The 115,343-nt window shown below is 54.3% G+C and carries 89 protein-coding genes and 1 riboswitch (1 of these 90 running past the window's edge); of the genes, 16 read left to right on the top strand and 73 right to left on the bottom strand.

Going from position 1 to position 115,343, the window contains the following annotated elements; all coding sequences use genetic code 11:
* The 3 genes from VNX88_20630 to VNX88_20620 all read right to left on the bottom strand — a co-directional run.
* On the bottom strand, positions 1 to 1,638 hold the 5' portion of the coding sequence (locus tag VNX88_20630) for a VWA domain-containing protein (GenBank protein HWY71085.1). Its footprint begins 480 nt before the window's first position; 1,638 of the gene's 2,118 nt are visible here — the first part of the coding sequence; it begins with the start codon at positions 1,636 to 1,638; its stop codon lies off the left edge, out of view.
* A 32-nt stretch (positions 1,639 to 1,670) separates the two neighbouring features.
* Positions 1,671 to 4,985, bottom strand: coding sequence for a TonB-dependent receptor (locus tag VNX88_20625; GenBank protein HWY71084.1), 3,315 nt, complete (start codon positions 4,983 to 4,985; stop codon positions 1,671 to 1,673).
* A gap of 88 nt (positions 4,986 to 5,073) precedes the next feature.
* Entirely contained in the window at positions 5,074 to 5,844 is a 771-nt protein-coding gene (locus tag VNX88_20620) for a DUF5666 domain-containing protein (GenBank protein HWY71083.1), read from the bottom strand.
* Between the two features lie 292 nt (positions 5,845 to 6,136).
* Between VNX88_20620 and VNX88_20615 the strand changes: the two genes are divergently transcribed.
* Together VNX88_20615 and VNX88_20610 are read left to right on the top strand one after the other, a co-directional pair.
* Positions 6,137 to 7,771 (top strand): GAF domain-containing sensor histidine kinase, encoded by a 1,635-nt coding sequence (locus tag VNX88_20615; GenBank protein HWY71082.1) that lies wholly within the window; start codon positions 6,137 to 6,139, stop codon positions 7,769 to 7,771.
* Positions 7,772 to 7,803: 32 nt separating this feature from the next.
* Entirely contained in the window at positions 7,804 to 8,469 is a 666-nt protein-coding gene (locus VNX88_20610) for a response regulator transcription factor (GenBank protein ID HWY71081.1), read from the top strand.
* 103 nt (positions 8,470 to 8,572) lie between these two features.
* Here VNX88_20610 and VNX88_20605 read toward each other — a convergent pair whose 3' ends face one another.
* The gene (locus VNX88_20605) at positions 8,573 to 8,968 is read right to left on the bottom strand and encodes a metalloregulator ArsR/SmtB family transcription factor (GenBank protein ID HWY71080.1); all 396 of its coding nucleotides are present in this window, start codon (positions 8,966 to 8,968) and stop codon (positions 8,573 to 8,575) included.
* Positions 8,969 to 9,069: 101 nt separating this feature from the next.
* Here VNX88_20605 and VNX88_20600 point away from each other — a divergent pair, with 101 nt between their 5' ends.
* From VNX88_20600 to VNX88_20590, 3 genes are all read left to right on the top strand, one after another.
* Entirely contained in the window at positions 9,070 to 9,915 is an 846-nt protein-coding gene (locus VNX88_20600; protein HWY71079.1) for an arsenite methyltransferase, read from the top strand.
* A gap of 9 nt (positions 9,916 to 9,924) precedes the next feature.
* Positions 9,925 to 10,416: an arsenate reductase ArsC gene (locus tag VNX88_20595; GenBank protein HWY71078.1), complete on the top strand. Its 492-nt coding sequence runs from the start codon at positions 9,925 to 9,927 to the stop codon at positions 10,414 to 10,416.
* A gap of 134 nt (positions 10,417 to 10,550) precedes the next feature.
* Positions 10,551 to 12,056, top strand: a complete 1,506-nt coding sequence (locus VNX88_20590; protein HWY71077.1) for a glycoside hydrolase family 32 protein — start codon at positions 10,551 to 10,553, stop codon at positions 12,054 to 12,056.
* A 16-nt stretch (positions 12,057 to 12,072) separates the two neighbouring features.
* Here the strand turns inward: VNX88_20590 and VNX88_20585 are convergent, their stop codons facing one another.
* From VNX88_20585 to VNX88_20560, 6 genes are all read right to left on the bottom strand, one after another.
* Positions 12,073 to 12,405 (bottom strand): energy transducer TonB, encoded by a 333-nt coding sequence (locus VNX88_20585; protein HWY71076.1) that lies wholly within the window; start codon positions 12,403 to 12,405, stop codon positions 12,073 to 12,075.
* A gap of 235 nt (positions 12,406 to 12,640) precedes the next feature.
* Entirely contained in the window at positions 12,641 to 13,246 is a 606-nt protein-coding gene (locus VNX88_20580) for a thioredoxin family protein (GenBank protein ID HWY71075.1), read from the bottom strand.
* Positions 13,247 to 13,256: 10 nt separating this feature from the next.
* Positions 13,257 to 14,156, bottom strand: coding sequence for a protein-disulfide reductase DsbD domain-containing protein (locus tag VNX88_20575; protein HWY71074.1), 900 nt, complete (start codon positions 14,154 to 14,156; stop codon positions 13,257 to 13,259).
* Positions 14,157 to 14,308: 152 nt separating this feature from the next.
* Positions 14,309 to 15,280 carry an aldo/keto reductase gene (locus VNX88_20570; GenBank protein ID HWY71073.1) on the bottom strand — a complete coding sequence of 324 codons (972 nt, stop codon included), beginning with the start codon at positions 15,278 to 15,280 and terminating at the stop codon, positions 14,309 to 14,311.
* Between the two features lie 57 nt (positions 15,281 to 15,337).
* Entirely contained in the window at positions 15,338 to 15,886 is a 549-nt protein-coding gene (locus VNX88_20565; GenBank protein HWY71072.1) for an isoprenylcysteine carboxylmethyltransferase family protein, read from the bottom strand.
* Positions 15,887 to 16,155: 269 nt separating this feature from the next.
* Complete coding sequence (locus VNX88_20560) at positions 16,156 to 16,983, bottom strand: glycoside hydrolase family 16 protein (protein ID HWY71071.1); 828 nt, start codon at positions 16,981 to 16,983, stop codon at positions 16,156 to 16,158.
* 234 nt (positions 16,984 to 17,217) lie between these two features.
* Positions 17,218 to 17,405, top strand: a riboswitch (cobalamin riboswitch).
* A gap of 141 nt (positions 17,406 to 17,546) precedes the next feature.
* On the opposite strand from VNX88_20560, the gene VNX88_20555 reads away from it, so the two are divergent.
* The 3 genes from VNX88_20555 to VNX88_20545 are packed head-to-tail and all read left to right on the top strand — an operon-like array spanning position 17,547 to position 21,262.
* The gene (locus VNX88_20555; GenBank protein ID HWY71070.1) at positions 17,547 to 19,772 is read left to right on the top strand and encodes a TonB-dependent receptor; all 2,226 of its coding nucleotides are present in this window, start codon (positions 17,547 to 17,549) and stop codon (positions 19,770 to 19,772) included.
* Positions 19,773 to 19,790: 18 nt separating this feature from the next.
* Positions 19,791 to 20,321, top strand: coding sequence for a DUF6580 family putative transport protein (locus tag VNX88_20550; protein ID HWY71069.1), 531 nt, complete (start codon positions 19,791 to 19,793; stop codon positions 20,319 to 20,321).
* Positions 20,322 to 20,329: 8 nt separating this feature from the next.
* Positions 20,330 to 21,262, top strand: coding sequence for a cobalamin-binding protein (locus VNX88_20545; GenBank protein HWY71068.1), 933 nt, complete (start codon positions 20,330 to 20,332; stop codon positions 21,260 to 21,262).
* A 12-nt stretch (positions 21,263 to 21,274) separates the two neighbouring features.
* Here VNX88_20545 and VNX88_20540 read toward each other — a convergent pair whose 3' ends face one another.
* A complete protein-coding gene (locus tag VNX88_20540; GenBank protein HWY71067.1) occupies positions 21,275 to 21,508 on the bottom strand; it encodes a hypothetical protein in 234 nt (77 codons plus the stop codon).
* Between the two features lie 109 nt (positions 21,509 to 21,617).
* Positions 21,618 to 21,968: a hypothetical protein gene (locus tag VNX88_20535; GenBank protein ID HWY71066.1), complete on the bottom strand. Its 351-nt coding sequence runs from the start codon at positions 21,966 to 21,968 to the stop codon at positions 21,618 to 21,620.
* Between the two features lie 731 nt (positions 21,969 to 22,699).
* On the opposite strand from VNX88_20535, the gene VNX88_20530 reads away from it, so the two are divergent.
* The 3 genes from VNX88_20530 (at position 22,700) to VNX88_20520 (ending at position 26,591) form a co-directional block, all read left to right on the top strand.
* The gene (locus VNX88_20530; protein ID HWY71065.1) at positions 22,700 to 22,888 is read left to right on the top strand and encodes a hypothetical protein; all 189 of its coding nucleotides are present in this window, start codon (positions 22,700 to 22,702) and stop codon (positions 22,886 to 22,888) included.
* A 666-nt stretch (positions 22,889 to 23,554) separates the two neighbouring features.
* Positions 23,555 to 23,899 carry a hypothetical protein gene (locus VNX88_20525; protein HWY71064.1) on the top strand — a complete coding sequence of 115 codons (345 nt, stop codon included), beginning with the start codon at positions 23,555 to 23,557 and terminating at the stop codon, positions 23,897 to 23,899.
* Positions 23,900 to 24,239: 340 nt separating this feature from the next.
* A complete protein-coding gene (locus tag VNX88_20520) occupies positions 24,240 to 26,591 on the top strand; it encodes a GAF domain-containing protein (GenBank protein HWY71063.1) in 2,352 nt (783 codons plus the stop codon).
* Between the two features lie 45 nt (positions 26,592 to 26,636).
* On the opposite strand, the gene msrB is transcribed toward VNX88_20520, so the two are convergent.
* From msrB to VNX88_20480, 8 genes are all read right to left on the bottom strand, one after another.
* Positions 26,637 to 27,035, bottom strand: coding sequence for a peptide-methionine (R)-S-oxide reductase MsrB (gene msrB, locus VNX88_20515; protein ID HWY71062.1), 399 nt, complete (start codon positions 27,033 to 27,035; stop codon positions 26,637 to 26,639).
* Between the two features lie 703 nt (positions 27,036 to 27,738).
* Positions 27,739 to 29,208, bottom strand: a complete 1,470-nt coding sequence (gene gatA, locus VNX88_20510; GenBank protein ID HWY71061.1) for an Asp-tRNA(Asn)/Glu-tRNA(Gln) amidotransferase subunit GatA — start codon at positions 29,206 to 29,208, stop codon at positions 27,739 to 27,741.
* A gap of 4 nt (positions 29,209 to 29,212) precedes the next feature.
* Positions 29,213 to 29,521: an Asp-tRNA(Asn)/Glu-tRNA(Gln) amidotransferase subunit GatC gene (gene gatC / locus VNX88_20505; GenBank protein HWY71060.1), complete on the bottom strand. Its 309-nt coding sequence runs from the start codon at positions 29,519 to 29,521 to the stop codon at positions 29,213 to 29,215.
* A 6-nt stretch (positions 29,522 to 29,527) separates the two neighbouring features.
* Positions 29,528 to 29,824 (bottom strand): DciA family protein, encoded by a 297-nt coding sequence (locus VNX88_20500; protein ID HWY71059.1) that lies wholly within the window; start codon positions 29,822 to 29,824, stop codon positions 29,528 to 29,530.
* Between the two features lie 13 nt (positions 29,825 to 29,837).
* Positions 29,838 to 30,827, bottom strand: coding sequence for a UDP-glucuronic acid decarboxylase family protein (locus tag VNX88_20495; protein HWY71058.1), 990 nt, complete (start codon positions 30,825 to 30,827; stop codon positions 29,838 to 29,840).
* Positions 30,828 to 30,837: 10 nt separating this feature from the next.
* Positions 30,838 to 32,241 (bottom strand): UDP-glucose/GDP-mannose dehydrogenase family protein, encoded by a 1,404-nt coding sequence (locus VNX88_20490; protein ID HWY71057.1) that lies wholly within the window; start codon positions 32,239 to 32,241, stop codon positions 30,838 to 30,840.
* A 138-nt stretch (positions 32,242 to 32,379) separates the two neighbouring features.
* On the bottom strand, positions 32,380 to 35,853 hold the full coding sequence (gene metH, locus VNX88_20485) for a methionine synthase (GenBank protein ID HWY71056.1): 3,474 nt from the start codon (positions 35,851 to 35,853) through the stop codon (positions 32,380 to 32,382).
* A gap of 287 nt (positions 35,854 to 36,140) precedes the next feature.
* The gene (locus tag VNX88_20480) at positions 36,141 to 38,012 is read right to left on the bottom strand and encodes a bifunctional homocysteine S-methyltransferase/methylenetetrahydrofolate reductase (protein HWY71055.1); all 1,872 of its coding nucleotides are present in this window, start codon (positions 38,010 to 38,012) and stop codon (positions 36,141 to 36,143) included.
* Between the two features lie 215 nt (positions 38,013 to 38,227).
* On the opposite strand from VNX88_20480, the gene VNX88_20475 reads away from it, so the two are divergent.
* Positions 38,228 to 42,352, top strand: a complete 4,125-nt coding sequence (locus tag VNX88_20475) for a choice-of-anchor D domain-containing protein (GenBank protein ID HWY71054.1) — start codon at positions 38,228 to 38,230, stop codon at positions 42,350 to 42,352.
* 32 nt (positions 42,353 to 42,384) lie between these two features.
* Here the strand turns inward: VNX88_20475 and VNX88_20470 are convergent, their stop codons facing one another.
* From VNX88_20470 to VNX88_20365, 22 genes are all read right to left on the bottom strand, one after another.
* Complete coding sequence (locus VNX88_20470; GenBank protein ID HWY71053.1) at positions 42,385 to 43,725, bottom strand: SDR family NAD(P)-dependent oxidoreductase; 1,341 nt, start codon at positions 43,723 to 43,725, stop codon at positions 42,385 to 42,387.
* Positions 43,726 to 43,929: 204 nt separating this feature from the next.
* Positions 43,930 to 44,583: an HAD family phosphatase gene (locus VNX88_20465; GenBank protein ID HWY71052.1), complete on the bottom strand. Its 654-nt coding sequence runs from the start codon at positions 44,581 to 44,583 to the stop codon at positions 43,930 to 43,932.
* A gap of 7 nt (positions 44,584 to 44,590) precedes the next feature.
* The gene (locus tag VNX88_20460; protein HWY71051.1) at positions 44,591 to 45,316 is read right to left on the bottom strand and encodes a nucleotidyltransferase family protein; all 726 of its coding nucleotides are present in this window, start codon (positions 45,314 to 45,316) and stop codon (positions 44,591 to 44,593) included.
* A complete protein-coding gene (locus VNX88_20455) occupies positions 45,316 to 46,401 on the bottom strand; it encodes a hypothetical protein (GenBank protein ID HWY71050.1) in 1,086 nt (361 codons plus the stop codon). The genes VNX88_20460 and VNX88_20455 overlap by 1 nt, the downstream gene beginning before the upstream one ends.
* A complete protein-coding gene (locus tag VNX88_20450; GenBank protein ID HWY71049.1) occupies positions 46,370 to 47,815 on the bottom strand; it encodes a sugar transferase in 1,446 nt (481 codons plus the stop codon). The genes VNX88_20455 and VNX88_20450 overlap by 32 nt, the downstream gene beginning before the upstream one ends.
* Before the next feature lie 115 nt (positions 47,816 to 47,930).
* Positions 47,931 to 48,551 carry an SIS domain-containing protein gene (locus VNX88_20445; protein ID HWY71048.1) on the bottom strand — a complete coding sequence of 207 codons (621 nt, stop codon included), beginning with the start codon at positions 48,549 to 48,551 and terminating at the stop codon, positions 47,931 to 47,933.
* Positions 48,552 to 48,625: 74 nt separating this feature from the next.
* A complete protein-coding gene (locus VNX88_20440; protein ID HWY71047.1) occupies positions 48,626 to 49,732 on the bottom strand; it encodes an NAD-dependent epimerase/dehydratase family protein in 1,107 nt (368 codons plus the stop codon).
* Between the two features lie 57 nt (positions 49,733 to 49,789).
* Positions 49,790 to 50,509: a sugar transferase gene (locus VNX88_20435; GenBank protein ID HWY71046.1), complete on the bottom strand. Its 720-nt coding sequence runs from the start codon at positions 50,507 to 50,509 to the stop codon at positions 49,790 to 49,792.
* 4 nt (positions 50,510 to 50,513) lie between these two features.
* On the bottom strand, positions 50,514 to 51,281 hold the full coding sequence (locus tag VNX88_20430) for a WecB/TagA/CpsF family glycosyltransferase (GenBank protein ID HWY71045.1): 768 nt from the start codon (positions 51,279 to 51,281) through the stop codon (positions 50,514 to 50,516).
* Positions 51,271 to 52,377: a hypothetical protein gene (locus tag VNX88_20425; GenBank protein ID HWY71044.1), complete on the bottom strand. Its 1,107-nt coding sequence runs from the start codon at positions 52,375 to 52,377 to the stop codon at positions 51,271 to 51,273. The genes VNX88_20430 and VNX88_20425 overlap by 11 nt, the downstream gene beginning before the upstream one ends.
* 194 nt (positions 52,378 to 52,571) lie before the next feature.
* The gene (gene asnB / locus VNX88_20420) at positions 52,572 to 54,581 is read right to left on the bottom strand and encodes an asparagine synthase (glutamine-hydrolyzing) (GenBank protein ID HWY71043.1); all 2,010 of its coding nucleotides are present in this window, start codon (positions 54,579 to 54,581) and stop codon (positions 52,572 to 52,574) included.
* A 36-nt stretch (positions 54,582 to 54,617) separates the two neighbouring features.
* Positions 54,618 to 55,574: a methyltransferase domain-containing protein gene (locus VNX88_20415; GenBank protein ID HWY71042.1), complete on the bottom strand. Its 957-nt coding sequence runs from the start codon at positions 55,572 to 55,574 to the stop codon at positions 54,618 to 54,620.
* Complete coding sequence (locus VNX88_20410) at positions 55,571 to 56,734, bottom strand: glycosyltransferase family 4 protein (protein HWY71041.1); 1,164 nt, start codon at positions 56,732 to 56,734, stop codon at positions 55,571 to 55,573. The genes VNX88_20415 and VNX88_20410 overlap by 4 nt, the downstream gene beginning before the upstream one ends.
* 11 nt (positions 56,735 to 56,745) lie before the next feature.
* Positions 56,746 to 57,549 carry a class I SAM-dependent methyltransferase gene (locus VNX88_20405; protein ID HWY71040.1) on the bottom strand — a complete coding sequence of 268 codons (804 nt, stop codon included), beginning with the start codon at positions 57,547 to 57,549 and terminating at the stop codon, positions 56,746 to 56,748.
* Between the two features lie 55 nt (positions 57,550 to 57,604).
* Positions 57,605 to 58,891, bottom strand: a complete 1,287-nt coding sequence (locus tag VNX88_20400; GenBank protein ID HWY71039.1) for a glycosyltransferase family 4 protein — start codon at positions 58,889 to 58,891, stop codon at positions 57,605 to 57,607.
* Positions 58,888 to 60,234 carry an O-antigen ligase family protein gene (locus VNX88_20395; protein ID HWY71038.1) on the bottom strand — a complete coding sequence of 449 codons (1,347 nt, stop codon included), beginning with the start codon at positions 60,232 to 60,234 and terminating at the stop codon, positions 58,888 to 58,890. The genes VNX88_20400 and VNX88_20395 overlap by 4 nt, the downstream gene beginning before the upstream one ends.
* 78 nt (positions 60,235 to 60,312) lie before the next feature.
* A complete protein-coding gene (locus VNX88_20390; GenBank protein ID HWY71037.1) occupies positions 60,313 to 61,827 on the bottom strand; it encodes an oligosaccharide flippase family protein in 1,515 nt (504 codons plus the stop codon).
* Complete coding sequence (locus VNX88_20385) at positions 61,824 to 62,624, bottom strand: class I SAM-dependent methyltransferase (protein ID HWY71036.1); 801 nt, start codon at positions 62,622 to 62,624, stop codon at positions 61,824 to 61,826. The genes VNX88_20390 and VNX88_20385 overlap by 4 nt, the downstream gene beginning before the upstream one ends.
* Before the next feature lie 73 nt (positions 62,625 to 62,697).
* Entirely contained in the window at positions 62,698 to 63,516 is an 819-nt protein-coding gene (locus VNX88_20380; protein HWY71035.1) for a methyltransferase, read from the bottom strand.
* A 111-nt stretch (positions 63,517 to 63,627) separates the two neighbouring features.
* The gene (locus VNX88_20375; protein HWY71034.1) at positions 63,628 to 65,013 is read right to left on the bottom strand and encodes a GNVR domain-containing protein; all 1,386 of its coding nucleotides are present in this window, start codon (positions 65,011 to 65,013) and stop codon (positions 63,628 to 63,630) included.
* 38 nt (positions 65,014 to 65,051) lie between these two features.
* On the bottom strand, positions 65,052 to 67,868 hold the full coding sequence (locus VNX88_20370) for a capsule assembly Wzi family protein (GenBank protein HWY71033.1): 2,817 nt from the start codon (positions 67,866 to 67,868) through the stop codon (positions 65,052 to 65,054).
* A 6-nt stretch (positions 67,869 to 67,874) separates the two neighbouring features.
* The gene (locus tag VNX88_20365; protein ID HWY71032.1) at positions 67,875 to 71,264 is read right to left on the bottom strand and encodes an SLBB domain-containing protein; all 3,390 of its coding nucleotides are present in this window, start codon (positions 71,262 to 71,264) and stop codon (positions 67,875 to 67,877) included.
* A 312-nt stretch (positions 71,265 to 71,576) separates the two neighbouring features.
* On the opposite strand from VNX88_20365, the gene VNX88_20360 reads away from it, so the two are divergent.
* Positions 71,577 to 73,712: a Gfo/Idh/MocA family oxidoreductase gene (locus VNX88_20360; GenBank protein HWY71031.1), complete on the top strand. Its 2,136-nt coding sequence runs from the start codon at positions 71,577 to 71,579 to the stop codon at positions 73,710 to 73,712.
* A gap of 24 nt (positions 73,713 to 73,736) precedes the next feature.
* On the top strand, positions 73,737 to 74,885 hold the full coding sequence (wecB, locus tag VNX88_20355; protein ID HWY71030.1) for a UDP-N-acetylglucosamine 2-epimerase (non-hydrolyzing): 1,149 nt from the start codon (positions 73,737 to 73,739) through the stop codon (positions 74,883 to 74,885).
* Positions 74,886 to 74,932: 47 nt separating this feature from the next.
* On the opposite strand, the gene rfbD is transcribed toward wecB, so the two are convergent.
* From rfbD to VNX88_20300, 11 genes are all read right to left on the bottom strand, one after another.
* On the bottom strand, positions 74,933 to 75,859 hold the full coding sequence (gene rfbD / locus VNX88_20350) for a dTDP-4-dehydrorhamnose reductase (GenBank protein ID HWY71029.1): 927 nt from the start codon (positions 75,857 to 75,859) through the stop codon (positions 74,933 to 74,935).
* 11 nt (positions 75,860 to 75,870) lie between these two features.
* A complete protein-coding gene (gene rfbC, locus VNX88_20345) occupies positions 75,871 to 76,410 on the bottom strand; it encodes a dTDP-4-dehydrorhamnose 3,5-epimerase (GenBank protein HWY71028.1) in 540 nt (179 codons plus the stop codon).
* Positions 76,407 to 77,321, bottom strand: a complete 915-nt coding sequence (gene rfbA, locus VNX88_20340) for a glucose-1-phosphate thymidylyltransferase RfbA (protein HWY71027.1) — start codon at positions 77,319 to 77,321, stop codon at positions 76,407 to 76,409. Before rfbA ends, rfbC begins: the two co-directional genes overlap by 4 nt.
* Positions 77,322 to 77,348: 27 nt before the next feature.
* The gene (rfbB, locus tag VNX88_20335) at positions 77,349 to 78,419 is read right to left on the bottom strand and encodes a dTDP-glucose 4,6-dehydratase (protein ID HWY71026.1); all 1,071 of its coding nucleotides are present in this window, start codon (positions 78,417 to 78,419) and stop codon (positions 77,349 to 77,351) included.
* A gap of 153 nt (positions 78,420 to 78,572) precedes the next feature.
* Positions 78,573 to 83,819, bottom strand: a complete 5,247-nt coding sequence (locus tag VNX88_20330) for an alkaline phosphatase family protein (GenBank protein ID HWY71025.1) — start codon at positions 83,817 to 83,819, stop codon at positions 78,573 to 78,575.
* 247 nt (positions 83,820 to 84,066) lie between these two features.
* Positions 84,067 to 85,719, bottom strand: a complete 1,653-nt coding sequence (locus VNX88_20325) for an MraY family glycosyltransferase (protein ID HWY71024.1) — start codon at positions 85,717 to 85,719, stop codon at positions 84,067 to 84,069.
* A gap of 145 nt (positions 85,720 to 85,864) precedes the next feature.
* Positions 85,865 to 86,848 (bottom strand): glycosyltransferase family 2 protein, encoded by a 984-nt coding sequence (locus VNX88_20320; protein HWY71023.1) that lies wholly within the window; start codon positions 86,846 to 86,848, stop codon positions 85,865 to 85,867.
* Positions 86,849 to 86,850: 2 nt separating this feature from the next.
* The gene (locus VNX88_20315) at positions 86,851 to 87,402 is read right to left on the bottom strand and encodes a DapH/DapD/GlmU-related protein (protein HWY71022.1); all 552 of its coding nucleotides are present in this window, start codon (positions 87,400 to 87,402) and stop codon (positions 86,851 to 86,853) included.
* Positions 87,396 to 88,550, bottom strand: coding sequence for an NAD-dependent epimerase/dehydratase family protein (locus tag VNX88_20310; GenBank protein ID HWY71021.1), 1,155 nt, complete (start codon positions 88,548 to 88,550; stop codon positions 87,396 to 87,398). Before VNX88_20310 ends, VNX88_20315 begins: the two co-directional genes overlap by 7 nt.
* A gap of 26 nt (positions 88,551 to 88,576) precedes the next feature.
* A complete protein-coding gene (locus VNX88_20305; protein HWY71020.1) occupies positions 88,577 to 89,689 on the bottom strand; it encodes a glycosyltransferase family 1 protein in 1,113 nt (370 codons plus the stop codon).
* Between the two features lie 9 nt (positions 89,690 to 89,698).
* Positions 89,699 to 90,673 carry a glycosyltransferase family 2 protein gene (locus VNX88_20300; GenBank protein HWY71019.1) on the bottom strand — a complete coding sequence of 325 codons (975 nt, stop codon included), beginning with the start codon at positions 90,671 to 90,673 and terminating at the stop codon, positions 89,699 to 89,701.
* A 95-nt stretch (positions 90,674 to 90,768) separates the two neighbouring features.
* On the opposite strand from VNX88_20300, the gene VNX88_20295 reads away from it, so the two are divergent.
* Positions 90,769 to 91,494: an FkbM family methyltransferase gene (locus VNX88_20295; GenBank protein HWY71018.1), complete on the top strand. Its 726-nt coding sequence runs from the start codon at positions 90,769 to 90,771 to the stop codon at positions 91,492 to 91,494.
* Between the two features lie 13 nt (positions 91,495 to 91,507).
* Here VNX88_20295 and VNX88_20290 read toward each other — a convergent pair whose 3' ends face one another.
* The 13 genes from VNX88_20290 to VNX88_20230 all read right to left on the bottom strand — a co-directional run bounded on the left by VNX88_20290 (position 91,508) and on the right by VNX88_20230 (position 107,110).
* The gene (locus VNX88_20290; protein HWY71017.1) at positions 91,508 to 92,887 is read right to left on the bottom strand and encodes a hypothetical protein; all 1,380 of its coding nucleotides are present in this window, start codon (positions 92,885 to 92,887) and stop codon (positions 91,508 to 91,510) included.
* Positions 92,839 to 93,603: a glycosyltransferase family 2 protein gene (locus tag VNX88_20285; protein HWY71016.1), complete on the bottom strand. Its 765-nt coding sequence runs from the start codon at positions 93,601 to 93,603 to the stop codon at positions 92,839 to 92,841. Before VNX88_20285 ends, VNX88_20290 begins: the two co-directional genes overlap by 49 nt.
* 33 nt (positions 93,604 to 93,636) lie before the next feature.
* Entirely contained in the window at positions 93,637 to 94,599 is a 963-nt protein-coding gene (locus VNX88_20280) for a glycosyltransferase family 1 protein (protein ID HWY71015.1), read from the bottom strand.
* A 305-nt stretch (positions 94,600 to 94,904) separates the two neighbouring features.
* Positions 94,905 to 95,900 (bottom strand): NAD-dependent epimerase/dehydratase family protein, encoded by a 996-nt coding sequence (locus VNX88_20275; GenBank protein ID HWY71014.1) that lies wholly within the window; start codon positions 95,898 to 95,900, stop codon positions 94,905 to 94,907.
* A complete protein-coding gene (locus tag VNX88_20270; GenBank protein HWY71013.1) occupies positions 95,897 to 97,237 on the bottom strand; it encodes a nucleotide sugar dehydrogenase in 1,341 nt (446 codons plus the stop codon). Before VNX88_20270 ends, VNX88_20275 begins: the two co-directional genes overlap by 4 nt.
* Before the next feature lie 329 nt (positions 97,238 to 97,566).
* On the bottom strand, positions 97,567 to 98,391 hold the full coding sequence (locus tag VNX88_20265; protein ID HWY71012.1) for a class I SAM-dependent methyltransferase: 825 nt from the start codon (positions 98,389 to 98,391) through the stop codon (positions 97,567 to 97,569).
* Positions 98,392 to 98,574: 183 nt separating this feature from the next.
* On the bottom strand, positions 98,575 to 99,984 hold the full coding sequence (locus VNX88_20260) for an oligosaccharide flippase family protein (GenBank protein HWY71011.1): 1,410 nt from the start codon (positions 99,982 to 99,984) through the stop codon (positions 98,575 to 98,577).
* Positions 99,985 to 99,986: 2 nt separating this feature from the next.
* The gene (locus VNX88_20255; GenBank protein ID HWY71010.1) at positions 99,987 to 100,991 is read right to left on the bottom strand and encodes a GDP-L-fucose synthase; all 1,005 of its coding nucleotides are present in this window, start codon (positions 100,989 to 100,991) and stop codon (positions 99,987 to 99,989) included.
* Complete coding sequence (gene gmd, locus VNX88_20250; protein ID HWY71009.1) at positions 100,975 to 102,063, bottom strand: GDP-mannose 4,6-dehydratase; 1,089 nt, start codon at positions 102,061 to 102,063, stop codon at positions 100,975 to 100,977. Before gmd ends, VNX88_20255 begins: the two co-directional genes overlap by 17 nt.
* A 51-nt stretch (positions 102,064 to 102,114) precedes the next feature.
* A complete protein-coding gene (locus VNX88_20245; protein HWY71008.1) occupies positions 102,115 to 103,407 on the bottom strand; it encodes a Wzz/FepE/Etk N-terminal domain-containing protein in 1,293 nt (430 codons plus the stop codon).
* Positions 103,408 to 103,412: 5 nt separating this feature from the next.
* Positions 103,413 to 105,851, bottom strand: a complete 2,439-nt coding sequence (locus tag VNX88_20240; GenBank protein ID HWY71007.1) for an SLBB domain-containing protein — start codon at positions 105,849 to 105,851, stop codon at positions 103,413 to 103,415.
* 34 nt (positions 105,852 to 105,885) lie between these two features.
* The gene (locus VNX88_20235; protein ID HWY71006.1) at positions 105,886 to 106,545 is read right to left on the bottom strand and encodes a TetR/AcrR family transcriptional regulator; all 660 of its coding nucleotides are present in this window, start codon (positions 106,543 to 106,545) and stop codon (positions 105,886 to 105,888) included.
* A 7-nt stretch (positions 106,546 to 106,552) separates the two neighbouring features.
* A complete protein-coding gene (locus tag VNX88_20230) occupies positions 106,553 to 107,110 on the bottom strand; it encodes a UpxY family transcription antiterminator (protein ID HWY71005.1) in 558 nt (185 codons plus the stop codon).
* A gap of 443 nt (positions 107,111 to 107,553) precedes the next feature.
* Here VNX88_20230 and VNX88_20225 point away from each other — a divergent pair, with 443 nt between their 5' ends.
* Positions 107,554 to 109,977 (top strand): capsule assembly Wzi family protein, encoded by a 2,424-nt coding sequence (locus tag VNX88_20225; GenBank protein HWY71004.1) that lies wholly within the window; start codon positions 107,554 to 107,556, stop codon positions 109,975 to 109,977.
* 337 nt (positions 109,978 to 110,314) lie between these two features.
* Here the strand turns inward: VNX88_20225 and VNX88_20220 are convergent, their stop codons facing one another.
* From VNX88_20220 to VNX88_20190, 7 genes are all read right to left on the bottom strand, one after another.
* On the bottom strand, positions 110,315 to 110,536 hold the full coding sequence (locus tag VNX88_20220) for a hypothetical protein (GenBank protein ID HWY71003.1): 222 nt from the start codon (positions 110,534 to 110,536) through the stop codon (positions 110,315 to 110,317).
* Positions 110,533 to 110,799, bottom strand: coding sequence for a hypothetical protein (locus VNX88_20215; protein HWY71002.1), 267 nt, complete (start codon positions 110,797 to 110,799; stop codon positions 110,533 to 110,535). The genes VNX88_20220 and VNX88_20215 overlap by 4 nt, the downstream gene beginning before the upstream one ends.
* A gap of 44 nt (positions 110,800 to 110,843) precedes the next feature.
* Positions 110,844 to 111,098 carry a hypothetical protein gene (locus VNX88_20210; GenBank protein HWY71001.1) on the bottom strand — a complete coding sequence of 85 codons (255 nt, stop codon included), beginning with the start codon at positions 111,096 to 111,098 and terminating at the stop codon, positions 110,844 to 110,846.
* A gap of 402 nt (positions 111,099 to 111,500) precedes the next feature.
* The gene (locus tag VNX88_20205) at positions 111,501 to 112,088 is read right to left on the bottom strand and encodes a hypothetical protein (GenBank protein ID HWY71000.1); all 588 of its coding nucleotides are present in this window, start codon (positions 112,086 to 112,088) and stop codon (positions 111,501 to 111,503) included.
* 762 nt (positions 112,089 to 112,850) lie between these two features.
* Positions 112,851 to 113,147, bottom strand: a complete 297-nt coding sequence (locus VNX88_20200; protein HWY70999.1) for a hypothetical protein — start codon at positions 113,145 to 113,147, stop codon at positions 112,851 to 112,853.
* A 530-nt stretch (positions 113,148 to 113,677) separates the two neighbouring features.
* On the bottom strand, positions 113,678 to 114,106 hold the full coding sequence (locus tag VNX88_20195; protein HWY70998.1) for a hypothetical protein: 429 nt from the start codon (positions 114,104 to 114,106) through the stop codon (positions 113,678 to 113,680).
* A gap of 408 nt (positions 114,107 to 114,514) precedes the next feature.
* Entirely contained in the window at positions 114,515 to 115,258 is a 744-nt protein-coding gene (locus VNX88_20190) for a hypothetical protein (GenBank protein ID HWY70997.1), read from the bottom strand.
* Positions 115,259 to 115,343 lie beyond the last annotated feature (85 nt).

Below are 115,343 nucleotides of genomic sequence, written 5' to 3'. Positions count from 1 at the left end.
CGAACTCATCTTGAGTGGCGCCTTACGCAGGTCAGGAACGGTGACATCCGTCTCGAATGATCCCAGCTTGCCCGTCTGATTCTCACGGACGACGAACTTGATGTGGAACTTTCCCGGAGGCAGGACGAAGCCTGTGTTGTATTGAACGTTCTTGTGGCGCACCTGACGCGACTCGTCAACTGCCAGCTTCACCGTTTCCCGCGCATTGCCAATCGGATGTTTGAGCTCATCCTGCACTACGCCAATGATGTCAATCGTCGCGCGGTCCTTGTCCTTCTCGGTAACAAACGGGATTTGCGAACCGGGAATCACAATCGAGACCGGAATGTAGTAATGCGCTTCATCGATGCGGAAATAAGCCGCTGCCATGTAGACGGATACATCAACCTCGGGAAGCTCCGAGGCAATTTCGTCCAGCATCTGCTGTTCGCGGTCTTCTTTGTCGAAGTGCGCGTAGTCCTTGGGACCAAAATAGCCCTTGCGGTACTCGAGTTTCAGATCGGAACGATTCAGCACCACCTTTACGTGGCGGAATTTCCCGTTCATCTCAGGATTCGTACTGCGGTAGCCGATGACGTAGTAGGCAGAAGTATCCCGCTGCACGGCAGTGAATACTCCGCTCAGATCGTTCGAATCCAGGAACGCTTTGCCGCCGGTGTCGCCGGCTAAGGTTGTGAGCGTCTCCTGACTATCGGCATTGCTGCTGAATTGGTCGAGGACCGACTGACCTGAGTACGCAGAGCGTCCGCGCAGACTGGCACTTTGGGCCTCCCCGCCAGCGGCAAATGCCTGTAGACCCCGCACGTCCAGCGTGTACAACGCGACGTTCGCCTGGACCGCAGCGTTCGTGGCAGCTCGTAATTGAACTTGATTCTCAATTCCCGAGCGGCTCACACCATTGCTGAAGTAAATGATCGACTTCTTCTGGTCGATCTTCGAGAGTGCCTTGGCGACAGATTGAATCGCCTGCAGCTTGCGATCGGTATTGAACTGGTTGTACTCGGAATCGTCGGCAACGAAGGAACCGCCAGAATCAGGCGTGCCTTCTGCAGTGCCGGTATCGCCGGCCTGGAACCCCTGACCTTCACCGGAGGTATAGCCGCTCAGAACAGCCTTCAACCTGGTCTTGTCGTTTGTAAAGTCCTGATCGACTCGCATGGAGGATGCGAGAGAGATGGCAGCAACCAGATCCGCTGGAGCCATCTGTTTGTCGACATATTTCTGGGCAGCGGAGACTGCACGATCAATGTCGTCCGGTTCCATTGCGCTGAAGTCGAAGAAGAGAACAACCAGACGATGATTCTTGAGCTCCTCCTTGTTCACCGACGCATTGCTACCAATGATCTTCATCGGCGCAGCTATACCACTTACCGTCGGACCTGCTGAGCCCGCCAGCGCCAGCGCATCGACGTTTTCAAAATCAAAGCTCGAAATACGCTGCTGCTTGCCGTCCTCCAAAACGCTGAAGGCGTCCTGCGTAAGGCCTCGGACGAGATTTCCCTGCTTATCTCGAACCACGACATTCGTGAGCACAAGGTCGCTGGTGACGCGAATTCGATAATCACCTGGGGACGGCGCTTGAGGTTGAGCATCCTGCGGCATGAGAGAAGGCGTAGCGATGAATAGACTCAAGGTCAACGCAATGATCCGAGATGGAAACGACCGTCGCATCAGAACCTGAACCTCGCGCTGAGCGTCACACGCCGCATTGATCCAACGCTGATGACTTGGCCGTACGTCGGCGAATTTAGAACCGTATCGATGGTGGTGAACTGCGGACGGTTAAAGACATTGTTAGCCGCGAGACGCAGTTCAAGCGCGCGCGTGTCCTTAGCCAGCAACGTCTTGCTTACGGACATATCGAAAATAAGCTGTCCAGGTCCGCGAATACTGTTTCGCTGCGCGTTCCCGAACTGGCCCGACGGAGGCTGCACAAACGCTGCCGTATTGAACCAGCAATTAATCGTTCCCACAGAGAATCCATTGGGACAGGTCCCTACCGTCGAATCTCGGACTAGATCTGCGCGCAGCGTACCGTTTAGACCTTGGTTGATGTCCGAGGGAGCCCCGAGAAAGCGTGGTGTAAACGGCAACCCCGACGCGATCGTAAAATCACCGCTCCACGACCAATCGCCAAAGAATTCCTTCATTGCTCCCTGATTGTTTAGCCATTTCTTCCCGGTACCGAATGGAAGCTCGTAAACAAAGTTTCCAGTAAAGCGGTGGCGCTGGTCGAAGCTTGAAAGGCCGCGCTCAGCGGCAAGATCCTGATCGTTCTGCGCGACGACCACTGCGCCCCCGCCTATGCTGGAGGCGTTGTCGATGGACTTTGAGAAGATATACGTGCCTTGTGTGGAGATGCCATGACGCAGGCGTTTGCGTACACGAACACTGGCTGCATGCAGGATCGAATCTCCTTGTGAGGTCTCGAGAATAAAAGGTTGCACATCGGAAATTCGGAGCCCGCCGCTTGGCAAACGATTTGGCGCTCGTTGAATGTCGAGATCGGTGCCTTTGGAACCGTTGTATCCAATGTTGATTAGCAACGACGGCGTGAGTTCCTTCTGGATATCGAGGTTCCAAATCTGCACGTACCCGAGCTTGTAATTCTTGTCGACCGCGAAGTTGTTAGTCACCGTCGCAGTCGGAGGCGGAAATCCATTTTCCAGCGTGAGTGGCAAAGAGGGCGAAGCCACGTTAGTTGAAGTTAGGGCGAATGGAGGCTGAAACGCGAGACTCTGCACGATGCTACTGTATTGACCAGTGTTGTAGTTGACCCCATAGCCGCCGCGCACGACCATCATCTTTGACGCCTTCCAGGCGAAACCGACTCGTGGAGCGAAATTGTTGCGATCCGGCTCGACTACCGTTATGGGAAATCCCCCAGTGAATGGTCCTGATGTTCCGGGGAAAACTGGATTCACGGCAGTGATGGTGGAATTGATATCCAGGTTCACGAGTTGGTTATTGGCCTCACTGAATGGAGAGACGTACTCGTAGCGCAGTCCAAAATCGAAACTCAGACTGCTGGTAGCTCTCCAGTCGTCCTGGACAAACAGGTCCCATGAATTCTGGCGAAATTTGTAGGTAGTAGTTCCACCTTGGATCGACGTGAGTTGAGGCACGTCGAGCAGGAAGTCGGCAAAATCAAAGCTGCTGGTAAATTCACCGGTACCTGTAAACGTAAAAGTCCCGCGACCGTTCTGCACGGTACGAATGTCGTTGTAGATCCGCCGGAAATCTCCGCCAACGCGGACGTTGTGATTGCCATGGCGCCAGATCACGCTGTCAGACCAGGAGAAGGTCTGGTTGTTGCTCAACGTTGCACCCGTGTCGCGCGCACTTTGAAAGTTCGTAAAAGAAAGCACGGGCACCCCGAAGTCGAACGGATCCTGCGACGTCCCAGTAATGCCGGCAAGGCCAGCTACATTCACCTTGTCTTGATACAAATTGCTTAATTGCGTATGGCTGCGGTTGTAATTGAAATGCAGATTGTTAGTGAGCCGATTTCTGCTGACGACCCAGCCCGCGCCGGTGTTGATCCCTGAAGTCTCTGTCGTACCGAGCAGCGTGGGAAATGGGTTCGACACCTGATTGTGCGAGTCGCTGTAGTTGAAATTGAAATTGATGTTGTTGCGGGCACGTCTACGTCCGCCGCGTCCTCCCCCTCCGCCGCCTGCTCCGCCGAACGGCATGAAAGTAGCGCCTTCACCGAAGTTGTGGATCATACGAACCGCGATTTGATCGCTGTTTTGAGTGAGCGCGGTAACAAAGTGAAAGTTTCTCGTCGTTCCCGGTAGATTGGGCAGCGGAATGAACGGCAGCAACGCTTGCGCAGCCGGATCGATATTCGCGATCACATTGCCAGGAATCGGCTGATGCGTTTTTGGATCTACGAGCTGAGTGGCAATCGACGAGAAGTTGCCCTGACGTTCTGACAGCGTGGGAACGGTCGAGAACTGATCATAAGGATTTTCGTTCCTTCCGCCGGTCCAGTTGAGAAAAACAAACGTCTTGTCGTCCTTGACAATGTGCGGAATGTGGAGTGGCGAGCCGAGCGTAACGCCATAGCGATTCTGATCGTACTCGGGTTTTTGCTGCGGCCCGCCAAGCGGGTTCGTGCGACTGTTCAATGCGTAGGGAGCCGCATCGAAAATGGAATTGTCAGTGCTGTAGAAAATCGACCCGTGCGGCTGGTTGATGTTGAATCTGCCCATTCGTCCACCGAGGGTGAAGACTCCTGGTCCACCACCAAAGCCGCCGCCTCCGCCTGGCCCTCCACCACCGAGAATGACTGGGCCTCCCCCGCCACCTGGACCGCCTTCGCGTTGCACACGATCGCGGAACTCTTGAATTCGATCCTGAATCTCGTCTGGATTCATACCAAAGTTTTGCGCCTGCCCCATCGCTCCGGTAATCGAAACCGACTCAGTAGGAGCGTCGGTGCCCGCGCCATTCAGCGGCAGGGCGCGAGCGCTCTGAATAGAATTGTCGTTGTTGCCGCCCGATCCGGGAATCGCGCTCGTGTCCGATTCAGTAACCGCCAGGCTCTGCATGCCGCGGTTCGCCAACGCAGTTGCGATTTGTTGTTGAACAGCGCCGGCAGCCTGTTGCTGCTGCTGCGCGGCGAGGACTTGCGCCCGTGAAGCCAGCATGAGCTCCGCATCCACGGTCGACTGCGGTGTTTCTGGCGTAATTACTACTTCCTTCGTGGTCGGAGCAAAAGCGGCCTGCTCAACCTTGATCACATATCGGCCGCGCGAGGGCAAGTTGAGAGTGAAGGAGCCATCGATTGCAGTTGCCCCGGAAACCTTCTTCCCCGTCAACGTGTTGGCGGCGGTTACTGCGGCGCCTGGAAGGGGGGTTTTCCCCGATTTGACCGTGCCGCGTACGACGAATTGCGGAGGCGTCTGATCTGGCGAGGCTGCGCTGGGAACGCCAACCTTAGCAGGTGTCTCCCCTGGCGCTGCTTGAGTCTGAGACAAGCAAACAGCCGTCGCGCCAAGCGCAGCGATCAAGCAGACCGCGTTTCTTAGCGGTGCAAAGTAGGAGCCACGTATTTTCATCGACTATTTACTTGGGAACCTGCGCAGGAGCTTGCTGCTGGCCTGAGTCCGAGTGCTCTGGCGTTCCGCCTTGGCCTGATCCCCGACCGAACCCTCCGCCAAAGCCGATCATCCCACCGCGCTCTTTCATGCGGCGAACCATCTCGGGATCGAGGACACTGATACTCGCTGGAACGAAAACGCCATTCTTGAGTTCGCCCCGGGCAAGGACGGTGTCTCCGGCTTTGATGTCAGGCAGGGTAATGCTCTCGTTACGTCCACGTCTAAACGACGTGTTCTCATCGGCTTCGATCGTCTGTACCACGCCGTCCGTGCGATTGATGGTGAGTTTGGGAGCGTCGATCGCCTTCACTTCCCCGACCACCATGGTCTTCCCCATCGCCTCTTTCATGCGCTCTTGAATCTGGGCTTGCGATGGTGCGGAACCGACTGCAGTGGCTGTCCACGTGTTCTCGCCCGTCGATTCGCCGCGAACAAAGATGTGATCGCCTACCTTGAAATCGGACAACTTGGCATCTTGCTCGTCTTTCCGGAACCGAGTGCTAGCTGCGGTATTTACCGTGCCGATCGCTCCGTTTGGCAGCTTAATCTTCAAAATAGAACCGGTTATCTCGGTCACTTCTCCGAACGCCCCCCTGCGGAGGTCTCCGCCACCACCCTGACCACTCTGACGATGGGACCGCGGCGCGCCTTCTTGTGCCGCCTCTTGGGCAATGGAAGAACAAACAAACAAGGCAGATAGGATGGTGAGGAAAAAGAACTTAGCTAAGGTTTTCATTTTGTGAGCACCCGATTCGACTGTATTCAAAAGACGGAAAACCGAGGCACAAAGAAGCGCAGGGAGCGTGTAAAGTTTTGTGCGCGAGCGGTTGCCATTGTGCATTCGAGCAGCTCTCAATGCAAGTCAAAGCTGTCTTCGCTCGTATCGTGTTGGCTGAGCACCCTGAAAACACCTGCCTCAGATATTCCACGTATAATCAAAGCGTTAATAAGATTTGCTACTTCTAATGACAAAACCTTAGAAAGTCCGTTAAAATTAAGGTTAACTTGGCGAGTGGGAGTTAACTGGATTGAAACCACTTGCCGGCATCCCCGGGAGTTCGATTTTGTCGTCTGTCCTCTCACTCAAGGATAGTTCGCGCGAGCTGCTTGTCGAAATCCTAAGTACTCTCAGTCCTTATTACACCGACGTAAATGAAAAGTGGCGCGAGCAGGTTGCGGCCGAATTTGGCTTTGGAAGGCGCGAGCTCGGAGCTCTCGAACGGCTGAGCCTCAATACTTCCCACTCCTTTTTCTCTCATAACGATCTCCCAGGATTCTTCGAGAACGTTGACTACTTCGGCATGAGGCTGGCCAAGCTTCAGGTGGACACTCGTGCTGTAGCTCGGTCGCTCGAGATTTATCAAGAGCTTTGCGAACCTTACCTCAGTGGTCTGTTTGGGGCCAGGCTAAAGGAAGTCATTGCCACCCTTGATGTCCTGAAGTCGGCGACCTTCGTAACGGTTTCCGGCGCTTACTTCGACGCCAAGACGCGCGAGTTCGCGACACTTCTGCGGGTGCTGGATGCCGAACTTGCTTCCGGGCAGATCAGCGCCATGTTCGAAAAGGTGCTGGAGATTACCAGCGCAAATTTCGGCGCCTCCATGGCAGCCATTCTGTTGCGCAAGGCCGAAGGTGACGGGTTCAAATTGGAATGCTCCCTGGGTGTAGAGGGACTCGTCCCCGATGACACGGAATTCGAACTCGGGCAGGGGTTCTGCGGCAGCCTGGTTGCGACCGGCGAGCCGGACATGATCCTTGACGTAGGCAACGATCCTCGCATTCTCCATGACGGCATCAGAGAACGCGCGAAGTCGCTATGGGGCGTACCGCTCAAGTCCGGCAAGAATGTTATCGGAGCGATGGTGCTGGGCTTTGCCCGGCCGTATGAATGGTTGCCGAACGAGCGCGATCTGATGCGAGCAATCGCCGATCGGACTGTCATGGCCATCGAACGCGCCCAGTTAACCGAAGAACTCCGTGCGCGCGAGGCTCGCATCGCCGAACTCTCTGCTCACCTACTGGCAGCCCAAGAGGATGAACGCAAACGAATTAGCCGCGAACTGCATGACGAAACTGGCCAATCGCTAATGGTGATCCGGCTCTATCTCGGGATGCTTGAGGCACAACTTACCGGGCGCACTGCAAAAGGCAAAATTCGCGAGACCGTGTCGGTGGTAGATCGCACCATTGAAGGCATACGCCGCATCATTGCCCGTTTGTCGCCGCTCATGTTGCAAGAGCTGGGTCTCGTGGCTGCCATTCGCAGAGAGGCAAAAGATCTAGCTAAGGCTACGGGAGTAAAGGTCCGTGTTGCCATCAATGAGGATGTCGGTCGACTGGCTCCCGATATCGAAGCAGCCATCTATCGAGTCGTCCAGGAATCCCTGCACAATGTCGCAAAGCATGCGCAAGCTAAGTCGGCCTCGGTGCAGATGAGCCGCCACGAGAATAGCGTCTATGTGACGATCGAGGACGATGGCATAGGGATGCCGACAAGGGTTAATACTCCGCGAAGCCACTCGTTTGGCTTGGCGGGAATCAAAGAGAGAGTTGCTTCTCTGGATGGAGAGGTGCGTGTCCATTCCGAAAAAGGAAAGGGTACGCGGCTGGAAATCATGGTCCCAGCGAAGCAGTATCAAGAGGCGATGTCGCAGACGGCTTGAGGGTAAATACGTTCTACTAAACGGGTAATCGAATGCCGAAAATCAGATGTTTGTTAACCGACGATCACACACTCTTCCGCCAGGGAGTACGGCGGCTGCTGGAAACCGAATCGGACTTTGAAGTAGTGGGCGAAGCCGCCGACGCAGGCGAATCGGTCGAAAAATCCCGCGAACTGCGTCCGGATATCGTGCTCATGGATATCGGCATGCCTGGCCTGTCCTCGTTCGAAGCCGCCCGTCAGATTCGCAAGAATCGCCCCGAGACCAAGATTCTTTTCTTAACAATGTATGAGGATGAAGACTACCTCGTACAGTGCCTCGAGGTAGGAGCTGCCGGATATGTGCTGAAAGATACTCCAGCTCCGCAACTGCTTACCGCTGTCCGCGACGTCTATAAGGGCGGCAAGTACCTAAGCTCGCAAGTGCTCGGGAAGCTAGTTGAAGATTTCCGGTCGCGCGTGCGCGACACCCGCATGCGGCCGCGCATCTCGACGCTCACTCCGCGGGAGCGCGAAATCCTCAAGTTCCTGGCTGAGGGCAATTCCGTTAAAGAAATCGCTGTCATCCTCGGCTTGAGTGTGAAGACCGTCGAAGCCCACAAGTTCAACCTGATGCGCAAGCTCGACATTCACAACAAGGCACAACTCGTGACCTACGCCATCCAGAAGAAGATCATTAAGATTCCTGTAAACCAGTAGTCTCCTCCCAAGTGAAAAAGCCCCGCCTCGGCGGGGCTTTCTTTTTTGGCCAAATCATCCGGGAATCTCGGTTGCTCCAGTAAGGGCTGCGAGCATCGCGAGCTCAACCGGAGAGACTGCCAATCCTAGCCGGCAGTGGCGCTCCCAATACTTGCACAAGACTCTTCGGACCACAGCAGGCGCGCTGCAGACGCGCGCGATCCCGCTGCATGTCCTTGTCTTGCCGAAGCGCCTCGAGAGCGCTCTCCAGGATCGAACCCGCGTGCGCCTCCTGTGGAATGAGTAATCGATAGTGCATCCACTTCCCTTCCCGCCGCGCTCCCACAAGCCCGGCACGTCGCAGGTAAGCGAGATGCCGCGAAATCTTCGGCTGTGGTGCCGCAATTACCTCAGTGAAATAGCAGACGCACACCTCCTGCTCCACCATCAGGTTAATAATCCTCAACCTCGTTGGGTCCGCCAGAGCGCGGAATAACTGGTCTAGCGGCCCCCTTCGCATCGTCTCCTCACGCATGACAAGCATTATACATATACGCCTTGACAGATATATCGACTGGAGACTAGCTTATTCGTATTCGCTCATCCGAATGTGAGGGAAGCATGAGTACAGGAACAATCAAGGACGAAGTTCGGACGAAATATGGAGAAGTGGCGCGCCGTGTGGCGTCTGGAGAACCGGGGGGCTGCTGTGCGCCTTCTTGTTGCGGAACGCAAATCGATCCGATCACCCGAGATCTGTACGACGCTTCGCAAAAATTGTTGTTGCCCGATGCGGCCGTGAAAGCCTCGCTGGGGTGCGGAAACCCGACTGCACTCGCCGAATTGAGACCGGGCGAGACCGTGCTGGATCTGGGGTCCGGCGGCGGCATCGATGTGCTGCTATCTGCCAAACGAGTCGGCCCAACCGGAAAAGCCTATGGGCTCGACATGACGGACGATATGCTCGCTCTAGCTCGCGAGAACCAAAAAAATGCAGAGGTAACTAATGTCGAATTCCTGAAAGGGGAGATCGAGAATATTCCGCTGCCCAACTGTTCAGTAGACGTCATCATCTCGAATTGCGTCATCAATCTCTCCGCCGACAAAGATCGAGTCCTGCACGAAGCCTTTCGCGTATTGAAGCCCGGCGGACGGCTGGCTGTCTCGGACGTCGTTGTCCGCGGCGACGTTCCCGATGAAGTGCGAACAAGCATGTTGCTCTGGGTAGGCTGCATCGCCGGCGCGTTGCGCGACGACGATTACGTTGCCAAGCTCAAACAATCAGGGTTCGACTCAATCGAGATCGAACCAACTCGGGTTTACAACATCGAGGATGCACGCACATTTCTCAACACCGAAGGTGTGGACGTCGATGCGATTGCTTCCCAGGTTGAAGGAAAGTTCATCAGTGCTTTCGTGCGCGCGCAGAAGCCTGACTGTGGCTGTGGACCCAATTGCTGCCAATAAGAGCGCACTATGAAGAATCCTTACAACGTACTGTTTCTCTGCACGGGCAATTCCGCGCGCTCAATTATGGCGGAAGCCATTTTGCGCAGAAAAGGCGGGCCGCAATTCCGATCCTTCAGCGCCGGCAGTCATCCCGCAGGGCGCGTGCACCCCGAGGCATTGCGGCAGATCCAGCTGGCAAAGCTGCCCTCCGATGGCTTACGCAGCAAGAGCTGGGATGAGTTTGGCGGCCCGGAAGCTCCGAAGCTCGATTTTGTTTTCACCGTCTGTGATAACGCCGCCAAAGAGGTGTGCCCGATCTGGCCGGGTCAACCGATGACAGCACACTGGGGCGTTCCTGATCCAGCTTCGATTGCTGGAGCGCCGGAGCAAATCGCGCGAGCATTCCGCGATGCCTTCACGATGCTCGACCGTCGCATCAGCCTCTTTCTTTGCCTGCCGCTCGCCAGCCTCGATAGGTTAGCGCTGAAAAAAGAGATCGACCGGATCGGAAAAGAATGAAGACGCGTTTCCATCGTGTGGTAGCTTTGGCTCGCACCTGCGAGCTGGCAGTCGATAGTTTCAGTCGTTTTTTGAATGATCGAAACCTGAGCGCTGATTACTGACTGCTGCAGTTGCATCATCGAAAATTCGAAATGTTGGCTCAGCGGCTCAACAAAAGCTTCTTCACGTGCTCATTTATCCTGGTCTTGGCGTTCCCCGCCGCTCAGACGCGCTATCAGGAGCGCTATCGTCCACAGGTGCACTTCTCTCCGCGCGAACATTGGACCAACGATCCCAATGGCCTCGTCTACTTTCACGGTGAATACCACCTTTTCTTTCAATTCAATCCCTTCGGCGACGAATGGGGACACATGAGTTGGGGACATGCCGTCAGTACCGACTTGCTTCGTTGGCGCGAGCTTCCGGTCGCCATTCCCGAACTGGGCAACGAAATGGTTTTTACCGGGAGCGTGGTGGTGGACAATAGGAACACCACCGGCTTTTGCCCTCCCGGCAAAGAGTGCCTGGTTGCCATCTATACCGGGCACTATTCCCCGGGCAAAGTACGCCAGACTCAGAACCTCGCGTATAGCGTTGACGATGGCAGAACCTGGACACGGTATGCGCAAAACCCGGTGCTCGATCTCCATATGGCCGACTTCCGGGATCCCAGCGTTTCCTGGGATGAAAAAGAAGGTCATTGGCTGATGGCGGTTTCTTTGCCGAAGGAGCACAAGGTTCGCTTTTATGCCTCGCTTGATCTGAAAAAGTGGACGCAACTCAGCGACTTTGGACCCGCCGGCGATATGGATGGAGACTGGGAATGTCCAGACCTACTTCGCGTTCCCGCCGAGAGCGCATCGAGCGATACATGGGTATTAAAGGTCGGACTGAATCCGGGCGCACCTCAGGGCGGTTCAGGCGAGCAATATTTTCTGGGCGACTTTGATGGAAAACGCTTTGTTCCCTCCGGCGAGAAGGGTTCTCACGGATGGACCAATTATGGTAAGGACGACTACTGCGCAATTAGCTTCAACAATCTACCTCGCGGCGAGAGGCCGGTATTGATTGGCTGGATGAATAATTGGCAATACGCGGCAAAATTGCCGCCCTCGCCATGGCGGGGGCAGATGAGCCTTCCCCGCCGACTCTCATTGCTGAAGGATCAGGCAGGACTGGCTCTCAGGCAGCAACCGATAACTGCTCCGCTCCGCACCGAGCACAAAGCGATTCGGCCTACCCAGAGCACTGAGATAAGCGCCGCGCAGGAACCACCGTTTGAGCTGGACTTACAATTTGGACAGCCGTCCGAGCAGGTGTTCGGCATTCGTCTCTACACCGACGAGAAGCATTGGACCGAGATCGGATTCGATCGCGCAAAGCGAGAGTTCTACACCGATCGCAGACAATCGGGCATAGAAATTACTCCAGACTTCCCGACGAAGACGGTCGCTCCTCTGGCCGAAAGCCGTCCTTACGATCTCCAGGTGATTGTCGACCGGTCGTCGATAGAGGCCTACGCGCAGGACGGAACAATCGCTATGACGAACCTTGTATTTCCTGCTTCCAGTAGCAACAGAGTTGCGCTCTTCTCAATCAGTGGAAAGCCCGTCGCGGTAACCGGTGAGATCTGGAAGCTTCGCACGATCTGGAAGTGAGAGCCAGAACAACGTACTACTTCACCGACACGCCGGCTGACTGAGAGTCGAAGGTTATCTCGACCGGCACATTAGTCTCTTGCGATGCAGGAGCATACTTCCACTTCTTGACCGCGTTGCACGCAACCTCCGCCAACACAGGATTGCCCCCGTCGATCGTCGTCTTCTTGACCGTGCCGTCAGGCGCCACAAGAGCGTTCAATTTAACGGTTCCACCGATTTTTAGTTTTTTCAGAATTGCGGGATACTCCGGCAAACTCTGCTTCAGTGGTTGCCGCTCCGCCGTTTCCGCGGCCGCTGTGCAACCCAGCGCGAAGAATAGCGCGATGATTTGTAGTCCCTTGTTCATAGCTAACTCTGGTCCGGCCGAATTTTGATGTTTCCGCATCAATTTGCCATCTTCCGGACGCGGCTCTTGCTGTCTATGCCGCTAAGAGTAGGGCGATAGTGACGATAGGTCAATGTACGTGGGTAATCGCGCATTTCGAGCAGCGGTAACCAATGCCGAAACGCTTGAAAACACAAATAGATAGCGGGATGCGCCAAGGCTGCATCCCGCCACATTCCCTGAATGGAATTCTCGACTAATTCGCGTATTTTACTGAACAGCCGTACGGACGCGTAGTCGCCACCGCCACTGGCTGTCCCGCTTTGGCTTCTTGCAAGGCCTCAGAGACATAGTTCTTCGAGCCATTGATGTCCGAGGCGTCGCTCGTTGCCTTGTCGTCGATCGCGCCGTTGTAGATCAATTGGCCCTGCGGATTGATGATGAACATGTGCGGCGTGGTCTTCGCATCGTAAAGATGGCCGATTTCGCCCTTGGGATCGAGCAGGGCGGCGGTTGGAACGGCATGCACCTTTTGCATGTATCCGTTCTCCTGGTCGGCGGTCACATATCCCTGAGCGCCGGGAGCAGACGAAATGACCGTGAACCAGACTACGCCCTTGTCGGTCCACTCCTTCTGCAGTCGTTGCATGTTGCCACTCTCATAATGCTTCTTCGTGAACGGGCATCCGTTGTTGTGCCATTCCAGGACAACGAACTTGCCCTTGTAGTCAGAAAGTTTGTGTGTTTGTCCGTGGCTGTCTGTGCCTGTAAAGTCTGGCGCCTGGTCACCAACCTTGACTGCGAACGCAGCGATGGTGAACAAAGCCAAAATGGAGATTACTGAAGTGCGAATCTGCTTCATATTCACTCCTTTAATTGCTCGTTGGAGCCTGGACTTTCTGCGAAATTGCTTTCTTAGAACTGCCTTTTGCGCCCGAATTCTTCGATGCCGTGACCGGAATGTTTACCTCATATGCCTTGTCCTTCGTGATTAGTAGACCGCGTAAGGTCGAAATCGGCTGAGTGAGTTGTTCCGATTTCTTTAACCGCAAGCGTGATGTGCCGACAACATGCTGCACCGCGGGTAGACTGGCGTTCTCGATCGTCTGCGCCTCCGCTGGAATGAAGTCCGTCACTGGGCCGAAATTCTTGTTCTTACTAGCCACTGTCAAAACGAATGAATCCTGATCCGATACCGCCGAGGCATGCACATCTTTCGGCAAAGACTGCGGCAGATTTGCGGTGGCTGTTCGAACCAATCCGGCCTCTGATGACTCTTTTTTGTTTCCATCCAGCGGTAGTGTCACAGCAAGGTGCTCTTTGGCTGGCACGCAAACCTCACGACACACCAGATACCTGACGTCGGCAGCGATCTCGGCTTTCTTAGACGTAACACTTGCAGGCACGGTGACCTTGGAAAGCAGGACAACATGTCCCTGATATCCGTAATCCATTAACCCGTGATCGGCGATTCGCTGGGGAGCTGGAAACTGCAGATCGCCGGCTTCGACTCCACTGGGAAGGTGCCAGCTGACTTTTGGCGGCTCTCCAGAGTCCCCCGGGTTTGTCCAGTAGATGTGCCAGCCGGGTTCCAACTCGAATCTTAAGCCAATCCAGTGCGAGTTACCGGGCGCAAGGGAAGCCTTATCGGAGACCAAAGAGAGCCTCGCATGCTGCTTTGCGGCCTGCGAATATGCACTCGAAATGCCGCAAAACGCCACCAGAAGTGCCGCGATTCTGCACCCGAGTGCCCTTAATGTGCCTTGATCCATACGCCCCAACGCACAGATTTTAAGCCAAAATCACCGCTCAATACTGCCTCGGAGGCATTTCATTGGTTGGAAACTGCCCAAATTCACGAAAGTGAAAACTATGTCTGTCGGCTTAACCTCGACGAGGGCGGCTGTCCACAAAGCTGGTCAACCTACGCAGCCCAGGTTCTCGGCCGACGGTCCCAGCGATGTTTTCGGAGTTCTTGCACCAAATCCGCTGACAGTGGACCTTTGTCGCTGTATGCAAGGTTTTGCTGAACGTGGTCCGGCTTGCGCATTCCCGGGATCGTTGTACTCACGTCTGGATTCGAAAGAATGAAGCGAAATGCCATTTCGGGAAGGCTCATTCCAGATGGCAGGATCTGCTTGAGCTTCTCGACGCGATCGATAGTTGGTCCCAGATTGTCCGGGCCGAAATAATTCGCGCGCCAATCTCCGGAAGGGAACCTTGTTTCCGCCGTAAGCTTGCCTCCGAGGCTGCCTTCATCAAGCGGAACCCGGGCGATTACGCCGACGTTCAGCTCGCGGCAGGCGGGAAACAATTCGTCTTCCGGCGCCTGATCGAAGATGTTGTAGATCACTTGCACAGAATCTACCAAGCCTGTGTGAATGGCCTTAAGGCCGTTCTCCGGTTGCCACCGGTTCAGACTGAGTCCAAAGGCTTCGATGAAGTTCTTGCTCTTGAGTTCTTCGACCGTAGAGCGGAACTCAGGTTCTTCAGTCCAGCTATCGTCCCAGACGTGGAACTGAAGCAGATCGATGCGATCGACTCCGAGAGCCTTGCGGATCTTTTCTGCGTGCCTCATCACATGGTTGCGTGGGAATACCTCGGAGTACTTGTAGTCAGGCGAGGCTGGCCACTTAAGATTCTTAGGTGGGACCTTCGAGGCAACGTAAAGTCTCTTGTCGGGATTCTGCTTCAGAATTTGCCCGATCAATTCGTCGCTGTGACCTGAGCCATAGGCCCAGGCTGTATCGAAGAAGTTGCAGCCGAGCTCGACGGATAGCTGAAGCGACTGAAGGGACTGCTCATCTTCCGATCCGGTCCAGCCACCCATTCCCCATAGCCCGTGTCCAATTTCACTCACGTTGAATCCGGTGCGACCCAGCTTGCGGAACTTCATGTCTAATTCGATCTCCTGAAGAGATGTAGAGACGTCCGCCGTGGCGGACCTCTCTTCTTAACGGGAAAATGGCAGGTACGCTGAGACGCTTCGCCGGTAAAACTGAAACTCTTCACCGAAACGGGACGACAGCAAATTGTCCTCGACGCGAACGCGGATCTCGGTGCCAATCATGAATAGTATCGCCGCTACGGTGAACAGGGGCAGGGGCGTGATCAGGAAGCCGGTCGCGAGCAACAGGCACAACATCGACGTGTATATCGGATGACGAACAATGCGGTACACGCCGGATCGAACCAGCTCATGATCTGCATTGAGACCGGCATCAATACGCCATTGTTGTCCGAGTGATCGGGCTCCGCTCCAGGAGAGCAAACCTGCGAGCACGAAGAACGGTACGGCAAGTGCGAGACGCCAAGGTTCGAGCGATCTTGTCCAGAAGTGGCCCTGCCACAGCAGCGAATAACCGACCATTTGGAACACGATTCCCCAACGAGCATTGCGGTTCACTTTTTCTGGAGCTTGCGTGGTTCGCTTGATGAGGAAAAACGGCGTGCACCAGGCAATCCACCCCGCGGCCAGAATGCCATACGCATAGGCAGGCATGCCCGCATCCTACCACCCAGAGTTTCGAGTCCTTCTAAGCGTGCACGTTCTAGCTGAGTCCGATGCCTTGCATGAAGCCCCGCTACAAGCCTTAAGAATCGCTGAAATTCATCTGGGACAGCGAGCATAAATCAGGATGTTTGTCCCACCAAGGTGGGGACGATGTAACTAACTCATTTCTAGATACTTACGACCATTCTTGTCGAGTGTCCCACTGTCCCAAAGCCTATACCCGCTGGGACACTGGGACACCAGCAAAAAACTGCTCATCATCGGCGATAAACGCGCACGTAGTCGATCAGCATCTTCTGCGGAAATTGGGTGGTCGCATCCGGATTGCCGGGCCAGGCCCCGCCGACTGCAAGGTTCAGCAAGATGAAGAACGGATGGTCATACACCCACTTCGTTCCTGGCGGGAGATCAGAGGGCCGACGCGTCGCGTAGAGGTTCTCGTCAACGTAAAAGCGAATTTCCTGCGGCTCCCATTCCACGGCAAAGAGGTGAAAGCCGTCACTGAAGCGTTGGTCGTTTGGCAGCGTAAATGGGGCGCCGATGCCGTGTCCCCCAGAGTATCCGGGACCGTGAATAGTCCCATGTGCAATTGAAGGTTCACTACCCAGGTTTTCGACGATGTCGATCTCCCCACACGTGGGCCATTTAACGCTATGGATGTCGTCGCCCAGCATCCAGAAGGCCGGCCAGATTCCCTTTCCGGTCGGCATCTTGATGCGCGCTTCGAATCGTCCATATGCCTGCGAGAACTTGTCTTGCGTGTTGATGCGCGCAGATGTGTAATCGCGCTGTACGCCGTCAGGTCCCGTGTAGGGCTCCTTGATGGCCTGGATCACGAGTAATCCGTGTTCCAAATGGGCATTGCGAGTGCTGCTCGTGTAATACTCCAGCTCTTTGTTGCCCCACCCATGACCTCCAGTGGCGTGGTTCCACTTTTGGGAATCCACGGGAGCACCATCCTGCCCGTTGAATTCGTCGCTCCAGGAAAGGACCCAATTCGATCTGGGCTTCTCCTCAGCGGTGATCGATACCGTGAGACATAGGAAAGCAACAAGGAGTGTTTGCTTGAGGAAACGGAATGGCATGCGGAATCCCGGTTGCGGCGGCCATGAACGTACCGCAACTGCGGTAGCGAGAGACTAGCACTTAGTTGTTTCACGGGACCAGCATTGATTGGCGATTGCCGTGAGTGAGTTTTGCCGAAGGCTTTGACATTATTGGCGTGGTCGACGTGATTGTGGGACCTGGAACCAGGCGACGTTAGCAGTCTGCGGATTTGATCCCACACTTGACATACAGCCCGCCCCAAGCGTAATCAGGATGAGCAGTTTGCTTCTGGTGCTTTTGTTCAAAGCTCAATAGGGAAGCCGGTGAGAGTCCGGCGCGGCCCCGCCACTGTGATCGCTGAGGGCTAGCCAACATGCCACTGATCCGCTGTGAGGGTTGGGAAGGCGGCTAGTCCGGTGAAGCGAGAGTCAGGAGACCTGCCAGAAGCCGGACGAGTGAACCTTCGCGGGAAGGTGAACAATGAAAACCGGCTCCCGGGCGCGTCTTTCCTGATGCCCCGGTGAATTCGTCTTCAAGTTCTCCCCATCGAAAGCTCCTCTTCCATCATTTCATCTCTCCCCGTCGCGGGACAGGAGGAGCAATGCCAAGGTTTTCTCTCGCCCAGTGGTCGATTTGTACTTGTGTCTTGGTCGTCTCGCTTGCGGCTCAAGTTTCGAACCAAATTTCGGGACAGGTAGTCGATCCCGATCACGCTGCAATTCCGCGGGCCACGGTGAGATTACTTTCACCCGATCGATTGGAGACGGCTCGCGTTCTAACTGACCAGCAAGGACGGTTCGCTTTTCAGCAAACCTGTCAGGGCACTTGCGTGGTTGAGGTCCAGCTCACAGGCTTCCAGACACGGCAACTGCACACGCCTCTCAATACACAAGAAATCCAGCTTGGACTTGCGCCAATTCAGGAACAGATCGTCGTTACCGCAAACCGCACTGAGACGCCAGAGATCCAGCTTGGCAGCACGAGTACGACGATCAGCCACCAGGACATCGTTGAGCGGCAGCCATTGATGCTGAGCGACGCCCTGCATTGGGTGCCCGGAGCAACGGTGATCCGCAGCGGAGCACTTGGGGCAACGACGTCGCTTTTCATTCGTGGAGGCGAGTCCAACTACACCAAGGTCTTGCTGGACGGAATTCCGCTGAACGAACCAGGCGGCGCATTTGATCTCGGCAGTTTTGCGGCAGATGGTATCGATCGCGTGGAGATAGTCCGCGGGCCGCAGTCCGCGCTGTTTGGCTCCGACGCCATGACCGGTGTTGTGCAAGTCTTCAGCGACCATGGAGCAACCGAGGAACATCGTCCGCAAGTGGATCTGAACTTCGAAGCCGGCAAGTACAACACTCTCGAGGGTGGAATTAACGTCAAAGGCGGTATTCGCGATCTCGACTACTCGGGTTTCTACTCGCGACTGAACACCGACAATCAAGGGGTGAATGACGACTTTCGCAATTCCACCGGAGGCCTGAACGTTGGCTTCGCTTTGGGAAAGCGATCCAGGCTGCGATGGATCGCCCGCGGAAATTCTTCGCGCGACGGCACTCCTGGACAGACTGCGTTTGGCCGGCCCGACACCGACGCATTCTTCCGTCGTGCCGACGGCTACACCGGCGTCAGTTTCACGGATCAAACGTCGCGTGCGTGGGAGCAACGCCTGACTTACACCTTTGAGCGGTCACGTGAGGTTTCGCGCGATATCTTCCTTGATCCACCGTTTACTCCCACCTTTGGCGACAGCAGCGCTCCGTTCGAATTCTTTGATTTTCCGACCGACTTCCTCAATGACACGCGACGGCATCACCTGGGCTACCAGAGTGATCTGCGTCTCGGGCAAGGCGATCGCAAATGGGGACAGCACATCTTTACGCTTGCCTTCGATTGGGATCACGAATCGGGCTTCCTCTTCGACCGACTCGGAGGGGGAATCCCAAATCGGGCTCAGCGCGATAACTTTGGTGGCACTTTCCAGTACCAAACGGTACTCGGACGTCTCTTTCTTTCGAACGGCTTTCGCGTCGAGGATAACGGAAGCTTCGGACGCACTGTGGTCCCGCGCAGCTCCGCGGCACTCTTATTGCGACAAGGCGGCAGTGCGTTAGGCGCAACCAAGGTTAAATTTAATTGTGGATTGGGCATCAAGGAGCCGAGCTTCACACAATCTTTCAGCCAGGATCCGGCATTCCTGGGCAATCCGAACTTACGGCCCGAAAGGTCGCGAGCCTTTGAGGTTGGCGTTGAGCAACGACTCCTGCGCGATCGTGCCAAGATCGAGGTGAACTGGTTCGACAATAACTTTCGCGATCTGATCGCCTTTAAGACACTGACTTTTGTTCCCTTTACGGGAACATTCTTGAATATTAATGCCACTCATGCCCGAGGGGTCGAGTTCATCGCTCAAGCGGTGCCGGTAAGTCACGTCCACCTCACGGCGGAATACACCTACCTGAGCACCCGCGTGGAGAAGAGCGCCACGCCCACCGATCCGATCCTTGGCGTGGGTAAACCTCTGCTGCGGCGTCCCAAGCATTCAGCTACGTTATCTGCTGTATGGGATTGGCAAAAAGCAACGTTGAGTTCAAGTTTGGTGTATGTGGGCCGCCGGGCCGATAGCGACTTCGAGGCGCTGTTTCCGCCGCTGACGAATAGTTCTCCCTACACAAACTGGAATCTGGCTGGATCGTATCGAGTCTCAAGACAGCTTTCGTTCGTAGCGTCGATTGAAAATCTGCTCGACCGGACTTACATGGAGGCTCTTGGATTTCCAGCCTTGCGCATCGCGTACCGCGTCGGAGTGCGCGTGCACTTCTGAGGAATCGAGGAGGTCACAATGGCTTACTGGCTCATCGTAATCGCGGTCCTATGCCGCTTTGTGCCGCATATCCACAACTTTTCTCCAGTGTATGGTGCCCTCCTTTTTGGCGGAGCGCACCTGCGGAAGCGTGATGTGATCTGGTTCCCTGTCATCTTGCTCGCGGCGAGCGACTTCGTCCTCACCAATCTCATTTATCACCTGAACATCGGCTGGCTCGAGATTGTGCAGATGGCGGCTTTTGCCTCCATCGCGTTGATCGGCGAGCTGCTACGGAACCGAACGACCTGGCTGCGGCTGGCGGGCGCTTGCGTGGCGTCTTCTCTCTCGTTTTATCTGATCAGCAACTTTGGCGTATGGCTCGGATGGAATTCGTATCCTCACACCTGGCAGGGACTCGTGCAATGCTACGTGGCAGCCATTCCCTGGTATCGCCAAGCGTTGATCAGCACATTCGTATATGCCGGTTTGTTCTTTGGCTGCTACGAGTTATATGTGGCACGACATCGGTCTTCCCAGAGAGCTGCATCGATTGTGAACCGCGGATAACCACACCAATGAGAATTTGCTCATTTCTGCCTTCGGGAACAGAGATTCTGTTCGCGCTCGGACTGAACGATTCCATTATGGGAGTGACGTTCGAATGCGATTATCCCGTGGAGGCGAAGACCAAGCCGGTCGTTGTTCTAAGCAAACTTCCGCCCGGACTTTCCCAAGCGGAGATCGACCGTCGGGTGAAGATCTACTCCGAGCGCCGTGAGAGCCTCTATCGGCTCGATGCCGACAAGCTGCGCGAAATCGAGCCCGAGCTGATTGTCACGCAGGAACTTTGCCACGTTTGCGCTGCCTCTCCCGACGACGTTGGCGCAATATTCGCGAAGCTTTCGTTCGTACCAAGGATCCTCGCTCTAACGCCAAAAACGGTGGACGACGTCTTGCATGATGTGCTCACCGTGGGAGTTGCTACCGGACGGGAAAAGGAAGCCTCGGAACTGGTTGCTGCGTTAAGAGCACGGATCCAGAAGACCTCACAAGCGCAGCCAGAATATCGGCCGCGAGTTCTATGCCTGGAGTGGCTCGATCCTCCTTTCGTGGGAGGTCACTGGGTTCCGGAAATGCTAAGCATCGCGGGCGGACGCGATGTGCTGGGTGTCGCAGGAATGCGGAGCTTTGAGACCGATTGGCAGACGATCGCGATGTCCGATCCAGACATGATTCTGTTGATGCCGTGCGGCTACCACGAACACGAAGTGGAACAAGAGCTTCGAACGGTGCGGTTGCCGAGCGAGTGGTACGAGTTACGTGCAGTCCGGAACGGGAATATGTTCGCAACCGATGCCAGCAGCCATTTTTCCCGCCCCGGCCCGAGAATCGTAGATGGCATCGAGGTTATGGCGCAGTTATTTCAGCAGTATTCACGATCGAGAATTAGGAAATCCGCGAAACGGGCTGAATCCGAAGGGCGGTCCATTGCTTCCAGGGCGAGATGAAGACGCGGGTACTTAAGCCGCCTTCCGCTTATTTGCCTTCTTTTGTCCATTCAGGATGTCGGCTAATTCCACCCAACGGTTTACGGCCGCTTGATCCTTCGCTGCATTTGAATCTTCTTTCTCAGGCTTGACCAGACCAGAGAGCGAGAGCACCGAAGGCAGGGCTGTTTCTCGCTTTGTGGGGGAGGGGAAGGGACGCCAAATTACAACCTTGTTTTTCGCGCGAGCCACGACTTTTAAAGTCATGGATGCTGACAAGCCCGACGGAGTTGGTCAATTGTTTTCAAAAAAACGGGCTTTTGAGTGAGAAGGCAGGGACTCAAGAAACGGGGATTCCTGGCTTTTTCATACAAGATCACGCGGACTTACGTCGTGCAATTAAGCCTTCCACGACGGCAACCAAGTCCTCGCCAGGTTGACCAGCGCGGATATGAGCATCGGCGGCGGGCAAGTCCGGTGCAGCGGCATATTGTTCCAAGATCTTTGCTCCGCTGCAGTGATCCTGAAGCAGTTCGTGCACGCGTAGCTTTTCTTTACCGGGAAGGGTTTGCCCAATCAGGACCACCTCGAACCGGATGCCTGAGCAGGCTGCTATCACCTGCCGCACATCCTTGGCGAGGCTAACGGTATGTCCTGCGCGTTCCAGTGTTGATCGCTTCACCTGCATGGATGCATCGTCGATTCCAATGCACAGAATGTCTGCCATAGCGTAAGTACTAGCGCTTCTCCTGTCCAAACAAGGGGTCAAAACCGCAAGTTGTTCCGCTATATTGCCCTTACGTCCCGCGCGGGTGCAGGTAAACACACGTCGAGCATCTAGATTGGGATGCATGATTGAGCAGCTCTGGTTGTCACGAAGTCTTCCGATTCCTACGGAAAACGTTGCGGGATTAGATTCCGTGCGGTGCGGCAGCTAGCCGGCTCGCTTGACTTCGTCTAAGACAGGCAATTGATAGAGATGGACATGGAATCTGAGCGAGGCGCCCGCATCGGGTAGTTCACGACGCAATCGAAAGAAAACCGCAGACTCGCAACCGGCACACCGCGGGAATTGTTGGTCCTGGAGAAGTGTAACTTCGCGAGGAAGGCGATGCTCGGAATGGCGGACGCTGTAGATTCCGCTTCGCGGGACCAGGGCGCCGGTTTTCCAACCACCGGCATCAATTGGGACTACATTCCTTGCCATGACGCAGCTCGGACACCTAGAACGAGGGCCTGAATTCCGGAAGCACACCTCCGGCATTCCCGACGAGTGCGCAAATTGTGAGATGTCACTGACGGTGACAAAGTTGTGCTTCGAAGTGGCAAATTTTCCCCGAAGAAGAATAATTTGCTGCATTCCGCAGCTCGAGTTTCTTTTACCTATTGAAAGTAATGGATTTGCCTTGGTATGGCATTTGCACCCTGTCTTCAGGTACGAAGTCTGCTGGAGGGCCCATGCGGAAAAATCGAATCACCGTGCTGTACCGGGAGAACTGTGGCGGCATTCTCCGTAATCTCGCTGCCGGCCTGCGTCGAACCATTCACACAGTGGCCGAACTGGACTTATACGACGACTTGCGCGAGCGCATTTTTAGGCAGGACACATCGATCGTCGCTGAACAAAAGGGTAAGTCTGCCGTATAAAGACCGTCTACTTCCATCAAGTTGCCAACCCGTTGGCCTAGTTAACCCGTCCAGACTGAATGTCTGGGCGGGTTTTTAGTTTTCACAATGGGAAAAGATAGCTTTCGGCCACGCCGTGACTCAGCATGTCACGTGCACTTAACCATCATGGTAGAGACGGAGCGGACGTCAATCGCCCCGACAGAGACGGCACCCGGGATCGCGCTTGGACTCCGATTCTTGTCCGCAGGCATGCTTTTCAAAAGCGGATTTCGCCTGAAGTTGGTAGCAGAATGGTACGGCCCAGGAGACGTGGCAATCGGGAAACAACATCGCCCACGAACAAGCGACACAACGGTAGCCATGCACAAATCCTAGCGGACAAAGCACCGGGCTCAAGACGCGAGCTGGAGGCGCCAAAACCGGAGGTGTGGCTTGCAGGACCATTGCTCCTCATTCTAAATCCAGAAACGGGGAATCCAGTCCGGGAAGTGACGATCGCTCCGACCATCGTCGAAGTGACACAGAGTGTAGGAGAGGAGTACATTTATACGGTCCAAGCTCTACGCCGCTGCCGCCGACAGAAAACCTGCTTCGAGTGCCGCTCCCGCCTGGGTTTGGTTGTTGTAATACGGCCCCAATGCAAGTCACATTCCCGAAAGGACGGACGCGCTCTTGAATATCTACGTGGGAAACCTCCCCTTTAGTGCCAGTGAGGACGATTTGAGACAGGCTTTTGGAAAGTATGGAACGGTTGGCGAAGTGAATCTGATTCGTGATCAGTTTAGTGGACGATTGCGCGGCTTCGGCTTTGTCGAGATGGGTGATAGTACGCAAGCAAGCGCAGCGATTGCGGCGCTCAACGGGAGTGATCTCGGTGGGCGCGCGATTACCGTGAACGAGGCTCGGCCTCGGACCGAACGCGGCGATGCCGGTGGTGGACGCGGAGGGCGTCCCGGTGGCGGCGGCGGTGGTCGGGGTGGCAATCGCGGCGGGGATCGCGATCGTGGCGGCCGCGGGCCGCGCTGGTGATCTAACCCAAATGGATGCCAGAGACGTCCGCTGCGCGGACGTCTCTGCTTTTTAGTGCATCATCGCTCTGGTCATCAACGGCAATCGCGACGAGCCAGGGATTCACTTCATTCCACGATCGCGCAGGTGCCTGTTCGATTGTGGGGATGGCTATGGCCATCTCGAAGGAACGTTATAGGATGCGTGCGCTGGGTAGTCGGCGCGCTGAGTGAGCCTGTGCGGCATATGCACGTCGTTAGGGCTCTGCGCAGCCTAAGCTGCGACACGGCGCAAATAATTGCATTTCGCAGTTACTTAATGGATAATCCTTTCCGCTCTCCTCCCGGCTCGGCCTCACACCATGATTCCAGCGCAAACACCTATCCCGACACCGGGTAGCGCGAACGAACGTCTGTTCCCGGTCCTGCTCGAGATCATGGGCGCGATCTCCGACCAGAATCTGGATAAGCTGCTGCAAACAATCACCAAGGGAGCTTCTTCCGTGCTGGGAGCGGACCGCTCGACGCTGTTCGTGGTCGATCGCACGAAAAAGCAAATCTGGTCGAAAGTAGCCCAGGGCGCGGGAATCACCGAGATCCGGATCCCGTTAGGGGCGGGCATTGCCGGACAGGTGGCACAAACTGGGGACGTCATCAACATTCCCGATGCGTACGCCGACCCGCGCTTCAATCGCGAAGTAGACAAACGCACCGGCTACACGACGCGCAGCATTCTGTGCATGCCTATGAAGGACTCCACCGATCGGATCATTGGAGTCTTTCAGCTCCTCAATAAACACACGGGAACTTTTACCGCAGACGACGAACAACTCCTTCAAGCCTTCGCTGCGCAAGCTGCCATCGCCGTTAAGAACGCGATGCTAAATGAGGAGATTCGGAAACGCATGGAAGTTTCCGAAACGCTCCTCAAAGTCATGAAGTCGGTCGCCTCCGAACTGCACATCGACGAATTGCTGAAGAAGATCGTCAACAGCACGTCTGAAGTGATGAACGCGGAACGCGCCAGCCTTTTCCTGCTCGATCCCAAAACGGGAGACCTCTGGTCAAAGGTCGCGCAAGGCTTGGACGCGATGGAGATCCGCGTGCCGATCGGCGTCGGAATCGCGGGCCATGTCGCTATGACAGGGGAAACTATCAACATCGAAGACGCCTATGCCGATCCGCGCTTTAACCCCGACATCGACAAGCGGTCCGGCTTCCGTACACGCAGCATGCTCTGTATGCCGCTGCGCAATGACTCCGGCGAAGTCATGGGAGTGATGCAAGTCCTCAACAAGCTCAGCGGCGTGTTCACCGAAGAGGATGAACGCCTGCTCAACGCGTTGGGCTCACAGATCTCAATCTCGCTCGAGAACTCTCGCCTTTACGAGCGAGTTCTTTTCATGCAGAACTACAACTCGAGCATCCTCGGCTCGATTGGCACGGGAGTGGTTACGCTTGGTCCCGACGGCCGCGTGATTTTCGTGAACAGCGCGGCTGGGAAGATTTTTGGGGCCTCCGAGACCGGCAAAATGCATGATGAGTTCTTCAATGCCACGCAAAACTCAGAGCTGACCAGCGGTATCGATCGCGTGCTGCACACAGCAGAGTCTGAGTACAAGGCGTATCACGCTCACTATGTTCGTCCCGACAACGACGCAGTGAACGTAAACTTCCAGGTGCTGCCGCTGCACGATCCCTCCGGCAAGAATTTCGGTCTGGTAGTCGTCGCTGACGACATCACCCAAGAACAGCGGCTGATGAGTACTCTGTGCCGCTATATGACACGCGAAGTCGCCGAGAAAGTCCTCGCCGATCGCGACAAACTCAAGCTGGGTGGCGATCGCCAGACGGTTGCTGTGCTCTTTTCCGATATCAGGAATTTCACGAACATCTTCGAGGAATCCACTGCGGAAGAGATTGTTGGCATGCTCAATGACTACTTCACACGCATGATGGAACCGGTCTTCCGTTACGAAGGCATGCTCGACAAATTCATCGGCGATGCCATGATGGCGGTCTTCGGCGCGCCAGTCGCGCGTGAAGACGATGCCGAGCGCGCAGTCATGGCTGCGCTCGAAATGCGGAGAATACTGTCACGCTATAACCGCCAGCGCGTTGCGCGCGGATTGCAGCCGATCCAAACTGGAATCGGCATCACGAAAGGTGAGGCGATCACCGGCAACATCGGCTCCGAGCAACGCATGGATTACACCGTGATCGGCGACACAGTGAATGTCGCTTCACGCCTCGAAGGGCTCACAAAGAACTACGAGCACAAGATCCTCATCAATGATCAGGTCTACGAAGACATTAAGGACAAGATTCCCTGCGTAGACCTCGGTTACGCGCTGGTCAAAGGCAAGGGCGAGAGCGTCCACATTTACGGCGTGAAGGAGCCGCTGGAGAACCGAATCTTCCAGCGCATTCCTAAGCGCATCGAGGTGTGCTGCGGAATCGGAGACCAACTGGTAACCGGCGAATCGATCGAAATCAGCGAAGGGGGCATGAGCTTCCGCACCAAATCTGATTACGAAGTCGGAAGCGCAATCGATCTGCACTGCAAATTCGGAGCAGAATGGGTGCAGTTCCGCGCAGTTGTCCGCCGCGCAGGTGCAGACAACATGGGCGTGGAATTCGTCGATGTTCAGCCTGGAGTTCGCGCCAAGCTGATCGACTACATCAACATGCGGTCGGCAGCTGCCAGCGCATAGCGCGGTTCCATCAGCATGGTAGAGATCCCCACCCGTGGTAAGACTTCATTCCTTTGGCTTCAACTCCAGCGCAGCCGAGTTCATGCAGTAGCGCAGTCCGGTCGGAGCTGGGCCATCCGGAAATACGTGGCCAAGGTGGGCGTCGCAACGACTACACACTACTTCGTTGCGCCGCATTCCGTATTCGTTGTCTTCGTGAGTCGCCACGCTATCCTTGGAGAACGGCGCATAGAAACTAGGCCAGCCGGTTCCTGAGTCGTACTTGGCATCCGAGCTAAACAACTCCTGGCCACAGCACACACAGGTGTAAACACCGAGATCCTTGCTTTTGTCGTACTTCCCCGTGAACGCACGCTCGGTTCCGCGTTGCCTAGTGACGCGATACTGCTCATCGCTCAGCTGAGATCGCCATTCGGCGTCTGATTTCTGTATCTTGTCTGCCATTGTTGCCTCATTACTAGGATGCCCCAGGGAACAAATTGATGCAGCTACACTTTGACACGATCCGGTCGTGCGCTTAATTCCTTTGCAGTATTGCGGTTTGCAGCTCCCTCTGCTAGATTTCACTTCTTGATCTTAGAGTTTCGCGGTCGGAGTGGTAGAGTGTCTCGGCGCAAACTGATCCTCCTTTCAGTAGTGATGGCGGCGGTTTTGTACGTGCTGATTTCCCCACTCCCTGAACTCTCGGCGCACTCACCTCGAGACTCAGTCGCCATCACACTGGGCATCCTCATATTTGCTCTTCTTCCTATCGCTCTTCTGCTTGCGACCTGCCCTGGCCGTCATTGGACAATCAGAAGAGAGTCTCCCGACCTGCAAGCTGTACTTTGTAGCCGGCACTGTTAGCCTTCCTTCCCATCGCCTCAGCTTCGTCACACCTCCGACAACGAATTTCAACAATTGTGCGAACGGTGTTTCTCAACCGCGCCGATCAGTCCTTAGGGAAGGAATCAAGATGGCGTATCAACGAATGAATTCGCAGTACGGAAACGAGAATTCAAGGCCTTGGCTCACAGAGGGTTTTGCCGAGCGGTTCCGGCAGGCGTTTGGACGTGAGATGACTGCAGAAGAAAGAGCATTCTTCGGACTTAAAGCTCGAAAGCCTGAAACGGAGGAAGCGGAAGGAGCGGACTAACGGGCGTGCTGCTTATGACGCACCAGAAGCTCGCGCATGCTCGAAGGCATGAGCTAGCCGCAGTATTGTGCCTTCTTCAAAATGACGGCCCAGTATCTGCATGCCGATCGGCAATCCGCCTCTCGAGTTGCCGCATGGAACTGAGATTCCGGGAATTCCCGCCAAGGAAGCTGTGACGGTAAAAATGTCGGCCAGGTACATGGAAAGTGGATCATCCGACTTTTCCCCCAATTTGAAAGCAGGCGTTGGAGTCGTCGGTGTAACGATAGCGTCGACCTCTCTGAACGCGTTCAGAAAATCCTGGGCGATGAGTGTGCGCACTTTCTGTGCCTTGAGGTAATACGCGTCATAGTAACCCGCACTAAGAGCGTACGTGCCGAGCATGACGCGCCGCTTCACTTCAGGACCAAAACCCTCATCACGGGTGCGGCGATACATCTCCGCAAGGGTAAGTGCATGGGGAGATCGATACCCATATCGCACACCGTCGTAACGCGCCAGATTGGAAGAGGCTTCCGCAGTGGCAACGACGTAATACGTCGGAATCGCGTAATTAGAGTGTGGCAGCGATATCGGCTTCACCTCGCAGCCAGCGCTCGCCAGGAGCTTTATGCCAGCTTCTACGCCCTGGCGAACTTCCGCGTCCATCTCCGCGGGAAAATATTCTTTGGGAACGCCAATGCGAAGTCCGCGCACAGGCTTACCGATCTCCTGTTCATAATCGGGAACCGGCAGATCTACGGAGGTGGTGTCCATCGGATCGCGCCCAGCCATGTGGCGCAGGATGATGGCAGCATCCTTAGCCGACTTCGTAAGTGGACCAATGTGGTCGAGCGACGATCCAAACGCAATCAATCCATACCGCGACACGCGGCCATAAGTTGGCATTAGCCCAACCACTCCGCAGAAAGCTGCGGGTTGACGGATCGATCCCCCGGTATCAGAGCCCAATGCCGCCACCGCCGTGCCGGCAGCAACGCTCGCGGCGGAGCCTCCGCTGGAACCTCCTGGAACTCGGCTCAGGTCACGCGGATTGCGCACCGGACCCCACGCGGAATTCTCATTCGACGAGCCCATGGCGAACTCGTCGCAATTGAGCTTTCCCAGAATGACTGCGCCGGCGCCTTCAAGACAGGATACGGCAGTGCAGTCGTACGGCGGAATATAGTTGCCGAGGATCTTGGAGCCTGCCGTCGTGCGAATGCCGCGCGTAATCATCACGTCTTTAATCGCGATCGGCACGCCGCCGAGTGGCGGCAACGGATCACCCCGATCTACGATCGCATCCATTTTGCTGGCCTGTCTTAAGGCACGTTCTCGCGTAAGGTTGAGGTACGCATTGGTCTGTCCAGGCTGACGATCTTGGGCTTCAATCTTTGCGTAGAACCTTTCGACCATGGCAGCAGCGGTCGTCTGGCGCTCCTGCACCGCAGCTCGCGCAGAGCTTACAGTGAGTACGTTGAGATCGAGATCTTCAGGCATACCGCTAACGTTCGATCACCTTGGGAACGCGGAAGAACGTACCGTCGGTCTGAGGAGCGCCCGCGAGGACCTCGTCACGAGGAAGGCAATCGCGCAGTTCGTCCGCACGCAACGGATCGGCTGTTTCGCCTGCCGCTCCAAGTTGGGATACTTGCGCCATCGGCTCGACATTGCTGGTGTCAACTTCGGCAAGCTGGTCGACGTACTCGAGGATCGAATTCAAATCCTTTTCCATCCGCAAGCACTCTGCCTCGGTTAGTTCCAGATTCGCGAGGTTAGCGACGTAGGCCACGTCTTTCTGTGTGATCTTCATGGCGGGCTAGAACTGTTTGTCGGCAGCAGAGCCAATCTCGTACGAGATACGCTTCACTGTCACACCGGATAGGTTCGATAGTCGGTGCAGATACTGTGCACTAAAGGCTTCGAGCTGTGACTGCCATCCCTTATCCGGGACCGCGACGCGTAGTGTTTCATTCTCGAATGCAACTGCTCGAACTCGCTCTGCCACTGCAGTGCCGCACACAAGCGGCCAAGCGAGCACCACCGCTTCCGCGGGATCGGTATTCCTCAAAACCCGGGCAGTCAGAGCCTGCAGATCCTGTCGCGCAGATTGCATGAGACGGATTCTCCTAGCGGCTCGCCGATCGCGCGGCTGCCTGCTCCGCCTCAACTTCCGTTCGGAAGTAATCCAGCGAAAGTTGCAACCCAGTCCGCAAATCAATCTTCGGCTCCCATCCTAACAGCGCACGAGCTTTGTTGATGTCGGGGCACCGCTGTTTGGGATCGTCCTGAGGGAGTGGCAGAAACTTGATACCGCTTTCTGATCCCGTAACCGCAAGCACCTCGCGCGCACAGTCGAGTATCGTGAACTCGCCTGGATTGCCGATGTTCGTGGGATCCTGCTCTTTCGACCATGCAAGCTTGAGGATCCCCTCGATCTCGTCACTCACATAGCAAAAGCTGCGAGTCTGACTGCCGTCCCCGTAGACGGTAAGGTCTTCGCCCCGTAACGCCTGCTTCATGAAATTCGAGATCACTCGGCCATCGTTCATCTGCAAGCGAGGCCCATACGTGTTGAAAATGCGCACGATGCGAACGTCTACCTTGTGGTAACGACGGTAGGCTGTCGTGGCCGCTTCGGCAAATCGCTTAGATTCGTCATAGACCGACCGTGGACCCACAGGATTCACATGGCCCCAGTAGGTCTCTCTCTGCGGATGCTCCAGGGGATCGCCATAGCATTCTGAAGTGGAAGCGAGAAAGAACGTAGCATGGTGCTGCTTCGCCAGTTCGAGCAGGTTGAAGACGCCAATCGATCCAACCTGCAGAGTTTCGACTCCATGCTCCATGTAATCCACCGGACTGGCTGGAGACGCAAAATCAAAGATGCAGTCGACGCGCCCTGGATCAAATTGGGAGCAGATATTCTGCTCGAGAAAAGAAAAGCGGGGTTCCCGTTTCAGGTGTTCGAGGTTATGCAGCTTTCCCGTAATGAGATTGTCGACGCCGAGAACAGAGTGCCCCTCGGCAAGGAGAGCGTCGCACAGATGGGAGCCGAGAAATCCCGCGGCTCCTGTGACCATAATGTGCAGATTTTTCTTCGAAGGTAAATTTGCCATCCGCAATCCGCTACGTCTTGAGGTTCAGAGCAGAGGCTTGGCTGCTCTCCAATTCGACCGTTGCTCGTCCAACGCTCACATAGAGCAGCCCGTGCTTCTGCATGACCTCTCTGGAATAGAGGTTGCGTCCGTCGATGACGATGGGATACCGAAGTAAGCCCTTTATGCGCGTCAGATCCAGCGAGGCAAACTCTTCCCAATCGGTCAGAATCAGGAGAGCATCCGCGCCGACCGCAGCCTGATAAGGATCTTCGGCGTATGTCACATCTCCGGTGATTACCTGCCGGGCACGTTCCGTGGCGGCCGGATCGTAAGCCACAATCGAACACTGCTCGCTCAACAGAGAGCGAATGATGTCGATAGCAGGCGACTCACGAATGTCGTCGGTTCCGCCTTTATAGGCAAGGCCGAGTACCGCGAGTCTCTTGCTGCGCAAAGTCCAGAGTGCAGTTCGCACTTTCTTGAGGAATCGTTTGCGCTGTTCGTCGTTCACGCGAATGATCTCTTGCAGCATGGGGAAGTCGTAGCCGCATTCGCGCGCAACTGAACGAAATGCTGCAACATCCTTTGGAAAGCAAGATCCACCATACCCAATGCCTGCGGACAGAAAACGCTTTCCGATTCGGGAATCAGTCCCTATCCCTAGCGCCACCTGTTCCACGTCGGCATCGACGGCTTCACATACATTTGCGACTGCGTTAATGAAAGAAATCTTTAACGCGAGAAAGGCATTGGAGGCGTGCTTAATCAGCTCAGCACTCTTCGCGCTGGTCAAAATCAGACGCGCTGGAACCTTTGCGCCCTGCGGCTCCGGAACCACTCCGGCTGATCTCGCGTGGTAGGTTCCTTTGGTTAAGGGCGCATAGACCTCTTGAAGAATCTCTGCTGCTCGCTCAGAATCGGCTCCGATGACGATGCGGTCCGGATACAAAAAGTCCGCTACAGCAGTTCCTTCACGAAGAAATTCCGGATTCGATACCACTTCGAAGTCCGCAGGCTTGGCTCCAGTCAACTGCATCACACGACGGATCCACTCGCTCGTATAGACAGGGACCGTGCTCTTTTCGACCACAACCTTGTATCCATTGAGCGACTGAGCGATTTCGCGCGCCACCGCCTCAACGTAAGACAAATCGGCATCGCCAGTCTCGCTTGGGGGAGTACCCACAGCAACGAAAACTACAGAGCTCGCGCGAACGGCCTCCGGCAAAGAGGCAGAAAACTTCAGCCGGTGACCGCGATGGCGGGCCAGGAGTTCCGGGAGGTATTGTTCATGGATCGGCGTTTCGCCGCGCACAAGCGCAGCCAGCTTTTCGGGATCGTTGTCGACGCAGATTACTTCGTGGCCAAGTTCCGCGAAGCATGCTGAGGCGACTAGACCAACATATCCAGAACCAACAACTGCAATTTTCATCAATTCCACTCTCGCAAAATCACGCTTTCACTATAGCGCAGAATTTACGCAGGCCAGGCCGCTCGGAACCGGCGGCGGTAGCCGCTGGGTGCGTAGCCCTCTATCTCATCCAGTTGCCTATGTGGTCGCACACCCCGATCACGCAACGAAGTACTTAGCCGCAGGATGGTGAACCACAATCGCCGACGTTGACTGCTCCGGCTCGATTTGGAACGTATCCGTCAGCGTAACGCCGATCTCCTCCGGATGCAGGATGGCAAACAGCTTCGTCTGATCCTCAAGGTTCGGACATGCCGGATAGCCAAACGAATAGCGTGATCCGCGATACTTCTGATGAAACAGATCCGTGATCCGAGGAGCGTCATCGCCGGCGATTCCCAATTCCTTCCGAATCTCTCGGTGGAGATATTCGGCCAATGCCTCCGCCGTCTCAACACTCAGTCCGTGCAGATATAGATACTTCGTGTAGTCACCGGATTCGAATAGCCGCTTCGTCTCCTCGCTCGCGCGATTGCCGATCGTCACCACTGAGAAGCCGATCACATCAATTCGGCCGGAACCGACTGGCTCGAAGAAATCGGAGATGCACAGCTTGCGGCCCTCCCGCTGGCGGGGGAACGTGAAGCGCTGAATCTCGCGCAAGCTCTCGAAGGTGTCATAAATAATGATGTCGTTGCCCTGGCTGTGGCATGGATAGAAACCGTAAACAACCTTCGGTTCGAGCAGACGCGACTCGGCGACTTCCTTCTGCAACTCGAACTTGATCGGCCTGTATTTCTCCTCTACCAGTCGCGCATAGTCTGTGGCGGACGCCGTCTTCAGCTGCCACTGATTCTTGAACAAAGCGGTATCGTTGATGTACGAAAAGATTTCGTGCAAATCAAAATCCGTACGCACACGCCGGCCGGTGAACGGCGGCTTCGGAATATCCGGAGCGCTGGTCACAACTGCCGAGCGTTCGGTTGAAACCACTCCATCGCCCGCGCCTGCCGCTGCGGCTCGCGCAAACTGCTTTACCACGCGACCCTCATTCAGGCGAGCTTCTCGCGCGCCATTCTCAGACGTGAGGTCGTCCATGATGTGCAGGCCAGCGAAGGCATCGTCCGCGTAGAAGACCGAATTCGAATACTCGCGGCGAAGGTCGTCTTCGACGTACTTGCGCGTGAGCGCAGCGCCTCCGCAGATCACTGGATACTGGAGGCTGAGCCGCTGCAGGTCCTGGATCACGTACTTCATCTCCAGCGTGGACTTTACCAGCAATCCGCTGAGCCCAATCGCATGAGCGCTGTGCTTTTGCGCGGCTGCAATAATCGTGTCAGCGGGCTGCTTGATGCCCAAATTCACGACTTCGTAGCCGTTATTGCTAAGAATGATGTCTACGAGGTTCTTACCTATGTCGTGGACATCGCCCTTCACGGTCGCAAGCACAATGGTGCCTTTCCGTGAGCCCTCCACTTTTTCCATTTTGGGCTCGAGATAGGCTACCGCCTGCTTCATCACGGCCGCCGAGTCGAGCACTGAGGGAAGCTGCATCTTGCGCGCGCCGAACAGCTCACCGACTGTCTTCATGCCGTCAAGCAAAACCGTGTTAATGAGATTAAGTGGCGTGTAAGTAACGAGTGCGGCTTCCAGAACGGCTTCGAGTGACTGCTTCTTGTCACCGTTACCGATCGACTTTTCGCCGTTGATGATGCAGTGCTTGAGCTTGTCTTCAACCGGCAGGCCGCTGAGGTCTTCGCCTTCCGCCTCGGTCTTCTTCGTGACCCCGGAGAAGAAGGCCATGTAGGCCTGGAGCGCATCGCCGTTGCTGGTGTCCTGGAAGATGAGCTTGCGCGCGATCTCCACTTCCGCTTCGGGAATCTTGTATAGCGGATAGATCTTTGAGTAATTCACGATCGCGCAGTCCAATCCACGATCGACTGCCTCACGCAGGAATACGCTGTTCAATACGCGGCGCGAATATACCGACAGGCCGAATGAAATGTTGCTGACGCCCAGAATCGTGCGGCACTCCGGCAGCTCCTGCTTGATGCGACGCACAGCTTCCAGCGTCTCGATTCCGGCGCTGCGGTATTCCTGCTGCCCTGTTGAAATCGGCAGAGTCAGTGGATCGAAAATCAGATCCACGGAACGAATCCCGTACTTCTCAGTCGCGAGCTTGTGAATGCGCTTGGCAATCGCAACTTTCTTGTCGGCCGTGAGTGCCATGCCGTCTTCGTCGATCGTGAGCGCAATCACCGCGGCGCCATAGCGTTTTGCCATCGGCAGCACTTTGCTGGTTCGCTTCTCGCCATCTTCGAGATTGATGGAGTTGATGATTGCTTTGCCCGGGATGCGCTTGAGCGCAACTTCCACTACGTCGGCTTCCGTGGAGTCGACAAGGATCGGCGCTGGCACACGCGTAGCGATCTTCTCGAGGATCGAACTAATGTAGCCCTTCTCGTCTTCCCCAACGATGGCGCAGCACAGGTCGAGCATGTGCGAGCCTTCGGTTACCAGCTTCTTCGATAGCGCGAGGATGTCGTCGTACTTGGCTTCGCGCACAAGATTCTTGAAGTGCTCGACGCGCGTGGTCGTGTTCATCTCCTCGGCCACAACGACCGGCTGACCATCAAGCTCGAGCGGAACAGATGTGTAGGCGCTCGCGGCTTCCGAACGCGGCTTTATGTTGCGGACCGCGGGCTGCAGCGCCGCACACGCCTTTACCACGGCGTCGATGTGCATCGGCGTAGTGCCGCAACACCCGCCGACAATGCGCACTCCATACTCTTCGATGAAGCGCTTGTGATAATCGGCCAACTCCTGCGGAGTGAGCTTATAGACGGTGCGGCCGCCTTCGTTGTGAGGCAAGCCGGCATTCGGAAGAACCGAAATGGGCTTTGAGCTGTTATGACACAAGTAGCGAACCGCATCGTTCATTTCGCGCGGACCGGTCGCGCAATTCAGGCCCACGATATCGATGTCGTACGCATCCAGAATCGCGGTAGCGGCATTGATATCGGTGCCGAGCAGCATGGTTCCGTCTTCGGCATTCTGCAGCGTGACCTGCACCTGCAGAGGCACACGCTTTCCGGCGGCCTTCATGGCATCGAAGGCGGCGGCGACTGCGATCTTGGTTTGCAGAATGTCCTGCGAAGTCTCGATGAGCAGAACATCAACCCCCGCCGCGATCAGGGCTTGCATTTGCTCGACGTAACACGCGAGCATCTCGTCGAATCCGATATGTCCGAGTGAGGGAAGTTTGGTCGTCGGTCCTACCGAACCCGCAACGAACCGTGGACGCTCTGGCGTCGAGAACTGTGCGGCGGCCTCGCGCGCAAGCCTCACGGCAGCGTGATTGATTTCGGCCACGCGGTCCTGCAAACCAAACTCGCCGAGCACGATGTTGGTGGCGCCGAATGTATTCGTCTCAACCACATCGGCGCCCACGCGCAGATATTGCGCGTGAATGTCGCGAATCATATCGGGACGGCTGAGGTTCAGGACCTCACTGCAGTTTTCCTGACCCCAAAAATCCTCCAGGGTCGGATTCATGTCCTGAATGAGCGAGCCCATCCCGCCGTCGTAGATAACGACGCGTTCGCGAACGGCTTTTAGAAAAGGCGATTCCACGTTTATTCCTTAAATGAACTGCACGACATGATGGTGATACTCCATCAGTCCTGGGCAATTCTTGTTGCTTGGCTTGCATAGGGCACAAGGCTGGTTGTGCCGCAGGGAGACGGAGGTTAGTGGGCGTGAGCCCCGCGCATTCGCATCTGCATTCGGCGGTTCATCATGCTGTACTCCATCCGCGTCCTCTCTCGGGGGACCGAGCAGGAAAACGTAAGAATCGAGCGGCCAAGCTCAATTCTACAACACGCCTGTAAATGCTCGAAAAACGAGTCTTACGAACCCCCTTACACAGCCGCGGCCTTATGGCCGTTTCCACCCAGTGCCTCGAGCACATCTGCCGCCGAGGAATATCGTCCCAGCGGCGCACTAATCTGCGCTCCCTGTACTGCACCCCGTACGGCAACCAACATCTCACGAGCAACAGCAACACCCTCAGCGCGAGCAGCCTCGGCGCTCGTAGCCGATGCCATGCGAGCGAGGATCGAGTCCGGCACAGACACCCTCAATTCGTTCTTCATGAATTCCGCATTGCGGACGCTCACCAGCGGCCAAATACCGGCAAGCACCGGGATGCGGAACTGCTCGATGCGCCGCAAAAACGTTTCCAGCAGTTTCAAATCAAACACTGGCTGCGTGACTGCGTACTCCGCCCCAGCCTCCACTTTGTACTCGAAGCGCCGAACCTCTTCGTCGAGATTAGGCGCTCCCGGATTTGCGCCGACGCCAATCACAAACGCAGTCGCATTGCCCATCGGGTTTCCGCCGACATCCAGCCCTTGATTCAGATTGCGCACTATATTGACCAGGCCGATCGCATCCACGTCGAAAACAGCGGTCGCATCGGGATAATTTCCCATCTTGGGCGGATCGCCGGTGATACAAATCAAGTCGCGAATGCCGACGGCGTAACCGCCAAGCAAGTCCGACTGGATACCGAGCACGTTGCGATCGCGGCAACTGTAGTGGAGCACGGTCTCAATTCCGACCTGCTGTTGAATCAGCAGGCACAGAGCCTGATTGCTCATGCGCGCCGAAGCCCGCGGACTGTCAGGAATGTTGATGGCGTCGATCCCAACCGACTTGAGATAGCGCGCACCCTCCACTTCCTTGGCCGGATTCACACCCTTTGGTGGAACGATCTCAACCAGAGTGACAAACTCACCTGACGCGAGCTTCTCGCCCACACGCGACCGATTCTGAATCGGGACGGGCTGAATGGCAGACGGTGTCTTGCTTTCGTGAGAGACAGACGCAGGCGTTTTCTTCGCGTTCGTAACTCGAATCGCAGACTTCATCACGCGAATATGCTCAGGCGTGGTTCCGCAACAGCCTCCTACAAACCGCACACCAGCCGCGACAAACTTCCTCGCGTAACTCGCCATATACTCGGGCGAGCACAGATAGATGTTTCGGCCTTCAACGTTGCGCGGCATGCCTGCATTGGGCATCGCCGATAGAGGTGCGGTCGTCACCTGCCTCAAGCGCTCGATCGCATCCAGCATCGCCACAGGGCCAACGCTGCAGTTAATCCCAACTACGTCGGCTCCCCACTCGGTAAGCTTTGGGCCGAAGACTTCGGGAGTCGATCCGTCGAGGCAGCTTCCATCCTCATCGATCGTCACTTGAGCGACGACGGGTGTGTCGGGGTTAACATCTCGGGCCGCGAGAACGGCTTGGTGCAGTTCCTCCAGCGATCCGAAGGTTTCCAGCACCAGAAGATCGACTCCCCCCTCAACCAACGCTTCAATCTGCTGACGGAAGGAATCCCGGGCTTCTTCTCGGGCAATCTTGCCCAATGGCTCAATTCTCACGCCCAGCGGTCCTACGGCTCCCGCTACTAGAGCTTGGAAGCTCTTGGCGGCATCCCGGGCCAACCGGGCTCCCGCCAGATTGATCTCACGAACCTTGTCCGCACATCCATGCCGGGCCAGCCGGAAGCTGTTGCCGCCAAAGGTGTTGGTTTCGATGACCTCAGCGCCTGCGTGGAGATAATCCTGATGGATCCCCGTGATCAGCTCAGGCTGGGAGAGATTCAGCTCGTCGTAGCACCGGTTGATAAAAATGCCCTTGGAATACAGCAGGGTGCCCATGGCGCCGTCACAAAGGACTGGATGGGCGGCCAGCACCCCAACAAAGGCTGAATCGGATGAACTCATAGAAACAGGCGGGTTCCTACCATATTACCTTAGGAGTTACGCTCAACATGAGATCGGTTCGGGAAGCCCGAGTAAGCCCAGTGGCTCTCCCACCCAGTCCGGGCTAAAGCAGCTTTCCATTAGTGCTAAGGTGTTCGTTCATTGACGTTTGTCTCTGACCAGGAACATACTTTTCCACAGCCTCTCGACCCATACTTTCTGTGTTTGTGGAGCTTATGCGTAAGTCCAACGCTATTCCCCTGTCCATTCTCTGCTCTGTAGTTATTGTCCTGTTAATGCCACCTTCTTTGGAAAGCCAGGGTGCTCGCGTGCGTCCCGGCAAACAAACCTCCAGCAGCGTTCAACCAAACGTTCCAGATGAGGATCTGGATCCGGACGCAGACAATCCCACGGGCCGCCAGGAATGGTTTCGCGGAGGACGCCGCGCAGCAGGCGAACATGCTTCCGACCTGCTCCATCGCGCATACATTCAGAAACAGCAAATGACCTTGAACTCTCAGGGATCAACCCAGCAATCGACCTCGACTTTCAGTGCCGCTCCAGGACAGAACACAGCAAGCGGAATTCCGTTTACTGGAGCTACATTTCCCGGCACATGGACCAACTTGGGCCCAGCTCCGATCGGGTCAGATCCCGGGCAGGACTACGGGAGAGTGGTGGGAAGAGTTACGTCGGTCGTGGTCGACCAGGGCGATAACACTGGAAATACGATCTACATCGGAGCTGCCTTCGGGGGCGTCTGGAAGTCGACGAATGCCGCGGCGGCAGACCCCACCACCGTGAAGTGGACACCCCTGATCGACGATCAGCCTACCTTAGCCGTCGGAGCGGTCTCTATTCAGCCAGGAATGACAGGAAATAGTGCTGTAGTGCTGGTTGGAACCGGCGAGCCCAACAGCTCCGGCGATTCCTACTATGGGATGGGGATTCTGCGCTCAACGGACGGCGGGCAGACTTGGGCTCCAATCATTAAGAGCGCCGATAACGGAGTAAAAACTTTCGCCGGACTTGGGGCGAGCAAGTTCGCATGGAGCACCGCAAGTCCGAACCTTGTCGTTGTCGGCATGGGATCGACCAACGGTAAACGATACGGATCCGACTCAATCGGCGGACGTGGAATCTACTACTCCCAGGACGCCGGCCAAACTTGGCACTATGCCACAGTACAGGATGGCACTACCACTCTCACCGAGGGAACTGTCACCGATGTGTCCTATAATCCCGGAACAGGAAAGTTTTACGCCTTCTATCGCTATCACGGATTTTACGAAAGTGCCGATGGGGCGATTTGGAGCCGCTCTACGAATCAACCTAGCAGTTCAGGAGCACTCAACACCGTAAACTGTCCAACAAGCCAGCCGACTCCTAATCCCACCGGCAACTGCCCCCTTTATCGTGGCCAGATAGCAATTCAACCTACGACCCGCGATATGTACGTCATTTACGTAAATGATAACGATATTAGTCAGGGCGTCTTTGTCCTTTCGAATGGCAGTAGCACGTGGCGCCCGCTGAACAGCACTGGAACAACAGGACTGGTAGACAACACGAGCACCAATCAAATCGGACAGGGTGACTACAACCTATGGATTGGTGCTGTGCCGAACGGAGCAGGAACAGACCTAATGGTCGGCACGCGTGACATCTTCAAGTGCTCCCTGAATCCCTCGCAAGGAATAAATGATTGCACTTGGATCAACCTGACGTTCGTTTACAACGTCAATCGCGGCGTGAATTGTCCATCAAACGTACCAATTGCCGCTGCATCGCACGTGCACCCTGATCAACACGGTTTCGATTTCGCGCTTAACTCCCTCAAGATGTACTTCGTAAACGACGGTGGAGTTTATCGCGCATTGAACGGCACTTCTATTTCGGATGGCGCGTGTACGTCCCCCAATCCTTTTGAGAATCTCGATGCGAATATGGGTTCTCTCTCTGAGATGGTCTCGTTCTCACAGCATCCTGCGAACCAAAATGTCTTGCTCGGAGGGCTGCAGGACAATGGAACACCCGCACTGTTAGGCAGCGCGACTTTACTCTGGCAGACCGTCAACGGCGGAGATGGCGGTTTCAACGAGATCGATCCAAACAATCCTGATGGGATTTGGTACGCGACAAACACCGGCGTTTCGATTCAGCAGTGCGACGCAACCAACAAGCAGGCGCCTCCGAACGGTCCGAACATCGCCAACGCTGAAGCGTGCACTCCCGGAACCTTCGGCGCGGCGCCCTATCCCGCAGCAGGCCCCAACGTTGGCCCGTCGCAGGTCGCGAACGATACCGCCGAGTTTTACATGCCCTACACTCTCGACCCGTCCGATGGGGCCTTGGGCAGCAGTCGGGACTTGCTAGTTGGCACTTGTCGTCTGTGGCGAGGTCCAGGCGTTGGCGGCACCTCCTGGTTTGACGTTACGACTGCTTCTACCGTGCCCAACAAGGACGTGAGTCCCATTTTTGACAGCAACGCAACCACCTGCGTGAACGGCACAACCAAGATTCGAGCAATCGCAGCTGGTGGGCCTCAAGTGAGCGTCAGTCAAAAAGATGGTGGCACGACTGGCAGTCCTACAGTCGTGACGCATACCGTCTCTCAGGTTTTATACGTTGGCTTAGAAGGCGCTGGCACCTTGAATGACAGCGGCGGCAATCTCGGTCACGTGTTCGTAAACACCAACGCGGGAGCCCTTCAGCATGGGTCCACCGCGGGCTGGGTCGACGTGACGCCGAACCCCGGCGCGGTGCTCAATACTGGCAGCGCCACTTACGGCCCATATCCAGTCTCGTCGATTGAAGTCGATCGCAGCGATGCAACGGGAAAGACCGCATATCTCACAGTGGAAGGCTTCGGGGTTAGCCATATCTTCCGGACGATAAGCGCCGGCTCATCTTGGACTGACGTCACCAGCAATCTTCCTGACGCGCCGTTGGACTCGATCGCGGTAGATCCCGACGATCCGAACGTACTCTATGTCGGAACCGACATCGGAGCATTCATCAGCTTGAACGCTGGCGCATCCTGGGAAATCCTCGGAACCGGCCTACCGAATGTTCCGGTAACGAAAATCCGAGTGTTCGGCAGCAATGCAGTGCAGCCGAAGCTACTCCGCGTCTCAACCTACGGTCGCGGAGTCTGGCAGTTTGCCCTGCCTTTGCCGCCTGCGGTCGATCTGTCACCGAATCCGGTCGCATTCGGGAATCGATTGGTAAAATCCACCGCCAGCCAGACTGTCACCTTCACGAACAATTCAGGTTCGCCGGTTACCATCGCCAGCGTAGCGCTCGGAACTCCGGCCGGAACTGACTTCGCAATCACGAACAATTGCCCGATCGGCACGCTCGCCAACCTAGCAGCATGCCAAGTTCAGGTGAGTTTCAGTCCGCAGACAGCAATCTCCGAGTCCAACACGCTAGTGATTACCGATTCCGCTGCGGGCAGCCCTCATACGACAGCTATAAGTGGTACTGGGGTCGTGTCGGCCCTCTCTCTTTCGACGTCTTCACTCACGTTCAACGGTTCAGTTCAGAACGCTACGTCTGCCCAAACCGTGACTGTGAGTAATTCCGGCTCAACAAGCACAACCATTTCGGGAATAAGCATCACAGCACCATTCGCAAAGAGTGGCGGCACGTGCAGTGCCGGAATATCGCTTCCCGCTAACGGGGGGAACTGCACAATTCCAATAGTCTTCACGGCAACTGCTGCAGGACAAACCAACGGAACGCTTACAATAACGGACGCCAATGGAATCTCACAGTCGGCGAATCTAGTTGGAAATGCCTCCGACTTTGCAATCGGCGCCGGCGCAAGTGGCACGTCGCAGACCGTCAACTCCGGTCAGCCGGCTACGTACAACCTCAATGCTTCGGCGGTGGACGGATTCAACAGCACCGTAGCGTTTGCATGCACAAGTGGAGTGCCCGCGGCCGCGACCTGTACCTTTGCACCCTCAGCGTCCGTCAGCGTGAGCGGTACAACACCAACGGCCGTTACGCTGACCATTTCCACAACGGCACATTCAAGTTCGCAGCCAGCCCCAACCTCTGGGTCTGTGAGCTCACCCTTTAGCCGCAATGGACCATCGGCAGCCCTAATAATATCGCTGGGAGCACTGCTGACCTTGCTTCTTGCCTGCTCGAAGCAGGGAAGAAGCAGAACGAGGAGTCTTGCTTTACTCGGCGTGGTAGCAGGAGTCTCGCTAATCCCAGCCTGTGGGGGAAGCAATTCAATCACGCCTCCTCCGATTACAGGAACACCGGCCGGCACCTATAGCGTCGTCGTGACGGCTACCTCAGGCACCCGGAGCATCCCGACGACCCTGACACTGAAGGTAAACTGAGGCCCAAGGAAGAATCGCGGATTCCTTGCAGGTTACGAGGAACCAGGGCTTGGGATCTCGGTGTCGGTCGCACCCCGTTGCGCGATCAGATTCTTGGGCAGTACTCCATCCGAACCGGGGCTATAACGGGTTCCTCGCGAAATCACTATGGCTTTGCCACGTGCGTGCGCGGGAGTAGTCTCGAAACGGTACTCAGGAATAATTCCTTGAATCTGAGCACGCAACTTGTCGTCATCAGCGGTGTAAAGAGCGAGACGAAGAGCATCTAATTTTGACTTCAGTTTCGGCCAACTCACGATTGGACCTGAAGCCCGCTTGATTCTGTCGCACGAAGTCGGGAGTTCTTGCTCGTCCTTGTAGAAGAGTTCCTCATGCAACTTTTCACCTGGCCTTAAGCAGCTGAAGACAATCTTCACGTCCTTTCCGGTCTTGCCAAACTGCCGCCTCAGTCTTTGTGCCAGGTCGAGAATGCGAACCGGCTTGCCCATTTCCAACGACAGAATATCCCCGCGCTTCCCTATCGCCGACGCCTGCAGCAAGAGCGACACAGCTTCATCAACCGTGATAAAGAAGCGCGTGATATCACGGTGAGTCACGGTAAGCGCCCGGTTTCTTGTGATTTGCGTCAGGAACACAGGCACAACGCTGCCCTGCGACCCCAGCACGTTCCCAAAGCGTACTGAAATACAACGTATGCTGCCGTTCGGACAGGAAGCCAGAATGAGTTCTCCGAGGCGCTTTGTGCACCCCATGACGCTCGTCGGATTCACTGCCTTGTCGCTCGAAATCAGCACGAAGGCTTCACAGCCTGTCGCCTCGGAAGCCTCAAGAAGTCGAACGAGCCCAAAGACATTGTTCTCCAGCACAGCTCGAAGATTCTGCTCCATCATGGGTACATGCTTGTACCCTGCTGCATGAAATACGATCTGGACCTGATGGGCGGAGAAGATACGCCTCATCGGGTCAGAATTGCCGAAATCCTCGACGCAATAAACGATTGCAGCGCGGGATCGGCTAGCATCAAGCTCCCTCTGTAAGTAAAAGAGACCCGTTTCATTATGATCCAGACAGACGAGCGTCGCCGGCCCGCATACCAGAATCTGCCGACACAGTTCAGAACCGATCGAGCCAGCTGCTCCGGTCACAAGAACCACCTTACCGGTCACAGCTTGACGAACCGAATCCAACTCGATCTGAACGGCTTCCCGACCGAGGAGATCATTCAAGTCCATTGCAGGGAATTCGCTGGCATTTGCCCGGTCCCAGGTGGAGTCTCCACATACCCCAGCCGTCGAATTCGAATTCCATTGCTGTCTGGGTGACGATCCCTGATTTGTCGGCTTCCGCGTGTTTCCCTTCTGTGGGAGCGACATTGAAGCCTTCGACCGAGCCTGTTTTCTTCTCATCGGAAGGGTTTTAGCAGATTCTCCAGACCCTCTATTGCCATTTTGGAACTAATCGGGCTCGATTTGACACCGGTTCCACAGCGAAGGGAGGCAGTGTACGCAGTCAAGAGTCCCAATGCAACAAGAAATAGCGCTTGGCGCAGTTTTTTTCGACCGTACCAGGAAGGAGCTCTATACGAAGAGTTCCTCAAGCTGTGGCAACGAGGTAGATGCGAAGTTGGCGACAACTCGCTCCGCGCCCGCCTCGAGGAGTTCATCGGCCCGTGCGTGGTCCGCAATGCCAAGGCACTTGATGCCCGCAGCCTTCGCAGCCTGAACCCCGGAGATCGCGTCTTCGCAAACCAGCAAGTCGCTGTATGGGGAGCCTAGACGATCCGCGGCCTTCCGGAAGATGTCCGGATTGGGTTTCCCGCACTCAATGTCATCAGCGGTGACGATGGCCACAAATTGATCGTGAATGTTCAACTGACGGAGAATGTAGTTAACTCGGCTCTTACTTCCGCAAGACGCCACAGCGAAGCCGATGCCGGAGCGCGTCAATTGCCCTAAGAATTCCAGCACCCCCTCAACCGGCTCGATTGCCAGCGCCTCTTCCCTGAACAGCATTTCTTTGCGATGACCAAATTCTCTGATCTCAGCATTCGGCAGATCGCCAAGAAAGTGACGGAGGATGTCTTCTTTCTTGCGGCCATCCAAAACGAAATCAAGCTCTGCGTCTGAGACTTCCAGGCCAAAGGAATCGAAGAACTTCTTCCATGCGCGTTTGTGGATCGGATGGCTGTTGATCAGGACCCCGTCCATATCAAAAATAACGCCTCTAAGCATTTTGCTCCTAAACTCTTGCCCTCTTCAGTCCTGGCCAATCCTGCTGAGCAGAGCGATAGTTCTCCATCGTGCCAATGTCGATTAAATAATCCTGAATCTCGTAGGCACCCATTCTGCCTGCCAGCCGCGGCAATACATCAAATCCGATGTCCACCGGTAAGCGTTCAGGGATGAAATCGACGAATTCGCGAGATGCGAGGAGAATGCCCGAAAACGCAAGATTGCCCACAGGCAGTCTCGGCTTTTCTATGAATTCAGTGATCCAGCCTTTTTCGTCAACCTGAACAATTCCACATCGGGATGGGTCAGGAACCCTGTATACACCGATAGTCACACATGCTCCTAACACAGAGTGTCGTTTGACCATTTGGTTCAAATCCAAATCAGTCAGCACATCAGCGTAGAAAATCCAGAAACCTCTTGCATCTGATAGCCACCTCATGTTGGCTCGAATCGTCCCGGCGCTACCAAGCAGTACTGGTTCGTCAGAAACTTGAACTCGAACACCGGATACATTGTTTCGTTCAAGGAACTCACGAACTAAATCGGCGTGAGAGTGGAGGTTTATCAGAACCTCCTGAATGCCGTACTGGCGGCATTTCGCCAGCCAGATTTGCAGCATCGGAACCCCGCAGATGGGTAAGAGACACTTTGGCGTAACATCGGTCAACGGTCGCAGTCGTGTTCCATGACCCGCCGCAAGCAAGAAAGCCTTTTGGGGAGCAACAGTCATCAACGCGAGAAGTTCACAGCCGCCAAAGGTTCAAAGGTCCATTTCATGCCGCCGCGCTCATCTGCATCGATGAAGGGATCATCGACGACGACCTGAGCACCCTGGAAATCAAATTCGAAATCCATCTCACGAGCACCCAATGCGGTAAGGCGGGCGCGCACTGCTTGCTGGGCGGGCTGCGGACAGTACAGCAAGAGAAATCCTCCACCTCCGGCTCCTGTGATCTTACCGCCCAAGGCCCCCGCTCCACGTGCAGCCTCGTACATCTCGTCAATCCGAGAAGACGATATTCTTTGTGAGACTCGCTTCTTTGCTCGCCATCCTTTATCAAGTAATTCGCCAAATTGGTCCAGATTTCCCGCTTTGAGAGTGGCCCTCATCAGATCTGCAAGCTCTCGGATTTCATGCAAACTGTCAATGGCGACGCCGGTCTTTGTCCTCGTCGAATGCTCCTGCTCTTTCAGGATCGTCCAGGAATGATGAGCGGCGCCAGTAAAGAACAACATCAAGTTCGATTCAAGTTCTCTTACCAGGTCGGGCTCAAGATCGAGCGGCTCCACGGTAACCGACTCATCCTCTGCGAACCGAATGAAATTCAAGCCCCCAAAACTCGCGGCGTACTCGTCCTGCTTACCGACAGGCTTGCCAAGGACGTTTCGTGCGACATGGAATGCTCGTTCCGCCAACTGATACTTCGACATCGGAATGCCGAGATATGTAGTGAGGGTCTTGAGCACGTTCACACAAACGCTGGCTGACGAACCCAAGCCCGTTCCCGGCGGAATTTCGGACGCAAGAAAGAGGTTGAACGAAACTGCGCATCCGAGTTCTTTCATCACACAAAGTGGTATCTCCAAGTCGCTTCCCTTGACGCTCATCCGGGAAATGTCTGCCCAAGTTTCTACCACGCGCAGGTCGGACGAGATTACCTGCACTTTGTCGTCGGCGCGTTTTTGAAGGATTGTGTAGAAATGCTTGTTGATGGCAGTACTTAGAACTGCGCCACCGAACTTCTGATAATAGGCGGGTAAATCGGTCCCTCCGCCGCCAAAACTAATCCGCACCGGCGTGCGAACGATCAACATCAAGAACCTCCGTGAAACCGGGCTCCGGAGTCCGGGGGACAACGGCGGTCGGCTCAGCCGGGTGCCATATGCGAAGCGCGACCGTCCAGAGAGTTTGTAGTAGCAGCGAGAGGTCCAGCAGCGGCGACCAATGCAGCATGTATTGTAAATCGAAGCGCGCCTTGTCTTCGGACGCGTGTTGCTCGCGGAGACCGTGGACTTGCGCCAGTCCGGTCAAACCTGGTTTTGCGCTCAATCTCTGACGCTGCCATTCGGAATAGTGCTTTACACGATCCGGCGATTCAGGTCGTGGTCCAACCAGGCTCATGTCCCCCAAGATGACATTCAAAAGCTGCGGGAGTTCGGTCAAACTTAGCCGAGCCAGCCAAAGACGCAAACCGGAAAGGTCGGTTGCATCTCGATCGATGTTTATGCGCCACATCAGAAATGGTTGCCCATGTAAACCACATCGAAGCTCGCGCTTGAAAGGCTTTCTTGCGGCTATGATTTGACTCGCTGCAGCGATGATGACGATCGGACTCACCAATACTGTCAGAGCGGTGGCAATTACCAGATCCCCCGTGCGCTTCGCGACAACTGCGAACTGATTCGGGCGTTGCTCTTCCAAACAAAGCATTGGCAGACCCTCAACGTCCAGAAAACTCGCCTTTGAGAGGTAAAGTTCATATCCTTCTGGCACCAGTGAAACCTTCAATCCTGCGAGTCGGCCGAGCCGAAGCAGCTTTTGGATCTCCGAGGCGCCGGCGCGCGGATGGGCTACGACGATTTCATCCACAGCTTGTTTTTTCAAGAGTTCGATCACTCCAACAGTGCTCGTGGGGGGCAAAGCTGGAAGGGGAACATCGGCACGTGGCGATCCCAAAGGCATGTCGTTGGCTGAGTAGAGGAAGCCAACCACATTCTTCATGAGCTCAGGATGTCGCTGGATTTTATTTGCCAACTCACGAGCAACATTGCAGCTGCCCATGATCACGACGCGTTGCAGTGCTCGATTGCGAAAGCGCGAGGCAACAAAGGCGCGCACCAAAGAGCGGATGCAAATAAAACCGATTAACAGGAGCGCGCCGAAGTACAAGAGCAGCAGTCTCGAGTACGACTGCCTGGAGAGAAATGCCACCGACAGAGTGACGCATGTCAGCAACAGGACACCCGTCGTCACCTGTGACCAGACTCGCGGCGCCTCCCAGCCATCCGAAAATCCGTCAAGACGCATACGAGTAAACAGCAGCGCCCAAACGACCATTGCAACGCTTGCCACTAGGACGTATTCGATATAACTCCGGTGCGATGAGCTTGGGCTATGAAGCCGATAGCGAAGGAAGTATGCGATCGTGGCGGAAATCAGGATCCAGAGAAGATCGGCGAGAAGAACTGCAAACCGCAGACGACGACTCATCACGTTCGGGGGAGCCATGATGAAACAGACAAATCCTTAACTTGCAAACCGAAATGACGCTCTCACGGTTACAAATTACACCGGAACTGTAATTCTGGGAGCAATCCAAGCCCTTGTCAACCAAAGACTTGCCCTATGACGCTCTTGCGGCAACCACTTTCTTGAAATCCTCTTGCAGAATGTGATTTCGCACAATCGTGAACAGGCAATGGGCGACAGAGAGATGGAGATCCTCAATGATCTGCATGTTGTCGGAGGAAACAATCAGAGCCGTATCGCAAAGGGACTTCATAAGCCCACCCTCGAATCCGCCCAAGCAGATCGTAACGGCGCCAGCTTCTCTTGAGACTTCGAGCGCCTTCAGGATGTTGCGCGAGTTTCCACTGCAGCTAATTGCAAAGGCCACATCATCTGGCTGAATGAGGCCCCGAAGCTGCTCTGCGAAAACATCCTCGTAGCCGGAATCATTGGCCCAAGCCGTGAGGATTGGCAGATTGTCTGTAAGAGCGACTGCACGGAAACGCTTGCGACTCGGCCCATCGACCCAAGTGCCTTTTGCCAGATCACAAGCGAAGTGAGAAGCAAGGGCAGCACTGCCTCCATTGCCGAAGAGGAATGTGGTTTTCTGGTCCTCATATGCGCGATAGAGGATACGGGCAATGAGGTCAATGCGATTCCACTCTAAGGTGGAAACTGAGCGTTCCAAAACGGAAAAGTAAGATGCGGCATTCTGGATTTGGTCGGGGGATGACACATTTCCTCCAGGATTCAAGGTTCTTGCAACGTCCTCAATGAAAAAATCTGCTCGATGAACACCGACGAGCAGAACTACACCCCTACTACCACCCCGGCTTGCTTCATATGCGCATAAGCACTCATTGCGTCAGCAGGTATGCCGCCATTGGCGTCAACCCACGCAAGAAAATCATCAAGAATGTTGGCGAGCGTCCGCCTGGGAGACCATCCAAGCCCCGTCAATTCAGAAACCGACGATACGCTATGCCGGTTGTCACCCCGCCTGTATTCCCCAGAAACGTGAACTGAGATTTCTCTTCCAAGCCTCTTTGCAACTGCATCAGCATAGTCGAGCACTGTCATCGCATGTCCACTGCCAACATTGAAGGCACGATAATTTGCAGCATCGCTGGTCAGAACGACCTCGTACGCGTCAACTACGTCCTGAACGTGAACAAAGTCGCGTTTCTGCCGCCCATCTTCGTACACTACCAGCGGTAGCCCACTCATCGCGCGGCTAAAGAATATTCGACAAACGCCAGAATACTGGTTAAAGAGAGACTGTCTCATGCCCTGCGTAATTGAATAGCGCAACGCGACGGTGGGAATATTGTGGAGCCAACCCAATCCCAACGCCGTTTTTTCCTCGGCAAGCTTCGATACTGCGTACTGGTTGTACGGATTGACATGCGATTCGCGAAGAGGTACTGACTCGCTCACGGCGTGACATTCGGGACACTGCACCTCCCACTCGCCACGTTGGAGTTGCCCCTGTGACCGCGGTGCAGGAAGGAAAAATCCATGTTGTGTGCATTTGTATTGGCCCTCCCCGTACACCGCTTGCGAGGAGGCAACCACAATCTTCTTCACCGGAATCTGGTGCTCGACGATGACTTCATACAACAGTGCCGTCCCGACGGCATTCACACTTAGAAACTTCGAAAAGTCAGGCATGTAGTCTTGGTATGCCGCCTGATGGGACACGACATCAATGCCATCAAGCGCCCGTTTTAGGAGCCAGCGGTCCAAGATGCTGCCCTGGATAAACTCGACGTCGCTTCTGAGATATGGCGGTTTGCCCCTGGGATGAACTCTCGCCTCCAGCGAATCGAGAACGCGAACATGATCCCCTTTCCTTAGGTGCCGATCGACGATGTGCGATCCGATGAACCCCGCACCTCCGGTCACTAAGACTCTCATTCAGAATCCTCCATTGGTCATTCCTTCGATAAGGTCCTTCTGAGGTTCAAAAAAGACCTATTTCCCTGTGCCAGCAAACACCGCAATAAATGTCTTGCACAAAATGCGGAAGTCCAACAGCGGACTCCACTCGCGTATGTATTTCAAGTCCATCTCCACCCATTGCTCAAAGCTTCTCACGTCATTGCGTCCGTTAACTTGCCACAAGCACGTAATACCTGGCTTAACTGCGACCTTTCGCTTCTGATATTCGGTAAAACACTCATATTCGCTATAGAGAGGAGGACGTGGACCGACCAGGCTCATGTCTCCCTTCAATACGCTATAAAGCTGGGGCAGCTCATCTAAGCTGTGACGGCGCATCCAGATTCCGAGTTTAGTGACACGCGGATCTTGGGTGAGTTTAAATACGGGCCCATCCATCTCGTTGAGATGTTCGAGCTGGCCTTTTAACTCGTCAGCGTTGGCACACATCGAACGGAACTTATATCCGTTGAAACGCCGACCGTCTTTTCCCACTACCCGCCATGTGTAGAAAAGTGGTCCTGGAGAAGTCAGCTTCACCATCACAGCTAATACTAGAAACATTGGTAAAAGAAGGAACAAGAAAAAGGCCGACAACACGATATCCAGAGCGCGCTTTGCGGTCACGAAGAGCCAACGGTGCCAGAACGGCGACATCTCCAGTGACACCATCTCTTCTGCTTGCACGCACATCTTTCTTAAAACTCCGAATGGATTATTCTTGAGCAGGACTCCGCGCCTATCGTCGAACATGCGTTTATCCGTGGCCCTGCTCAAAGCCGGGCAGCCATTTGCGTGTTAGCTCAGACAGAACTTTTCTTAGCAGCCAAGGCATTGTAATTGCATATCGACGCCACAGATTTCGCGGGTCTTGCACGAGCCGAAATAACCATTCCATCGCCAGAGCGCGAATCCAATCTGGTGCGTCCCGCTTGATACCTGCAACCACGTCAAAGCTGCCTCCCACGCCCATGCAAACAGGAACCCCGAGCTCCGGCAGGTGCTGAGCGATCCAAAATTCCTGTTTTGGACTTCCAAGAGCAACAAAAAGCGCATCCGGACGAAGCTCCGCGATTTCCTTTCTGATCGCAAGGTCTTCTTCGCTGGTGAAGAACCCATGATGCCAGCCAACAATCTGCAATTTTTCGTAAATCGATCGCAGATTGCTCACCACTCGATTCAGCACAGAGGCCTGCGCACCGAAGAAATAGAGGCGGTATCCTCTTTCTTCCGCGCGAGATAAGAATCGCTTCAGCAGCATGACTCCGCCGATGTGATGGTGAACCTCTAGCCCCAACAACCGGCTCCCGATGACCACCGCCTTTTCTGGAATGAACAAAGCCGCTCCGCGCACAGCTGTGGCCAACCTTGGGTCCTGTTCCATTTGCCAGAGCTTGTTCGCGTTGATGACGGCGATCTGATGTGGCTCGCGTGTTTCGATAAACCGCTCCAGAGTGGCAACAGCGTCTTCCATCGAAAGGTTATCGACTGGACAGCCCAAGAACTCCACTCGATTAGCGGGCATGCACAACCTCCGGGACACGCTTATGGCCGTCGCATTTCAGTTGGAGCTTTGTGAGTGCGAGTTGCATCCAAGCCTGGCCCCAGCGCATATATGGAATTCGTATACGGTGCCAGCGGTGAATCTGATAATGAAAGAACCCAGACGAGTCCTGAAGGTTGTTGATCGCCCAGATAGAAATCTGTCGGGCTGCCTTAAGGGCTTCAGGTTCGGATTCGGAAAACTGAAGAAACGTAAGAATTGCCTGCGCAACGGAGTGAACGTCGATCGGATAGGTTTTGTTGAGGTAATACTTGGGTGCGCCGTTCTCGAGGAACATCCGTTCCTTCCAAAACCGGTATCCACTTCGAGTCGCCGATTCGAATTCGTTAGTATCGAGCAATCTCCCGATCTCGCTCAAGGCGACGAGAACGAATCCGGTGTGAAAGTTATCTACCCATTGGTCGTCGCGACTAATGCCGTAAGTCCAGGAACCGTCACTGCGCTGCCGAGAAACTGCAAAACGCGCTGCCGAAAGAGCAAATTCGCGCAAGTTCGTTTCTCCTGTTCGAGCGTGAACCGCTGCCAGCAACTGCGCACCCAGTAAATTCGCGTTATAGACGAAACGGCGATCGATGGGTGTGTAGGAAAAACACACTTGCCCGGCACTCGAATCCTGGCGATTCAAATCGCGCAAAACAAAATCGCAGGCTCCTCGGGCAATCGGTAGCGGTTCAAATGCGCTGCCTCCGCCGTCATTCTCTTGCCCTCCCAAAAACGACCTCAGCACCGGTTCCGCATCCAGGAACGCCAGACCGATAAAGGCTGTATTGACAATCGTTGGAGTGCCAGCCGGAGCAAAGAAACCTCGATTGGGCCAGTCGAAATTGTACCCCCAGCATGGCCCGGAATAGCCCCGAATCGCATGCTGGCTGAGCCATTGAGCGAAAAACTTGACCAGAAGACCGCGATCAGCTATGCCGCCATTGCGATACTTGTGTGAGTAACTGGTGAGAAACAGACCCATTGCTTTGGGGTTGTGCGACTTGGGAACACGCAGCAGTGGACGCATATTGACTGGAGAGTGCCTCAGGGCCTGCACTGCGACGAGTCTCAGCAAGTGACTTTCGCCGACAAGGGAACGAACAATCGGGCTATTTAGCGCATCATGCGGATCCCAGCCTTTGAAATTCTGGCCCTCGATCCAATTGTCGAGGCGTTCGAGGGCCAGAGATAGTTCAGAACTATATGTGAGTGCTGCAGACTCACTAGCTTGGCTTGACTGGGCCACGAGTTGAGGATTGGGCGCGTAAATCAGCTCACCACCGGGGATGATGTTGCCAGGTTCGCAGTCATGGAGCCCACGACTGAATCACAAGTTTGCAGCGGACGATGCGAGTCAATAAAAGCTCGGTGCCACAGTTCCAAGGTGAGGAGCGCCCAAATGCGATAGCTGTTGTCCGCGCGCCCTTCCCGATCATCTGAGATCAACTTTCTAATGGCTTTGCGATCGAAATATCCGCGATCGCGCAACGAATTGTCTGAAAGCAGATCGTCGACCATCTCTCGCAAATCACGTCGTAGCCATGTCCGAATGGGTGCACCAAAGCTAGCCTTCCGCCGGTGGAGCACGCGTGCCGGAAGGAGATCCTTAACAGCGCGACGCATGAGGTACTTAGTCTCAAAGCGCCTGAGCTTCATCTCAACCGGAACGCGGCTCATGAACTCAACGATCTCATTGTCGAGAAGAGGAACACGCACCTCCACCGAGGCCGCGGAGCTCAGTTTGTCTGAATAGGTGAGATTAAGCTCCGGAAGAAATGTCTTTGTGTCGACGTAGAGCATGCGGTTCAGAAAATCGAGCCCATCAACCTCTCGGAAATACTCCAGATGTCGATCGCCAGCCACGGAACCTCGAAGAACTCCCTCCAGATCGGAGTTATAAAGCTGCATTTGCCCAGCATCGGTGTAGTAGGACCTAGTGAAAACAAACCGCTCTTCGGCCTCAAGATTTGCACCCTCCACCACCTTAGCCAAATAGCGGTGCACGGCAAGGACGAGACCCGGATTTACGCCCGCAACATGATCTTTGATTCTCGGCAACAGATCGAGAATGCCTTTCGCCGGCCGATTCCAGAACAACTTCGGAACGGCCCTGAGAGAACTGGCTAATGCGGCCATGGTGTAAACGCGATACCCTGCAAAAACCTCATCGCCACCTTGCCCGCTGAGAAGAACTTTCAGCTCGGAGCCAGCGGCTTTGCAAATCAGATAAGTGCTGATCGCCGCAGCGTCGGCCACAGGCTCATCCAAGTGCCACACAATCTTGGGCAGGATCTCTGCAACATCGGGGCTCACAACAATCTCGTGATGTCTGGCTCCAAGCTGCTTTGCCACCTCTCGCGAGACTTCCGCGTCTTCGTCAGACTGCTCCAGCCGGCTGTCCTCAGGACGATAGACAATCGTGTAAGTGCTCAGCGGCTCCGAGCTCGCGCGCGATGCTATTGCGGCGATCGTGCTCGAGTCCAACCCACCGCTTAAGAAAACTCCTAGCGGTACGTCACTGATCAGTTGTCGAGTGATTGAACGATTTAGAACGTCCTGTAGCTGTCCGGTAAGCTCCCGTTCGTCCTTCACCGGAAGGCTCTCATACGAAAGGTTCCAGTAGGAATGGACCAAAGGGCGCCCGTCCGACCATTCCATGTAATGACCGGGAGGAAGCTTGTAGACGCCCTTAAACAGGGTTGTCGGTCCCGGCGTCCACAGGAACGCCAAGTACCGGTGCAGAGAACCGAAATCTACTTCGCGCGCCACTTCGGGAGCGGCAAGAATGGATTTTATTTCTGAGGCGAAGAGAAGCCTATCGCCCATATGTATGTAGTAAAGCGGCTTGATTCCAAATCGGTCACGAGCCAGCACAAGTTTTGCAGGTCGCAAACGCAGATCCAGTACTGCAAACGCAAACATTCCGTTCAGACGCTTGAGTAGATCGATGCCCCACTGCTCATAACCATGAATGAGGACCTCCGAATCGGTATGCGAACGGAAATTATGCCCGAAGGCTTCGAGTTCTGCTCTCAGTATGGGAAAGTTATAGATTTCCCCGTTATACGTAATCCAGATCTTGCCATCTTCATTTGACATCGGCATGTGTCCGGCCGACGAAAGGTCGATAATGCTCAAGCGCCGGTTGCCCAGCCCAAATAGCCTGTCTGGCGAGACGTACACACCTCCATCGTCGGGCCCGCGATGTGTCATGAGGTCCGTCATGCGCGCCAGAAGACTTTCGTCGGCAAATCCTGCCGTACCACAGATGCCACACATATTGTTCTTAACTCTCGAACAGCACTGCGTCCCTGCTCATTTAGTCAAATAGACGAATAAGTACCACCCCAGCATGGAAGAAAGTCGTCGTTCAACAAAAAGTGGCACCCACTTGAAAGCAGAATACTTGCGGAGTGGAAAGTGAGCCACTTTCGTCTCCACCGCCGTAAACTGCCGAAAGATCGTGCGCACCATCCTATGGGTGTAAACGTTCGCGACCGGGCACGCAGGACCATCAGTAGCATGATGAACGAAGTTCTTGGCTTGCAGATAACTCCATCCCTGACGGAGAAAATTCGCATAGTGCGCGCGCCAAACCAACGAGTTCTGGTTTCCACGTAAGTGCAGCATCGGCTGATTTATTCGCGAGCGATCCTCGGAATGACGGCCAACCCGGAGGAGGACATGGAGCAGAATTCGAGCTCGCATGTATCCGAGAATGCGAATGTAATAGTTGAAACTGTGTTTGTGGTAGAGCATCACAATCGCCCTTCCACCAGGCTTCAACACACGGAATACTTCGGCAAAGGCTACCTTAGGATGCGGCGTGTGATGAAGCACTCCGTGCGAATAAACGAAATCAAAGCTTTCGTCCGAAAACGAAAGGGCTTCCGCATCTTCCACTTGGAAGCGCCCATTCAGTCCCAGAGCTTCAAAGTGGCTCTGCGTCGCACGAACGGCGGCGGGCGTCAGATCCACTCCAGTGTAGTCGGCTCCAGCACGGGAGAACAGCGCTCCATCAGCTCCGTTGCCGCATCCGATTTCCAATATCTTCTTGTCTCTTGTTTCCTCAAATGGAACAAGCTCGGAAATGTGCCATTCGGTCCGATACCGGAACGAACGAAACTGCTCGTAAAACTCAGAAGTCCCTCTTTCCGCAGCGACAAAATGCGAGCCGCACGCCTCGACGTTCCAGAACTCGCGCACATCAGAGACATGTGAAATACTCGTCTCACGATTCGGACCGGCTACTGGTTCGAAGCGGGGCCTCATGCAACATGCGCTTTCTGCTGAGCGTGTGCGCAGCCGTCCAACGCCCTAGAAAACACTCCCTGTAATCTGCTGGAGAACTTGTCGAAAGTGAAATCCTCGAGAAATCGCTCGCGACTCGCCTGTCCCATTCTGTGACGCAACTTGTCATCGCTCAGGAGTGTGCAAATTCTGTCAGCAAGTTCCTCAACGTCTCCCGGGTCAATCAGAAAACCATTTACACCATCTTCGACCATCTCTGGAATGCATGCCCACTTCGTTGAGATGATCGGCAGTCCGGCTGCCATTGCCTCTAAAATCACATACGGATGGCCCTCAAACGGATAGAAGGTAGGCAGGGTAAAGATAGTGCTGCGATCGAGGAGTTCGTATTTGCGCGAGGGGCCGACTACTCCCACAAAATCGGGCTTTGAATCGTTCGGAAGAGCCCGGACAAGCTGCTCGGCTAACTTGCGTTCCTCTTCCGAGTACCACTCGCCGGCAAAGATGCTGCGCGCGGGCCCAATTTTCGCGGTAACGAACTGTAGCGATCGAAGCAGGTCCAGCGTTCCTTTGCTCGCCATTAGTGTACTTAGAAACAAAATCGTCGGGCTCTCGTCGCGCCGCTTACTAAACACGGACCGTTCAAAGGGATCCGGTATGCCGTTGGGAATCACCGCAATACGGTCCGCCGGCAGAATGCCGTCGAAAGCATCCTGGATCTTTTTCCCCAGCACAATTGCACAAGCCGCATCTTTTAGCGACAGCCGAATGATCGAACGCATGAAGGCCGACGTCCGGCGGAAGAAAACGCCGAAATATCCGCCGTGCAAATGAACTATTACTTTCCTACCGGTTAGCTTCGCCGGCAGAAGGAACATGCAGTCGCGCAAAAATGGCAACCAAGCCTGCGAAATCGGTACATACACCACCGCTGGGCGTTTTCTAATGAGCAACCAAAGGTACCGAAGCGCATGCATCGCGGCGAGCCACAGGTTGCGAATGTCGAGCCTGCCAACGTTCGACAGTCCTCTCCGATCGGCCGTATCTAAGTGAAGGCGCTCATCTAAGTGAAGATGCCCAATGGAATTATCGATTGATCTGGCAACGAGCTCGGTTGCGACACTCATACCGTTGTAGGGAGGAGGACTTGGGCCAATGGTCAAAACGGCGGCTCTGGTCATAGCTTGAAAGGTTATCTTTCCTTGTTTTTTCGAACGGCACAAAGCCGGTTCAAATTGACCAATCGCTGACGAGGTATCCGGCGATTTCGACAAAAGCGAATCCATCCCATGTTTACGTCGTGCGAAGCGAGAACGCCACCATCGCGGAGGTGTTTCCAGACACACTCGTATTCCCAAAGCATATGATCCGGCAGATGGAGATCGTCGTGGAAGAAAAAGTCAATGCTTCCGAGTTCATCAAGCAGGCGGGGAAGAGCGGTTCGGACATCTTCCAGGATGAGTTGGTGACGCGAGCCAATTCCCTTCTTCAAATCGTCTGGAATTGCCCACCCAGCTCCACGTTGCGGCCAGGAGTATTGGCTGGCATCGGCGCACTTAAGTTGAGTGGCCCCAGCAACAGGTAGATCAACCGAGTAGAGACTTCCACGTCCATTCTCGATAAGTGCGGCCATAAGAAAGCAGGAGGAAACTCCTGCGGCGACTCCGGTCTCGATCAGAATTTCCGGCCGTAGTGTTCGCGTAATAGCGAAAAGGAATTTGCCCTCGGGCATGTTGATCCCGCCTTGGCCCCATTGTTGCGCCACTTTGAACACCACACGTTCGAGCGTGCTCGACCAGCGATCGAACCCGCTGAATGCCGCAACCGGATCGAAACCAAGCATTTCAACCATGGCAATTGGATCATCGACTCTTCTGCGCGCAAACTCCCACTTCGAATAGAGAAATTGGAGGCTCTCCACTGGACGAGTTCGGTAATAAGCTGAGCCAGCGATTTCCTTCAACGAATAGATCAAAATCGGCGCTCTCCTTGGCATTCCATGCCGCTGTCAGTTGCGCACTCTATGCTTGCAAGGTGGCGCAGTGCTTCCGTCAATGCCCGTGAATTCCCTGCGACATCGCATCGATGACACCACAGATATGCTTTGAAGTTTCGGCGTAGGGTTGCGCCACCTCAACACATTGATCCGGCAAGTAAGCGTTGTCTCGAATAACGCGGAGTATTCGATCCGCCATTTCAGACGGCTCACGTGATTGAACTAGGTAGCCGGTGATACCGTCACGAATCACAGCAGGAGCGATTCCCACAGGAGTTGACACAACGGGCACGCCGCAAGCCAAGGCTTCTGTAATAACTAGGGCCAAACTTTCGTGGAACGATGCAACCACAGAAACGTCGGCACAATTGAAAAGTATCGGCAACTGTGGTGCCGGTAAGTGAGGCACCTGTCCTAAGAAAAAAACTCTACTGGCAATGTTCAGCTCGCTAGCGAGGCCTTCGAGTGCAGCGCGGTCCTCGCCATCTCCGGCAACGGCAAGGAAAGCGTCGGGTTGTGCCTGCTGTAATGTCGAAAACGCCCTCAGAAGCAGGTCCACTCCTTTTTTCCATGAGAGCCTGCCAACATACAGCACCATTTTGCCCTGATCAGGGACGCCTAAGGAACGCCGAGCTTGGCTCCGATTCAAATCCGGAATCCTCCGAAATTGCTCCACGTCGATAGCTGTCGGCAAAAGATGGAATCGGTCTTTCTTCTTTGGAATCCGTCGTGTGTAAAGGTCGTAACTCTCCTGATCAATAACTATAAACTCGTCGGCCCTCTGAAGGATCGATCCTACCCACGCACGGTATGGATACGAGAACAGATGCGTCTTAAAAATCGGATAGCGTGAATATTCAGCGGCGCTCTCTTGCGTGCCATGGATGTGATAGAGAACAGGTTGACTTTTGTTCCAGAGAAACGGCAAAGCCTCAGGAGCATGCAGATAGAGGAGATCAAACTCTAGGGAACTCACCACATGCTTTTGGCGCAAGTAGCCCCACAGTGCCTGAAGCCTAAGCGGTATCAGCGGCTTGCGATTCGCGTACCGCTTCGCGTCGAAATGGAACAAAGGAACAAACGGGTATTCGCGGCCGTATATTTTGCGGTTGGACGGGCGGCCGACGGGTTCCTCAGGTCGAGTGCTCATGCCCAGTAGCCATATGTCGTAGTTTCTTTTCTGCGCGTACTTTAGGAAAATTTCAATTGTTGGCTGTCCGCCGCCTGGCGGATTTCCCTGGAAATCACTGCCAAAGACGATTCCAATGCGCAGCCTTCGTTCCGATTTGGGAGCCAGACCCGCGACGTCGACGGCATCTTTCGCAAGGGCCAGCTGAGTCATCGAACCACCTTTAATGCGAAACGTTTTTGTGAGCGGAACATAAAGATCGACAAAATGGCATAGAGATAGCTACTTGCAACGGGCGAAAGAACAAGGTCTGTGGTAAAACCCTCAATTAAGAACGCGAGTCCGACTAAAAAAGCAAGCAAAGATAGTCTGCGCTCGAACTCAGAGTCGGCTCTGTGCCAGGCTCTCCAGCTTCTCGATATAGCGCACGCTAGATACGTAGAGAAAGCTAGTAGTCCAAGTATGCCGGAACCCACTAAGAACCAGAGAAAAGAGTTCTCGGTCACACTGGATAACTCATAACCAAATGTCTCAAAGTTTGCGAATACTGTTCCCCAACCAAGGCCAATGATCTTATGCACCGCGTTGGCACTGGCAAACTGCTCAAGGGTTTTGGCCCACAAAAAGGTTCTGCCCGTCAGGTTTATCACATCCTCGCTAAGCTCCTTCTGCTGAAACGATACGCTCGATGCAATTCGCGATTGGGACGACAGACTGCTACTCAACACAACTCCAGCAATCGCCAACGCAAGACAGAGAGCCAGACCGTAGACAGCGCGCCGGTGCCCCTCAACCCACAGCCACAGAAAGATGCATAGAACGAGCAAACCACCGATTGTCCGGCTTTGAGTCAACACAATTGCGAGAACCAGGAACAGAAGAAGGCAAATTGTGATCAGTTTTTCTGAACTGGTTTGCACGTGCTTAATTGTGTAAAGTCCGAGCAAGAACAAAGAGAAGCAGACCTCTGCCAGGGTAGTCGCAACACCAAATTGCCCAGTAACCCGCCATACGTTTCCGATGTACTCCCCTTCTTTTAAGTTAAATGCCAAGATAGCCAGTACAAAGAAAGACGAATAAAACAAAGTTCGAATGAAAATCTCGATCTGTCTCTCAGTTTGAAGCAATGCTCCGAGCAACAAGGCAACAAGCAATCCCCAGCTTGTTCGCAAGAATCCATACACTCCCGCACCTAACCCACCGACTAGCCATGCAAGGCCAGTCAATGCGAGGAGAGCGATGAGCACGTTGCTGGGAAATTCCTTTACAAGACGAGGAACAAGTCTTCGTCCGAAGAAGAGGAGGACTATGGCAGTACTCACGGCAAAGATATTCTGCAGCGGCAAAGTGGATCTGTGCACATCCTTCGACAGCGCAGCGTCCAAAATTGGCCGCAATGCAAAAAATATGAGCACGAGCTTGGGAGCTGTAGGAAACGACTGCAACGGCGGAATCCACCACAAGATGGCACATCCGACAAGAAATGCGGCCACGACCGCGATGTCGGTCGGGGGAAAATTTAAGACTAGTAATAAAAATGTCAACGCGGCGCCCAAAATTGCGAGAGAAAGTACGGATACGTTACTGAAGGGGAGAAGATCGCTGCGACCTGGCTGACCTGTACGCAAGAACATTTAGTCGACTCGAGATATTTTTAGAGCACCCAAAGCTGCTTTCTCCGGAAGGCCGCGCTTCAGAGCTCGAAGAAATTGCAAAAAACCAGGATCCTGTTGAAACCACAGGAGCATCAAATACAGTGCCAACGATAGACACGCACCCGCAGAACAACGATGGCCGGGAGAGACGATCGACCGAGTTGCGAGAACCGCAACCACGGCGCTCACACCAGCAGAAAACGCGTAGCGCGCGTAACTAACCCATTCGAACAAGATTACAGTCCTGCGTGCGAACCATTGATACAGCAGCACGTCTCCAACGAGCCATGCGACCAACGATGCGAGCGCCGGCCCGTTTGCGCCGATTTTGGGCGCAAGAGAGGCGCTGCCGACGACAGCGATGAGCGCAATCACACCCTGAATTTTCGAAAGATCTCTCAGTCCCTCGCCTACTAGCAGAATTCCTGAAAACGTGGTCAGAAGCATCTGCAAAAGGTTTGCGACAAGACAAATGCACATAGGCAAGGCGGCACTTGCATAGCTGTCCCGCACAAGAGCTGCGATGATGCTGCGAGAAAACGCTGCAGCGGTTGCCGCGATCGGCAAGGCCACCATGAGGAGATAACGCAAAATGGGCAAGATCAAGCTTGCGGTCACGTCTGTGCCTTCGAGCAAACCGCGTTTAACGATGGGCATGAGAGGAGTCACGACAACCATTCCCAATACGGCAGGAATCATGCCTAATGTCGTCGCGACCCTATAGATACCTGCAGACGCGTCTCCGGAAAGATAAGCCAGAATTAGCAGCCCACCCTGGGAAGCGATTCCAGCCAGAGTAGAAGCCAGGGTCGCCCAAGTTCCGAAATGAAGCATTTCGCTGGCAAACCGCGGTGAAAACCTCGCCGTCGGCTGTTTGAAATCAAGCAGAAACGCTGGAAAACCGAACACAAAGTACGACACGGCCAATGCAAAAAGCGGACCAGTGATATGCATCCCAAAGTTGACCAGTACTAAAGCAACACTTATCCAGCCAATTTGGAAGACGATGTTAAGAAAGCTACCGACCGCGAATTTACAACGAGCGTTGTAAACACATACGATAATGCCGAACGAGGAGCTCACCAAGAGCAATCCTAGGTGCGAGCCGTATCCACGAAACACCTTCGTGGCAACATCAAGCACCCAACACAGAACTGCAATTAGCGCGGAAAAACTAAGTCGAATGCACAATGCGGTCCAAGTAATCTCAGCTGTCGATCCCAAGTTCTCTGGGATAAGTTTCTGCAGGGAGTATGCGATGCTCCAGTCAGCAAAAAGAGAGAGAACTCCGTAATACGCCATTACGAATGCAAAAATGCCAAGCTCCTTAGGATCGAGCCAGCACGCGAGCAGGATCGTCAAAACACTCGGAGCAAGTCGGCTCACGGAAATCGCCAAGCCGTTCCAAGCGCTACCTTCAAATACTTGCCGCAAGAGCGACGTGCCTCGGCTAGCTGACGTGTGAGTCCCCGGAGATCCAAACGGAGGGTTCATGAATAAGAATTAGAAGTCGTCCTTCGATAGCGCGACAAAACATCAGCGCTAGGTTTACTCGTCGCGAGCGCAAGATCGGTTCCGCGGATTTGGTACACCTTTGTACTCTGAGCAATCTGCTTTAGTACTTTTAAGACCTGAGGAGTGAAGCAATCATGCCAGAGCACCCACCCATCACTGGCAATACACTCGAAAGCTCGGCAAGAATCGCCGGCGACGTAATCTTCTGTGTGCGCACCATCAACAAAGAATAGGTCGATTGCTCCTTCAAAGCTTGAAAAATCGAAAATTGCAGAATCACCCCAATACGTATTGGTCTGCTCACGAATAGCGAATCTGTCTATCAAGTGTCCTGTCTTATAGGGTTCTGTGATGGAGTGGGCGGTGAACGAGCGTGAAGTCCTTGAGATTTCATGATGATCATGTGGAAGGTCTAAGGTATGCATCACGACGTTCGGACCGGCGTTCTTCACGAATACCACAGTGCTAAGTCCTTCAAAGGTCCCGATCTCGAAGATTGCCCGTGGACGCTTTTTCCTTGTCAATGCGGCAATTGCCGCGAGATCACCAGCAGGCGAAGAACCTGATCGAACGTGTCCAAGCGGCAGGAACAACGGTTCAGCAAAATCGCGTCCCAAAATCTCTGGTAACTCAATCGTTTCAACCGGTAATTGCGCATAAGGTTGATAGGCCTCTTCCACTTCGCGAAGATATTCCGTAAGACGATCAGGCCTTGTTAAAAGGCGTAAGGACTTGAGGTTTGCAGCTGCAATTCCTCTTAACGCTTTCTGAACCACTGAAAATCCCAACCTTTCATGAGTGCCTGTCATGTCGAAAAATGCAATGCACCGACCTGCAAACAGTTATTGGCTAGCGGCTGCCGCTGGAGCGAGGGACTTGAGGACTCCTAGCGATGATCTTGAACTCCTGCCTTAACTTGAGAATCCTATTGACGTAGCTTGTCACTCTAGTTCTGGCGAGCGGATATCTGGAGTGTTCCACGATTTGGAGACCCTTGGCTCGTATCAAGCGAACAATAGCCGAGTCGTTAACGCCAGCTCGTGCGTGAAATTCTGCAATGTCACCCACGCTCGCTACTTTTCGCCCAAATTGCGGATCAGCGCTTCGAGTAAGTTTTCGCAATCGACGTACCGCACCTGGGATGAAATCTGAAGGTTCATGCAGGAGCTTAGCCACACCTGTGTCTAAAGAATCGAAAGTGTCAGTGAGGACAGGATGACGGGAAATAACCGGGTCCACATTGGTGTACAGAAACCCACCGGGAATAAGTCGGTCAACAGCGAGATCGATCACGCTTGAGTAATCGTAGATATGATGTAGAACCGAATGAAAGCCGATCAAATGATACTGAGGACCTGGCTGGGACAGGAATTCTTCAATCGAGAGATTTACGAGAGCGGCGGTACATCCGCGGGCAGCGATTTTTCTTGCCATCAACTCTAACATCTCAGACGATACGTCGACAGCAGTGACGGACCAGCCATGAGCAAGCATAGCTAGTGCCACGGCTCCAGTCCCCGCTCCGCAGTCTAGGCACCGAAACGGTCCTTGATCTGGGGAAAAACTCGACACGATTTTTTCAAGGTCCTGCCTTAATGCCGGATTAAGATCGTGCCCCAATACGGATGTCCAGCAACGGTCATATCGACTGGCCAGACCGCGATACATTTCAACATTCGCCGCGATGACTCCGGATTGAGGAGCTGAGGAATTCACTGGCATTTCTATGCGCAATGGTGAGCTGAGCAACGCATCCCTTCTTAAACAATGAATCGAGGCTTAGAATCTGCGGCGAAAGCTTGTTGCGCGATCCTTTCTGTCGAGGTTCAACGCATCACGTTTGCGAGACCAGTGAAGGAGGTTTGTCTTTATCGTCATAAACACCTCCTGAGCGAAGAGCTTCCTCGCATCTGTAGGATCGACCTGCATCCATCTCGTGTGCGCAATCACCCAGAGCACTCCCAGCAGCAAGGACAAGACCGTTCCGACGACCATCATCAACAATCGCGGAGGAAAAGATTTCTTTTCGGGTACGTTGGCCTCGTCCAAGACTTTAACGCTGGGTATGTCCTTGGCCTCTTCGACCTTGGCGAACTCATACTGTTGGGTGAGGGCTTCAAAAACAGCTTCACCTACTTTCGTGCGCCGATAAAGATCGGCGTACGTTACTCCAAGCAGGGGCAGCTTTCTAATCGACGGATAAGTCGATTCGCCCCCTTCATTCCCTTGCAGCATCGCATCCGTACCACCGAGCCTCTCGAGTTGCTTGCGCAGCTCCGCGATCTTGGCCTGAGCGGCCTTCACGCGAACGTTGTTTTCGGTGTAGATCTGACGATAACCCTCCAGCTCGGACTCAGTCGCGATGAGTTCTGCCTGCAGGCTCGCGGCGGCTGTCACCATTGCCTTTCCCTGCTCTTTGATATCGATCGCTCCATTCTTGCTGGAGAATTGACTGAACTGCTTTTCAGCATCCTCGAGATCCTGTTGTACCTCCTTCAGCCGTTCTTCTAGAAACACGCGCTTGCGATGCGCAGCAGACGTGCTCAGCTGATTTACTACTCGGTTCAACTCTGAGGCATATTCCTGGGCTATGGCAGCGGCGCGCGCCGGATCCCGGTCGGTCGTGCTGATAGTCACGATCTGACTCTTGCGATCCAGAGTGAGGTCGGTATTCCTCTCCAGTTCCTTTCTTGCATCCTGCAACAATCTCACACCGTAGACTTTGCGAAGATCGAACTTGGTCACGAGCTTGTCCTGGACCGCTCGGCTTCCCATAACCCCTATGAAGAGATCTGCGGAACTCTTCATCCCTAACAAGTCGCCCGCCATAGCTCCGATGCCCTCACCTTTTCCTGTTCCTGTTCCTGCGAATGCTGCCAGGGCTGCCGCCGCGCCTAACCCACCTTGCTGGTCTGGTGGCATAAGACTAACTGTGGATGTGTACTGTTTTGGGATCAGGAAGACCAGAATAGTACTAAGGAGAAGTCCTAAGCCTGCGACGCGAGCGAGAAATTGGCGATGGTCCCAAAGCAGATTCAGTTTCTCGACACCTGACCCCTGTCTTCCTTTGGATAGCAGTTCCGAGAGAGACTCATCCCTCGAAGGAACCTCCACTTCAAGAGGGCGATCGATTGCGGGAGTTAGGCGGTGTGCACCCTTATCCACTGAAGCTGCTCCTCTCCATCAAACCTGTATTGCAGTTATCAATTTCTGCCCGACCCACGTGAGGGCGTGTACATGATTTGCAACGATGTCACAAAATTGCTTTGCGGCTGTGCCGCCAGCAGAGGAAAGCGCCAATGCTCATACTGCAGAAGCGCGGAAGCCATGACATCACTCCTCAACGCAAAGTTCGCGCTCACACTCTCGTCCTGATAGCGCCCACCCAAGAGAAACTCTCGATCGACAGTGGCCTCGCGATAGCCGAATTGAAGCCAATCTTTCCCCGTCAGCCACAACCGTGATGTGGCGAAGACGCCGCGGCCTTCCCGTCCGATCCAATTCCCAAGGATATTCCCATCCTTGCGATATCCGCTCAAAAACGTGAGATTCCAGTAGAAGTATCCCTTGGGAGCAAAACTGGGTATATCCGTGTAGACGCCTTCGACCCGCAGGTCCATCTTGGGGAGCTTTGGCAGCTTCGCCATATAAATTCCAGGATGCATGGCCGTGCGACGCGGAATGAACACCGGCGTGATCTCGTCTTCACTGAACTCGTCCAAATAGAAGGATACCCAGTCTCGAACGAAAGGCAGGCGATAGGTGATGTCGAATCCGGATCGTCGATCGCCCGGCTTGCTGGAGGAACCCTGAGGAGTGTTACCAAGCGAGAACGTGTCCAACCAGAAATACCGAGCGGTAAGCGGATATCCGGTGCCGCCAAAGACGGCCGTTCGGGAAAAGCCTAATTCAAAATTTGGCGTCGGTTTGAACGTGAACCGCTGGCCTTGAACAAAAGGTTGGGTGCCCAGATGGGGTCCGTTCAGACCTCGTGGCGAGAGAAGGTAGTTGTAACCATCCGTTTGCCCCACGAAGACTTCGTAACGCATAGGTCCGAACAACTTTGAAAGCAAAGGCACATTCACCGGCGACACGCTGCTAAGTCGCGCCATATTGAGTGGCGCAGCATTGTCGGAAAGCAAGAAGGCTCCGCCGCTACCGGGCCCCCACCAGAGGCTTTGCTGTCCTAGTGTGAATTGATTGCCTCCGAGATTGAATCCCATGTAAGCGTCGAGCACCTGGAACCGATCCTGTGCCGGAAAGGGCCGTTGAAGCTCCGGAGTCAGGTCAACCGCACTCATGGAAGACATTTGCTGAGCCGTGTAATCCGGGTTTCCCGGCGCGTGCTGATATTCACCGCGAAAATAGAAAACCAGCGGGCCGGAAGTTGCGCGGGCGGAAAAGCCCGTGATGCTATTAAACCCACGTCCGTACGGTCTGCCGTAATCGTTATAGAGGGTCTGGCCGAAGTGGTATCCGTCTCGCAGCACAGGTCCAGATATTTCCGTTGCCCGCGTGTACACCGATTCCAGAGCAAGGCTCCGGTTATCCGAGGTTCCGGCCCAAACTTCAGCTTCGCGTGCGAACTCCCGCTGCAGCTCGTCAACCATCAACCGAATACTCGCAGAAGCATCAAGTGCATCCGCATTTTCAGCCGCCTCAGCCGCGATGCGAGCGCACTCCAGGCGTGTGAACGGTCGTTCGGAATCGAAATTGGTGTGCACAAAGCCGAGCGCAGACAGGCGGTCAATGACGGGATAGACCCAGCTCTCAAGCGGAACACTCGCAGAACCTGAGTGTTCGGCACCCCTTTGCCGCTCGCGAACAAAAGTACCGTATTCTGCGCCAGGTAGCTCGGGGTCGTGGTGGTCGCGATAGATCTTTCTCCCAATAAAGTAGCCGAACGCGCTGCCCACCAAAACATCCGAAGCATAGTGCTGCTGCGCGGTAATGCGCGCCACCGACACAACGGATGCCAGACCGTAGGAGGCAATCTGCATGAATGGGTTCGGATATTCGCGTGCAAAAACGGCCGCGATCGCCCAGCTGTCAATGGCGTGACCTGATGGGAAGCTACTCCCTCCTTTGCCAATGTGCCCGAAATGATCGCCTTCGAACGGCCGCTGCCGGCCAACAACCAACTTCAGCGCTTCGGCCACGAGGGTCGCATTGATGAAGGCGTCGCCAGCGAGTAGGCCAGTTTCGCGCTGGTGATCATTGTGACCAACAAGGCCGAGGCCGTACATCGCAGCACTGGCTCCAATGAAGCTGTAAAGCCCAAAGTTCGAGACTTGTTTGCTCGTATCGATCCGACCTAAATCGACCGCTTGCTTGGAAAGGTTGCGATCAGTGGCGATGAGACTTCCGGTCACAATTCCGAATGGCACGGCCCAGGTCGCATCGCCGTCACGAAGCTTGAACGGGCTTGCCCAAATGTGCATTTGATCGAAAGCTAGATTCTTCAGGAAGTTGGCTTCGGTGGTCGGGGTGCGACCGGGTTCGTAGGCGCGAATGGTCGGCTGCAGAAGTGCGCCATCTGCTGTGCGGCGAAGCTGCTTGCAATATGCGTCGGTGCAGGACGAGGGATTCACCGCTACCGTTGGAACTTGAGGAATCTGCACCTCTTTCCTGCTCTGCATTGACACGGGCTGCACCGTCTCTTGCTGAACAGGGGGACCAGCAGATAAGGGATCTGTACTCGCGCTTCCTCCATATGCATTTCCTTTAGCGGCACTCCCTCCGTTGTCAGCCTGCTCGCCCTGTGCTCGTTCCCTTTTGGGAATCTCACTATTCTGATTGGCCACAACTTCGTCGCCTTGGGCGAGATGCCGCAATGCCTCCTTGTAGCGCGTTCGCGAATCCTCAGTCGAGGAGGTCGCGCCGGGCGAAGGATCTGACGCGGTGGCCTTCAACCGCTCGCGATAAGCCTCTCTTGAAGCGGAAGCATCGGCACTCTGCCCCCAAACCGGATGATTACAGGTAATCATTGCCACCGCGAGAATCGGAATGGAGAGCCGCACAGAGATCTAGAACACTCCTACAGCTTTGGCAGTGACGGCTATGGAGGAAATGATTTGCGCCGATTCAAGCATCGTCTTGAATACCGGTGTTCCGCCAAGGAGCTTTTCTGGAACAACTACAGTATCCCCGGGACGAAGAACGGTGCTGAGAACGCTCTGATGCCAGAAACCGCTTGTGCCGCCTTCGCGTCCGATAATTGAACCACCAGCCCGAACCACAAAGATCGATTTCTTGTTTGCCAGTTCAGACACACCTCCGGACTGCTTCAAATACCAGTCGGCATTCTTTCCTGGCTGGTATGTAACCGCCGTGGGGTTATAAACCTGTCCGGTTACCATTACTTGCGTGGGACGCTTTGGAATTACGATCACGTCGCCTTTCCTCAGCTCCACATCCTGGGGACCGTTTTGCCACTTGGCGATGTCACTCGTGATGTGCACCACAAGCCTTCCGACTGGAGGTTCGTTCTTAAGGCGATCGATTAGCTGCTGCTGCTGCAGAGACGCAGACTGCGCGACCAGAGCGGCCTCGGCCGGGCTTGTGCCCGGCTTATATTTGGGTTGGTTCGCGCTCTCCGATTGCAAGCGCGAGATCAGATCGAGGCGATTCTGCTCTTCCATTACGCGCAGGGAATCGCGACTCAGGAAAATCCCCTCCGCGTACCCATCCGGTGCGAAACCGCCAGCGCGCTTCAAAACGGAACTCAGCCGTTCTCCCTCTTTGATGCCGTATACGCTGGGGTGCATCACCTCGCCTTTGATGTTGACCGTCGCACCAATATTGTTGAAGCCCGCAATCGGTCGAATCGTCAGCGTGTCCCCGTCCCGGAGTGGGACATCTGCATCTCGAGAAGCGAATGCCTTCGCGATCTCTACCTGTTCGTGTTTTCCCTCTACCTTTGCTCCATCCTGAATAACATATCGCGAGAGGTCCGCGAGATCGGTATAGGCGCTTCGCTTGAAACCACCCGCCAGGCGCACCAGTTCGCTCGCCGTCATTCCGGATCCAAGCGGATACTTTCCTGGCCGCTCGACTTCGCCTTCGACCATCACGGAGGCGGGATCGGCTTTCGTGAGGTCCCGGTGAATAATCAGGCGATCTTTCGGCAGAAGCAGGAGATTGTTGGCAGGGTCGCCCCTGAGCGCCGCCTCCAAATTGATGCTCGCGACTTCAGTCTTTCCATTCTGGCGCCGAAAAACTTGCGCATCAGATAGAAGCGCGTCAGCGGTTAGACCTCCTGCGAGGTAGACCGCATCGCGAATGTGCAGATCGCCACTGGTTCTGTGAATGCCCGGCTTGCGAACCTCGCCCGATACCGTAACCTCCGGCGGGTCTTCAAAATCGTAGCGACTGAACACGCGAATCGTGTCCAGCGGTTGCAGGAGCAGGTCGGACTTCGGATCTCCCTTTAGAGCCTCATCGAGATTAAATGCAATCACGGTTGGTCGAAAGTCGGGAGCAGAAAGACGGATGATCTCCGCATGACGACGTGAAGGCTCAGGAAGCATGTCGCTGTAGGAATGGAGCAAATTCGAGATCTTGATTCCTTCGCGATAGCCATATTTGCCGGGGCGAAAGACGTGGCCATCCAAATATATCGCCTGCTGAGCGTAAGGAAGAATGGGGAAGATCCTAATGCGATCCCCATCCTGCACTTTGAATGAAGCCAGGGCTTTGGTCACCTGGTCGAGGGTGTCCGCCCCCTCGGGCAGATCGACGCTCAACATCGTGCGACTCTGATGTGCTTGTACTCGCTCGATCTCTATGTGACGCAGGGCTGCTGAGGGAAGAACGCCTCCTGCAAGCTCAAGAACCTCACCCAGTGAGCTCTCGCGGACCAGCTCGTAACGAGCTGGACGACGAACCATGCCATCAATTGCAACTTCCGGTCGGACTGGGGGCACCTGAATGGAATCGCCAGCCTCAAGCCGCTTAACATCGGAATTCACTCCATGCAGCAACAGATCGTACAGGTCCACTTCTTCGAGCAATTCTTTCCCTCGATAGTGCCGCACGACGCGTAGCGATCCCTTTGATGTGGGACCTCCCGCCAAATACACAGCATTCAACGCAGTCGACAGCGAACTCACATCGTAGGGACCGGGCTTAGTTACATCGCCCACCACGTAGACACGAACCGTGCGCAACCGTGCCAGGGAGATATCGGTTTGAACATCACGAAACTGATTGCGAAGCTGTTTCTGGACAGTCTGCTGTAATTCGCCGAGCGTCTTACCAGCAACGAGAACTGTTCCCACTTCGGGAAGCGACAGTCGGCCTTCACGGTCGACCACCCGCTGGAGGCGTTGGGAAACGGAGCCCCACAGATCGACGTTGAGGCCGTCGCCAGGACCGATCACATAATCAGGACCAACGGGGACATCCATCGGAAGCTGATCTAGATTGCCCGTTCCATTCTCGAATATGCTCGCACCGAAGCGCTCCAGACTCCTGCCTTGAGCCGGCGATTGCTCATACAAGTCGTAGAGAGACGGCACCATCGCATAGGGGTTGGGCTTCTTGCGAAACGTGCGGTCTGAATCCTCTGCTGCAGAGCCTTGCACAACTCTAGGAGTCGATGGACGAGGTTGGTTAACACCAGCAATTACCTCACGCTCAGACGGAAACGCCGGCTCAGGGGTTATCGACGGGACGAGAAGAGATGACTGAGTCGTCGACGACCGACTCGAAAGGCCCGCTGTGCCAGAAGCTCCTCCCATTTCCGCTGAGGCAGTCAGCAATTGCGGTAATTCACTCGGACTGACGCGCGGCAGGGTACGATCGTCTGGACTAAGACTCCCCGGTCCGCCGTCTTTAAAGCTGGGCTGCTGTGGAGAAGGTCCGTTCCCGGATGGTGCGCCAGCGCGCACGGCGGGACCCTGCTTCGCTTCCTCGCCTTCCCCTTCCCTCTGCTTTCTGTCCTGGCGATTGCCTTCGCTGGCCTCAAGCTGTTCTACTCTGCGCTGGGTGAGTCGTGCTTCGAACGCTTCCTCGTCCGTGGGCCTAAGGCGTAGGTAGTGACGCTTTTCGATCTCGTCGCTGGCAATCTTTCGAATGGTGAACTCATCCCGAATCAGACCAAACAGCTCGGTATCGCCAAGATCTTCCTCTGCTAGTAACCTGCCCTGATCCAAAGCCTTTTGGATCAGCACGCGCTTGACCTGCAGCTTGAGTGCAGGCTCCCTCCGAAGCAGTTCCACGATTACATCAGCGCTTAGGGCGGCATCCGCGTCGGGCGTGGCACTTCCGCCCTGCTGAATAGAACGGTAGTTCTGCAGAGTCGAGTCTTTATCTCGAGCTTCTGCGTAGGGATCAATCGACTGAGCGGAGCAAAGGGGATGAGTAAGAAGGATGAGGAAAAAGGTGGAAACTGCGGAGAAGGGGGAGATCTTCATCGTTACACAGAGTACCAACAGATGTTCGCGTGCACCTCCTAGCCACTTCCAAAACGAAAAATCCGCTTATTACGTTTGGATCAAAGCGGCTGAAGGAGGAAGCAGTTTACCACACCGAGAGCTATGGATTTAAAGGCTTTAATGACTTAACCCCTGCTTCAGGATCATCGAAATGAAGTTGAATATCCAGAATTTAAGCAATACTTTGTGGAAACCGCAGCGGAGGGCCAAACCTCGAATTGTGCTGGAACGTTGCTGGTATTCTCGGAGCACCGGATGTGAACCACCATAATCTCAGGTGATTAAGGAGAAATGAAACAGGCACTCGTCAAGAATGGCGGCGTCATCGTACAGGAAGTACCTGCACCACAGGTCAGTCCTAAGAACCTACTCGTTCGCGTGCACCATTCCTGTGTAAGCGTAGGCACAGAGATGGCAAGCGTCGGCAACTCCGAACTGCCTCTGTATCGGAGAGCCCTGAAGCAGAGGGAACATGCGAAGCGAGTGATCGAGCTGATGCGCGATCAAGGCGTGAAACGAACGCTCGATCGAGTGCTGGGGAAACTGTCGGCCGGACTCCCAATCGGGTACTCGGCCGCGGGCGAGGTGGTTGAGGTCGGAACTGAAGTCGCCGAATTTGCTGTTGGCGACCTTGTTAGCTGCGCCGGGGGAGGAGTTGCCAATCACGCTGAATTCATCGATGTTCCAGTAAACCTCGCAGTCACGATTCCATCTGGAGTGGGCACGGAACTAGCTTCGACCGTCACGCTTGGCGCAATCGCCATGCAGGGAGTGCGTCGAGCTAATCCGACGTTGGGTGAAACCATTGCTGTGGTTGGCTTAGGCATCCTGGGGCAATTAACTGCGCAATTGCTGCGCGCCAATGGATGTCGAGTCTGCGGCGTCGATATCGACGCAGATCGCGTTAAGCTTGCGCTTGATCACGGAATGGATTTCGGGATCGACGCTTCCAGCGAGAACTACGTCGATCGCGTCTATCGTCTCACCCAGGGCTTTGGAGCCGACGCTGTAATCGTAACCGCGGCGAGCGCGAGCGACACGATCATCAGTGAAGCGATGCAAGCGTGCCGAAAAAAAGGACGAGTCGTGCTGGTCGGAGACGTCGGTTTACACCTCAAGCGCTCGGACCTTTATAAAAAGGAACTCGATTTCCTCATCTCCTGTTCTTATGGACCCGGACGTTACGATTCGGTGTATGAAGAGGGAGGACAGGATTATCCCCTCTCATACGTGCGCTGGACAGAAAACCGCAACATGGAAGCCTACTTGCAGCTGCTTGCGTCCGGCCGAATTTCTGTTTCTGATTTGGGAATCCGAAAGTACTCGATCGATGATGCGCCGCAGGCTTACGACGCTCTGAAGAACGGCAATGAGCGCTCACTGATTGTGATCCTCGAGTACGCACAGCGCGAAGTCGAGCCGACCCGAACCGTAAGCCTCAGAGCCCCCATCAAAGCCGGCAGCAGGATAAATGTGGCTTTGGTTGGCGCCGGCAACTTTGCCGCAGCGACACATCTCCCGAATTTAGCAAAGCTGAAAGATCGCTTTGCTCTTCATTGTGTAATGACCCGCACTGGTGCGAATGCTCGGGCTATTGCCGATCAATTTGGCGCTTCTTATGCGACCACTGAGTTCGAGCAAGTTCTCGCCGATCCAGCAATCGATCTCGTGCTCATCGCCACGCGGCACAATCTACACGGAAGCATGGTTTTGAGCGCACTTCGCGCGGGGAAAAACGTGTTTGTGGAGAAACCCCTTACGCTGAATCCCGACGATCTGGAAGAGATACGGAGTTTCTATCAGACCAAAAGCAACGGGCCACTGTTGATGACTGGATACAACCGCCGCTTCTCGCCACCCATGAAACGGATAAGCGAAATCCTGAAAGAACGGGTCACTCCAATCATCATCAACTACCGCATGAATGCTGGGTACATTCCTCCAGATCACTGGGTGCATTCAACGGAAGGAGGCGGTCGAAATTTGGGTGAGGCATGTCATGTGTATGACCTTTTCAATTTCCTCACGGAAAGCAGGGCAGCCAGGATTAATGCGCTATCCATTTCTCCGACGTCCAAAGAGTTTGTCAAGAACGAGAATTTCGTCGCCACCATCGCGTATCAGGACGGTTCAGTTGCTACGCTCACCTACACAGCTCTGGGGAGCAAATCGCACCCCAAGGAGACAATGGAAATCTTCACTGACGGCAAAGTACTGTCGATGGTTGACTACAAGTCTCTGACGGTTGCAGGAATAAAGTCTGGCAACTGGAAATTGATGACGCAGCAGAAGGGCCACATGGAAGAAATGGAAGCTTTATCAGATTGTCTGCGTCAGGGTGCAGCGTGGCCTATCTCACTTGCGGAACAGCTAGAGGCTCCACGAATAGCTTTCGACGTTGAGCAGCAAATCACTCACGGCCGCTGAGATTTCGATGCTGAGCGATCGGCGATGACCAGAGTCGGACTGGGGAACCTTGCATTGAAGATACTGCACGTTGTTGGAGCGAGACCCAATTTCATCAAGGTGGCGCCGGTGTGCCGAGCTCTGTCGGAGAACTCGGTCGTTGAGCAAGCAATCCTACACACGGGACAGCACTACGACGTCAATATGTCGGACGTGTTTTTCGAACAGCTCGGCATAGGGACACCACGGTTCAATCTTGGAGTCGGATCAGGATCCCATGCCCAGCAGACTGCCGAGATCATCAAGCGATTTGAACCTATTGTGATCGCAGAACGTCCGGACTGGGTGCTTGTATACGGGGACGTTAATTCAACGGTTGCAGCGGCTCTCGTCTGCTCCAAAATAGGAATCAAATTAGCCCATGTGGAGGCAGGACTGCGCTCGTTCGATCGCACAATGCCGGAGGAAATCAACCGCGTCTTAACCGATCATTTAGCAGATCTGCTGTTCACTCCTTCAGAGGATGGCAATCGCAACCTAGCGCGCGAGGGTATCGCACCTGAAAGAGTACATCTCGTCGGAAACGTGATGATCGACACATTGATCAGGATGCTGCCGCACGCGGCATCCGCGGTTCCAGCAGACATTCCCGAAAGCTTTATTTTGGTCACGCTGCATCGCCCGTCGAATGTGGACGACGTTGATTGGCTCGCGGATATGCTCAGGACCTTATTAACGTTGTCGCAAAAGCTTCCGATTGTGTTTCCGATCCACCCGAGGACGCGAGAACGAATGCGGGCTGCGGGATTGGGAGTGGCTGAAGGAAGAATCCGTTTCATGGATCCTATTCCTTACCTGAGCTTCTTAGGTTTGCAGCAAAGGGCAAAACTGGTCATAACGGATTCCGGCGGGATTCAGGAAGAAACGACCTTCTTGCAGGTACCGTGCCTTACGGTTCGTGAAAATACCGAACGCCCGATTACCGTGAGCATGGGTACAAACCAACTAGTTGGCCGCGATGTGGGTAAAGTCGCCACCGCTGTCACCAAACTCCTCTCGGGTACGCTGAAACGAAGACGAATTCCTCCGCTCTGGGACGGACATGCGGCGGAAAGAATAGCAGCGGTACTTACACGAGAGGACGTGAGCAAACGGGTGGTGTCAATACCTCAATGTCAGACGTCCCTAAGGTGATTGTGCGGAGAGAACCAGCAGAAGAGTTCTTTGGCTCCGGGTCGCCTCTAGTTTATTGACTGGCATCTAGAAGACTCTTCCGTCGCACTAAGCACTGCCAAGACCCCCGCGAGGCAGTCTCGCCAATGCGGCATGACCACTCCAAACTTGGATCTGAGCTTTTCGCAACTCAAGCTCGAGTTCAATGGACGTCGAGCGGGAGTTGGGTACTCAGATGTCGGAATCGCGTGCAACTGCGGAACCTTGTGCAACAGCTTCGGGGATGCTTGCTGGAAGATTTCTCCCGCAAAACCGAACCAAGAAGTCTCGCCGCCGGCTGTGAGGTGATAAGTACCTAAATTCTCATCTGCCCCTCTCGCATTGAAAACCTGCTGCAGCACCTCAACCGTAGCTCGCGCAAGCGCTTCACTTGATGTAGGAGCCCCAATCTGATCGTGGACGATCCTGAGCTGGTCGCGCGCTCTTCCTAGCTTGAGCATCGTCAGTAGGAAGTTGGTCCCGCGGCCGCTGAAAACCCAACTCGTGCGAAAGATTAGGTGTCGACAACCTGTGCGTCTGATCGCCTCCTCGCCGTTGGCTTTCGTTTTCCCATAAGTGTTGATGGGGCAAACGGGATCCTCCTCAGTGTACGGACCCAATTTGGTTCCATCAAAAACATAGTCAGTCGAGTAATGCACCAGAAGTGAGCCGGCTTGGCTGGCCTCTTGTGCAAGCACCTCAGGAGCTCTCGCATTGATGGCTTCAGCCAGGGCGCGCTCCGACTCGGCCTTATCTACTGCGGTGTATGCGGCAGCATTGACGATCACGTCAGGACGCACGGACCTGACGACCTGCCGGATGTCGTCAGGTCGAGTTAGATCCAACATCGCCCGGTCAACGGCGGTAACCTTCGAGACCTTCTCGAGCTTGGGAAGAATGTCGTGACCCACTTGACCGTTTTTTCCGATTAACAATGTGTTCGGACGATGATTCACAGACTGATTCTCTATTCGAACAGTTCAGCCTTTGAGAGCGGGAGTCCCTGTTGGTCCTTCACAGACAAAATTGGTCGTGCCGTCGGCCACGGTATAGAAAGGACAGGATCATTCCACAGCAACGTCCGCTCGTGCTCTGGGGCGTAAAAATCTGTCGTCTTGTACAACACCTCGGCCTGATCTGAAAGAACTAAGAAGCCGTGAGCGAATCCCTCGGGAATCCAAAGCATCCTGCGATTCTCAGCAGATAGCCTCACGTAAACTGCCTGACGGAACCTTGCCGACTTTCTTCGACAATCGACTGCGACATCGAATATCTCGCCGCCTAACACGCGAATCAACTTTCCTTGCGGCTGGTGAATCTGGTAGTGAAGCCCGCGAAGCACGTCCTTTTTTGAAGTGGACTGATTGTCCTGAACAAATCCGTTCGAAATGCCAAGTTTGCTGAATGTCGCCTGGTTGTAGGCCTCGAAGAAGGCCCCACGAGCGTCTTTGAAAACTCTTGGCTCGACGATCAGTACATCGGGATGCTCTGTTGCAGTTACCTTCATTTCTGCGCAGAGACTGCAAACGTTAGCTTAGCCTCTGGTTCGCTCAAGACCTGAAGCAGATATGCGCGGTAGTCTTTGTTCTGAATGGACATCGCCGATCGCTCAAGGTGAACCTCATCAATAAAACCGCAACGGAATGCGATTTCTTCCGGACAGGCTACCTTCAGCCCTTGGCGTTTTTCGATTGTCTGAATGAAAAGCGCTGCTTCGACGAGCGAATCGTGCGTTCCGGTGTCAAGCCAAGCGATTCCGCGGCCCATCACTTCCGCTTTCAATTGTTGACGGCTCATGTAAGCGCGGTTTACGTCGGTAATCTCGAGTTCCCCGCGAGCTGAGGGTTTTAGGCTCGCGGCGATATCGACCACTTGCGCATCATAAAAATATAAGCCGGTAACCGCGAATCGGGATTTTGGGTACTGCGGCTTCTCCTCAAGACTAACTGCGTTCCCATTTTGATCCAGTTCAATCACACCATATCGTTGCGGGTCATGCACTTGATACGCGAACACTGTAGCTCCTGATTCGCGTGCTGCAGCATTACGCAGCATCACGGGCAGGTCGTGGCCATAGAAAATGTTGTCACCCAGGACAAGAGCACTGCGATCGTGCCCAATAAACGTCCGTCCGATTAGAAAAGCCTGAGCTAGTCCACCCGGGTGGGGTTGGACCTCGTAGGAAAGATTCACGCCCCATTGGCTTCCATCTCCGAGCAAATCACGAAACCGCGGCGTGTCGGTGGGTGTGGAAATAACGAGAATGTCCTTTATGCCCGCAAGCATCAGGGTGCAGAGCGGGTAATAGACCATCGGCTTATCGTAGATCGGCAGCAGCTGCTTTGAGACAACATGGGTTACGGGATAGAGGCGCGTTCCCGAGCCGCCCGCTAGTATGATTCCTTTTCTTTTCTTCACTTGTATTCCACTTCTATTGGGATCGACCTAGCCACGAGCATACTGGACGGCGACCCAGTCTTTGTAGGCACCGCTCACAACTGACTCCAACCACGGTTTGTGGCTCAGATACCACTCGACGGTTTTTCTGATGCCGGTACGAAATGTTTGCTGGGGCTTCCATCCAAGTTCAGTTCGCAATTTTGTAGCGTCGATCGCGTATCTGCGATCGTGGCCGGGGCGATCCGTCACGTATTTAATCAGTGATGCGTGCGGTCGGAATCGGGAATCGGGCAGGAGTTCATCCAGTGTTTCACATATGGTGGTGACAACGTCAATGTTGGTCTTCTCACTCGAGCCGCCCACATTGTAGGTTTCGCCAGCACGTCCAGAACGCAGAATCGTTGCAATCGCCGAACAATGGTCTTCAACATACAACCAGTCGCGCACGTTGTTCCCGTCTCCGTAGACGGGAATGGCCTTTCCATTCATGGCGTTCAGAATTGTTAGTGGAATCAGTTTCTCGGGAAATTGAAACGGACCGTAGTTGTTCGAGCAGTTGCTGGTCAGAGTTGGTAACCCGTACGTGTGATGATAGGCACGAACCAGATGATCGGAAGCAGCCTTCGACGCGGCATAAGGACTGTTTGGAGCAAATGGAGTCTGTTCGGTGAACTCCGGATTAGAAGCCCCTAACGAGCCATACACCTCGTCGGTTGATACATGTAGAAAACGGAAACTCTCCTTGTCCTCCGGGCGAAGCTCTCGCCAGTAATTCTTCGCGCAGTCGAGGAGCGTGAATGTGCCGTTCACGTTGGTTCGAATGAATTCCTCAGGACCGAGAATCGATCGATCCACGTGGCTTTCGGCGGCAAAGTGCACAATCGCAGACGGCCGATGCTCGCGAAGAAGGCTAGGTACGATGTCACGATCGCAGATGTCGCCACAAACGAACGTGTGTAGAGAAGACGCTTGCAGAGATTCGAGGTTCTGTAGATTCCCAGCGTAGGTGAGTTTATCGAGATTAACGACGTGGCCGGCTGATTCTCTCACCGCCTGCAGCACAAAATTACTGCCAATAAACCCGGCGCCGCCTGTAACCAAAATGCAATTACGCAAGAAGACTCCTGACGCGAAGGCGCTCGAAGCGAGCACGAGCGCAAATGAAGAATACAGGATTATACCCGTAAGGCCGCTGTTTTGAGGGGGTTACGTCGGTGACTAACAACTTATTCGGTGGGATTTTTCGCCCTAACCAATGCTCAATCCGACTTACAGCTGCATTGCAGTACGTTCTTGCAGGGCCATCATGCGCATGAACCAGCCGTTCTCTTCGTCGTACCAAGGCCAGGGAAACTGGGGAGTTACGTTGACGTACTTGGCCTCCACCGACTGTCGATAACGGTTCGCGCGCGCCGAGTCACCCATGACAGCTGCGGCATAGCCCACAATCGCCCAGGGAAAGGGATCGTTAAATTGAAAAGTGTCCCAGCTGGGAAAGTTGGTATTCAAAGACGCGTACGCGTTCACCGCCCTGGTATCGGTCGGGGCGACGACGCCGAATACGACGGGAAATATCTGCGCCACACCGTCCGGATACCATCGCGTCATCACCGCTTGGTCAACGGTTCCATTGCTGCCCTTATCGATCGCCCACGTTTTCGTCGCCGAGTTCCAAAAGGCGAGGATGCCGTTTCTCATGCTCGTCGCGTGATTGCTCCAACTCGCGGCCGCAGTGGAATCATTGAAGGCCTGCTGGACCAAATTGGCGTAATCGCTCAGTCCCCGGTACCCTTGGCAGTTATCCACCAGGAACTTGAATGGGTAACCGGCGTACGACCACGTGAGTCCATCGGACAAGTCCAGATCTTTTGGGTTGATCAACACACTCGCGATCAGATCGAGTGTTGGACGATTTGCACTAATCAGATTGCGCAACCCTGGATCTCCGGTACCCCAACTAGTCCAGGCCAAAGACAGCAGGGTGCTCGCGTAACTGTCCGTGGAGTCGGCACTGCATTGACCATTGATGCAGCCACTCGTAGCTCCATTGGAAACAGAGTAGTCGTAGATCGTGCCCGTAGTTCCCCACACGTCGGTGGTTCTGTTTACGTGGTCGAAATACCACTGGATGTAACTTCCTACCTTTGCATATCTGGCCGAATCCTGTAGCCAGCCCGTCGCTGCGGTATTGGCAAAGTAGGGCGTGATTTTGTCTGGCGCGGACTCGATCGCTCCATCGGACAACTGCCGCGTCGTCAGCCAAGCAGAGGCAGCGCTGAGATTCGACGGCACACACGAACTGTTCGACGAAGCCGCCGGCGGAGATGGCGGAGTCGCCCAGGGCGCCGCATTGAAGTCGAAGAAGTCCAGCAGATTCGGCTGCGCAGCGTCCCGCGCCGTCAGATTCGCATTCGGACCAATAAACCGGCTCTCCACAAATTTGATAATCGCCGTGTGGTCCATCGGAATGTGCGACACGTAGTGCCGGCGCGTAAACGGCGAGATCACAATGTTCGGGACGCGAAAGCCCAACTGCGCCGCAAAGCCCTGCTGCGCAGGCGCGTCGGTCGGGTTCCATCCTGGATCGGAAAAGGGTGGAGAGGTTGGATACGTCCGCAGATCGCAGTGATCCGTGGGCTGCGCGACTCCGTTGACATATGGCGACTGGCACGGCCCAAACGAATCCGGATTCACTGCAATGCTGCTGATATCCGGCGTAATCGCCGCTAACGCAGCCGCCGTATTGTCATTTGAATGTCCCGGAACGGGAGGGACATGGTCATAAGGCCCTCCACCCTCGTCATAGCTCAGGAAGAACACCGAGTCTTTCCACGACTGGCTATTCATCAACGCGTTCACGATCTTCGCCACCTGCTGTTGTCCCAGAATGATGTCAGCGCTGGGATGCTCATCGGTGCCATCCTCAGATCCCCGCTCGATATACGAAAACTTCGGCAGCGTCCCATTCTGGACGTCGGTGAAGTACTGGCTCAGCGGCGCAATGTGGCTGGTATCAATGCAAATACCGTTAACTGGCGACGTCCGCGAATCGCAGGGCATGCCGTGCATGTAGTTGTTCGAGTAGGTGAAGTTGCCGAAGCTCGTCGCCGGGAACGGGTCTCCGGTGTCGAAATTGCTGTAATAAATCTTCCAGGAGACCCCCGCGCCATCGAGCTCCTCGAAGATCGTCTTCCAGTTGCGCTGCGGCAGCCCATCATTCTCTCCCGGATCGTACACAAGTCCCTGCGTCGTGCCCCCAGTCATGGTCGCGAGCCGGTTCGAGATTGTCTTGCTGGACACCGGCGAGAACCAGCGGTCCGAAATCGCGAACTGCGACGCCATGTAGTAGTAGTAATTCAGGAATGTGTCATCGTAGTACCCCATCGCGCGCTTGCCCGCGGTGTCCCCGAGGCCAAACGACTTCGCATAACCCTCGGCGGTGTGTACAAAGCCATCCATCAGGATCGAACGATCGGTCGCGAAGTTGAAGCGGTTCACATCTCCATAACTCTCCAGCCACGCAGACGACATGCCGTCCGTGCACGTCGTCTGCAATTTGAAGAGGCCGAACGTAACGTTTTCATCGTTCGTGTTGGAGATCGTCGAGAGCTTGTCGTCAATGCCATCGACGTTGTACGTCTTCCCGTCGTCCCCAACGCTGAACCCATTTGCCTGCCGATACGGATTCAGCATCCCGAAGTAGTTGTCGAAGGTGCGGTTCTCCTGGAGCATGAAGATGATGTGGGAAATGGACTGTGCGCTAGCCATCGAAACTGTCCAAGTACCCAATTGTGTCCAACCCGAGTTTGCTCCGGCTTGGTTCTGCACCCAGGCCCACACCTTCTTTGTCCCGCTAAAGGACGACTGAAAAGTCGTGGCTAGATTCACGGTGAGCGTATTGCCAGAACCGTTGACCGAAGATCGGCTTGCATCAATGCTGCACTGGCTGTTCTGCAGTGTGTTCGCGCTCCCCAATGCCACTGGTCCCAACCATGCCGTTCCCGCATCGTTCATCAGATACAGCGCATTGTTCTGCGGCACATATATGGTCCCACAGCCGTTCGGCCAACCCAGATTCGCGCTGGTTATCGTCATTACCGACAGAATGTCCCCATAGCCGTTCCCATCCGAGTACTGGAAGCTGAACGTGCGGCTGCTTCCGCTTCCCGCGTTCGGCGTTACCGACACCGCCGCCGGCGTGGTGGTCGGTGTCCAGGTACCGAGTTGAATCCACGTAGAGTTCGCTCCCGCCTGGTTCTGCACCCAACCCCATATGTTCTTTGTCCCCATATAGGACGCTTGGAAGCTCGTGGCCAGATTCACCGTTAGCAAGTTGCCCGCGCCGTTAACCGATGACCGGCTCGCATCGATACCGCACTGACTGTTCTGCAGTGTGTTCGCGCTCCCCAATGCCACTGGTCCCAACCACGCCGTTCCCGTATCGTTCATCAGATACAGTGCATTGTTCTGCGGCACATAAATGGTCCCACAACCGTTCGGCCAAGCCAGATTCGCGCTGGTTATCGTCATCACGGACAGAATGTCCCCATAGCCGTTCCCATCCGAGTACTGGAAGCTAAAAGTCTGGCTCGTGCCGGCACCGGAAGATGGAGTCACACCATTGACTGTGGGCGTTGCGCTGCTCACTGTCGCAGCCATCGTCGCGCGCGACAATCTGCCGACATTGTCGTAGACCGTCGCGATGACGTTGTATGTCCCCGGACTCGCGTAGGTGTGAGTGGCCGTCGTCTTGTTGACCGAGGTGCCGTCGCCAAAGTCGATCCACGAAGAGACGATGTTTCCGCTGCCGCCCGAGGACGCCGCCGTTGAAACCGTCACCGTGTTGCCAGAACCCGGATTCACTGAGACCGCCGCTGCAGGGGCCTGACCGCTCAAAGCGGCAAGCAAGCCGAAAACGTACAATTTGGTTTTGCCGGCCACGTATACCTTCCCGTTTGCAATCGTCGGAACCGCAAACAGCGACCCGGGAAACATCTGGTCACGGCCCGGATTCTGGTTGCTGTTGTACAGGATGTTGGAGAGATTGTTGGCGTCGTATGCGTACAGGGCCAGAGGCATGCCAGTGCTGTCCTGATCGGTCTTCAGCGCCCACGCGATTCCATTCGAGAAATCATCCGCCGACGAGATAGCCGGCGCAGCTCCGCGAAGGCCGTATGGCGTGCTCGTATCCTGCGAGACCGGCGAAGTTGAAAGCAGGCCGTTGCTCAGGCTGAACGCCTGAATGCCCTGATTCTGGGGGATGAAGTAAACCTTCCCATTCCAGTACGCAGGCAGGGTACGGACGCACTGGTTATCCATATCTCCTTCGGGCCCCTGGCAGGTATTGGGGGCAGAGGGATCGGTGCTCCACGCCTGAATCGACTGCACAATTCCACTGTCGTTGGAAGCGAGCTGGCCCATGTTGTCGCGATCGACCAGATAAATCTTGCCTCCCTTGCTGCCCCAAACCAGTAAATGCGGATGCGCGCCCGCCTGGTCGGGCAGAACTACTGCGCCTCCGCCATTCAGGTCATAATCGCTGTCGTTGAGGGTTGCCCAGTCAGAAGGTGTGAAGTAATCCGAGAGAGAGAGATTTGAACCGCTCAGCTTTAAGTAGCTGTCGGCGAAGTTGTTTTGCGTGGAATCCGTAGAACCATTGGCGGAACCGACATAGATATTCCCGCCGGCATCGGCGGCCAGCGCGCCTAGAGCCCAGGTGCTGCCCAGGCTGCCGTTTGGAGTGGTGTTGAAGACAGCCTTCTGGGCAAGGGTCCGAGCGGCGTACGCCATGACCCAGCCGTGATAGTTTCCGAGGCTGGTGTCGTCGTCGTATGAACCCCAGGCGATATAGACGGTTCCATTCACCAGCAGCAGCCCCGGACGCTGATTCTGCACGTTGGCGTTGAAGGTGACGGTGCTGCTGCCGTCCCCGCTTCCGGACACTGAGCCCTGAATCTGAACCGGTCCGCCAAATTTCTCGGCGCCATTTGTGATATCCACGGCGTGGAGAAAGTGAGCGTCATCGCCGTTGACCTGGGTTGCGGAGACGAAGTACATCGTCCCGGTGCTTACGTCGATTGCAGGGGTGGATTGAATGCCGATCGAATCGCCCAGGTAGTCCTGAATCCCCGGTCGCGGCTGGATGGGCGCTCCATACTGCTGGGTCCAGAGGGCCGACTGATTCTGGTCAGCGTCAAAGGCGAGGATCATGTTCTGCTCAGTCGCCACGTAGACAACATTGTGCAGAGCCCCGCCGACGCTTACGTTCGGGACATATAAAGGTTGGGCGTAAACTCCGCCGCTCCCGATCACCGCGGACGTAGTAATAGCTTGCGAGAAGAGAAGCCCGAAGCTGCCGGAGTTAACGTTGGCCGGCGTGAGAACTCCCTCGTGAACGTTCGCGCCGGTACGCGCCGCGTCGTTATGAAAGGTGGTGACGGCAACCTGGGAGGCAGCAACTCGAGCACACAGCAGGATCCCGGCCAGGGACAGGGCACGAAACCTGGGGAAAAACACGAATTCCACCCTTCGGAACTGAGCAGGAACTCAGACCAGAGTTGTGAATCCAGAAACGCCGTTCGGGTTTGCTGGAGCCGTATTAAAAGTTGGCGCCACTTAGGACTGTCCTCCTGAGCGGCGCATTTTGGCGCGAAGGACCTTGCGTTTGTCGTGACCCCAAAATAAAAAAGCTGCGCTTACTCAAGCGCAGCTTCTGTTCTTTGTTTTGGCTGAAAGCCGATCGCTGACAGCTGATAGCTTATTTCTACGAACCGTTACTAGCCGCTCTCGACTGTTGCGAATCGTCATCGATGCCTGCGCTCTTATGAGGTATGGGCCGTATCACATCCGGCTCCACGCCGAGTACCTCGGCATCTGCTGGTGAAGTACTCAAGCGCTGGCCATGCTTTTTCACCAAACGAGACATCTCGCTGATGGACCGCTCTACAGCATCGGCGATAGCCATAGTGAATCTATAGGACGCGGCAAAAACGTGCCCATCTATCAGGATCGGATCATCGTACGAGCATCGCACGATGGAGAAATTGCCGTAATCTTCGCCTCTGGTGTTCACCAGTTCCAAACTAAGCCGCCACGGATACTTTCCAGGGTCGCCGTCGATCCATGAGTAGACAAATTCGCCATCGGTAGTTTCAACCATGGGAGTCATCAACGATGACGGATATTGGCTGAGTTCGCCAGACTTGAAGGCAATTCCGCTGTAGCCGGCCGGTTCCAGCGCCTCCGTGAGTGTCATACAGATCTCCGCCATCGACTTGCAGTGCTCAAGTGATTCGACAGCGTGAATGATACGGAGATTATTCGCGATGATTTGCCGCTGTCGCGCGAAGCGAAGACAGACGCGGCGCAATTCCGAGACCTCGTGATACCGCAACTCATGTAATCCCAGGAAGGCCCCACCAGCTACGACAACGAGGACAACTCCCCATTTGTATCCAAATGGTGAAAGCAGCAATAGGCTCAGCATGGCAAAGACTGCGCTCACTCCATAGAGAACGAGTACTGCGTGCCGATGCGAAAGCCCGCGCTTCAACAGCTTGTGATGGATGTGATCTGCATCCGGCTCAAAAAGGGGCTTTCCGCGAAGGAATCGTCGCGCCACAGCCAGAACGACATCCAAAATAGGAAGACCGAAGGCAAGTACAGGGATCGCGACCGCAATCAACGTAGGGGCCTTCTGTGATCCGGCCAGAGCCACCGCACTAAGAGTGAACCCAATGAACAAGCTTCCACAGTCGCCCAGGAAAATACTGGCGGGGTTGAAGTTGTATCGCAGGAATCCGAGTATCGCCCCGGCCAACGCGGCAGTGATCAGCGCCTCGAACCCATTGCCCAAAGCAATGGAAACGATAAACACAACCGCAGTCGAAAACAGCGCCGAGCCCGCCGACAAACCGTCCATTCCGTCGATCAAGTTGAAGGCGTTGGTGATCCAGAGGACCCACAAAATGGTCAGTCCCAACGATACAACCGGGTACAGCGGGTTATCGCCCGCTAACAAATAGAAGTACCGAATCCGGAAGCCTTCCGCATAGAGCAGAACCGCAGCGATCGCCTGAACGGTGAACTTGACCCGCGCATTCACTGGCCAAACGTCATCCCAAAGACCCAACAGGAAAATAAGGGTCGCGGGCCAAAGCAGTCCGTAGAGATGCCAACCCGAATTGGCTTCGGCCTGGAGAAAACTGCTCACCGAAGCAACGGCAGCAAGCCCGACGACAAAGGCAAGATAAATGCCAATGCCCCCGAGGCGAGGAATAGCCAGCCGGTGAATGTGCCGTCTGGAATTTGCCTCCGCTACCCAGCCGTTGGTCACGGCCATGTTCCGTACGAAACGGGTGAGGAGAAGGCTAGCGATGAGACATGCAAGAAAAATCAGGAGATAGACGAGACCCATTGTGGTGTCCTATTTCGGTGCGCGGTAATCCGAACTGAACAAGGGGACCACAGCCGCCCTCAGTGGCTCAGGAGGGCGCGTGAAAGTACTAACACATTACAAACAGATGGTGAAAAAAATATCCACATGCCACGCGATGAACTGATTAAGTGCTTTGCGTTCTCGTCGTAACCGTGGAATCCCTGTGTGGAACAAATCGGGAGTGGGCTTCCGTTCCTAGCTGCAACCGAGGGGCTCCGGGGCTCTTAATGACCCTCTTGTCCGAACTAACGTAGTATTCCGCCAGCTTGATGATGTATCGGCATCGAATAGCAATCCTCACTAGGAGTTTTGAAATCCGGCTGACGCCAAAATAGTCATAGATATCATTGAATTTCGCCAATGCCTCGTGCAATTCACGTATTTTACTTTTTGCTTGCTGATTAATGCTTTGTCCACCGTAATGGATCACTTCAGCGCAGGGTGTGTAGTACACGTGAAATCCCTTCCTCTTCAACATGAGATTGTAGGCAATGTCGACTTGAAAATGAGGGAACCGTTCATCCAGCATGCCCGCAGACTCCCAGGTTGAGCGGCGGATCACGTACGCGGTGGTACCAATGTTATCCACAACCTGCGCTCTCGAGTAGTCGAAGCGCAATGCATAGTAGTTGTCTGCGAAGCGCCCGTCGGGAAACAGTCTGTGCCAGTTCAGGCCGTGAAGGATCATTGTCGAAAGGCCCGCGAAGTGGCGTATGCAATGCTGGACGGATCCGTCGAGATTCAGAAGCTTAGGGCCGCACGAAGCGGCTTCGGGGTGCTCGTCCATGAACGTCACGAGAGCAGTGAATGCATCTGCCGTTATCTTGGTATCACTATTCAAAAGACATGCATATCTCGCTCGCGACATTTGCAAGCCAAGATTGTTGTTAGCAGCATAGTATTTCGGTCTCTCGTTGCAAACGAGGATGACTTGAGGAAATTCCTTCAAAACCATCTCGGCGCTGCCATCTGGAGAGTTTTCGTCCAGACAAATTACTTCAAACTTTATGCCAGTCGTGTGCTCGTAAATGGACGCAAGACACTGTTTCAGTAAACTGTTTGTGTTGTAGTTAGGGATGATGATTGTTAAATCAAGAGTGGGTTGCATAGTCAATTCGTCAAGGCCTCAGTTCCAATGGCATGCGCAGGGATTCCAACTACGGTCTGAAATGGGGCGACATCCGCGAGAACTACGCAATTAGCTCCAACGGTTACATGGTCGCCGATGTAAATGCCGCCCAGCACTTTTGCTCCCGCGCCGATCAGGACGCAATCGCCAATGCTGGGTCGCAGTTCGTGACTAAAACCCATATCGAGCGTTTTGGCGCCAAGGGTAACTCCTTGGTATATGGTCGCGTTCGCACCTATACGATAGGCGCCCAACACAGTGCCGTTCGTATGAGGAAGGAAAAGCCCCGGACCAATTTGGCAACGAGGCGAAACTTCCAACCCGAATAGAACAATGTTCAAGTACGTGAAGATACCCGGTAATGCAGGAACCCGGCGCAAGAACGCCGCGCGCGCGCAGCGGCAGAGCACCAACGGAAGAAATCTGGGGTGTAGGAGCCTCTTAAGCACTCTACCCACACTTGCCTTTTTCCCCGGATGACCTTCCAGGTCGAACTGCCGCTCCAGGTCCGCGTATAGAAATTCCTTCAGCATACGGCGGCTTTGGCCATCAGTCCTCGTTCTGCCAATTCATTGTTAGCCCGCTCTAGTCCGTCGACTTCGACCGGCTGGGTCTTAACCCAGTCGACGAATCTGTCCAGTCCGTCTTCAAGCTCTATTTCCGGTGCGAAGCCAATAGAAGCAATGTTTGAGAGATCCGCATAGCAGTGTCTTATGTCCCCGAGGCGGTATTGCGCTGAAACAATTGGTTCAGATCTGTCGGCAAAAGATTTCTTCAGAGTTTCCGCGATCTTCCGCACCGACGTGGGTCGCCCGCTACCCACGTTGAGCGTCATCCCCGCCGCGCGATCAGATTCGATCGCCAATGCGACAGCCTTTGCAACATCGGAAACATGGACGAAGTCACGTGACTCTTCTCCGTCTTCGAAGAGGTAGATCGGTAAGTTTTGCCGGATGCGGTTAGAAAAGATCGACAGAATCCCGGTGTATGGATTCCTAAGCGATTGCCCTTCCCCGTAAACGTTCTGGAAGCGGAAGACAACCGTCCCGATGCCAAGCGCAATCCCGGCGATTCGCACGATATCCTCCTGCGCGAGTTTGGTCGCCGCATAGATTGAAGCCGGGCGCGTCCTGGCATCTTCGGAAGTCGCCCTAGGCTGGATTGGACCGCAGCATGTCGGGCACAACAGATCCCAATGCTTGCTGGACAGCTGTTCCTCGGATCGTGAGTCCGGATAAACAGTTCGACAACCGTCACACTCGTAGGCTCCTTCGCCATACACGGATCGAGAAGAGGCCAGGATAACTTTCTTCACGCCGTGCTTTGAGTTCGCGAGAATGTCCATCAACAATGCGGTACCGAGTACGTTTGTATTCGTATAGCGTTCAATCTCATACATGGACTGCGCAGTACCAGTTTCCGCTGCGAAATGAATGACGCACTCGACTCCCTTAAGAGCCTCCTCCCAGTCGCGTCGAACTCGCACATCACTACGCAGCAATTCCACGTTCGGAGCCTGGAGGATTGAAGCACCTGCGAGATAAGGTACGGCTCCATGGATTTGGGAACTAAGATTGTCCATCAGGCGAACTCGGTATTCGTCCTGCGAAAGTCGCTCAGCTAAATGAAGTCCGATAAAGCCACAACCGCCGGTGATAAGAACTTGATTTATGATTCTCATTTGGAATTATTCCTACCGTATGTACACTAATTCCGGAGACACTCCCGGTAATAATCTAGAGTTTGCTCCGCGCATCGTCTCCAGCTGTACAGCTTGACGATCTCTTTCCCTCGGTTGATGGCCGCTTCCCGCGCTTCAGTATCAGACAGAGACCGCAACAACTCTCTAGAAAGCGACTCCTCGCATCCCTGCTCGAAATAAAGAGCGGCATCCATACAGATCTCGGGTAGCGAGGAACTCCTTGTTACAAGTACCGGGCAATCTCTACTCATGGCTTCGAGCGGAGGAAATCCGAAACCTTCATACAGCGACGGATAGACAAAGAGTGTCGCGCCGCCATATGCCGCCGACAACAAAGCATCGGAGGCTTTTGGTATGCCAACGACAGCTTCTTCGACTTCTAGTTCTCGAAAAAGCGTCTGCTCCGCCTCCGTGAACGGTCCACCGCCAACCGTGACAAGATCATAGGATTTGAATACCTCAGTGGCACGAAACGCCCTTAGCAATGTTGGGAAATTCTTGTAAGCCGCCCTGGAACCAACAAACAAGATATACTCCCGGCGGGTAGCTGTGCGTAATTGCTCTTCAGCAGACGCACAACATGGCAAGGGACTAAAGCCGTGGTGTATCACTCGAGTGCGGTCGCGCGCGATTCCATAAAACTCCTCGAGATCGCGGCGACTAGATTCGGAGACACAAATTATTCCATCCGCCTTTTCAAACAGCTTCCTCTTCGCCCGAAGGATCCTTTTTACATCTCTAAAGAGCTGAGGAAAACGTTCATGTACACAATCATGATGAGTAGCAAACCTGCGACGCGCAGTCACTGTCGGTATAAATCGATAGAGTGTCGAATGGTAGATATCAAATCGCCCTGAAAATGTTTTGCAGGCTATCGAAAGAGCCTCGTTGGCGGCATAGCGCAGCACCCCAGGAGGAATGCTACTCCTGATTGACCTAACTCGGATACTTGAGCTTGTCACCGACGCGAGAGGCATGACAGAGGAGTTAAAGCCTATTAGCGTTTGCACTTCAATATTAGGGATATTCGCAAAACACTTGAGCAATTCAAAGTAGTACCGAGACGCGCCACCAGCGTCCTGCAATGAAAAAACCTGATGATCGTATAAGATGTTCACGAACCGGAACTATGTCGCAACCAGGCTCGAGGCGTGACGGCATTCTCCCATCTGACCTCGCACAAAATCCCAAATCGCCAACATCACACCATGGTTCACTTTGTTACGTCCCGTCAACAAGCGATATAGCGAAGCGACAAACACATACCTCACGAGAAAGAAGAAAACAAAATCTAAATTGCGCCATACCGGAAATGAATTGCAACGGAAGAAGAGTATGTTTCTAAAAAGGTAATAGACTTGAAGCCCGGAGCGAGGTACAACTGATCGCGATGCTGCGTGATAGATTTCTGCATTGCATGCGATGACATTCTTCCAGCCTTTCTGGGCTGCTCGAAACGAATATTCAACGTCATCTATGCCAAAGAACAGCCGATCATCCTGAACTCCGACCGTCTCCACGACAGCACGTTTGATTAACATACAGCACCCGTTGATTAATGTCTGCTCTCTGACGCCTTTCCACTCTGGACGATCCAGTTCTCCAGCGCCGATATTTATCGGCATACCGTGCCGAAATGAGTAGCCACCGAGCGACCATATTCTGTGTCTGCCACCAGGGTCCGAATCAGCATAGAAAATCTTGCACCCAACAATCCCAACGTTTTTGTCGCATTCCGCAACATCGACCATAGGTTTAAGGAAATTGGGTGTCACAATTGTGTCGTTATTCAGAAACAACACATAATCGGCATTTTGCTTCAGGGCATAGTGAATACCGATGGTATTTCCGCCTGTGAAGCCTAAATTTCGCCCGTTCTCTAGAATTTCGCACGATCCGATCCCTTTCCATAATCTTCCCACAGCAAGATTTTCGGCTATCCACTCACGAATAGCTGCGATTGATTCTGGTCGTGATCCATTATCGGAAATCAACACATGGAGACTAGCGTAATTTACTGTCAGTAGCGACTCCAGACACGCAATTGTATCTTTCTCACCGTTCCAATTAATAAGTATTGCGTAGACGATCGGCAAAGACACGACAATCTCCTTCTGACTCGTTATGGAGGAACGAGTCACAACTTTTCGATTCAAGCACTCAGCTTTTCCTGCAGTGCTAATATTTCTAGGCAATTATGAATTCCAGAGCTGTGATAAAACGCGCCTTGTCCGTCCTGCCACAATCTTGGTACGTTCACATCAACGCCTACGTCGCGTCTCGTGATATCGCGAATGGCAAGCGGTGGGAGCCAGAGATCGAGCGCGTGAGAGAAATTGTGAGAGACGGCGAAACTGTGATTGATGTAGGAGCGAATCACGGACTCTATGCATTTCATCTTTCTAAGATGGTTGGGGCTTCCGGACGCGTACACTGCTTCGAACCTATCCCTCCCAATTATTTCGTGCTACGGCACACAGTTGAGTCGCTCAGACTAACCAATGTGACTACACATAACGTAGCGTGCGGAGAATCCCGCGGTAAACTCTCTTTCGGCGTGCCGATCGACAAGAGTGTTCCACAGTGGGGTTGGGCACACCAAGGATCTGCAGGACATCAGTTCTCATGCGAGGTAGTTCCGTTAGACGAAGTAGTCGCTGGACGAGCTAGCTTCATCAAGTGCGATGTTGAAGGCGCAGAACTGTTCGTCTTTCGTGGAGCCAAACGGATATTGAGAGAATCTACACCAGCGGTCCTTGTTGAGAGCGTGGTCGATTTCGCGCAGCGCTTCAATTATCACCCTCAAGACTTTTTCAATGAGTGCTTCCGACCGCTCGGTTATACGTTTTTCCGAAGTGACGGCAGAAGGTTTCATAGAACAGGTGGATTTACTGAATCAGGCAACTACTTGCTCATCCATTAGCGACTTAGCGGCACTAGGGCAGAAACGTGGCGGCGTTCGGTCTAAGCGCCACTGGTTGTGCCAGGGCCAAGTCAAGAATAAACGCAAGAAGATACATGACTGGGACTACCATGAGCGCACTGCTCACGTCCTTCATAAAAATTGCTATATCAGTACTAACCGAAACGCAAGAGACAGCAAGGAATGCAAAAAGGGGTTCGATCGTATTTCCCGGTTTCATCCAGCGTATTACGACATTCCGTAGAAAGCCAACCAGTAGGCCTAAAGTCAGGGAATAAAAGATACTGCCAACGATTCCGAAATAAACTAAACCCATTAAATTGTGACGTGGATTTGGTCCAACAAACGCGTCGAATCCATACACTCCTCGGTACAATTGAAAACCTACGTTTTCGGGCAGATCCGCCGGCGATACGAGCCTAAACATCACTAGCACGCCGCCAAAGATGGCCAACAGAGGATGCTTTCCTGAGAGACTCTCAACTAGATGTGTGGGGAAAGCCATGAAAAAGGTATCACCGAAGGCACTCAATCTCTGCGACGTTTCAATAACGAGTAAGGTGTAAGAACTCGAATGGACTTCGAAGGCCATCACACTGACGAAAGCAAAGCAAGCTGCGATAATGATTCGTTTCTGCCACTTCGCAAGCTCATCCCGAAACTCAATTGCACAATCGGGATCTTGCCGATGCAATAACCGAAAGTAAAAGATCACAAAAACAACGGTTAGAAATGTTGATTTGCTACCTGAGAGCACAGCAGAAAAAACTAGCGCCCAAAGTACTGCATGGTCAAGTAACCTAGGCCAGAATTTTATCTTTATGCGATAAGCAAAGCGATAGATGATGAGATACCAGCAGAAAAAAGAGCTAACACTAAGAATGCGATCAAAGATGCCCAGTCCGCCACCTTCGGCGTAATATTGAAGGCGGCTCGCGTAAAAAATCGGTATTCCTCTGATGCTGTAAACCGCGATCTGCGCAATCACGAACATTCCGCTCGACACGATGTAAAGAAGCGAAAAGAAAGGCTTATTGTTACGATAGACTGACGTGGATGCGGAGCCTTGGCCGTTAAAGCACGGAAACACTAGAATACCGAAGATAAACGCTACTTCTGTAGCAGCAAATTGGAGAACATATGTGGTCTCGATCAGGTTGCGCCAACACATATACCAAACTGCCGTCGCGGCAAGAGCCGAGTAGAGCGCCGCAAAAAACAGTGGATCAGATATTGAGTAGATGCGTTTTCGCAGCAAGAATAAGTATGCCCAGACGGTTACGACCAACAAGACTAGATAAACAACCGGGTGTTGCGATAATTCTTGTAGAAACTCTAGGTATGTCATCTGAAAAGCAGTCGGTTGAATTTGTGCGCTGACTGTTTGGCGCAATACCAGGCATAGCATCCGAGCGGAAGGCACTCGCGGATTATTCGAGCTTGATCCCGAATGAACTGTTGATCTTTAGCCGTAGCGCTAACACCAGTAACGTCGTTGTAGCGGGCAATGTCAACGGGGATGTATTCGAAGCGAAGCTTGTCGTCGGCGTAGCACCGCAAATTGAATTCCCAGTCCGCAAGCCGAGGATAAGAAAGACTGAATTGGTGTCTATCAAAGACACTTCGTGGATAAAACATGGCCTGATGGCAAATGTTTCTTCGCAGTAGTTTCCACGAGCTGAATTTGCCATCGTAAACTGTTTCGCTGCCAGTCTTCACTACGTTGCCGTAATATATTGCGCGCTTGTCCACTAGGCGAACAGCGACTTGCCCGAGGCATTCGAGCAGAACGTCGTCACACCCGAGAAAATAGACCCATTCACCTCGGGCAAGTCCTACCCCTTTGTTCATGGCATCGTAGATTCCTCGGTCGGGCTCACTAATCCAGTTATGAACTACCTGATTGTTCGCGCCGATTACGTCTAGCGTACCGTCAGTCGAAACACCATCCACGATGATGAGTTCGAAGTTCTTAAAGCTCTGACGCGAGATACTCTCGATTGCTCTTGCTAGTGTCGACTTGCCGTTCCGCACCACTATGATGATTGAAATCAGCGGGATTGTGGGTCTGACTTTATCTGCGGTCGGTGTAGAGCTTTGTGAATTCATGGTAGTCGACGATTCGCGTTGTTCAACAACAGCTCAAATGGCGGAGACCACCCGTTCAGGTAAGACATCGTGAAGCGGCACAGTATCGCCCATCCCAGAATGGCCGTGCGCCAAGCTCGCATAGTGTTTCTGCATAATGTCGGCAGTTCGTTCCCAAGACAGAGACTGGACACGATCAAATCCTTTTCGTACAAGCTCGGCACGCATGACTACATCAGTGTGCACTCGAATCATTGCGTGCGCAAAACCGGCAGCATCTTCCGATGGCAACAACGATGCGGCTCCTGCGGTGACTTCGGGCAGAACCGACGCGTTCGAGCAGATCACAGGCAAGCCACTTTGGAAAGCCTCAAATATTGGAAAGCCCCATCCTTCGAATTTACTCGGGAACACCAAGGCGCGAGCGCGACGATAAAAACACTGAATTTCGGCGGCAGACACGAAGCCAAGAAAGCTGACTTGATCGGAAATTCCATATTGTCGAGCTTCCCGGCGCAAGACTTTCGAGAAGGTCGTTAGATCTCCCGTAAGCACAAGGTGAGCGCGATAATCATGCTCCTCCTTAAGCTTCGCTAAGGCACGTAGCAAGACAGAGTGATTCTTATGAGGCCACGTTACTGCTGGATAGAAAAAGAACTCAGAGGGTATCCCGTGCTTGCGCAGTGTCGCGTCGATTTCACTCTGAGTAGGTGGGGTATAGGCTTGTAGAACAGATGCCCCTGGCACCACAACGACTTTAGATTCGGGAAGGCCATATTGGTCACACAAGTCACGCTTACCCCATTCGGTCTGCACGCACACGAGGCATGCCTGCTCGCAAAAGAACCTGTACTCGCGTTCGCGACGCTCCCACTCACGGCGAGAAAATAGCTTTGGCAGATGCAAGTGCTGGAGATCCCATGGTTGATAAATTGTTGGTACCGTTGTTACAAACCCTAACTGAGTAGTGAAATGGATAACGTCGAAGCCGAATTCTTCTACCGAAGAGGGAGCCACTTCAAAACCAGATGCGGATCTAGTAGTTAGACTTGTGATCCTCTTCCAAAGCCTTTGTCGCAGAGTTCTCTTGCCGAAAGGACGGGTACCTGGCGCTCGTGGAACTTCAAAGATTCTACAGTTCTGCCCCATGTACGGCCGCAACCACTCCGTGTTATCTGAATGCATTATGAACCAGTACTCGTCTTCTGAAGCAGGTAGCGATCCGAAACCTTTAGCCAGTCCTATGATCGCGGTCCCAATGCCCTGACGCGGGTTGTCGAGACGAGCATCAATTCCGACTTTTAACTTTTCAGAGGCCATGTTTACGACACGCACTCTCCTACGAGAGATTCAGATTGAAAACGGCGTACGTAATCTTCCCAGGTTCTAGTAAGACCCTCTCGAAGCGAGATTTTAGGCTTGTACCCCAGACTGGCCAAGGCACTAATATCCGCGGATCGACGCACTGGGCTACCGGGCCTTCGTTTGGTTGGAATAACCGTAATCTCAATGTTTGAAATCGCTGAAAGCTCTGAAACCAGACTCCGAATCGATGTTTCTCTCTGAGTACCTACATGGAAAAGTGACGACTCTCGTCCGCTCTGCCAACAGAGCATCATCCCTGAAATGAAATCGTCTATGTAACAGAAATCGCGTGTTTCCTCTCCTGTGCCTTCGATCACCAACTCGGCCCTTCGGCTACGGCCTTCTCGACTCGAAATCCAGAGCTTTCGAATCAGGTCTGGAACAACATGGTCATATCCCATGTCGGGACCGTAAACATTATGAGGACGTATTACAAGCCCACGAAAGCCATGTTCCCTTGCGAACTGCACAACTGCAATCTCGCCAGCAAGCTTCATGCCGGCATAGCTGAATCGTGCATTACTAACATCTGCTATCTTGGCACTCTCTGCCTCGGGTGTGGGGATCAAGGACGGTTCACCGTAGACCTCAGAGCTCGAAGTAAACAGCACTTCAGCTACCTTGTGCTTTGCGGCAGCTGATAGCACGTTCATTGTGCCTATCAAGCCGACCTCAAGAACATGGCTTGGAGTCTCATAGAACAATCTAGTGCCATTGACTGAAGCCAGATGAAACACACATTCTGATCTCGATACCAAAAGCTCAACCGTCAACTTGTCCCGAACGTCGCCCACGACCACGTCGACGTGCGGTAAGCCTGCAATCCGCTTAGGATCTCCGCGAGAATTGTCATCTAAGACGGTGACCCGGTACCCCTCCTGAACCAGCGCCTTCACCAATGCAGACCCGAGGAATCCGGTACCGCCCGTGACCAGGACGGCTTTTCCCTTCATGCTGAAACTCCAGACATGCGGGCCATAGCTGAGGTGGGAGCAACCTCAACCGAGTCGGAGAGATACATAATGCCGTCTAGCGATGCGATCAAATTCATATCCCACACTCTCCACATGTCGCATATCACGGCTGGTCGGTTGAGGCCCTGCACAACCTTGATCATGTCTGATCGGGAATACTGCGCATGATTGGTCGCTATCACCAGAAGGTCGATCCCATCCAGTTCTTCCAGTTGAGCGGGAATGAGGCCCAGGGAGCGAATTGACTGATCCGTAACGACGAAGTCGTGACCATACATGCGCGCGGAAGGGAGCATTCTTGCTCGTAATTTCTGCAAAACATCGAGTGAAGGCGAGTTTCGCAAGTCGTCGGTTGGTGGGTTTCCCTTGAATGCCAGACCGGAAATACAAACTTTGCAGTCTGCTAGCTGTTTCCCGATTTGATTCACTGCGTCTTCACATCTATCTACGATGAAGTTTAGATATGCTTCGTGAATCGGGCGGGAGCTTATTCTCAGCTGGTAGCCGGCTTGGCCAGCGCTCCATCCCAATATCCGAGGGTCCTTCGTCAGGCAGATCCCTCCAACCGGTCCGGGAACCGGTATGTTGTTTCTGGAATAGCCGGTATTGGCAGCGCGTATAGCTTCGCTTGCATCCACGCCCAAGGCAGAACAGGCCATCGCCAAGTCATTGCTGAAAGCGAACATGTAATCGCGAAACGAGTTGTCGATCAGCTTTATCATCTCAGCAGTCTCCAGAGAGGACACTTCAATCACAACTGGAGTCACTTTTCGGAACAGCTCACTAGCGTCACGGACACTGTCTGTATCTAAACCGCCGATGATCTGTGGTAAACGAGCTAGCTCTTCGAGCGCCTTCCCTTCGATGGTCCGCTCTGGGCAAAAGGCAACTCGAACATCGATTCCAGTCGAAGCTAGGAGGGGTAGCACGATACTTCGCGTCGTTCCCACCGGAACAGTGCTCCTCAGGATGACTAGAGCTCCGGCTTTGAGATGAGGAAGAATGCTCTGGACAGCTTCGATCAGGTAAGTAAGCGTGGGCTGAAGATCCTCGTTGAGCGGTGTAGAGACCGCTATGACGAATATATCAATTGCACGACGAGGGATGTGGGTGTGAATACTCAAACCTCGCGCTAGATAAGTCCGGAGTGCCACCTCAAGTCCTTGCTCGTGAAAGTGGGGCTGGCCATTTTGCAAGCTCCGAGCAGTATCCGCATTCTTCTCTACTCCTACGACGTCGAATCCCATCTTCGCCAAAGTGACTGAAAGAGTGAGACCCACAAATCCTAATCCGCAAACACATACAGTTTTTTTCACTCAGCGCTCCTAAATCACTGCAGATCAGTGTACAAACAAGACGACAATATCAACTTCGGTGTCTTTGCAAACCAAACAGGAACCTTACAACACAAGCAGCACTTACAAACTGAAATATGCGTTGCCATCGCGGCGGTGTTTGCAACCAGCGATACCTCAATACTGAGCTATTCTGCGAACTAGCTTGATGATGTCGTGCATCATTGCCACTATGCCAAGTATTTCTCTATGTCACGTGTTCCTCTATGGTGACGCATGAGCCTGGCCGCAGGCCCACGAAACTTAGTGCACCGACTTGTCAGCGCAGAGGAAGATTGTGGCGTTGCGAACTAACAGGAACCAATGAATGTGTACATCATTCCTGGCGACAGTCGGTTCATGCGCCAGCGAAAAGCAACTTCGAAGACGGGAAAGGAAAAACCAAACCTCTCGCGCAGTCGCCGCTCTGGAAATGACCGTAGCGTATCCTCATCAGAAACCGGGAAATATCCAAAAGCATTGATGATGGAATCACACGGACGCAGCACCCGGAAGGAGAATCCAGCGTTTTCGAAGGCTGAGCGATATTCACGCAGCGTGAAGGCGTTTTCCCCGCCTGCCTTTTGATGGATGGGATGATCTGCTAGAAAACGCCGCCTCTCCCGTTTGCTCCAGACGACATGCTCACGGGTGGCGACAAACAGTCCGTTCGGCTTAAGGACCCGCCGGACTTCCTCCACCATCGCTGGTAGAGAAGCCGCATGATGCAAGACCTGACGGCAGTAGGCGACATCAACCGATCTGGAAGGTAGGGGAATGCACTCTCCGAATGCAGAGAGAATTTTGATAACGGGATGTCGCAGTTTAGCAATTGCGCCATTCCCGATTTCAGAACTCGGGTCAGGTTCGAGAGCATAAACGCAACGCACACCTGACTCAGCAAAGGCATAGCTGGCAATTCCGGTTCCAGCTCCGAGGTCAAGGACGGTTCCGCCGTTGAGGCGGTATTCGAGAAGGCGAAGAACGGCACGCCACTCAGCCGATCTATGAAACCGTTTCGCAGCCGAAAAAACGTCTTTATCCCAGTAGCACTGCTCAACTAAGTCCGCTAGTTGCGGATCAGACCGAATCTCTGAAACAGCCTCTTCAGTGGTCATCACGCCGGAAGTCTTCATGTAATTCTCCCTCGCGAATTCATAGTGCTAAAACGGATATAGCTGTACGCGGCGAGAATCAGATAACGCTCCTCTGAAACCTGGGAAATTACGCCCAATCGCTTGACCAGACGATTGAATAGTGGTTAAGACAATCCACTGTGAAAGATCCGTCAAATTGAATCTTCTAAGTACTGGATCAAGCTATACGCCAACCGAAGAAGCGCGTTCTTCGTGTACGCGGCGAAGTAGTCGGGGTAGTAGAATTGCATAGGGGGCGGCGACTGCCAAGCAGTATGTACTTGCGGTTGCCCAAGGAAGCGAAGCGATACCGAAATGACGGGCTGCGTAAATCTTGGCGCTGAGACAAAGGGTACTGAATATGAGAGAGACGATCACTTGGTATCGGATCACGCTCGCGCCGTTTAGAAACATTCCTACTGCATTCCCGGCAACATCGAAGAGAGTCCATACCGCCAATCCGGAGAGCAACAAGAGGCTAACGCTGACCTTTTTACCCACCCACAGATGGATGATCTGCTTGCCGAAGCAAACCAGGACCAAAACCGCTGCACTTGCCACCAGCGTCACCAACTTCAGAGAACGTACCAACGTTTTCTGCACCCAATGCGTATCACCACGTGAGATCGCCTCGGCGTAGGCTGGCCAGAGAGGCGCCATCAGCATTGCAAGCATGACGGAAACTAGCATGAACATGCGTTGCGGAATAGCGTACTGAGTCGCGGCCTCTGGCCCCAAGACTCGCGCAACAATGAAGTTGTCTGAAGAGAATGCCAGGGCAACGACAAGTTGCAATACAAAAAACAAAACTCCGAGACGGCCAACCTTCGAAATTCCGCTGCGCGAGACCGAGGTCAGCGAAGGCAGCAAGTCGCGTCTCATCCAACCGAAGAAGACGAAGCCGTTCATGATTGCGACAATCGCGGGGGACCCAGCAAGCGCAAACAGCAGCCATGGGAGACCACCATGCCAGTGGACCGCTAGAAGAACACCGCTTAATCCGGTCAAGCTACCAGCCAACTGCCATACATAGCTGCGAAACCCCTCCTGCAGGCCCATTTGCGCGCGTTGCACCAATCCCGCAGGAATGTTCAAGACAAAGAAGACGGCAGCCACAAGTAACGCTGGGCCGGCCTCAATCCTGGCTATCGGGGAACGGACATTGAATAGGGAAGCCCAATCGACCTGCCAGTATGTCACAGCAAGCGCGGCCAAAAGTAAAGCTGCGATGCCAACGAGCACAGCCATACCGCTAGTAATCGCTACCTGTATACCTTGGATATCATTCTTGCCGTGGGCGTCCGCGACAGCGTTCATGACACCATTGCCGATCCCGAGATCAGCAAAATTCATGATTGCTAAAACGGAGCTGATTGCCATCCAGAGGCCAAAGCGCTCTGCCCCAAGGTAAGAGAGAGTAATTGGAACCGTGATTAGGGATGTAGCGACTGCGACGATTCGGGCAATCGCGGCTGTTAATCCCGTTAAAGTTGCGCGACGGTGCCGCTCGTCTGCACGCGCATCGGCGCATTCGAGATCAAACTGTCGAATCCGAAAGGCTGCGGCCAATCTGTTCACTGTTAATAGGCCCATAGTCAGTTGCACCGCATCTCTTCTCGGAAAGAGCGCCCCTGATATTCTTGATAGACTGCCCTCAGGCCGTCTTGGAGCTCGATTCTCGGATGCCAACCGAGCTCTCTAATCTTGGTGATGTCCAGCAGCTTCTTGGGTGTGCCGTCCGGCTTGCTGGCATCGTATCTGATTTCTCCGTCAAACCCGACTGTCTCTCGAATCATCTCCACCAATTCCGCTATGGTGCAGTCACGCCCGAAGCCAATATTTACTAACGGCGCGCATGACTCTGAATGCACTATGCGATCAAATAACTCGTCAGGAAGCATCATCAGAAACACACAAGCCTGAGCCATGTCATCACTGTGCAAGAATTCACGATGAACGCCTCCACTACCCCAAACTGTAACCTCTCTAGCATTTCGCTGTCTGGCGTCGTGAAATTTACGGATGAGCGCAGGAAGAACGTGGGAGTAATTTAAGTCATAATTGTCGTTCGGACCATAGAGGTTGGTCGGCATGCCGGCAATGAAACGCGTGCCGTATTGACGGTTGTACGACCAACACATCTCAATACCCGCGATTTTGGCAACCGCGTAAGGGCGATTCGTAAACTCCAGCGGTCCCGTAAGCAAACAGCTCTCTTTCATTGGCTGGGGGCAATCACGCGGATAGATGCAACTGGAACCAAGGAAGAGCAGTCGCTTTACTTTTGTGCAATGGGCTTCATGAATTACGTTTGTCTGAATCGCCAGATTTTGACGGATGAACTCGGCAGGCCTTTTCCAGTTAGCCAAAATACCGCCGACCTTTGCCGCAGAGAGAAACACATACTCTGGTTGGGTTTGTACAAAAAAGGCGCGGACCGCTGATCCGTCGGTCAAGTCGAGCTCAGCATGGGTCCGAGTAATTACATTTGGGGCCCCGGCCGCTTGCAGCGCACGCAAAATTGCGGAGCCGGCCAGACCTCGGTGTCCTGCCACGTAGATCCGTGCATTGAGCAGTGCTGGACTATTCGTGGTAGTCATAGGCCTTGTAGCCGTTTCGCTTCACGAGATCGTCACGCTCCGCGGAGATAAGGTCTTCTTGCATCATCTCGCGAACTAACTGCCTGAAACTCGTACGCGGCTTCCACCCGAGCTTCTGATGGGCCTTGGACGCATCGCCCAATAATGCCTCGACTTCGGCAGGCCGGAAATATCGCGGATCGACTGCGACGATCACCCTGCCGGCACCGTCTAGACCTTTCTCGTGGATACCGCTGCCGGTCCAATCGACGTTGATGCCTACCTCGGCTGCAGCGATCTCGACGAATTCACGAACGCTATGCTGTTCACCTGTGGCAATTACGAAGTCTTCGGCTTCATCCTGCTGCAGCATCAACCACTGCATCTCGACAAAGTCTTTGGCGTGGCCCCAGTCTCGAAGAGAATTCAGGTTACCGAGATAGAGGCAGTCCTGAAGTCCAAGCTTTATCCGTGCGAGGGCACGCGTGATTTTTCTCGTCACAAAAGTTTCGCCTCGAACGGGTGATTCATGATTGAAGAGGATTCCGTTGCAGGCATACATCCCGTAAGACTCGCGGTAGTTGACGGTAATCCAGTAAGCGTAGAGCTTGGCAACCGCATACGGTGAGCGCGGATAGAAGGGCGTCTTCTCCGTTTGAGGAGTTTCCCGGACCAGCCCGTACAGCTCGGAACTGGAAGCCTGGTAAAAACGGGTTTTCTTCTCCATGCCGAGGATGCGAATGGCGTCGAGTACTCGGAGTGCTCCGATTGCGTCAACATTGGCAGTGTACTCGGGCTGCTCGAAGGAGACCGCGACATGGCTCTGCGCGCCAAGGTTATACACCTCGTCGGGCTGCACCTTCTGCATGATGTGTATCAGACTGCAGGAATCCGTTAAGTCGCCATGATGGAGAACAAACCTACGATCACTTACATGCGGGTCTTCGTATAGGTGATCGATTCTATCGGTGTTGAACAGCGACGTACGGCGCTTTACGCCATGCACCTCGTAGCCCTTTTTTAAGAGGAACTCCGACAGATATGCGCCATCCTGGCCAGTGATGCCTGTGATAAGTGCTCTCTTCTGCTTCACGGTTTCCTCTCCAAACTCACCACTCAAGCCCGCAATGCGAACCGCTGACGGTCACAGCCTGCTATGCTCGCGGGCTCCGCGAATTCTAAAATAGTGTCGAAGGATTTCAATCCGCGCGGCGCGCTTCGGATCTTGCCGAACATTCGCAAGAGCTTGCTTACAGATGCAAAAAAAAACGGCACCTAGGAAAGCAACCGCAGTCGAAACAACAACGATTACCAAACGCTTGGGAGAAGACTTCCGGTCCGGCTCCATTGCCTGATCCAGCACCTGAATCACCGCGGCTTCGCGCGATTCGTCGATCTTGGCGGCTTCGTACTGTTTGGCAAGGAGTTCGAAAATGGTCTCGTAGTACTTGACGTCGCGATATTTGCGGACGAACTCGAGGCCGACGCCGGGGATCTTGCCCGTACCTACTATGGGATCGCCTTCTCCTCCTTCCTCTCCTTCGAGCTTGCGCAGTTGTTCGCGGAGGCCTACTACCTGCTCCTGGACCAGGATGCGCTGCGGGTTCTGCTCGGTGGCGAATGACCGCATGGCCTGGAGCTGAACTTCCTTGGCAGCGACCTGGGCGCGCAGGTTGCCGATGGCCTCGATGATGGCCTTGGCCTGACTGTCGAGCTGGAACATGCCGGTCTTCTGCTGCGTTTCTTTGAGCGCAACTTCGGCGTTGCTGAGGTCTTCCTTGGCCTGCTGCACCTGCTGCTCGAAAAAGAGGCGGCGCTGTGAGGCTTCACTGATGGCGAGGTGTTGCGTGACCTTGCGCAGCTCGTTCACGTAGGCGTTGGCCATAGCGGCGGCGCGCTTGGGGTCTTTGTCTTCGACCGAGATGCTGATCAGTCCTTCTTTCTCGGCGAGGATGTCGCTGTAGCCGGCGAGGTCCTTGCGGGCGTCGGAGGCTCGTTTGTCGCGATAGACGCGCATGAGTTCGAATTGGGAAAGCAGCGAGTCTTGAATGGTGCGGCTCTTCAGGATGCCGATGTAGATGTCGCTGGGGTTCTTGATCCCCAGGCTACTGCCGGCGATCGCAGCCAGCGGTCCCATGCCTCCCCCGGCGAGCTGGTTGAGCAACATGGTTGACCCCGATTGCGACTGCTGTGGCGGCAGGATCTTTGTCGTCGCCGTGTAGCGGTTCGGCAGCAGCAGCGAGACGATGGCCGCGAGGACGGCGCTGCCCAGCGTTACGCCCAGGATGAGGCGCTTGCGCTTGGCGAGCACGATGAGCAGGTCGAGAAGATCGATCTCGTCGTCCTGAACCTGCGGTCGCACGGAACGCGGCTCGATCATGCTGGACGTGCTGGGCTCGTCAAGCAGCGGGTCGTGTTGGAGGTGCGTTGTTTCCATCACTCCTAGTGGGTGGCCAATATGCTGATCGATGCTGCGCCCAGTGCCAGCTGCGAGAAGATCTGCGTCCAGTCGCGGAACGCGGTGACTGCGCTGCCGATTTGAATCTTTTGCGGCATGACGATCGTGTCGCCTGGCATCAGCTTCATGGATCCGAAGTTGCCGAAAAACATTGAGCTGTGCATTTGTTTGCTCTCGACCGTTCCGTCTGCGCGCACAACGAACAGACGCTTTTGGTCTGCGTCGCGCGTGCCCCCGCCAGCCTGACCGAGGTAGTCGTTCAGACTGTGGCCATCCTTATATATAAACGAATTCTGGTTGTACACCGCCCCGAGCACCTCAACGGTCTCCGGCCTCGCCGGGATTGCATACTTGTCACCGTCCTCGAGCGGCATCTCCGGGATGTTCTCGACGGTATTGTCGTTGGGCTTGAGTCCCAAAACGATTCGTCCGGTAGCCTGGGTCTCACGCAGCTTCGCCAGCACGTTCTGCTGGGCCTGAAGCTGCTGCTGGAACGCGAGCTGCTCTTCCTGGTTTCCTTTAGCGCCGGTCTGTGCTGCCCGGTTGCGCAGCTCCTTATCGAACTCCTGAGTCAGACGATCCAGCTCTTTCTGTTGCGCGATGCGCGTGGACTCGCGGCGGAAGTCGGAGGCGAACAGGTAGGCGTTAGGAGTAAGGCCTCCGGCGCGCTCGACAACGTCCCGCAAGGTCTCTCCCTTCTGCACTCGGTACACTCCAGCACGCTTCACTTCCCCCTCGAGCCATACAAACTTCGTCCGCTTCTCGACAGGAACCGCGAGATCGTTTTGAGAGAAGATGGTGATCACGTCACCGGCGACCAGCTGCAGGTTGTCCTCTGAACGGCAATCGGAGATGGCGTGCCCGAGGTTGAACGGAAACAGGTGCGCGGTCAAATCTTCATGGTTTAGCCGCTGAACCACAGCGTAGTCCCAATTAACCTCTGCGGCGTTGCGCGTGAACGTCGTGCGTCGCTCAACTGCGTTATTTGACCAGCTGATGGACGTGAGCGCGAGCGCATTCTGGCGCATCCAGTAATCACGCTTGATGATCGCGTCCCGAGAAGGAATCAGGTCGCACAGTCGCATGCCTTCGCGCCACGGATAGCGCCCAGGCTGGGCAACGCTTCCGCGCAGCGTAACTGCATTCTCAAAGCGTGGCGAAACAGAGAAGACGCGCAACACGTCGCCATCACGCAGTTCACGGTTGGCGCCTTCTTTGTCGAGCGCGAAGTCCTCTACTTTCCGCGTTGTGCGATTCTCGATCCTTTCGAGCACGGCACGGGTACTGTCGGCTGTAGTGTTGAGCCCGCCAGCGGTCTCAAGCTCCTCGGCAACACTTGTCTTGTCACGGATTTCATAGATGGCAGGCATGTTCACGCTGCCAGCGATCGCGACCATTTGTCCAACGGGAGGAATGTAGATCACGTCTCCCGGTAGTAGAGCCACATCTTTGGATTTGTCGCCATTGAGAAGCAGGTCATAAAGGTCGAATTCGGAGACAACCTGGTTCTTGCGCTTCAACTGGATGTGGCGCATCGATCCCGTGTTATCGGGTCCGCCTGAAGCAAACAAGGCGTTCACCAGCGTACTCAGCGAGCTAACTGTGTACGTGCCAGGATGCTTCGCTTGCCCAACTATAAACACCTGAATTGAGCGCAGCTGACCAAGATTCACGTTCAAGTCGAAGTTCTTGAAGATGCGTCCGACCGCAGTCTTTAGGTACGGATTCACCTGCTCGTACTTAAGCCCCGCGACCGTCACGCTGCCAACTCTTGGCAAGTAAATCTGACCGTTACGATCCACAACGACACGCGCGTCGAGATCGATCTGTCCCCACGCTCGAATCAAGAGTTCGTCGCCGGGCCCGACAACGTAATCTGCGGGCACAGGAATGCGATCAACCGGAGCAAATGTGCTGGGCACGTTCTCAAACAGATTGCGTCCGTAAATGGGAAGACGCTGCCCAGTCGAGCTATAAACAAACTTCTGAAATTCCGTTGGCTCTTCGCGGATCGGTTGCTGCTTGCGCGGCGGATATGTAAGCGACAGATCGAGTGGTTCGCTGCCAGTGCCGGGAAACTCGTCTTCGCGATCGCGCTGAAAATCCCCCGAACGGTCGCCTGGGATTCGGTATGTCGGCACGTTTTGATAGGTGCGATCGTACCGGCCACTCTGGTCGGGTGTGCGGGTATTCGGCCCTGAGGTTGAACCGCGATCGTATCTGGGATTCTGGTCCTGCTGAGCAGATTGATTGGAAATGTCTGTGTCATCCAAACCGTTGTTTGTGTCAGGTGCCTGAGAGCCGTTCACGCAATTCGGTCCGTCACACTGGCTAGGGCTCCCAGAAGGAACGCGCAGTGTGGTCTGCGCAACGGCAACGCCAGATACTACGAGCGACGTGAGCAATAATCGTTTCAGAATCATAAGAAAGCCTTACCTTGCTTCTGTGAGAAATCTTTTAATGGCCGACCAAGGATCCTGGGTTCCCGACCAATAACGGCGGCTCAAGCGCACCGTGCAAAAGGTTAAGCCAAAAGGCGGAATAGGTTGAACTTGCGTCACTCGGGGTGGCAAAGGGCAACTCGCGACCGACGAAGAGCTGGTACAGGCTGAAATGAGAGATGACCGTACCCAAAAAAGCCAACGTTGCCATGTGCGGATCGACACCAGAAATCGCGCCCCGCTTCGCACATCGAGTCAGATAAGCACTGACTGAATCAAAAATAGCGCCCAAATGCTTGCGATAGATATCGTCACTTCGCGGAAGCTCCAGCGCGGAGACGTAAAGGAACCGCATCAGGTCCGGCTGTCCCCAGATGAGTTCCACGAGGAATTGGAAAACCTTGGGCAGAACTTCGGCGGGATCGTCTTCACCACTGAGCGCACTTTGGAGCTCACGGCTGAGCTTAATTCGAGATAGGCGTGCCTCAAGCCCTGCCCAGAAGAGCTCCTTTTTTGTTCCGTAATACCGGAACAGCGTGGTTTCATTCACACCGGCTAGTTGCGCGATCTCGCGGGTGCTAGTACCGCTGAATCCGCTGCGCGCAAATAACTGCACGGCCGCTTCGAGGATGCGAACCTCGGTAACACTTTTCTGCTGATTTTTTGGGGGGATCATGGCGCTTTCAAGCCAGCTTCTGGCGGACAAACGTAGGAACAGGTTCGACACTGTCAGCGTCAACCTCCACGGCGACGCTTTTCATGATGAGGTCGAGAGAAAGAACAACGCGGAGCGATCCTTTTTTCCGCAGCAGAACGCCTTCCATGCCTTCCAGCGATCCGCCGTTGATCCGCACTCGCTCGCCGATCACGAGGTAAGGATGCGGTTCACACTTGATGAACGGTAGAGAAGAACGCAGTGCCTCGATTTCCGGCTCTGGCAGTGGCACTGGCTTTCCCGCGGTGCCGACGAGAGACAATACTCCAGGAACCTCGAGCACGCGCACTCGCGCACGAGCAGGTATTCGAACAAAAACATAATTGGGAAATAGAGGCAGTTGCAGGTCCATCCTGCAGCCGTTCTTCCACGTGCGCTGCGTGCGATAAAGAGGCAGGAACGACTCGATCTCTCTCATCGCGAAGTGTTCAGCGATTGCTTTTTCATGGCGGGAAGTTGTGTAGACTGCGAACCATTGTGGGACAACTGCAGATTCCGAGTGTGCGCCTGGGGGAAGCATTTGCATATCGGTTCGATCTCAGCTTTGCAATTTCAGACAAAGCTTCGCTATCGTCACTTAGGACGTGCTCTTAACACAGCGTGATTAATTGGCTGAACCACAGGACTTCGCCGAAAAATCTTTCGGTGCGGCGAGGGCCCAAGGTCGCCCCGGAATTGTTAAAGGACTTTTAACGGAGCGAGTGCTTGCTGGTTCTTTCTCGCAAGCTTGAAAAAATGTAAGCTGCTGGAAGCGATGTGGCAAGCAAAAAATGATCTTTTAGAGCTAAATCGCTTATTCCCTAGGGTATTCTGCGGGGATAATGTCCAATCTGGGAATTTATGATCGAATGGACAGCTGAGCTAGAGGCATTGGCCGTCCGGCCTGGTTTTATGACACAGCGTGTGCTTACTTCAACCTGTCAATTGTTACTGTTTTTCCACTGTCAAAAGGGAGAGTAGGACGATTTGTTGAAATTCCGCAGTTCTTTAGAGAGTTCTCTACGCCATGCCAAATATCCAGTGGCCTTCACTTTTGCCTTAATTTTCGCCTGCTCCCAGGGGACGCAAGCCCAAACGGCGCAGCAGAATCCGCCGGCTAAAAGCACGCTCTCAAAACCCAGTGCGCGTCCGAGTGCTGTCGACGACGCCAAGCGCGGTTTTAAAGGATTTCTTTCAGACCAGCAGCGCATCTGGACAAGCCCTGCGCACTTGAAAATCTCGGATGCCGAGTGGCTAGTACCCACAGGTGGGATCGCCACAGGTCTGTTCGTAACTGATTCGACGACCTCGCACGAGCTGACTAGGCATAGTCACGTTCAAGGGAGTGCGACGTTCTCCGACATCGGACTTGGCCTTTTTTTGGGAACTTCGGGCCTAATGTATCTAGGCGGAAAACATTTCACTGACGACCACATGCGGGAAACGGGACTGCTCTCAGCACAGGCAGCAGCCGACACCTTGGTTCTAACGGACGTCCTCAAGTACAGCCTGCGGCGTGAGCGTCCTGATGTCGATCGGGGGCAAGGAAACTTCTTCCAGCCAGGTGGCACATCGTTTCCCTCGGGACACGCGAGCCTTTCGTTCGCAATCGCAACTGTAATCGCCCATGAATACCCGGGCTGGTTCTCACAGTTTGCCAGCTACGGCCTTGCTACCGCGGTCAGCATGGCTCGCGTAACTGGCGAGAAGCACTTCCCATCAGACGTGTTCATCGGCGGCACGATGGGCTATCTGATTGGCCGAAGCGTGTACCGGAATCATCACGATCCCGAGGTCAACTACGGCACCTTTGAATCCGCGCAGATGCCGATTCCTGCTGAGCGCATGAGCTCCACCTACATCGAACTCGACAGCTGGATCTATCCTGCAGTTGAGCGCCTCGCAGCTCTTAACATCATCGATTCAGCCTTTGCCGGCATCCGTCCGTGGACGCGCATGGCGGTGTACGCCATGGTCGCGCGAGCCGAAGATCCGCATCCGGAAAGCGAAGGCAGTATTTTGCTCAACGCTCTGCGGTCGGAATTCCACCGCGAGAGCGAGCTTCAACAAGGACAACAGAACAAGATGCTTTCAGTCGATCGCGTCTACACGCGCACGCAGTACATCTCTGGACCTCCACTAAACGACGGGTTCCACTTTGGGCAGACAATCGTTGATGACTTCGGCCGTCCATTCGGCGAAGGCCTGCAGCAGATCGCGGGATTTGAAACTCGCGCCGAATCCGGACGCTTCTCGTTTTTCGTGCGCGGCGAATACCAGCATGCTCCATCCGTTCCGGGATACAGTCCGCAAGTAAATCAGACGCTGGCGCAGATTGATGCCATTCCCGGTGAATCGTTCAACGGTGTACCGACACAGAATGTATTCCGATTGCTGGATACCTATACGTCCTTCAACCTGCTGAGCAATGAGATCTCCGTCGGCAAACAGACCTACTGGTGGGGACCGGACGACGGCACGGCGCTAATGCTCAGCAACAATGCCGCGCCATTTTATGGAATCCGGCTTAACCGGACTTTCCCGCTCTACATTCCACTCTTTTCGAAGCTGCTGGGGACGGTACGCTACGACAACTTTTTTGGACGCCTCTACGGCAACAAGTACCCGCCAGATCCGTTCACGTTTGGGCAAAAAATCATGCTTCAGCCCACGAAGAATCTCGAAATCGGATTGTCCCGCAGCTCCATCTTCGCCGGCAAAAGCTTGGAGCCTCTGACTCTCCACACCTTCTGGCAGACGCTAACCAGCACCAGCAGCGGCACGAATGTAGGATTCAATCCACGCGACACACCTGGCACACGCCACGCCAACTTCGACATTCGCTACCGCCTTCCATTCCTGCGCAATTGGGTAACGGCATATATCGATTCGTTCGTCCACGACGACGTCTCACCGGTGGACGCACCGAACCGCTCAGCTGTTATGCCGGGCATCTACGTCAGCCATTTCCCGAAGCTTTCCAAATTAGATCTGCATGTCGAAGGCGGGACGACTGATAGTTTCCCAACCCAAGTACTGGGTGGGAACTTCTACTACTACGAAGGGCTCTACAAAGACAGCTACACCATCAACCGCAATCTTCTCGGCTCATGGATCGGCCGGGAAGGAACCGGCGGCAAGGCATGGGCGAATTACTGGCTCAATCCTGCGAGTAGCATCACCGCCGGATTTCGGATGGTAAAGGTTTCGCAATTTTTCATTCCCCAAGGCGAAACACAGCAAGACGCTTATGGCGAGTTCAAGTACCGCTGGCAGAACGGCCTCGACTTGAAAGTGATGATGCAATACGAACGTTGGGTCGCCCCGCTCCTGGCCCCCGGCCCGCAAAATAACTTCACAACCCAGGTGCAGCTTTCGTTTTGGCCGAAGGACTGGAAATTGCAAAAGCCCTAGGCCACACCGTGCAAGCTCGAGTGGCAAGTACGAAAAAGGGTGATGAGGTTTTGTTCGGAATGCTCCGCGCCATGGCTGCGAAATGTCTGGTGGTGTACATCAAGTCTGCGCATGCTTCCACAGATCTGGCATCGCCAAGAATCCCGAATTAGGATTTGAAGCCTTAACTGCTGTGGAATTGCCGAGTCAACTTGCGAGAAGCGCCGCATGCTGCTCCTGGATCGCGGTCAAGAATCGCAATCTTTGTTGGTTGGGCATTATTGGTTGGGCATTAGTTGATAGGAACGAAACACGTTGTTCCCGCGAACTACACAGGCCACTCATTGCAGTGGCCTTTTTATTCAATACGCGTAAATTCGTAAACCTTCGTTGCCTGTATTTCCCACGATTCGAGTCGCAGTCCATGGCGCTCGGCAATCTCGATTGCGACAACTCCCGGATTCCCGCCTTGAACACCCAGCGCTTCCTCAGTGACGGCGCAATAGCCGAGTTCTTCCAAGCCGCCGAGCACAACGTACTCAGGATCTTCCTCGGGATACATCTGGCGTCTCGGCGTCATTGTCGCAATTTGCTCTCCGACTCGTTCCACTCCTGGAGACGTTCTAGCACTTCGCCCGGGTTCAGCGTGTCACCCCAGCTACCTACGGCTCCAAGTATGTAGCTATCAGCCTTGAGCCCCTCGAGGACAAGATAGAGCGCATCAACATCAGAGCGATCCATTCCCGCAGTCCAGGCCTTGGGCGTATCGAAAGAGCCTTGCAATTTGAGCTGCTGGATTTCGCGCAGAATCAGTGTCTGAATCTCCGGCGTTCCCAGTGTCATGCGTCGATTATAGGCGGCTTGACCTTTCGCTCGTGTTCGCCTAGTTATGCCGTCTGCGCTCTAGCCTTGGCTGGGGCCTCGCTCGCGGATGCCGCAATTGCTCGCACTTCAGACGCCACGCAAATGATGAAGAGCAGCAGACCAGTCTCGACTAGATTCCTGCCGGTAATCCGCGTTGTGTTCGAAAGCCAGACCTCAAGCGGCCTGACAACGCGACAAATAACAGCCAACGCGGTCACGATCCAGCCCAGGTAATAGCAGGCTCGTGCGATTGCTTGCAGCCTATTTACGCGGTCCATGTAAGAGCCTTTCTTTGGGGGATTCGGTGAAGTTCGGGGAGAGGGCTGCATTCTGTTGCAGAAAGCAGAATCTGTCAAGAAAAGCCTTCAAAAACGAGTATGGCGCAGCAGGCTGCCGAGCCTTGACCTTTCGCCTCACCTTGCTGCGAACGTTGCCAATCGCGTTCTTTCCGCACTCGTGAGTGCTCATCCCTCAATGTTCCCGAATAGGAAAGAGCCATGGTACCAGGCGACGAGTGAAGACCATCCAGAGTGAAAGAAATCTGGCTTGCGCGCAAACCCAAAGAGCCCTGCTAAATTCCAGCCCGGGCGTGGGATCAAATCGCGTGGAAAAGGAAAAACGGCTGGGGCAGGAAACCCGAGCCGTATGAAAAATGCAATACTCTCGCGACGCTCAGAACGTCAACACTTTGCGCATGCATGTTCTACTTTTGAGCTTTGCTGTTCTTGTCGCCGATTTTCCTGTTGCCGTCTCTCTTGTTCTTTGCTACCGGCGTCAATCGCTTCGTTCTGCTCGTGAATTATGTCCCGCTGCTGAGACATTGCCTTTGCCTGCTCGTCTCGGATCAAATAGAGCTGACCCTGTAAGTCTGCAATTTTGTTGTCCAATTCTTGGGCGAGCCCAGCAGTGTAGTCGTCGCGCTGCAGGAGGAGGTCGTTCTGTTCTTGTTTTATCGCCGCCGCACGCGCGGCTAGCGTCGCAAGGTAAGTTTGGAGTACTTCCAGCCGGGAAGGGGCTTGCTGAGCAGCAGGCTGACCAGCATACGACCCGGCCTGCGCACCATTCCCATTCATACCAGAATGCGCACCTGGGTTACTCGAACCTGAATGAACATCGATGGTCATTCCGCTGAGCGATATGCTCTCCACGTGCTCTGACGCGGTCGATGCGCCTTCGTGGCCGTTTGAGTCGCCTCCCTCATCATCCTGCGCGAACATGATTCCGGCGGATAGAAGTAGAGATAGAGTGGTATACAAAAGGAATTTCATGGTCTTATTCATTTCTTTCGTGGTTGCGTTTGGAGGCCGAGAGATAACCGCGACGAGGGTAAATGACTGTCGTCTTCTCGACGGCAGCATGACTTGATACTTTCAGGGAATTTTGCTTTTGCGCAAGTTACGAAGGTTTGACCTAAAGTCACCACCCAGTCCGAACCGCACAACTGGAGTCCACGCAGCGAGCGAGGATCAGCCGGAGTGAAAAGCCGGGTGACCCCTTTTTTATTTTTTTTCAGCCGCTCTTCCAAAGATCTTCGATTTGCGCGAAGCAGTCCCTCAACGCCTCAGCGATTTTTTGCCGAGCCTCAAGCGTTCCTGCTTCCATCTCTGAAAGGTGATGGATCGCGAGACCTATTCCCGCTAAAGCGCCGTTCACGTGTTCTCTGTCGCCAGGGTTCTGAGGCATCATGTTGTTGGTTACTGATTTTCAGGTTTTCCCAAACAGCAGCATCTTCTCCTGGATCGTGGCGCAATAGTAACCGGACCACGTTGGGCGTGGGAAAATGGACTTGTGTTCAACCCCTTGACGGCTTGGCAGTAGCATAAGTCTGTGAGAATCCTTCTCAATATCGCCGAAGCGATAGGCTGCTTAACCCTGACGATTGGTGCGATTTGGCTCAAACTCAAGATGGCAGAACGAACGCACCCGGGATTAGATCGTAAGAGCCGCATCCAAACGCTGTTCGGAGACGACAAGTAGCTACGAGTGAGGATCATCCAGAGTGAACGAAATCATAAGGAAGAGACCGATTTCTATTTATCGAAGACTCCGTGTGACGCAAAGAAAAGGCACAGGGCTATTAGGAAAGCGGCCAGAAAAACCACTGTTGCTTCGTATAGCCGAATTTGATGACGTGTTCCGTGCCGGTGGATTTGGTTCCACTCCTTTGGTCCGCCATAGCGAAACCAGTACAAAGCAAAGAGCGTCAGTGCGGTAGCGATTGCTCCAAGCACCTGCTCATGCCAAAACGTCAACCAAAAGATCAGTCCGCTGATCGCAGCGCCAGCCGTCAGTGCGTAAATGAATTGGCGATCACCGTCCACGGGCAAAAGAGTACTACGCTATGCAAAGACGACTTGGTACAAAGCGACGAATGAGGATCATCCGGAGTGACATTTTCCGAACCCACACAATTCACACACAAGATAGAGGACAAGAAGAACTTCAATCCCAAGAGACTAAGTCCTGCCTGTAAGTTTTGACAGTTCCAGACCGATACTTCATCGAGCATGGTGTCGCGAGACGGAAACGCTTTTTGTTCCAATCCTCTCCTGGTGCGTTGCGGTTTCTCCTCCGTGACGCACCGTTTTTTATGGGCTCTTCGATAGTCCTCAGGCTTCACAGTCACCAAGGACTGACAATCGCTCGCATAAAATGCCTTCTGCTCAATGCGCAGCATGCCTTCCTGCGTTCGCTGGCGCTCGGATGATGGAACCCCCTTGGCTCACTGAGCCACACACCTAGAAACGACTTCCAGTCCCGAGATTGGTCTACCGCTCATCTACCGCATTCCGACTCTCTGGAGGCTTCTAAATCGGTGGCACCCAGGCTTTCCGATTAGGGAACACCGGGGCAATCTTTACGGGAGCGTGGCGCCGTTCCGCTTTCCCTGAAGCGCTCGGAGGCGCTTAACGATCTCTTTCGCTGAGGCGTTCAAGAAGCCCCTGCGTGTCAAGCGATTCCCGCGACCGAAGTCGAATAGCTTAGTTCCGTTAGCGTCGTAAACGGTCGTTGAGACGATGAGCTGGGAAGCCGACCCGATGCCAGCCTGAGTCAAGGTCATCCTCGGTTTCTCAACTTCGGCAATTGCGATGCAGTAGTCGAATCCTTCATCGGTCGGTTCAATGCCGAGGCCGTGGTTGCATCCGTGTTCCTTGAGCTTTTCGATGAGGAGCTTCTTATCTGACTCTGAAGCCTCGATTTTCACGTTCAGTGTCGCAGTGGCGCTTTTGCATTGTGCCGAGCAAAAGGCAGATACGAAGAGAAGCGCGGCGTAGAGAAGTTTCATTTGCACCCAACCCAACACAGTCAGAGCCTGCGCATTCTAAACCTGTCCGCACCTAAATACTGCAAGTCAGTCGTTTGCTGACGTGTATGCATGCTCCGAAGACATGCCTGTTGCTCACTGCGCACCACACTTAGGAGCGCATCGGTAACTCCTGAGTAGCCTTCTCACCTGATCCGCCACGTCTCCAGTACGTCTTAGCCGACGCTAGCGCTTCACAAGTTGCGACGGCCGTGAAGTGCCGAGTGGCACCTATGACATAGTGTGATGAGGTTCTCCTCCAGATCTTCGCCACCGTGACTTCGAAACAGCAAATGATGCACTTCCAGCTGCTGCAAGCTTCCGCAGACCTGGCACCGCCAGTTGTCCCGTTTCAGGACTTCGAGCCGCGTTTTCTCTGAGTTGCTGTCATCAACTGGCGAGGGCTGGCGCATTTTCCTCCCGCAGCTTGGCTAGAAAGCGAATCTTTTGTTCTTCCGGCATGAGTTGGTAGGATCGGGCAAGGGCATCCAGTAAAACATCAGGATCTCCGCGAGAAGCTTGCGCTCCAGCCAGGAAGTCAGCGCAAATCATCTCCAGGCAGTAGCCTCGCGATTTGTCAGAACCAAGCATCAACGCTGCGGTCTCGATGGCTCCTTCTACTACGGGGATCTGGCTCTTGTAGAGCTTGAAGTAAACGATGTCCGAGGGCTCGGTATCCTCGCCGGTGAGGTGCTTCTCGACTTCATGGCGGAACTTCTCTTTGGCCATGGTTTGCGCGTTGTGCAACCAGGTTGCACAATCGAATTTCTGCCTGTCCGAGCGAGCTACTTTCACCAGTTCGGCAGCCTTACTCCATCCAATTTTGTTGAGATCCTTCTTGATGTGCTTCGGCAGGTGTTCGTGAATTGACATGAGGTAGTACGCCTTCCGGCGTGAATCCGGAAAACGTCGGTGAAGGAAATCATCGAATGAGTGCAGCTTTTCAAGCCGCCAATATTGTCCGGCTCTGACTTCGCACAAATATCGACCAAGATCAACGAATTTGGCTTCGCGCTGACGGTCGACAGAGCTCTCCCACGCGATGATCTCGTCGATTTTCGAGATCACGAACAAGCCACGCTTGCGATCGAGTTTCGGCAGCACGGGAGCATCCTTAACAATCAAGCTGGTCAATCCAATCAAGCTCGGCTCCTCGGCCCTGCACCAGCTTCGCGCTGATTAGATCTTGCTTGCACAGGCAGAGGCCAATGAAAGGACA

This window comes from Terriglobales bacterium, from assembly GCA_035567895.1.
Taxonomy (GTDB): domain Bacteria; phylum Acidobacteriota; class Terriglobia; order Terriglobales; family Acidobacteriaceae; genus Gp1-AA112.
Note: the sequence above shows the minus strand (reverse complement) of the source record. Positions and strands in the feature narration are given on the sequence as shown.

Coding starts and splice junctions, on each gene's coding strand:
- VNX88_20230 (HWY71005.1), bottom strand. CDS start 107,110: ATGCAAATGCTTCCCCCAGGCGCACACTCGGAATCTGCAGTTGTCCCA.
- VNX88_20400 (HWY71039.1), bottom strand. CDS start 58,891: ATGACTCAGCTGGCCCTTGCGAAAGATGCCGTCGACGTCGCGGGTCTG.
- VNX88_20315 (HWY71022.1), bottom strand. CDS start 87,402: ATGCTGAAGGAATTTCTATACGCGGACCTGGAGCGGCAGTTCGACCTG.
- VNX88_20410 (HWY71041.1), bottom strand. CDS start 56,734: ATGACCAGAGCCGCCGTTTTGACCATTGGCCCAAGTCCTCCTCCCTAC.
- asnB (HWY71043.1), bottom strand. CDS start 54,581: ATGTGTGGCATCTGTGGTACGGCAGGATTTGCCGACGAAAGTCTTCTG.
- VNX88_20550 (HWY71069.1), top strand. CDS start 19,791: ATGGCTTACTGGCTCATCGTAATCGCGGTCCTATGCCGCTTTGTGCCG.
- VNX88_20545 (HWY71068.1), top strand. CDS start 20,330: ATGAGAATTTGCTCATTTCTGCCTTCGGGAACAGAGATTCTGTTCGCG.
- VNX88_20415 (HWY71042.1), bottom strand. CDS start 55,574: ATGAGGCCCCGCTTCGAACCAGTAGCCGGTCCGAATCGTGAGACGAGT.
- VNX88_20205 (HWY71000.1), bottom strand. CDS start 112,088: ATGAAATTCCTTTTGTATACCACTCTATCTCTACTTCTATCCGCCGGA.
- VNX88_20260 (HWY71011.1), bottom strand. CDS start 99,984: ATGGGCCTATTAACAGTGAACAGATTGGCCGCAGCCTTTCGGATTCGA.
- VNX88_20470 (HWY71053.1), bottom strand. CDS start 43,725: ATGTCGCTCCCACAGAAGGGAAACACGCGGAAGCCGACAAATCAGGGA.
- VNX88_20360 (HWY71031.1), top strand. CDS start 71,577: ATGAAACAGGCACTCGTCAAGAATGGCGGCGTCATCGTACAGGAAGTA.
- VNX88_20255 (HWY71010.1), bottom strand. CDS start 100,991: ATGACTACCACGAATAGTCCAGCACTGCTCAATGCACGGATCTACGTG.
- gatC (HWY71060.1), bottom strand. CDS start 29,521: ATGAAGATCACACAGAAAGACGTGGCCTACGTCGCTAACCTCGCGAAT.
- VNX88_20235 (HWY71006.1), bottom strand. CDS start 106,545: ATGATCCCCCCAAAAAATCAGCAGAAAAGTGTTACCGAGGTTCGCATC.
- gatA (HWY71061.1), bottom strand. CDS start 29,208: ATGCCTGAAGATCTCGATCTCAACGTACTCACTGTAAGCTCTGCGCGA.
- VNX88_20440 (HWY71047.1), bottom strand. CDS start 49,732: ATGAGAGTCTTAGTGACCGGAGGTGCGGGGTTCATCGGATCGCACATC.
- VNX88_20540 (HWY71067.1), bottom strand. CDS start 21,508: ATGACTTTAAAAGTCGTGGCTCGCGCGAAAAACAAGGTTGTAATTTGG.
- VNX88_20480 (HWY71055.1), bottom strand. CDS start 38,012: ATGAGTTCATCCGATTCAGCCTTTGTTGGGGTGCTGGCCGCCCATCCA.
- VNX88_20530 (HWY71065.1), top strand. CDS start 22,700: ATGCGGAAAAATCGAATCACCGTGCTGTACCGGGAGAACTGTGGCGGC.
- VNX88_20600 (HWY71079.1), top strand. CDS start 9,070: ATGAGTACAGGAACAATCAAGGACGAAGTTCGGACGAAATATGGAGAA.
- VNX88_20605 (HWY71080.1), bottom strand. CDS start 8,968: ATGCGAAGGGGGCCGCTAGACCAGTTATTCCGCGCTCTGGCGGACCCA.
- VNX88_20520 (HWY71063.1), top strand. CDS start 24,240: ATGATTCCAGCGCAAACACCTATCCCGACACCGGGTAGCGCGAACGAA.
- VNX88_20430 (HWY71045.1), bottom strand. CDS start 51,281: ATGCCCGCTAATCGAGTGGAGTTCTTGGGCTGTCCAGTCGATAACCTT.
- VNX88_20450 (HWY71049.1), bottom strand. CDS start 47,815: ATGGCTCCCCCGAACGTGATGAGTCGTCGTCTGCGGTTTGCAGTTCTT.
- VNX88_20310 (HWY71021.1), bottom strand. CDS start 88,550: ATGAGAATCATAAATCAAGTTCTTATCACCGGCGGTTGTGGCTTTATC.
- VNX88_20475 (HWY71054.1), top strand. CDS start 38,228: ATGCGTAAGTCCAACGCTATTCCCCTGTCCATTCTCTGCTCTGTAGTT.
- VNX88_20390 (HWY71037.1), bottom strand. CDS start 61,827: ATGAACCCTCCGTTTGGATCTCCGGGGACTCACACGTCAGCTAGCCGA.
- VNX88_20210 (HWY71001.1), bottom strand. CDS start 111,098: ATGGACCGCGTAAATAGGCTGCAAGCAATCGCACGAGCCTGCTATTAC.
- VNX88_20565 (HWY71072.1), bottom strand. CDS start 15,886: ATGCCTGCCTATGCGTATGGCATTCTGGCCGCGGGGTGGATTGCCTGG.
- VNX88_20620 (HWY71083.1), bottom strand. CDS start 5,844: ATGAAAACCTTAGCTAAGTTCTTTTTCCTCACCATCCTATCTGCCTTG.
- VNX88_20365 (HWY71032.1), bottom strand. CDS start 71,264: ATGAAGATCTCCCCCTTCTCCGCAGTTTCCACCTTTTTCCTCATCCTT.
- VNX88_20285 (HWY71016.1), bottom strand. CDS start 93,603: ATGAATTCACAAAGCTCTACACCGACCGCAGATAAAGTCAGACCCACA.
- VNX88_20245 (HWY71008.1), bottom strand. CDS start 103,407: ATGGAAACAACGCACCTCCAACACGACCCGCTGCTTGACGAGCCCAGC.
- VNX88_20275 (HWY71014.1), bottom strand. CDS start 95,900: ATGAAGGGAAAAGCCGTCCTGGTCACGGGCGGTACCGGATTCCTCGGG.
- VNX88_20490 (HWY71057.1), bottom strand. CDS start 32,241: ATGAAAATTGCAGTTGTTGGTTCTGGATATGTTGGTCTAGTCGCCTCA.
- VNX88_20580 (HWY71075.1), bottom strand. CDS start 13,246: ATGAAGCAGATTCGCACTTCAGTAATCTCCATTTTGGCTTTGTTCACC.
- msrB (HWY71062.1), bottom strand. CDS start 27,035: ATGGCAGACAAGATACAGAAATCAGACGCCGAATGGCGATCTCAGCTG.
- VNX88_20495 (HWY71058.1), bottom strand. CDS start 30,827: ATGGCAAATTTACCTTCGAAGAAAAATCTGCACATTATGGTCACAGGA.
- VNX88_20560 (HWY71071.1), bottom strand. CDS start 16,983: ATGCCATTCCGTTTCCTCAAGCAAACACTCCTTGTTGCTTTCCTATGT.
- VNX88_20240 (HWY71007.1), bottom strand. CDS start 105,851: ATGATTCTGAAACGATTATTGCTCACGTCGCTCGTAGTATCTGGCGTT.
- VNX88_20465 (HWY71052.1), bottom strand. CDS start 44,583: ATGCTTAGAGGCGTTATTTTTGATATGGACGGGGTCCTGATCAACAGC.
- VNX88_20555 (HWY71070.1), top strand. CDS start 17,547: ATGCCAAGGTTTTCTCTCGCCCAGTGGTCGATTTGTACTTGTGTCTTG.
- VNX88_20455 (HWY71050.1), bottom strand. CDS start 46,401: ATGTTGATCGTTCGCACGCCGGTGCGGATTAGTTTTGGCGGCGGAGGG.
- VNX88_20535 (HWY71066.1), bottom strand. CDS start 21,968: ATGGCAGACATTCTGTGCATTGGAATCGACGATGCATCCATGCAGGTG.
- VNX88_20500 (HWY71059.1), bottom strand. CDS start 29,824: ATGCAATCTGCGCGACAGGATCTGCAGGCTCTGACTGCCCGGGTTTTG.
- rfbC (HWY71028.1), bottom strand. CDS start 76,410: ATGAAGGTAACTGCAACAGAGCATCCCGATGTACTGATCGTCGAGCCA.
- VNX88_20265 (HWY71012.1), bottom strand. CDS start 98,391: ATGAAGACTTCCGGCGTGATGACCACTGAAGAGGCTGTTTCAGAGATT.
- VNX88_20570 (HWY71073.1), bottom strand. CDS start 15,280: ATGAAGTTCCGCAAGCTGGGTCGCACCGGATTCAACGTGAGTGAAATT.
- VNX88_20405 (HWY71040.1), bottom strand. CDS start 57,549: ATGCCAAGGAGAGCGCCGATTTTGATCTATTCGTTGAAGGAAATCGCT.
- VNX88_20595 (HWY71078.1), top strand. CDS start 9,925: ATGAAGAATCCTTACAACGTACTGTTTCTCTGCACGGGCAATTCCGCG.
- wecB (HWY71030.1), top strand. CDS start 73,737: ATGACCAGAGTCGGACTGGGGAACCTTGCATTGAAGATACTGCACGTT.
- VNX88_20575 (HWY71074.1), bottom strand. CDS start 14,156: ATGGATCAAGGCACATTAAGGGCACTCGGGTGCAGAATCGCGGCACTT.
- VNX88_20380 (HWY71035.1), bottom strand. CDS start 63,516: ATGTATCGCGGTCTGGCCAGTCGATATGACCGTTGCTGGACATCCGTA.
- VNX88_20220 (HWY71003.1), bottom strand. CDS start 110,536: ATGACGCCGAGACGCCAGATGTATCCCGAGGAAGATCCTGAGTACGTT.
- VNX88_20435 (HWY71046.1), bottom strand. CDS start 50,509: ATGTTCGACGATAGGCGCGGAGTCCTGCTCAAGAATAATCCATTCGGA.
- VNX88_20590 (HWY71077.1), top strand. CDS start 10,551: ATGTTGGCTCAGCGGCTCAACAAAAGCTTCTTCACGTGCTCATTTATC.
- VNX88_20585 (HWY71076.1), bottom strand. CDS start 12,405: ATGAACAAGGGACTACAAATCATCGCGCTATTCTTCGCGCTGGGTTGC.
- VNX88_20295 (HWY71018.1), top strand. CDS start 90,769: ATGAATTCCAGAGCTGTGATAAAACGCGCCTTGTCCGTCCTGCCACAA.
- VNX88_20610 (HWY71081.1), top strand. CDS start 7,804: ATGCCGAAAATCAGATGTTTGTTAACCGACGATCACACACTCTTCCGC.
- VNX88_20325 (HWY71024.1), bottom strand. CDS start 85,719: ATGGGTCTCGTCTATCTCCTGATTTTTCTTGCATGTCTCATCGCTAGC.
- VNX88_20460 (HWY71051.1), bottom strand. CDS start 45,316: ATGACTGTTGCTCCCCAAAAGGCTTTCTTGCTTGCGGCGGGTCATGGA.
- VNX88_20320 (HWY71023.1), bottom strand. CDS start 86,848: ATGCAACCCACTCTTGATTTAACAATCATCATCCCTAACTACAACACA.
- VNX88_20215 (HWY71002.1), bottom strand. CDS start 110,799: ATGACACTGGGAACGCCGGAGATTCAGACACTGATTCTGCGCGAAATC.
- VNX88_20195 (HWY70998.1), bottom strand. CDS start 114,106: ATGAAACTTCTCTACGCCGCGCTTCTCTTCGTATCTGCCTTTTGCTCG.